The organism is Devosia sp. Root685 (assembly GCF_001427875.1).
Taxonomy (GTDB): domain Bacteria; phylum Pseudomonadota; class Alphaproteobacteria; order Rhizobiales; family Devosiaceae; genus Devosia.
The window spans coordinates 2871-114346 of sequence record NZ_LMHK01000001.1; the positions used below are offsets into that span (position 1 = coordinate 2871).

Genomic DNA, 111476 nt, shown 5'->3' on the forward strand with positions numbered 1-111476 from the left:
CCACCGGTCATTCCGCCCGGCCCTGCGTAGGGGCCGCGTGACTGGCGGAATGGGGAGATAATCGCATGAGATCTTGGGGGCGGGGATAAGATGGATAAGTGGGGGGCGCATCTCGGCCCCATCGCGGCAGCGGAGTCCTGGCTTCAGACGTGTTTTGACGGGAACCCGTCGGCGTCGAGGGCGGGGGAGAGGATGTGTTTGGGGGATTGAGCAGACCTTCCTTGGTGTAATGGGCGTACCGCTCCTCGAAGGTGAGGCCCGCGGCGGTGAGACGGGTGACCAGGATCGAGAGATCGGCCATGGTCATCGGCTCGTCCTCAAAAACCTGCCGGAAACCCGGAATATCAGCCTCGCGGCGATAAAGCCGATTGGCGGCCCGGATCATGTTGTGGCAGGCGCGGACCGTGTGGACGCCCAGCGGGCCGCCGGCCTTGTTGAAGCGCACGACATAGGTCATCGCCACCACGTCGCTGTGCAGGCGATTGTAAGCCACGATACGGCGCTGGCTGAGAAAGGGTTTTGCTGACATTGCGGCCTCCGGTTTGGGGAGGCAAGAATAGGGCTGACGGCGAGGCAGGGGATTAGTCGCCACGCTGGCCGGATTTGGCATGGTGGCAAAACGGGTTAGGGTTTTTTGCGCGCGGGGGACAGAATGCGTAAGGTGGACATTTATACCGACCACGGGCCGATCAGCATTCTGCTGGTGGCGATCAAGGGCGCCATGGTGGGGATTTTCTGAGGGATGGCGGGCACGTGCTGGTGCCGGCGAGCCACCTGGCGGTGAAGCCGAAGGAACTGGTGCGACTGGTGCAGGACTTTGCGCCACGGGCCGAGGTGGACAAGCGGTTTCGGCTTTGGTTGGGGTGAGGAGCGCTAGGTCCAAGGAAGAGGCGGCGCCTTCTGCCTATCTTCATCAGCCTTGCGGCGGGCCAGATAGTGTGGGTCGGTCTGAGCTACTACGCCTAGCTTTTCGACGAGCCCCAGTGGGTCAAAAACCGAGTATCCCCGCATATCGCGGCATTTTCTGATGAACCCCAGTGTCTCCAGGTCCTTAACTGAACGCTGAACGGTCCTGACGTTGAGGCCCATGCGGCGCGCAATCACCGTCGGGCGGGCAAAGGGCAAGTGGTCAGCGTACCACCAATGCATCAGTATGTTCAGCAATACCACAAGATCGGTGGTTGATATCGAAAGCTCCCGTTGCTTTCGAAGAAGAAGATCGGGCACCGGCTGAAAGCCTGCTAACGCGGCATCACCCCATTTTGCGTAGACATTGGTCTTGGTCGCTCTGGGCAGTTCGTCGTCGGTCATGGCATGGATCCCTTCTTGAGGACTACAGCGTAAGACCGCATCGGATGCGCTTCCACATTTGCTCGTGCTCGTCGGAAACGGCAACAAGGATGCTGATATCTGATTACCGAGACGACACGGCAGTCGCTTTTCCTACCGTTGGGCGTAGGGACGAGTGACCATTGTTGACGCAAGCACCCCCACCTAGCCTCCCCCTGACAGGGGGAGGGATCTGCCGGTAGCTCCCAAATGGCCCGGCAAGAACCGCTGCGTTCCTCCCCCTACCAGGGGGAGGTTAGGTGGGGGTTCACTTCCCTATCCGCAATGCTAACCTCCCCTTTGGGAGGGCGGCATGGAAGACCGGATTTCCTTTGCGCGAAAACTGCGGCAAGACCAAACGCCGGCGGAGCGGCGGTTCTGGGTTTTGGTGCATCCGTGGCGCGAGGCCGGCTGGCATTTTCGGCGGCAGGCGCCGATCGGGCCATTCGTGGTGGATTTCGTCTGCGAGCGGACCAAGCTGGTCATCGAGATCGATGGCGATAACCACTATTCCGACGAGGGAGTTTCGCGGGACGCCAACCGCACGGCCTAGCTGCGCCGGCTGGGCTATTCCGTGCTGCGCTTCACAAATGACGATGTGCTGGGCAGCGACGACGGCGTGCTTGCGGCGCTGCGTGGGATTCTGGGCGAGAAGAAGAATATTGATCAGAATTGCGATGGCGTTTTTATGGGGTACACTCGCTCATCTTACGATACGCGCTCCGTTATAGATTTGTAATAGTTGTAGAAACCCGGTGCGTATTCTATCATGATGCAGGTCAATATTGTGAAATTTAGGAACTCAGTTCCTGCGCTGTATGATGGGATTCGGAGGAGATCGCGGTAGACGGGAGACTGAATAACTGAGGCAAGGAAGTGTTTTCGATACTGTATAAACCCTGCATGGTCTTCTACGGTAAATCGGATGGCTCCACGGGAAACATCGAGCGCATCTCTAGGGTATCTGCCATCCTGCACGCCGTAACGCGAGACTATATCTGCAATAACCTCAGGCGATCTGTCTAGCGCACGTTGCAACCGTCGAGATGCATCCTTGGGACCCAGCATACTCTTGATGAATTGCGCCCTAGTGATGTGCAAAAATGTAGTGCAGTAGTCTGTAATTCCAGCCATCATTTTTCTCGGTCCGGTAAATCCAAATCGAATTTGACCGGAGCGCGTCAATTGATCTGGATATATGGAGGCGGAACCAATTCGTAATTTATCTTTTATCTCAGCGGGGAGTGGCGCTCCATCGATCCACTTGTTGCTAAACTCGTGTGAAATGTCATTTAGATTTTGACGGCATCTTTCAGCTGCGTCCTCTACCAAGAGAAAATCCTTCGTGAACATCGCCAACTCTAAGAGAGCGAAGGGTTTCATTTCACTGCGATGAACCTTGATAAATTCCTTTATGTCTCTTGCTACGACTTCCATCGAATTTACCAATATCTGTGTCCTCGAATACGCAACTGCGTATTGGGCGGGCATGCCTTGGTGGGCATCGCTATATGGATAGTTTCCAGCGGCTAGAATTCTACTATCTTCAAGTGCTGGAGCTTCTTCAAAGCCAATTATGTCTCCGTTGCTGCCTACAATTTGCGCGTAATCCCTCCCGTCGCCATTTTCTCTCTTAAACACCGGAACTACAGGTGAAGGGAATTGATCGACAAGTTTGTAGAATTTGCTAATCTTCATCGAAAACGCCCTCGGACAAGTATATGTCACGCGCGATGTGGTAAACCACGGCAGATATTTCTCTCGATCCCATGTTTCGCATGACATCGTAAGTCTTAATGTATTTTGCGCCCATGCTTGCAATTGCTTCGGCAATTCCCTTTGTGTCGAGATATTGCTGTGGGAGGATGACGGCAAGGGTGTTTCCCGATAAGCTCACGGCATTGCGGGTTTGCAATTCTACAGATGATGACCGCTCGTCGGCGGGAAGGTCTCGGTCAACGCCGGGATCGGCAATGGCTCTTGCCATCTCATGCAACCCTCGCGCCTCAAACCCGTCGAAGGGAAGTTCAACATTCTTCCTACTTGTGCCTCCGAAGTACTCTCGCTTTGTAGAGTAAAAGTGACTTATATATTTGTCTGAACTTATTTGTTCTGAAAATAGCTCAAAATCCTCTAATATCGTCTCGTCGTGGAAGTATGTTTTGTAAAGGCCTCTCTCAAATGCCCCTGAGTCGAAAGGATATACTCTGGCCGGCGTACCTATGTCTGTATTTGAATTTAATATTATAGCAACAGGAAGATCAAAAGTAAGATTGTCATTGCTTTGTTTTCTTGTTTTATATGCGGGTCTACCGAGAAATAAGTACAATAGGTTCTCGCCGAATACAGCGCATGGCGTTGGTTTCAGTTCTCCTGACAACAAAACTTCAGCAAATCTGTACGAATCTGTAGTGTGCACGAGTGGAAGCCCTAGAAGGCTAGGGGCTGTGTCCTTGATCAAATCTTGGACGCGCTTGTGCGGAGTTCTCTTTGGCGTTCGCATATTATTCGGTCCGGCGCGTTAAATAGGCGTCCTACTTCATATGCGGAGATTATCAGCACGCACAAGATATTAGTTACTCGGCTGCACTAGTCTATTGTTGCCAAATTTCACGTCGGGTGCGTAGCTATCGACGTCGTAGAGATTAAGCTCTGGCAAGTTGTCGCGGGATAACTGCGTGACCATCGCTGTGAGCCTTGGAGGCGCACTGAAACTGCTACAATCATGCTTATGCGGGTCGTCTCAATGGAACTGCCAACAGAGCTTTTGGGGCTTGTTTCACGCTGCGAAAAGCAAGCCGCCTTTAATCCACCCCACCCGACAACGTATCCAACTCCATCTCCCGCAGCCGCTTGACCTCGTCGCGCAGCCTTGCGGCTTTTTCGAACTCCAGGTTCGTCGCTGCCTCGCGCATTTCGCGTTCGAGGTCTTTGATGACCGTCGCCAGATTATCGCCGGTGACGACTTTTTCTTTGCCGTCCTTGCCTTTGCCGATTGAGATCGTGACGTGGTCTTTTTCGTAGACGCTGTCGACGATGTCGTTGATGCGGGCTTTGACGCTTTGGGGGGTGATGCCGTTGGCGAGGTTGTAGGCGACTTGTTTTTCGCGGCGGCGGGTGGTTTCGGCGAGGGCGCGTTCCATGGAGCCGGTGGTGCGGTCGGCGTAGAGGACGACGCGGCCGTCGACGTTGCGGGCGGCGCGGCCGATGGTCTGGATCAGGGAGGTTTCGGAGCGGAGGAAGCCTTCCTTGTCGGCGTCGAGAATGGCGACGAGGCCGCATTCGGGGATGTCGAGGCCTTCGCGGAGGAGGTTGATGCCGATCAGCACGTCGAAGACGCCGAGGCGGAGATCCCTGATGATTTCGATGCGCTCGATGGTGTCGACGTCCGAGTGCATGTAGCGGACTTTGATGCCCTGCTCGTGCATGTATTCGGTGAGGTCTTCGGCCATCTTCTTGGTGAGGACGGTGCAGAGGGTGCGATAGCCCTTCTTGATGGTCTGGCGGATCTCGTCGATGACGTCGTCAACCTGATGGGTGGCCGGGCGGATTTCGACCGGGGGATCGATGAGGCCGGTGGGGCGGATGACCTGTTCGGCAAAGACGCCGCCGGCCTGTTCCATTTCCCATGAGCCCGGTGTCGCCGAAACATAGACCGATTGCGGGCGCATGGCGTTCCACTCCTCGAAGCGGAGGGGGCGGTTGTCCATGCAGGAGGGTAGGCGGAAGCCGTATTCGGCCAGGGTCGCCTTGCGGCGAAGGTCGCCGCGATACATGGCGCCGAGCTGGCCGATGGTTACGTGGCTTTCGTCGACGAAAACAAGCGCATTGTCGGGCAGGTATTCGAAGAGCGTCGGAGGGGGCTCGCCGGGGCGGCGGCCGGAGAAGTAGCGGGAATAGTTTTCGATGCCGGCGCAGGAGCCGGTGGCTTCCATCATTTCGAGATCGAAGAGGGTGCGTTGCTCCAGGCGCTGGGCTTCGAGGAAGCGGCCGGCGCCGTTGAGTTCCTGCAGGCGCCCGGCGAGTTCGTCACGGATCATCTTTATCGCGCCGGTGGTGGTGGCGCGGGGGGTGACGTGGTGCGAGTTCGCATAGATGCGGATGAATTTCCGTTCGCCGATGGTTTTTCCGGTCAGCGGGTCGAACTCGACGATTTTTTCGATCTGATTGCCGAAGAGCGACACGCGCCAGGCGGCGTCTTCATAGTGGGACGGGAAGATTTCGACGGTATCGCCGCGCACGCGGAAGGTGCCGCGGGTGAAGCTTTGCTCGTTGCGCTTGTATTGCAGGGCGACGAGCTTTTGCAGCATTTCGCGCTGGTCGATGCTCTCGCCCTGGTGCACGTCGATGATCATGGCGGAATAGCCTTCCACCGAGCCGATGCCGTAAATGCACGACACCGAGGCGACGATGATGACGTCGTCGCGCTCCATCAGCGCCCGCGTCGCCGAGTGGCGCATGCGGTCGATCTGCTCGTTGATGGTGGATTCCTTCTCGATATAGGTGTCCGTGCGCGGAACATAGGCTTCCGGCTGGTAGTAGTCGTAATAGGACACGAAATATTCGACGGCGTTTTCCGGGAAGAAGTGCTTGAACTCGCCATAGAGCTGGGCGGCGAGGGTTTTGTTGGGGGCGAGGATCAGCGCCGGGCGCTGGGTGCGCTGGATGGTCTGGGCGACGGTGAACGTCTTGCCTGAGCCGGTGACGCCGAGGAGAACCTGATCGGTTTCTCCATTGGAAATGCCTTCGACGATGTCGGCAATGGCCGTGGGCTGATCGCCGGCGGGCGTGTAGTCGGTGACGAGCTTGAAGGGTTTTCCTCCCTCAAGTTTCTCTGGACGGTCCGGGCGATGGGGGACCCATGGCGAAGAACCTTCCACTTCCTTGCGGCCGTGGAGGATGATCTGTTCGAGCGCCTTTACCGTGGCGGTGATGCCGACGGTGGTGGCGTTTTCGAGGGATTCACCCTTGCGGGCTTTGTTCTTCTTTACCGAAGCGTCGAGGGCTTCGCGGAGTTTGGCCTGCGCTTCGGGATCGGCGGCGGCAGCGCGGGAGATGTCGCGGGCCGTTACAGCTTTGCTCGGCATGTGGTTGAAGCCGGCTTGCGGGGCTTCGCCAAAGCCGTCGAAGTCGACGCGATCGACGGAGTTGATCTTGGTTTTTGCGGTTTTCGCCGACATGCCGGTGGCGGTGTCGTGGCTCGATTTGGTGGTGCGGCGCTTTTCGAGCGGAGTCTTCGGAGCAGCAGCTTCCTTCTCGGCCGCATCGGCGCGGTCGAGGGCGCGCTTGTTTTTCATCCGCTCGGCGTAGAGCGGCTTCGACGCCTGAATGTCCTCGGCCTTTTCGATCTCGGCGAAGAATTCGTCGATGGAAAACTCGGCTTTGCCGGGGCGGGTGGTCTTGGGGGCCATGGCGCGGGCTCTTCTTCAGCAGAACAGGTGGGGCAGGAGAACCCTAAGATGGGTGTCCTGTCACGCAATGTCAGCAGGGAAACGGAGCACGGCTCTTAACATATTGTGAACGGAGAGGGAACAGCCTCAGGCGGCGTTGGCCTTGTCGTCGGCCTTCGCGTCGGCGTCGTCTGCGGGGGCAGGTTCCTCCACGATGCCGTTGATGCGCGCAAAGCCGCGTTTCAGGGCGGCAAAAACTTCGGGGTCGATGGCAGTGCCGACGCCGCGCTCCATGGTTTCGAAGGCCATGTGGACCGACATGGCCTTGCGATAGGGGCGGTCGGCGGTGAGGGCGTCGAAAATATCGGCTGATGTGACGATGCGGGTGTCGCGGTCGATCTCGGCTGCCCCTATGCCGAAGGGATAGCCGCGGCGGTCGAGCCGCTCGTGGTGGTCGCCGGCGATGCGGGCCATGGAACGGAAGGCGCCGATCTTGGAGAGAATGATGCGGCCGAGCTGCGCGTGGCTGCGGACCTGCTCCCATTCGTCTTCGTCGAGCTGGCCATTTTTGTCGAGCACGGTATTGGAAACGCCGAGCTTACCGATGTCGTGGAGAAGGGCAGCGCGCTTGAGCCAGCGGCGGCGTTCGGGATCATAACCGAGCTCTTCGGCGATGAGATCGGCAAAGAGGGAAACGCGTTCGCTGTGGCCTGCGGTGAAGGGGCTTTTGGCATCGACCACCCGGGCGAAGCCGGCGGCGATGTCGTCGAGATAGTCTTCATCGACGGAACGCACGAGGGTTTGCGGTTCGAGATCGGCGACGCGATCCGGCAGGTCGTTGGCGAGGAGGGGAAGCCAGAAGAAGGCGTCATTTTCCAGGGTCGAAACTATGGCAACCAGTTCCGGATCGAACCATCGGCCTGAGCGGCTTTTCACTTCGGCAACCGCAGCGGGGGCGCCGCCGCGCATGAAGAAGACGTCGACCACCTGCGCGATCAGGGCTATGCGGGCGAAGAGGGAAATGTCGCGGCCGCGGCGCTGCAGCGGCTGGCCGGAACCGTCCCAATGTTCGTCGAGATCGAGAATGCCGTGGGCGACGGCTTCGGAAAAATGCATGTTGCGGACGATATCGGCGCCGCGCTGACAGCGTGTCTCGATCAGTTCGCGGGCGATTTCGCCGCTGCTGCGCGCCACGTTGATCATGGTCTGCAGGCGTTCCACGAAACCGGATTTGCGCGCGGTGTTGGCGAGCAGAAATCGCAGGACCTCGGGAAGCTTGTTGTCGATCAGCTTGTAGGCACCTTTGAAATTCAGGTCATCGGTCAGGTAGAGCTTGCAGATGCGCGCGGCGTTGGAGCTGCAGCCGATGTCCTTGAGCAGGAGCGTGTAATAAAGGTCGGAGAGCGAGGCTTCGGAGAGGCCGAGGCGCTTGCCGATATGCATGCCGATCCAGCAGCAACGAAGGCTATGGCCGATCGGCTGGCCCTCGGTGAGGTCAAGCGCGTAGCTCAGGGCGCCCACGACTTCCGAGAGATGAACGACGTCCTTCATACCTGTGCGCCCCTTAATCCGGCGCCGATCCTAAGGGAAATAGCTTAAGGAAAAGCCGACGTGACAATCGGTTTGATGGGGTCAGCAGGCGGGGATCGGGTTCTCGGCCCAACTGGCGGCCATGATGGCGACACTTGCCAGGTGGGGCGTGCCTTTGGGGTCGAGCATGCCGTGGTCGAGGGCGGGGAATTCCCAATAGGTCAGGTTGCAGCGGCCCTCGGACGCGAAGGCGTCCACGGTGGTGCGGGCGGCGGCGAGGGGCGCGGAGGTATCGAGACCGCCCTGGATGAGCAGGAAGGGCGTATCGGTCTGGCGCATATAGTCGATGGAGCGGTGATCCAGACTATCGGCCCAGAAGCGATAGGTATGCCCGCCGAGGAGTTCGCTGCTGTTGGGATTGGCGCGTGCGGCCTCGAAACCGGCGGTGACGCTGGCTTTGCCTTCGGGCGGGACGGTGCTGAGGACCATGTCGCCAAAGCTGGTGCCGGTGGCGGAGGACAAGAGAATGGCGGCGTCTGGTTCTAGCTTTGCGGCGAGGATGGCCATGGCGAGGCCGCCTTCCGAGCCGCCGAACAGGATGAAGCGGCCGGGCTGCGGGCCGAGCGCGGCAAGGACAGCTTTGTAGTCTTCGATGCGCTGGGAGACGGTGTAGCGGTCGTAGAAATCGGTGGGGCAGTTGCGCTCGTCGATTTGCATACCGGGCGAGATGCCGGCTTTTTCGACGATCAGGGCGTCATAGGCGGGAAAGGCGGCGCGGACGGTGGCTAGGCCGATGCTTTGCGTGCCGGGACGGCAGCCGGAGCCCTGACTGAGGACAAGGAGGCCAGCGGCGGGTTTTGCGGCGCGGTCGATGGTGTAGTGGATCAGGCTGCCATCGGGGCGGGCGAGGTTTTGGACTTCCGGGGCGGCGTTTGCTGGGCCGGTAAGGAGAATGAGGGCGATGAGGCTCTTCATGGCGTTTCCCTTGTGCCGAAATGGAAAAGGAGCGGCAGCAGGGACAGGGCGGCGAGAGTGACCAGCGGCAGGGGCGCGGGGTGCATCAGGGCAAGGGTGATTTCGCCGTGAATGTCCGCGAGCGGCATGGTGACGCCGATATTCATGGCGGCGGCGAGGGTGGAGACAGCGAGCGCTGCGATAACAGGCCAGCGCATGGAGGCGCGGCGACGGTGGGCGGCAAAGATTGCGGCCCAGCTCAGGATGACGGAGCCGGCGAGCCAGAGGACAGCGACGCCTGAGCCCAGATCGACAAGGGCGGGGCGAAGGGGCGTGGAGGCTGCGGCGATGAGGGCGATGGCGGAGAGGAGCGCCAGAATGAGTTGCGAGGCGAGCGGCAGGCCGAGATAGACGAGGGCAGGCCAACGGGATGCCAGGCTGCGGAAGCGGCTGTCGGCGAGCATGGGTAACAGAAGCGTATCGTGGGAGCCGAGGCGGTGGAGGGCTTCGTTCTCGGCCTCTGGCCGGGGATGACCATGGGCTTCAAGGTGCTCGATCAGGTCGGCGTGGTGATCGGAGAGTTCGCGCACATAGCGATGCACGCGGCGCGGCGAAATGCCGGCGCGGAGGAGGTCTTCGCGGAGATCGGCGAAAGCGTCATGCATGGCGGGGCGCCTCCAGAACCGTGGCGATGGCGCCGGTGAGCGCGCGCCAATGGGCCGAAAGAGCGTCGAAGCGCTCGCGGCCGGTGGGGGTGACGGCATAATAGACGCGGCTGCGGCCATTGATCGTCTGGCGACGGGTGGAGAGGGCGCCGTCGCGCTCCAGCGTATGGAGCAGCGGGTAAATGACACCCTCGGCGAAGGTGAGTTGATCGGCTGACGCCTCGCGGATGGCTTGCACCAATTCGTAACCATACATTTCCCGATCGCGCAGCAGGCGCAGGACCAGAAGCTCGGGGACGCCATTGAGGAAGGTGGAAGGAGTGGGGGGCATTTTTATACCTATCGTTGGTAGGTGTATGCCTTGTGGTGATAGGTATGTCAAGGATGGTGGATCACTCGGGATTGTGATGGCGCGGGGGCGGAACGGAGGGCGCTGCCAGTGGTTTCTCCATCAGACGAAAGGAGATTGACCATGGATCACAGCCATCACGTACGCCTTTCCAGCACCGAACTTATTCCGGGCATGCTCGAAGGCGCGACCATTTACGATGTCGATGATGAAAAGGTCGGCACTGTCGATCACATCGACGGCGTCGGGATGGACAGCACGGCCGTTGTCGATGTTGGGGGATTTCTCGGCATTGGCGCCAAACCGGTTGCGCTGCCGCTCCACGAGCTGGACTTCATGCGCGACGAAGGCGGCGAAATTCACGCCATGACGTCGTGGACGAAGGACGAGCTCAAACAATTGCCGGAGCATAGGCGGCATTAGCATGCGGGATGCCCGGCCGTTGGCGGCGGGCATTTCGATGCGATGACGCAAGCGGGGCCCGTCTTGAGCGATCGAGACGGGCCCCGGTTTTGCCGGTGACTTGCCGGAGTGCTTCCGTGCTTTGGCAATAGAGGGCGTCGCATACTGTTCTTGCATGTATTGAGGTCCGGCGCGCATAATATCTGTGATTTGACAGGCGCGAAATTTCTTCTAGCGTGCCGGGCTTGCTTCCGGGGGACGCGGATGACGGACTGGTTATTTTCGAGCGGACGGCATAGCCATGTCGCGGATTTCAAGGGACGGGAGCGCCTGAGCTTTCGCTATGGGGCGGCCAAGGCCTATCTGGAGGAGACGCTGGTCTTGCCGGGGCTGTGGCTCTATCGCAGCGAGGCGACGCCGGATTGTCGCTTCAATATTGAAGTGGAAAGCGGCGAGCCGGGCAAGGGTAGGCTCATTCTCGGCGCCATCCTCAACAGTCGCGGCGTTGCCAGCCTCGAGGGCTGTGCGGACGAGGCGTGGCGCGAGGACGGGCGGGCCTATGTGATGACGCCGGTCGAGCGGCGGGCGCGCTACGAAGTGGATGCGCATCGGGGATGGAAGGCCGTGGCGCTGCGGCTCGAGCCAGAAGCGCTCGATCTGGTGGGCGGGGATTCCAGCATGCCTCAGCTGCTGGCGGAGACGCTTGGCCGGGGCAAGGAAGACGTTCTGGGCATGGCGACATTGCCGGCCAAGCTGCGCATGGTGGCGCAGGAGCTGCTGCGGCCGGCCTTTCGCGGGCCGATGGACCGCATTTTCCGCCAGGCCAAGGCGCTGGAGTTTCTGGCTTATCAGTTCAGCGTTTTGGAACGCTCGCACCGGGACGACGAAACCTTGCCGCCGCGCGATCTCGCCAAGGTGCGCATGGCGCATGACCGGTTGCTGTTCGATCTGCGGCAGCCGCCCGATCTCGAAGCGCTGGCCAAGGATGTGGGGCTTTCGCCCAAGAGGCTCAATCGGGGGTTTCGCCAGCTCTATGGCACGACAGTCTTTGCGTTTTTGCGCGATGCGCGGCTCGATGCGGCGCGCGATGCGCTCAATGAGGGGACGCCGTTGTCGCTCAAGCAATTGGCCTGGGAACTGGGCTATGCGCAGGTGAGCAACTTCGTCACCGCGTTCCGGCGGCGTTTCGGTGTGACGCCGGGGGCATGGAAGCGCGGCGACGAAGAGGTCTGAGCCGTTATGTTTTGCGGCAATGTTTTTGTTCGCGAGGCGCTCGCGTTGAGCGCGTGAGACGAGTCCCCTAATTGGCAAAGCCGGTCCGCAAGGGCCGGTTTTTGCTTTTGTGCTGGAGGGACTGGATGGCGCGGATGGTTTTTGGGGCGCGGACGCGGCGGCGCTTTGGTGGACGAACGCTGGGTCTTGGCCTGTTGCTAGGGACGACGGCATTGGTGCTGGCGCCGCGCGTCGAGGCGGCTGGCGAAGTCGCATTGCCGACCCATCCGGACTTTGGCCCCGTCTGGCGCATTCCGGCGCTGAGTGCAGATGGCACGATCTGGGCCGGCGATGTGGATACCGACGGCAAGATCATAGTCTATCGCCCGGAAGGCTATATCGACATGGGCGGGTTGGGGGGCGGTGCTTCCCACGTTTATGGAATGAACGGCGCGGGTACGGTCGTGGTCGGCGCTTCGCGCGGCGAAAATAACGACTACCGCGCGTTTCGCTGGACCGAAGCAGGGGGCATACAGAGCCTTGGGCTTTTGTTTCCCGGCGTTTCGGGCGCCCGCAGCTATGCGCATGACGTGTCCGGGGATGGCACTCGGGTGGTGGGTCTCCACACCCAACTGGGTATGAGCCGCGGCTTCGTATGGGTCGAGGGCGCGACGGGCGGAGAGGCCGGCAATCCGCAAATGTACCGGTTGGAGGGGCTCGATGATGCGGGGCGCTGGTCGGCCGCGGCGATTTCCGACGATGGCAGGTATGCGGCCGGCTATAGCGACGGCAACGCGACCCTGGGGCTCGCGACGCGCTGGGACCTGACGCAGATCGGTGTCGATGGCACGAATAGCGTGCTCAACCTGGGTGCCCTGACCGGCATGGACGGAGGCAACTCCAGCGCGTCCGACATATCGGCTGATGGCAGGGTTGTCGTGGGTATGTCCGGCGGGTCGACTGGGTTCAACAAGGCCTTCCGCTGGGTCGAAGGGTCGACGGGTGGCGCGGTCGATAATGTGCAGATGCATGAATTGGGTGCCCTGGGCGACGATCCGTTCAACCAGAGCGGCGCCAATGCGGTGTCGCGTGATGGGCAATATGTCGTGGGCTGGAGCGAGGCCAATCTGCCGCACCGGCTGGCCTTTCGGTGGTCTGAAGAAACCGGGATGGAATCGGTACAGGGCTGGCTCGAACGTCACGGCGTGGCGGTAGGCGGTCTGGCATTGGCTGACGCCACGGCCATTTCGGACAACGGCCTGGTCATTGCGGGCATCATGGTGGACGATGAGGATGTGGAGCGCGCTTACATCGCCCGGGTGGCGCAGGAGCCAGGGCCCGGACCCAATCCGGGCACCGGGATCATGGATGTCGCCGAGTACAATGCTACGCTTTATGGCGCGGCGGGGATTGCCAATGCGGGTGAATTCCTGACCTGGCTGCCGATGAACGGGGCGCATCACCGGCCGTTGATGCTGACGCCGAACTTGTCGGGCGATATGTGCGCCTGGGCGACGGGGGATTTTGCCCATTATGGGCAGAGCGGGGCTAATCTGGCGCTGGCCGAGGCGGGGGCTTGCGTCGATCTGGCGGGTGGCGCTGTGCGGCTTGGCGGCTCGGTTGGTACGACCGCCTCGTGGCAGGCCCTGTCGCTGGGCGGGGCGGCGAATATGGTCGGGCAATATGTGCTCGGCGAAATGGACTGGCAGCCGGACGGAACGCCGCTGCTGCTGTCGGTCACCGGTATGTTGGGCGGGTGGCAGGCCAAGGTCGATCGGGCCTATTCCAATGGTGCGGCGACGGCGGTGTCGAACGGGCAGACCAATGCCATGGGCGGCGTGGTGCGCGTGCGGGCGGATTGGCTGGAAGCGGCTGCGATCGGCAATACCAGCTTTAACCCATGGGCTTCGGTGGCTTTCGGCGCGCTGTATGTCGATGGATATAGCGAAAGCGGCGGACCGTTTCCGGCGCGGTTTGCGGCACAGAACATCGGCCATACCGATATTCGCGTCGGCCTGACGGCGATCACCGAATTTTCGAAAGAGACCAAGTTGAGCACGACGCTGGAATTGGCGCATCGCACTGGCACGGCGGCTTCGGCCGTGGGGCAGGTGGATGGGCTGTTCAGCTTCTCGCTCGGGGGCGGGACCTATGGGCAGACCTGGGGCCGGCTGGGGCTGGAGCTCGATCACCGGATCAATGACGCGGTGGCGCTATCGACATCGCTGCATCTGGCAACGAACGGGCGCGATCCGACCGTGGCGGTTTCGGCCGGTATCAAGGGAGCTTTCTGATGCGGTTTTTGCTCGTAGCGGCCAGTCTACTGCTCGCGACGCCGGTTGTGGCGCTGACGACGGAAGAGGCTGAGGCCGTGGTTGGTGTCGTCGAGAAATTGGCGGCCGAGACGGGCGAGGGCATGGTCGCCGACGCTGCGGAGATTTTCTTCGATTACGACTCGCTCGGCACCAATCTGATCCCGGCGGCGGGGTTCGATCGGACGAGTTGGGTGGTCGCCTATGATGCGGTGGCCAGCGGCTATATGGCGACGATCCCGCAGGATCAGTTCGATGCGATCTTTGCGGAGCCACTGGCGATGCTGGACGGTTCGGCGCTGCCGGATGATCAGAAAGCGATGATGCGTGAGCATGTGGAAGGTCTGATTGCCGAAGCACAGGCGGTGCGGGAACAGGGGGCGGTGCATGCCGAGGCGGTGCGGCCGCTGGAAGGCCGGCTTCATGCGCTGTTTTTCGGAGAATTCGGAGAGTAGCTGATTTTCTGGATATGGGCCGCCACGCAGAAAACTGCGGGCGGCCCTTTTTGTTATTCGGCGGCGTGCATGCGGGCCGTGGCCGAATGGGCGGGCATGAAGAAGACATAGGCGGCGATCAGCACGCCGGCGGCGGTGAGCAGCGAGCCAATGGCGACCAGCGGCTCCATGCCGGTATTGCCCTTGAGCAGCAGATAGAGCGAGACGCTCATGAGCGCGACGCCGGCCGTGTAGACCCAGAAGTGAACACGCGGCAGCAGACCTTCGGCTTTGGCAGGATTGAGCGCGTAATAGCCGCCGAAAATGGCGGACGTGACCCAGCCGAGCAGATTGATATGGGCGTGGGCGCCGATGACGTCGTGGTTCTGGCTGATCGACATGGCAAGGCCGAGGCCGATGCCGACGAGCAGAAAGACTATTCCGGCACGAAAGAACAGATGCGAGATTTTGGGCATGGTTTTTCTCCCCCGAAAGGCCAGCGGAACAAGGCTCCTCAACCTCCGCGGGCTGCAGGCAATTGTAGCGCTTTCGTTACCCGTTTGCCAGCGGCGTGCTGTGGTCAAGCGGGGTTGCCGGCGACCTTGGCCGCGGCTCAGCGGGCGCTTGGTGCGCGGCTAACCTTACCGACCTTGCCCAGAGTTCATCCGGTCGCAATCTCGTGAAGAGTTTCCCGCCGCTAGGGTGGTGTCGTTCCGGTTCTGCCGGTTTCCCATGCAAGGAAAAACACTATGACCTCCACCTCGATCAAAGCCCTCGTGGCCGTTGTCGCGACCGCAATCGGCTTGAGCGCCGTAGCGCCCGCCATGGCCCAACCGGCGCCGCAGGCACCAGATGCCGCCGTTACCCATGAGAATGGCGGGCCGGGTAATCAGGCCTTCCGTCCTCAGGGCGGGCCGCGTCAGCCGGGCGGCGGCGCCGGTTTCTTCGATTTCTCGCGTGGTGGCGAGGGGATCGAGATTGCGCTGGTGCGCCTCAGCCATCGTCTGGACCTGACGACGGAACAGCAGGCGCTATTCGATACGCTCAAGACCTCGGCCCTGGCTGCGGCGGAGGATTTCGCAACGGCGACGGAGGGTTTGCGCCCGGCAAAGCCGGCTGAAGGCGAAGCGCCGGCTGCGCCTGATGTTGCGGCGCGTCTCGAAACCCGGATTGCGGTCGAGAAGGCGCATGTCGCCGCGCTTGAGGCGGTGCAGCCGTCTGTCGCGGCGTTCTTTGGGAGCCTGACGGATGAGCAGAAGGCGGAGCTGATGCCGGTTCGGGGTGAGCATGGCCCGCGTGGTCAGCATGGCGGGCAGGGGCCGCGCGGCTTTGGCGGTAACCACCGCTAATTCATGGGCTCTCAACGGCCCTGAACTGAAATCGCCCCACCGGGGCGATTTTGCCGTTAGCCGGCTTGAAGGGTTGCTTTTGTTGGCCGCTCCACTACCAATCGGTCAACTTGTGACGGACCGATGATGACCAATCTGCCTTTGGACCCGGCGCGTATTCGCGCACTTTTTCCCGCCTTTGCCGAACCCAGCCTTGAGGGGCAGGCGTTTTTCGAAAATGCCGGCGGGTCCTATACCGCCAAGGCGGTGCTCGATCGGCTGGAGCATTATTATCGTGCGACCAAGGTGCAGCCCTATGGGGTCTATCCGGCTTCGATCGAAGCCGGCGAGGCGATGAACCTTGCCTATGAGCGGATTGCGGCGGCGCTCAATGTTTCGCCGGACTGGATCCATTTCGGGCCTTCGTCCTCGGCCAATAGCTATGTGCTGGGCAATGCCTTTGGCGGCTGGCTGAAGCCGGGCGATGCGATTGTGGTGACCAATCAGGACCATGAGGCGAATTCCGGTTCGTGGCGGCGGCTGGCGCAGCGGGGCATCGAGGTTCGCGAATGGAGCGTCGATGGGCAGAGCGGGCGGCTGGCGCTGGCGGCGTTGGATGCGGTGCTCGACGACAAGGTTAAGCTGGTGGCCGCGCCGCATTGTTCCAATGTGGTGGGCGAGATCAACCCGGTGGCCGAGATCGCCAAGCGCGCGCATGCCGTGGGTGCGGTGCTGGCGGTGGACGGCGTCAGTTATGCGCCGCATGGGCTGCCGGACCTGGCCGAGCTTGGGGCGGATATCTATCTGTTTTCGGCCTACAAGACCTATGGTCCGCATCAGGGGGTGATGGCGGTGCGGCCGGAACTGGCGATGCAATTGCCGAACCAGGGGCACTTTTTCAACGATGCCAAGCCGCGCTACCGGCTGACGCCGGCGGGGCCGGACCATGCGCAGATCGCGGCTTCGGCCGGGATTGCGGATTATCTGGAGCAGGTGGCCGAGATTGCCGGGGGCGAGGGCAATCCGTTCCGGCGGGCGCATAAGGCGATGCGGGCGCAGGAGATCGCGCTGGCGCGGCCACTGCTCGACTATCTCAATGGGCGCAACGATGTGAACCTGGTGGGGCCGGGCGATGCGGACCTGCGGGCGCCGACGATTGCGCTGCGGCACCGCGAGCCGGGGGTGGAGGTCGCGAAGCGGCTGGCGAAGCACGGGATTATGGCGTCGGGCGGGAATTTTTATGCCTGGCGGCTGATGGAGGCGCTGGGGATCGATCCGCAGCATGGCGTGTTGCGGCTGTCCTTCGTGCATTACACGAGCCCGGAGGAAATCCAGAGTCTCATCAAGGCTTTGGACGCGGAATTGTAGAGAGAGATTCCGTTCTGCGCTGATCCGTTCACACCCTCGCGTGTCACCCCGGCGAAGGCCGGGGCCCATCTCGAGATCTCAGGATGGGCCCCGGGTCAGGCCCGGGGTGACAGCCGGTGGTTGAGATGGCGATTGCCTAGCTCGAAAAAACGCCGCTGGGCGCTACGCAAACGAGATAACGAGAAACAAAAAATGTCGCGTCCTGTTGCTGCTTTGCTTTTGCTGCTTTGCACCATGTTTTGGGGTTTTGCCTTTGTGGCGCAGAAGTCGGCTATGGGGTCGATCGGGCCGCTGAGTTTTGCGGGGGTGCGCTACATTATCGGCGGGCTGCTGGTGCTGCCCTTGGCGCTGCGCGAATGGAATCGGCGGAAGGTGGAGTTGTCGCGCGCGCAGTGGTTGCTGGTGGGCGTCTTGTGCTTCGTGTTTTTCATGGGGTCTTGGTTGCAGCAGGCGGGGCTGGCGACGACGACGGCGACCAATGGCGGGTTTCTGACCGGGCTCTATGTTTTCTTCGTGCCGTTGATTGGCTATTTCGCCTTTCGCGTGCGGCCGCATCCGATTGTCTATGTCGGCGTGCCGCTGGCGCTGGTGGGGATTTACTTCCTCAACGGCGGGGGTATTTCGAGTTTTAATGGTGGCGACTGGCTGATCGTCGGGAGCGCGGTTTTCTGGGCCATGCATGTGCTGACGCTGGGGCATCTGGCCAAGGAGACGGGGCTGCCGATTTTCGTTTCGGCAGTCAGTTTCCTTGTGGCGGGGGTGGTTGCTTTGGCCATCGCGCTGCCGGTCGAGGCGCCGACGATTGCGCAAATCTCGGATGTTTGGGTGCAGTTGGCCTATGCGGCGGTGCTATCGACGGCGGTGGGGTTCACGCTGCAGGCCGTGGGGCAGCAATATGTGCCGCCGGCCAATGCAGCGATCATCCTGTCGGCGGAGAGCCTCTTTGCAGCGCTGGGCGGGGCGGTGGTGCTGGGGGACCGGTTGCCGGTGGTGGGCTACGCTGGGGCGGCGCTGCTGTTCGTGGCTATCGTCATGGTTGAGGCGGTGCCGGCGCTGTTGCAGCGCCGGAGGCTGCCTGAAGTCAGAGCGACGAACTGATTATTCGGTGTAGCGGTACATTTCGTAGGTTTTGCAGATAACGAGCACGGCGCAGCCGTGCAGCGTCATGTGGTTCTCGCTGCGCTGGGTTAGCGTGCCCGACAGGTTGTAGCCAAATAGCTTTATGTCGCCCTTCCAGCGGTTTGGACCGGACTGGTTCATGTGATCGGCCATGGGCCGGTTGAGATAGGGCTTGTACTGCTCGTTGTAATCCACATCGCTGAGCCAGGTGAGCAGCCCGCAGAGCTGGGTGCCGTCGCCGCACATTTCGAGCTGGAAGCGCGTATCCTTGCCTTCCAGTTCCCAGGTGCCCACCGGCGAGGCGAGGGCAGGGGTGGCGACCAGGGCAGCGAAGGCAATGACGAGGTTGCGGGCAAAATGCATTGGCTGAAACTCTCTACTCGGTCATTGAAGGATGGCTCTGCGAGCCTGAATGCTGGCTGAACGGCCTTCATCCCTCCGTCATGTAAGGCGCCTAGGCTCAAAATGCTCCGGGGCAGCCCATGCATGCCGGATGCGCCGTTCGCACCGCCCCCCAGGCTCGCGAACGTATTCCCCGAGGCCGTTCGGTCTCTACTTGTAGGCCTTGGCCGCCTCCGGGCGGCCCTTTTTTGTGGACCGTCCATAAAAATCCTCGCCGTGAGACGCCGGCTGCGCGAGAAAGGGCCGCAGCTTTCGGGGCGGACCATGGCCAAACTCTATTTTTCCTATGCCGCGATGAATGCCGGCAAGTCCACCTTGCTGCTGCAGGCTGCCTATAACTATCGCGAGCGTGGCATGCGGCCGCTGCTTTATACCTCGGCGCTTTACGTCGAGGACGGGATCGGGCTGATCGCGTCCCGGATCGGCATCAGCGAGCCGGCCGAACTCTATGCGGCGGGCGACGATCTCTATCAGTCCATCCGCGACCAGCATGAAGAATCCAAGGTCGATTGCGTTTTTGTCGACGAGGCGCAGTTTCTGGAGCGCGATCAGGTGTGGCAATTGGCACGCGTGGCCGATCGGTTGCGCATTCCGGTGATGTGCTTTGGGCTGCGCACCGACTTTCAGGGCAAGCTCTTTCCCGGGTCGATGGAACTGCTGGCCATTGCCGATGTGATGCGCGAAATTCGCACGATCTGTACCTGTGGCGCCAAGGCGACCATGGTGGTGCGGCAGAGCATGGATGGACGCGTGCTGACCGATGGCGATCAGGTGAGTATCGAAAAATCCGTTTATCTCTCGCTGTGCCGCAAGCACTGGGAAGAGGCGGTCGGCCGGTGGCCGGTGAAAGGACCAGAATGAGCGAGACAGTGATGAGCGAACCGCTGGGGCAATTGACCATCCGCACCCTGGCCATGCCGGCTGACACCAATGCGGCGGGCGATATTTTTGGCGGCTGGGTGATGAGCCAGATGGATATTGCCGGGGCGATTGCGGCTGTCGAGCGGGTGAAGGGCAGGGTGGTGACGGTAGCCGTCGAGGCCATGACCTTCATCGCGCCGGTGAAAGTGGGCGATGTGCTCTGCATCTATACGACGATCGAGCGGATCGGCCGGACCTCGATCACCATCGGCCTGGAAGCCTGGGTGCGGCGGCAGCAACTCGATGACCGCAAGAAGGTCACCGAGGGTCGCTTCGTTTATGTTTCTCTTGACGATAACGGCCAAAAGCGGGTGATCCCGCAAGGCTGACCCGGTACATTCAGACTGCGTTCAGGCTGGACCAGCGACAAGGCGTATGAAGCGCTTTGGTGCTGGGGCTGAGCCATGAGTTTGACGTCATTGCCGGTCGCTGTCTCCTAAGCTTTTGAATCCGTTCGGGGCCGGAACTCTTTGAAGACCGTACCCGTTTCTGCATCGTAATCACATTCCGCGCCGGGCAATTTGCGTCAGCCCCGGACGTGGTGGAAGAGGGAAGAGTCATGAACCGCCATACCCGCAAAACCCTGCTCAATGTCGCGACCGCCGTTGCAGTGGCAACGACCGCGGTCGTCGTGTTCCTGCCCGCAGCGCAGGCCGCGCCGGGCACCGTGACCAGCAATGTCAATGTGCGCTCGGGCCCGGGCACCAATTACGGTGTGGTCGATACGGTTCGCCGCGGCCAGCAAGTGGATGTGCAGCAGTGCCAGGGCTCCTGGTGCTATGTGTCCAAGCCCGGTCCCGATGGCTGGGTTTCGGCCACGTATCTCGCCGCTGGCGGTGGCCAGCCGGTCAATCCGACCCAGCCCGGCATTTCCTTCGGCTTCAACCTTGGCCCGAATGGCCCGAACGTGAATATCGGTATCGGTAATCCGCAGCAGCCGCCGCGTCCGCCGCGCCCGCCGGTGATCCAGCCGCTGCCGCAGCCGGTTTATGACGAGGTCTGCTTCTTTGACCGCAGCAATTTCCGCGGGCAGAGCTTCTGCCTTGCCGCTGGCGACAATGTGCGCGACCTGCGCGAATGGACCGACCGGATTTCCTCGATCGACAATCAGGGCGGGTATTCGGTGCAGGTGTGTTCGGAGCCGAACTATCGTGGCTGCCGCACCTATACGACCAGCGCCAGCTCGCTCAATGATTTCGACGATTATATCGCGTCGGTTCGCATTCGCTAAATAGTCAAAGCGGCGCCGGACAAATGTCAGGCGCCGTTTTTTCTTGCCCTTGGCCGCAGCTGGGCGTCGAGATACAGTCCCGCTGGTTTTCATCTGGGGATTCTCTTTCCATGAAGCGCTTGAAGAGCTTGGCTCTCGCTATCGGTTTCGGGCTTTCCCTGTTTTCTCCCGTCATGGCTGCGTCCGATGTCGGATCGCACGGCTGGGCGCAGGTCGATCTGACGCTGCGCAAGGGGCCGGGGGCCGCCTACGCGGTGACGGGGGCTATCGCCGAAGACAGCGCCATTCGCATTCTGCGCTGCCAGGTGACCTGGTGCCTGGTTGATGGTGATGGCGGCCGGGGTTGGACGGGGCTCGAAGCCCTGAGCTTTGGTGCTGGACCAGAGGGCCCGCTGTTTCTTGTTCGTCCGGACTATCCGGCGGGCGGGCCGGGGCAGGTGTGCTTTTATGAGGGCCGGAATTTCACCGGCGCTTCGTTCTGCGCCGGGCCGGGGCAGGTGTTCACCGACCTCAAGCTCTATGGCTGGGATAACCGGTTCTCTTCGGTGGAAGTGACCGGGAATGTCTCGGCTGCGGCGTGCCGCGATCGCGGGTTTCAGTCCTATTGCGAACGCATCATCGAGAGTCAGCCGGTGTTGAACCAGTATCTGGCGCGCAACCTGTCGTCGGTTCGGGTATATTAGGGGCGGGTGTTGCTAGTGATCTAGAGCGTTTCACGTTCTAGCTGATGCAACAGTAACCCTCATGATGAGGTGCGAAGCGCAGCGTAGCCTCAAACCACGAGGGCGTGCCCCGATGCTTCAGTGCCACGTCCTCGTGGTTTGAGGCTTTGCAAGAGCAAAGCGCCTCACCATGAGGACTACTGTTATGTCATGTGAAGGGTGAAGCGTTCCGGGTCCGGGGTGAACGGAAATCTCAAGATGGGCCCCGGCTTTCGCCGGGGTGACAATCGAGCGTGGGAGGGGCTGGTGCTGCGCCTGCGCGCCTAGCTCGCGATGTATTCGCGCAGGACTTCGGCTTCGTGCTCGACTTCCTCGATCTTGAGTTTGACCACGTCGCCGATGGAAATGATGCCCGTCAGGCGGTCGCCTTCGACAACGGGCATGTGGCGGATGCGGCGGTGGGTCATGCGCTCCATGACTTCGGCAATGGCGGTGGTGCGGTCGCAGGTGACGACGGCGCGGGTCATGACGGAGCCGATGGACTGAGCGAGGGCGACTGACGGGTTCTTGCCCAATTGCCGGACGATGTCGCGCTCCGACAGGATGCCGACGACGCTTTCGCCTGTGCCGACGATGACGATGGCGCCGATATTGTGGCTGTTGAGCATGGCGACGGCATCGCCCAACGTATCGCTGTCGCGCAGGGTGTAAACCGCGGTGCCTTTGAGTTGCAGGATGGTGTCGACGATCATGGTCAGGTCCTCCTTGCGTTGGACCAATCGACAATCAGCCGAGCGCGCTGGGAGTCGATCGGTTCAAGGAGTGTGAACCCGAAGCCGAGCAGCGGCAAGGCCGAAAAAAAGGCCGGCACGAGGCCGGCCTAAGGACTTTGGAGAAGAGTACGCGGCATGGAGGGCTTCATGCCGCGCGTATTGATCAGTGGGTTTTGGCCACTGACCAATCTGTGCGGCGCTGGCGGGCCGGCGCCGAAGCAGGAATGCGATTGCGCCAGACGAAACGTCCGGCTTCAAACAGCATGGTCAGGATCAGGATGGTCAGCGGGACCATGAAAATGGCCACCTGCGTATCTGGCTGCGTCGCAAGATCGGCAGCGAGGGAGGGCGTAACACCTGCGAGGAAGGCTCCGGCAAGGCCAAGGGCAGCGGCAAAGCCGGCGGCCACTGCCATCTTCACTTTCAGGCCCTTCCGCCCGCGAGACGAAAATAGATGCATGGGATAGGCGTCTCATCGTTGTGGATGAGGCAATGGACCATGCAAATGGGGTTTGACTATGACCGGCGGGCCTTGGACGCGGCGATTTGCCGGCAGGAATGTGGCCGGGCTCGCTTCAGCGCGGGGCTGAAGCGAGCGAGACGGGGCGCGGACGGCGCAGAAAATCGGCGGCGCGGGTGAGGAGATCGGCAAGGCCATGGCGGATCGGATGGCCGCCGCCGCGGGATGAATTCTCGATCTCCGTTGCGGGTTCCGGATCGGGGTCGAGCCAGGTCCGGCGGTAGATGTCTTTATAGAGATAGCTGGCGGGAATCATCATTTTCATCCTTCTGCCGTTCAAATGTTGAATCGATTCAAGTTTTGGGTGAGGCTTGCCCTTGAATCGGTTCAAATTTGCACCTTTGCCATTCCCGGGTCAAGTGAAAATTGAACCGATACAAAACCTGTGATAGCGAGGGAGGTGGAGGATGTTGATGACTCAAGACAATCCGGTTCGCCTTCGGGATGTGGCGCGGGCGGCGGGGGTTTCGCAAGGTACGGCTTCCAATGTGTTCAACCGGCCGGAGATCGTGCGCGAGGAAGTGCGCGAGCGCGTGCATGCGGCGGCGCGGGAACTGGGATATGCCGGACCGAGCCTGACGGGACGACTGCTGCGGGCGGGCAAGGTGAATGCGGTCGGCGTCGCCGCGATCGAGCCACTGAGCTATTTTTTCGAGGATCCTTGGGCGCGCCATTTGATGGCGCAGATTTCCGAGATTTGCGATGCCCGCGGGGCGGGGGTGGCGCTGGTTTCGGCGCTCAATGACGAGCGGCTGGCCTGGAATATCCAATCGGCGCTGGTCGACGGCTTTATCCTGCTCTGCGTGGAGGGCGGCGAGCGGCTGGTCGATATTACGCGCCAGCGGCAATTGCCTTATGTGGCGCTCGCCATCGGCGCGGACGATCATTCGATCCCGGCAATCGGCGTCGACAATATCAATGGCGCACGGCTTGCGGCGGAGCACATTCTGGGCCTGGGGCATCGCCGGATTGCCATTCTCTCGACCATGTTGCGCGGCGATCACGTGGGGCGCGCCGACGAGAGCCTGGTCCGGCAGGCCTGGTACTCCACCTCGCGCGACCGCGCCTTTGGCTATTGGCAGGCGCTGACGGGGGCGGGCATCGACATTGCGTCGGTGCCGATATTCGGCACGCGCGAGGACATGGCCAGTACGCATGCGGCCATGGAGCAATTGTTCGGCGGGGCAGAAACGCCGACGGCCATTCTCGCCATGTCGGACAAGATCGCCATGTATGCGGTCGATTGGCTGTTCCGGTCCGGCAGAGTGGTGCCGCGGGACGTTTCGGTGGTTGGGTTCGATGGCGTGCCTGAATCTGCCCTCGCAACGCCGAAACTGACCACGATGGCGCAGCCGATGCATGAAATCGCCAGGCTGGCGGTGGACGCGGCACTGGGGGACAAGCAGGTCGAAGGACGGCGGCTGCTGCAGACGCAGCTGACGGTGCGGGAATCTACGGCACCCCCGCCCAAGTGACCGGTTGCCGCAAGCCACGGCATTGCTTATTGATGCCACCGGTTTTCTGGGAGGTATGAATGGCTTTTCTTTCCGATGCGCTGGGACGCGTAGCACCATCTGCGACGGTGGCGATCAGCCAGAAAGCGCGGGTGATGGCGCAGGAGGGCAAGGATATCATCGCCCTTTCCGCCGGCGAGCCGGATTTCGATACGCCGCTGCACGTTCGCGACGCCGCCAAGCGGGCAATGGACGAGGGCAAGACGCGCTATACCAATGTCGATGGCATTCCCGAGCTGAAGGAAGCGGTGGCGCGGAAATTCAAGCGCGACAATGGGCTTGATGTGACGGCGGCGGATTGCTTTGTCTCTTCGGGCGGCAAGCAGATCATTTTCAATGCGCTGATGGCGACGCTCAATCCGGGTGATGAGGTGGTCATTCCGGTGCCCTATTGGGTGAGCTATCCGGAAATCGTGCGGCTTTGCGGCGCCGAGCCGGTTTTTGCCGTGGCCGATGCCTCGACGGGATTTAAGCTTTCGCCGGAGGTGCTGGAGGCAGCGATCACGCCCAAAACCAAGTGGCTGCTGCTCAACACGCCATCCAATCCGACCGGGGCCGCCTATACGGCAGAGGAATTGCGCGGGCTGGCCGATGTGCTGCTGCGCCATCCGCATGTGCATATTCTGACCGACGATATCTATGAAGTGCTGGTCTATGACGGCGGTACTTTTTCGACGATCGCTCAGGTGGAGCCAAAACTGCAGCCGCGGACGCTGACGATGAATGGCGTGTCGAAATCGCATGCCATGACCGGCTGGCGCATTGGCTATTGCACGGGCCCGCGGCCGCTGCTGGCGGCGATGACCAAGTTGCAGGGGCAATCGACCTCCAACCCGACTTCGATCTCGCAATGGGCCGCGGTGGCGGCGCTCGATGGGCCGCAGGAGTTTTTAGGCGAGTGGCGCAAGGTTTTTCAGGAGCGCCGGGACCTGGTGGTCAAGGGGCTCAATGCCAATACCGGGCTCGATTGCCTGACGCCAGAAGGGGCGTTCTATGTGTTCCCATCGTGCAAGCGGCTCTTGGGGAAGACAAGCGCGGGGGGCAAGGCGCTGGAAACGGACGAGGATTTCGTCATGGCGCTGCTTGAGGAGACCGGCGTGGCGCTGGTGCATGGCGCGGCGTTCGGGCTGCCGGGGCATTTCCGGCTGAGCTATGCGGCGAGCAATGCGGAACTGGAAGAGGCGGTGAAGCGGATCCAGCAGTTTTGCGCGGGGATTAGGTAAGGGCCGGTTTTCCGGGACGTATTAAAGCGCTTCACTGTTCAAGCGTAACGCTTCTTGCTGAATTCCGGCTGTCATCCCGGGCTCGACCCGGGACCCATCCTGAGATCTCGAGATGGGCCCCGGCCCGAAGCCGGGGTGACAATCGAGTTTGTGGCTACATCAGTCGAAAAGTGAAGTGAGCTAAAGCAACGGGGCACGCCCTCGCCCTTCGAGGCTTTGCTTGCGCAAAGCACCTCTGGGTGAGGGCTACGTGTGTTTCGGAAGGCTCATCCAGATGGGCTCGCTAACCCAAAAGACCGGCGAGGCCGGAGCCGGATTTGCTGGAGCTGCTGCCGGCGCTGAGCTGGTTGAACATTTCGAGCAGTTTGTTGGATGACGCATAATTGGCGACGGCGGCTTCGTAGAGCTTGTCGGACCAGCCGGCGGCCTGGCGTTCTTCGGGGCTGAGGGACGAGAAGGCGGCGATCACGTTCTGGCTGAAGGCGGTTGGGTCGGTGGATTGGGAGGCCGACTTGAGGCCGGCCATGAGCGCGGAACTCGACTTGGTGCGAAGCTGGGATTTTGCCGCGGCAACTTCCTGCGAGGTGAACTGGCCTTCCTCGTCGAGCACGACGGCCGAGAGCGAGCGGCTCGATAGGGCCGACAGATCGACATAGCTGGGGTTGCCCGGCTTGAAGCTTGGGATGCGGCCGGTGGCGTGAATTTCCTCGTAGCGCTTGTCGAGCGCGGTGCGCGCATTGGTGGCAAGGCTTGCCATGGACTGATCGAGCGTGCCGCGGGTTTCCACCAGCTTGATATAGGTGGCGACAGGATCGTCCTCGCCGGCGGCGGGCAGCTTCTTGGGATCGGTCTGCAACTGCTTGAGACCTTCGGTGATGGCGTCGCGCGAGGCCTTCCAATCGGCGCTGGCCTTTTCCTCGGGGCCGAGGGCATCGAGGAAGGCTGCGGCGGCATTGTAGAGGCCGGTGTAATTGCCGGTGACCTGGGCGATGGAGTGCGGGCCGGCGAGGGCTGCTTCGAAGCGGCGTTGCATTTCTAGGGTGGCGGCCTTGCTTTCGTCGGCCGAGGAACTCTTGTCGCTGGCGATGGCATAGATTTCGCGTGAATCGAGGCTCGACAGGTCGAGGGCCAGGGCATCGTTCTGGAGCGGGGATTTGCGGCCGGCGTCTTCGAGGAGCTTGGTCAGCTTGCTGCGCGCATCGGCGAGGACGCTGGCGAACGACTTTTCGGCCAGAGCTGCCTTGGCTTCATCGGAGAGGGTTATGGTCGTCGCCGAGGTGGACGTGTTCGACGTCGTGGTTTTTGCTGACGCGGTCGAACTGGCGGCGGTTGTCGTCGCGCTGGTCTGGCTCGAGGTGGTGGTGGAATAGCCAGAATAGTAGTTGGCGGTTACGGCGACCATGGCAGTTCTCCTTGCTGGAAATAGTTAAGCAAGTGCTGTGCCGGAAAATTCGTAAGGTTTTTCAATGCGCTTTTCGCGGCGAGCCTGATGCGCGGGCAGAAATTGCCGGGCAGGTTTGGTCAGAACTGTTTGGGATGGGGAAAATAAAGAGGCCCCACCCGAGGGGATGGGTGGGGCCAGGGGTCTGCGGCAGAACCGCTGACCTTGGAGGGGCGGGCACCACGTATGCCGCCGTCGCAGGCACTATCGCGCGGCGGTGCGGCGGGCACAAACGCGCAATGGGAAGGTCTGCCATGCAGATTTGCTGACGGGCAAAAAAAGAGGCTCCAACCGAAGTTGGAGCCTGATTGATAGGGCCGAAGCCAAATCTAAGTATGGCCCAACGCAAGGGAGGAGGATTTGCGTCAGTCCGGGTGGGCCCTGACCGAGGGAGGAGGATACGGTCAAAACCCGGTGCCGAGCGTCGCGGGTCCTAGGGAGGAGGATAAGGAGCGGCGTCGCATCGACAAGACTGAATATAGATTTTGACCTTTTGGTCAGCAATGCATTTCGCAACATGTCAGCTATGCATTAGGCACAGCGACAATGTGTCCAAAATTTGAGCAGCTTGTATGGAAGAGGGGCTTGGGAATCGTGGCTCCCGTCACCCCCTCCCAACCTCCCCCATCAAGGGGGGGGCCTGCCGGTGGTTGTGAAGAGATGGTGCCCAACGCTCGATGCGCCCCCCTTGATGGGGGATTGTTCACTTTGGACTTCGCTGGTTCATCCTCTTTCACCGCGTCATTCCCGCGAAAGCGGAAATCTCTGTTTCGGTGCAAGGGGATTCCCGCTTTCGCGGGAATGACGCCGAGTTTGTTAGGGGCGCTGAGCAGTCCAAAGTAAACAGTCCCCTTGATGGGGAGGCTAGGAGGGAGTGCTGGTAGGCTCTGGCAAAGCCTGGGTTTGCGGCAGCCCCAAGCGAAACGGCCCGACGGACAAAAAAGAGGCCCCAACCGAAGTTGGGGCCTTATGACTGGGCCGAAGCCAAATCGAAAGTGGGGCAGAGGCAAGGGAGGAGGATATGCCATCTGCCGTGAGCATTGGGTCTGGGAGGAGGATAGACCCGCAACTCGTTGTCGCGATACGGGGTCCGAGGGAGGAGGAGTTCGGAGCGCGTCTCAGCGACACGTCCTATATGAACTCTACTAAGTTAGTCGGCAATCCCGTAACTGACATGTCAGCCATGCATTTTTGCAAGGGTGCTGAAAAAATCACAAACGGCCGGGGCTGGGAAAGTCCGGAGGTCCGGGCTTTTCGGGGATGGGCCGCAGGTATTTTGGAAAAGAAAAAGGCTTCGCCCGAGGGGAGAGCGAAGCCTTAGAGGGTCGGGCCGAAGCCCGTAGGAGGGAACGCAGCGCGATGCAAGGGAGGAGGAGAAACAGTCGCGCTGTGATGTGCTCGATATATGGGCGCGATGCTCATTCGCCAACCAGGGGACTGACATGTCAGATATGCAATTCACGCATGTCATGTAGAAATCATCAATGATTTCAATGCGAAGGTGAAAGGGTGCGGCGGGCTGCCGCAGCCCGTTTTTTGATCTATTGCGCGAATGCAGCTGCCAAAACGCTGCGCAGGGTCATTCCGTCGATGAGATTTATGTCGTCGAGCTGCCAGGAATCGTTGCCGGTGGCGGGAATCAGCACGAGGTGATCGGCATAGTTCGCGTCGGGTGACGTGGTGAAGCTGTAGCGGATCTCGACGAGGGTTTTGCCGGCCTCTTCGGTGATGGTGCCGACCGCGCAGCCGTCGGCATAGTCGGTCCAGCTGCGCCAGGGCAGGCCATCGCCCAAAGGTGGTTTTTCATTGGGGGTGGCGGCCTGGATTTCGGCGTTCTTTGCCTCGGCTTCGGCGATTACGGCTGAAAGATCGGGCGTCAGGGCTGCTTCGAAAGGCGACATGTCGTCTTCAAGGCTGGCTTTGCAGAAGATTGCGCCGATATCGGCGGGCGTCGAATCGGCCGCGAAAGCCGCAGTGGGCAGCAGGAATATGGCGGCGCTTGCGAGCGTTGAAAGCTTCATGATGGGTCCCCAATCACCAAGGTACGGGGAGGTTACACCGCGGCTTCAAATCCGGCGATGGCCGATTCGAGTTCGCCGAGATGGGCAATGCGGGCATAGCGCGGGTGGTTTTGCGGTTCGTCGGCGCGCTCATAGGACCAGGTGAGGTCGTGCGGGACATAGACGGCGTAAGCGCCGGCTTCGAGCGGCGGCAGGACGTCAGAGCGGAGGGAATTGCCGGCCATGAGCGTGTGCTCGGGGCCTTCAGTGTGGCGGGCAAAGATGCGGCGGTAGGTTTCGGGGTTCTTGTCAGCGACAATCTCGATGGCGGCGAAATAGTCGGCGAGCCCGGAGGCGGCGAGTTTGCGCTCCTGGTCGAACGTGTCGCCCTTGGTGATGAGGATCAGGCGGAAGCGCTCTTGCAGGGCTTCGAGGGCAGAATCGACATAGGGCAGGGTTTCGATGGGGTAGGTGAGGAGTTCGCGGCCGGCGGCGAGGAGTTCGGCAATGACGGTGCCGGGGACGCGGTGATCGGTCACTTCCAGGGCAGTTTCGACCATGGAGAGGGCAAAGCCCTTCATGCCGAAGCCGTAGAATTGGAGGTTTTTGGTAACCGAGGCGATGAGGCGGTCGGTGAGGTCGGGGGCGTCGGTGTAGTCTTTGAGGAGTTCAGTGAAGCGCTGCTCGGTGAGGCGGAAGAACTGCTCGTTTTGCCAGAGGGTGTCATCGGCATCGAGGGCGATGGTGGTGATGCGCATTAATTTGCTCTACATAACCTTAGGTCATCCGGGGACTTCAAAATGACAGCCCTATGGGAAGAAATACATGGTTTTCGGAGCCCGGGAGAATTCTTCCGTTTTGAATCATGGATTGAGGCGCAAGTTGTGGACGGGCGCGCTGTGAAAGTAGCGGCAAGCTCCCCATACCTTGGCGGTTCCGTTTTTGAGGAAAACAGGTACCGGCACCTCGAAACCGGAGAAGTATGGCGGCTAGTCAAACCGGACTTCCCCTTTACGGGTCTGTTTGAGCCTGTTGAGGCCCCCTCCCGTATCGAGACGGCAGGAGCGCTGTCGGCCTAGAAGCTCCACTCGCGCGCTTTGGATACCAAAAAGTCCCGGAAGACGCCGACGCGCTTCGAATTCTTCAGGGCGGGTGGGTAGACGAAATAGGCTTCGTAGGCGGGGAGTTCGACTTCGGCGAGGACCTGGGTGAGGCCGTCTTCTTTTTCCGTGACGTAGGCGGGGAGCATGGCGATGCCGATGCCGGCGCGGCAGGCCTGCATCATGCCGTAGATGGCGTTGACCTTGAGGACGGCGCGGCGGGGGCTCGAATCCGAGCGGCCCATGCGCTCGAGGAAGTTGATGTCGCCGAGATAGGAGGGAACGGGCTCGCCGAAGCTGATGATGCGGTGATTGTCGAGGTCTTCGAGCGCCCGGGGCATGCCATGCTCGTCGATATAGCTGTTGCTGGCATAGAAGTGGTTGTGGACGGTGAAGAGCTTGCGCTGGATCATTTCCGACTGGTTCGGACGATGGAGGCGAATGGCCACGTCGGCTTCGCGCATGGCGAGGTCGAGTTCGGAGTCGTTGAGGCGGATTTCGAGCTGGATCAGCGGATAGAGCTTTAGGAACTCATCGAGCCGCGAGGATAGCCAAGTGGAGCCGATGCCGACGGTGGTCGTAACGATGAGCGGGCCGGTCGGTTCGTCCTGGCTCTCGGACATCTGCGTTTCGACCTGCTGCAACTCCCAGTGCATGCGGTGCGCAGTGCGGAAAAGTTGTTCGCCGACTTCGGTGAGAACGAGGCCGCGGGCGTGGCGGATGAAAAGCTTGAGCCCCAAGTCGTCTTCGAGCGCCGAAATCTGGCGGCTGACGGCCGACTGGCTCATGCCCAGCTTTTCAGCGGCATGGGTGAAACTGCCCGACTCTGCGGCGGTGTGGAAAATCCGGAGCTTGTCCCAGTCGAGCATTTTCGTGACGCTTTCTCGTTGATGGTCAGCCAGTCAGCTGGACGCTGCCCGACTTAGCGAAAAGTCGGGCAGGCATTATGACGATGTTCCACTTTTCACAGAACATAAAGTCGCAGCCTATTCTGCCGCTTCGGCAAGTTCGTGTTCGGCAAGATAGCGCTCGGCATCGAGCGCGGCCATGCAGCCCATGCCGGCAGCGGTAACTGCCTGGCGATAGACGTCGTCCGTCACGTCGCCGGCCGCGAAAACGCCGGGAATGTTGGTTTCGGTCGTGCCCGGCTTGACCTGCAGATAGCCGCCGGCCTTCATGTCGAGCTTGCCCGAAAAGATCGAGGTCGCGGGAGCGTGGCCGATGGCGACGAAAACGCCGTCGATCTTCTGCTCATAGACGCGGCCGGTCGAATTGTCCTTCAGCGTCACCGCATTGACCGAGGGGGGCATGGCGGAGCCGCCGACTTCGACGACTTCATGGTGCCAGCGCACTTCGACCTTGGGGTGCTTGAAGAGGCGCTGCTGCAGGATGCGCTCGGCGCGGAACTCGCCGCGGCGGTGCACCACGATCACCTTCTCGGCGAAATTGGTGAGGAAGAGGGCTTCTTCGACGGCCGTATTGCCGCCGCCGACCACAAGCACTTCCTTGCCACGGTAGAAGAAGCCGTCGCAGGTGGCGCAGGCGGAAACGCCAAAGCCCTGGAATTTCTGTTCGGACGGGAGGCCAAGCCACTTGGCTTGCGCGCCGGTGGCGATGATCAGCGAATCCGCGGTGTAGGTGTCGCCGCTGTCGCCCGTCAGAACGAAGGGACGGCGATCGAAATCAACATGGGTGATGATGTCATTGACCATCCTGGTGCCGACATGTTCGGCCTGGGCCTTCATCTGGTCCATGAGCCAGGGGCCCTGGATGACATCGGCAAAGCCGGGATAGTTCTCGACATCGGTGGTGATGGTGAGCTGGCCGCCCGGCTGAAGGCCTTGAATCATTACGGGTTCGAGCATGGCGCGCGCCGCATAGATAGCGGCGGTGTAGCCAGCGGGACCGGAACCAATAATGATGACTTTCGCGTGCATCGCGACGCCTCTTCGACAATAAGGATAATTCCCTCGGACCCTAATTAAGGGCCGAAGCGGATCGGTTTCAAGGCACTATGACGACGGGCCCCTGTCGGGGCCCGTGAAAGTGCTGGAAAGACACAGGATATTGGGCTTTGCCCAAATTTTAAGCGTCAGACGTACTTGATCTTGATGATCTCGTAGCTGCGCGCGCCGCCCGGTGCTGCGACTTCGAACGAATCGCCTTCGGACTTGCCGATCATGGCGCGGGCGATGGGCGAGGAAATGGAGATGCGGCCGGCCGAGGCGTCGGCTTCGGGATCGCCCACGACCTGATAGGTTTTTTCTTCTTCGGTGTCCTCATCGAGATAGGTCACCGTGGCGCCGAACTTGACCGACGTGCCCGACAGCTTGCTGACATCGATGATGTCGGCGAGCGCGAGAATGGTCTCGAGTTCCTTGATGCGGCCCTCGTTGAGGCTCTGCTGTTCCTTGGCGGCGGAATATTCAGCGTTTTCAGACAGATCACCGTGGGCGCGCGCTTCGGCAATGGCGTCGATGATGCGACGGCGTTCATTGGCAGTGCGGTGCTCGAATTCGGCAGTCAGGGTCTTGTGGCCCTGTACGGTCATCGGGATCTTGTCCATGTCGTCTTGCCTCCAATGGGCTTCAGGCAAATGAATCCGGCGCGCCTTGGTCTTTCCCCCCGGAAAGGCCGCCGCGCGCCATGATGGGTTGTGGTTAGAAGGCATCCGAGTGAATGCCATCCAGCAAAATGTTTCCCGCCAAACGCCGTTCGGCACACGCTTCACGATAAGTTTTGGGGGAGACGGGAGCCAACTTGCCCGCCCGGCGCGTTCCGGTCAAGCGGGTGTGTTGGGAATGAGATATTCGCTCCCCATGCCTGTTCAAGGGTATGGTCCGCAAATACTTGGAAAGGCAGGTCTTCGTGCAGAAATCTCTCCCAATTCTTCCGCTTTTCGTTTCGGGATTCGTATTGGCCGCAGCGGTGCCGGGCATGGCGCAGACTGTGGACAGCAGCGCCGGACCATTGCACGCGACGGTGCTTGCCGAAGGGCTCGACCATCCCTGGGCGCTGGCCTTTCTGCCGGACGGACGGTTTCTCGTGACCGAGCGCAGCGGGAAATTGCTGCTGGTCGAGAGCGGGGTGAAGAGCGGCTCTGTGGAAGGCGTTCCCAATGTTGCGGCGCGGGGGCAGGGCGGGTTGCTCGATCTGGCGCTGGCGCCGGATTTCGAGACGAGCGGCCGAATTTATCTCAGCTATGCCGAGCCGGCTGAGGACGCCGGACTGCAGCGGGGCACCGGTACGGCGGTGATGGCGGCGAAACTGGTGTTGGCCAGAGGTGGAGGCGGGCAGCTGGAAGATCAGAAGGTGATCTTCCGCATGAACAATTTCGACAATTCAACGCGGCATTTCGGGTCGCGCATTGCCATTGCGGATGACGGCAATCTGTTCGTGACGCTGGGCGAGCGCGGGACCATGGAGCGGGCGCAGGACCCGATGGACCTTGCGGGGGGAATTATCCGGATCGCGCCCGATGGCAGCGTGCCGGAGGATAATCCCAAGCCCGAGGGCTGGGCGCCTGAATTCTGGAGCATTGGCCATCGCAATCCGCAGGGGGCGACCATTCGGCCCGAAGATGGCGTGCTGTTCACGGTCGAGCATGGCGCGCGGGGCGGCGACGAGGTGAACATGCCAACGGCCGGGGACAATTTCGGCTGGCCTGTCATCACCTACGGCGTCGACTATTCGGGCGTTTCCATTGGCGAGGGGACGGAGAAGGAAGGGCTGGAGCAGCCGATCTACTATTGGGATCCGTCCATCTCGCCTTCCGGGCTCGATTTTTACGACGGGAGTCTGATGCCGGACTGGCAGGGCGACCTGCTGGTTGGCGGATTGAGCGGCAATGTATTGGTGCGGCTCGACATGGAGGGGGACACCGTGGCCGGCGAAGAGCGGCTGTTCGAAGGGCAGCTTGGCCGCATTCGCGATGTGCGGGTCGGGGCGGACGGGGCCGTCTATCTGCTGACGGACGAAGACAATGGCCGGTTGATCCGCGTGGCGCCGGAAGGCAAGTAAATCTGCCACGCCAGCAAAGCAAAAGGCGCGCCCGCTAGCGGACGCGCCCAACAATTAAGTCCACGTTTGTGGCTCAGCTGGCCGTCAGGTTATCGGCGGCGGACTTGCCGGTCCGCTTGTCCTTGACGATCTCGTAGGAGACCTTCTGGCCTTCATCGAGACCATTCAGGCCCGAACGCTGGACGGCAGAAATGTGGACGAAAACATCGGCCCCACCCTCATCCGGCTGAATAAAACCATAACCCTTTTGGCCATTGAACCACTTAACGGTGCCCGTTGCCATGATGCGCGTTCCCTCGTGCAGTCACTGTAACGAGATCCCAATCGATGCACCCGATCCGGATCTCAACTATATCGAAATATCGGAAGGTGACATCAGCATTGGCGAATGGCATTCGCGTAAACATATCAGTCGGCCGCAATATTCGATCCGCTCACCGTAGCGTGAAATCGAGGCTGCATCAATAAGGCGTTTTTCCAACACAAAAGGCCCCGCAGAATTCGATTTCTGCAAGGAAAACGTTTTGGCCTCAGTCGTAGCGTTTCGGGTCCCGGGAGCGGGTCGAAACTGGGAGGAGACAGGAAAGGGGATTCCCTAAGTGTCTCCAAAATCACGGATCAGTATATGCCGCAAATATGTCAGAGAGTGTAACGCAGCGCGCTGAGCAGCAAAACCCTCAAACGCGGGCCTCACGCAGATGTTCAGCGCATTTTCCTTGCCAATCCACCACTTTTCCGGCAAATCCCGCGCACCGTGCAATGGGCCGGTTTCTCGAAAGTCATGTCGTCTTGACCAAGGCGTTTTTCTCTTCCGGCGATGTCATTGCCGATCGGCGCGCGGATTATGCCCGTATGCTGGCCGAAGGTGGTGACCATGCCGCCGCGGCCGAATTGATGGACCAGGCGCTGGAGATCGCGCCGGAATGGGCCGCGGGTTGGGACCTGCTCGGCAATTTCCATGAAAAGGCGGGCAATGTGTCGGGCGCCATATCGGCGTGGCGGCGGCTCGAGGCGCTGGATGACGATGGCGTTTTCGGCGCGCGACTGAAGCTAGCGGCGCACAATGCGGGCGCCGCGGGCGAGGGCACCGCCGTGAGCTATGTCGAAGCGCTGTTCGACCAATATGCGCCGCAATTTGAAGACTCGCTGGTGGGCAAGCTCGGCTATCGGGTGCCGGAAATGCTCGATGCGATGGTGAACGAGCAGATGGCGGCGCTGGGGATCGAGCGCTTTGCCAAGGCAATCGATCTCGGCTGTGGCACGGGGCTGATGGGCGAAAAGCTGCGCGAGAAGGTGGATTTTCTCGAAGGCGTCGATATTTCGGCGGCCATGATCGCGGAGACGGCCCGCAAGGGTATTTATGACAATCTGCAAAAGGCCGAACTGGTGGCAGCGCTGAATGCGCGCCGGGCCGAGGCCGACCTGATGACGGCGGCGGACGTCTTCATCTATTGCGGCGACCTGCGGCCGGTGCTGGCAGCGCTCGTGCCGGCGCTGAAGCCGGGCGGGCTCGTTACCTTTTCGCTTGAGGCACATGATGGGGAAGAGGCGATCTTCCTGCGGCCGAGCCTGCGCTATGCGCATGGCGTGGCGGCGACACGGGATGCGCTCGTCGTGGCGGGGCTTGAAGTGTTGCGGTTCGAGACGGCGGTCTTGCGGTTCGACCGCGGGGCGCCGATTACCGGCATTCTGGTTCTGGCGCGCAAGCCGGCGGTGGAGCTGACCGCGGCCAATGATGGGGCATCTGGCGGGCACGTCGCGGCCTAGTCAAAGTCTTCGCGGCTTGGCACAAGAGGCTTCTTATTGGAGACCTCCGCACATGAATACGATCCGCCACGATTTTCGCTCCGACACGGTGACGCGACCAAGCGCGGGCATGCGCGCGGCCATGGCGGCGGCTGAAGTTGGCGACGACGTGTTTGGCGACGATCCGACGGTCAATCTGCTGGAACAGAAGATGGCCGGGCTTCTCAAGAAAGAGGCCGCGATTTTCGTGCCTTCGGGAACGCAATCGAACCTGCTGGCACTGATGAGCCATTGCGGGCGCGGGGACGAGTTCATCGCCGGGCAGAATGCGCATTGCTACAAATATGAAGCGGGCGGCGCGGCGGTGCTGGGCTCGATCCAACCCCAGCCGATTGCGCATCGGGCCGATGGGACGATGGACCCCAAGGAAATCGAAGCGGCGATCAAGGGGCCGGGCGATAGCCATTTTGCGGTGACGCGGGTGATTGCGCTCGAAAACACCTTTGGCGGGCGGGTGCTGCCGGTTGCCTATATGGAAGAAGTGGCAGCCATTGCGAAAAGGCGTGGGCTGGGGCTGCATCTCGATGGGGCGCGGGCGTTCAATGCTGCGGTGCAGCTGGGCGTGGATATTGCCGATTTCGTGGCGCCATTCGATAGCGTTTCGATTTGTCTTTCGAAGGGGCTCGGGGCACCGGTGGGGTCGGTGCTGGTCGGGAGGGCCGACCTGATCGAGACGGCGCGACGCCATCGCAAGATGCTGGGGGGCGGTATGCGGCAGGCGGGGGTTCTTGCGGCGGCAGGGCTTTATGCGCTGGAGCACAATGTGGAGCGGCTGGCGGATGACCATCGGCGGGCCAAGCGGCTGGCCGAGGGGCTGGGGCGGCACAAAGGGCTGAGCGTTGTCGCGCCGGACACCAATATTTTGTGGGTCGAAGCGGAGGCCGAGTTGGGGGATCGGCTGACGGCTTATCTCGGCGAGAACGGGGTCGGAATCACCGGGCGCTATGGGCAGCAGCGGTGGGTGACGCATCTCGATATCACGGATGAGGATGTCGAGGGCGCGCTGGCGCTGGTGGATCGGTTCTTTGCATAGATTGATGAAGCGCTCGGGGAGACCCGGGCGCTTCGCTTTTCAGCCCTTTTGCCAGAAGGCGTGGAGGGCTTTTATGTCGGCCGAAGTGAGGAGCGGCATGGCGGCGGAGAGTTTTTCTACCGGCCAATCCCACCATTGCATTTCGAGCAGCAGGGCGATGTCCTCATCGGCAAAACGCTTGCGGATGGGCTTTGCCGGGTTGCCGCCGACGATGGTGTAGGGCTCGACGTTCTTGGTGACGAGGGCACGGGTGCCGATGACGGCGCCATGGCCGACATTGACGCCGGGCATGATGATGGCTTCGGAACCGATCCAGACGTCGTTGCCGATGATTGTATCGCCAGCAGGCCGGAAGGCGTTGTTGGCGTCAGCAAATTCCGGCGCGTTGGGATAGAAGGCGAAGGGGAAGGTGCTGACCCAATCGTTCCGGTGGCCTTGATTACCGGCCATGATGAAGGCGGCGCCGGAGCCGATGGAACAGAAGGCACCGACAAGCAGGCGGTCTACGCCCGGCGTCGTCATCAGGAAGCGGGCGCAATCATCAAAACTGTGGCCGTGGTAGTAGCCGGAATAATAGCTGTAGCGGCCGACGACGATATTGGGATTGGTGACCTGCTGGTCGAGCGGGATGCCGAGGAACGGGCTTTCGAAATAGTTGGACATGATTGTTCCATGAAGATGCGACCGCGGGAGCGGCGCGAAAATGCAGACTGTGTGGGGGAACCGGAGCGCGCGCAGCATCAGGCGCCGGCGCGTTTGGCCGGTTGAAAAGGCGTTCCCTCGGCGCGTGTCAGGCGCGCAGGAACGCTATGGAGCGGGTTCGGTCTGCTAGCTTCATGGTGTGCTTTGGGTAGCGCAAAGCCCGGCGCTAGTCGAGGGAGATTTACCCCCGCCTAGCTTTGCTACGGCCCTACGGGTCTAGCGGCGCTACCTCCCCCTGGCAGGGGGAGGTGTAGAAGGGGAGCGCTCAGGCTGCGAAATATTCCTGCAGGGCGCGGACTTGGAGGCCGCCTTCGCGGAGGGCGACGATGCCTTCTACGGCGGCGAGGGCGCCGTCGATGGTTGTGTAGTAGGGGATCTTTGCCAGGAGCGCGGTGCGGCGGATGTCGCGGCTGTCGGAGATCGACTTGAGGCCGTCCGTCGTGTTGATCACCAGCTGAACGCCGCCGTTTTTCATCGAGTCGACGATGTGTGGGCGACCTTCGAGAACCTTGTTGATCTTGGTCGCGGGGACGTTGTTATCGACGAGATAGCGCTGGGTGCCGCCGGTGGCGAGGATTTCAAAGCCGGCTTCGACGAGATGGCGGGCCATGTCGACGATGTATTGCTTGTCGTCGTCGCGGACCGAGATGAAGGCCTTGCCCGAGGTCGGGACCTTCTGGCCGGCGCCCATCTGCGACTTGGCGAAGGCGATGGCGAAATCGTAGTCGAGGCCGATGACTTCGCCGGTCGATTTCATTTCAGGGCCAAGCACCGTGTCGACGCCGGGGAAGCGGTTGAACGGGAACACGGCTTCCTTGACGGCGATGTGCTTGAGCTTCTTTTCGGTGAGACCGAAGCTCGCGAGGGTTTCGCCGGCCATGATGCGCGAGGCGATCTTGGCGATGGGTTCGCCGATGACTTTTGCAACGAAGGGCACGGTGCGCGAGGCGCGCGGGTTCACTTCGATGAGGTAGATCGTACCGTCCTTGTAAGCGTACTGGACGTTCATCAGGCCGCCGACTTTTAGCGCAAAGGCGAGCTCGCGGGTCTGGCGCTTGAGTTCCTCGATGACTTCGGCCGGTAGGCTGCGCGGGGGCAGGGAGCAGGCCGAGTCACCTGAGTGAATGCCGGCTTCTTCGATATGCTCCATGATGCCGGCAACGAACACGTCTTTGCCATCGCAAAGGGCGTCAACGTCGATTTCGATGGCGCCGGAGAGATAGGCGTCGAACAACAGCGGGTTATCGGAAAGGACGGAGTTGATCTGGCCGGTCCGGTCATTGGGGTAGCGCTGGAGGATATCGGGCGGGACGAGGCCGGTCAGGGTGTCCTGAATGTAACGCTCGAACTCGTTCGCGCTGTGCACGATGGCCATGGCACGGCCGCCGAGGACGTAGGACGGGCGGATGACCAGCGGATAGCCCAGACGCTCGGCAACAAGACGAGACTGTTCAAGGCTGTAGGCGATACCGTTCTTGGGTTGAGTCAACTCAAGACGGTTGAGCAGCTTCATGAACAGATCGCGGTCTTCGGCGAGGTCGATGGCGTCGGGCTGGGTGCCGAGGATCGGCACGCCGGCCTTCTGCACGGCTTCGGCGAGGTTGAGCGGGGTCTGGCCGCCGAACTGGACGATGACGCCGTGAAGGGTGCCGTTCTCTTTTTCGCGGAGCAGGATTTCGATGACGTCTTCTTCGGTCAGCGGCTCGAAATAGAGACGGTCCGAAGTGTCGTAGTCGGTCGACACGGTTTCGGGATTGCAGTTGATCATGATGGTTTCGTAGCCGGCGTCGGCCAGCGCGAAAGCCGCATGACAGCAGCAGTAATCGAACTCGATGCCCTGGCCGATACGGTTGGGGCCGCCGCCGAGAATGACGACCTTCTTGCGATCGGAGGGGCGGGATTCGTCTTCGACCTTACCGGCGAATGGGGCTTCGTAGGTCGAGTACATATAGGCGGTGGGCGAGGCGAATTCGGCCGCCGAGGTGTCGATGCGCTTATAGGCGGGGCGCACTTCGAGGCTGTGACGCAGCTTGCGGACGTCGGCGGTCTTTACGCCGGCGAGCTGGGCCAGGCGGGAGTCGGAGAAGCCCATGGACTTGAGCTGGCGCAGATTGGCAGGGTCCTGGGGCAGGCCGAACTGCTTGACCTTGGCTTCCATGTCGACGATGCCGCGCATCTGTTCGAGGAACCACGGGTCGATCTTGCAGGCTTCGAAGATTTCTTCGTTGGTAAGGCCAAGGCGCATGGCTTCGGCGACGTGCAGCAGGCGGTCTGGCGTCGGGGTGCCGAGGGCGGCCTTGATGGCGTTCTTGTCTTCGCCTTCGCCGAGGCCGGGAATGCCGATCTCGTTGAGGCCGGTGAGGCCGGTTTCGAGGCTGCGGAGCGCCTTCTGGAGCGATTCCTGGAAGGTGCGGCCGATGGCCATGGCTTCGCCGACCGACTTCATGGAGGTGGTCAGGCGGTTATCGGCGCCGGGGAACTTTTCGAAGGCAAAGCGCGGGATTTTGGTGACGACATAGTCGATGGTCGGCTCGAATGAGGCCGGGGTGGCGCCGCCGGTGATGTCGTTTTCCAATTCATCGAGCGTGTAGCCAACGGCAAGGCGGGCGGCGACCTTGGCGATCGGGAAGCCGGTAGCCTTGGAGGCAAGCGCCGAGGAGCGCGAAACGCGCGGGTTCATTTCGATGACGACCATGCGGCCATCGGCAGGGTTGATGCCGAACTGGACGTTGGAGCCACCGGTTTCGACGCCGATCTCGCGCAGGACCGCCAGCGAGGCGTCGCGCATGATCTGGTATTCCTTGTCGGTAAGGGTCAGGGCAGGGGCGACGGTGATCGAGTCGCCGGTGTGGACGCCCATGGGATCGATGTTCTCGATCGAGCAGATGATGATGCAATTGTCCTTCTTATCGCGGACAACCTCCATCTCGTATTCCTTCCAGCCGAGAACGGATTCTTCGACGAGGACTTCGTTGGTGGGGGAGGCGTCGACGCCGCTCTCAACGATGGCGAGGTATTCTTCGCGATTGTAGGCAATGCCGCCGCCGGTGCCGCCGAGGGTGAAGCTCGGGCGGATGATGCAGGGGAGGCCGATGACCTCAAGCGCCTGCAAGGCTTCGATGGTGTTGTGGGCAAGCATGGAGCGCGGGGTTTCAAGCCCGATCTTCTTCATGGCGTCGCGGAAGAGTTCGCGATCTTCGGCCTTATCGATGGCTTCAGCCGTGGCGCCGATCATTTCGACGCCAAACTTTTCGAGAATGCCCATCTTGCGGAGCGACAGGGCGCAATTCAGCGCCGTCTGGCCGCCCATGGTGGGGAGGAGCGCGTCGGGGCGTTCCTTCTCGATGATTTTTGCGACCACTTCGGGGGTGATCGGCTCCATGTAGGTGGCGTCGGCCAGGTCCGGATCGGTCATGATCGTCGCCGGATTGGAGTTCACCAGAATGATCCGGTAGCCCTCTTCCTTGAGCGCCTTGCAGGCCTGGGTGCCGGAATAATCGAACTCGCATGCCTGCCCGATGATGATGGGGCCCGCGCCGATGATCAGGATCGATTTGATGTCGGTACGTTTTGGCATTCGGGGGCTCGCTCTAGCTCTATCTCGTTAAGACGGCGGGCGCGCAGAATCGCCCGGACGCACCTGTCCGCGCGAAACCCACACTGCAACTGAGCGCTGCGGCGCGGGGGAGTAGACCGGACATGGTGGTTAGGTGGGCTGTCTAACCGAAGAGTCGGGATATGGGAAGGGGGGCGAGGCGTATAACAGTGGCCAGCCGTGTCCCTAATCTGGGCAGCCTAGTCGGTGGAGCAACGGAACGGCAGGAAGGTGCTGGCAGAGCCTTCGTTCATCATCACCAAGGTAAGGAGGTCGGCTATGTCGCGCTCCTGGGTGGACCGCGGACATATCGCGATCTGTTCAGTACACCCCGACGCGATAAAGTTTTCGTTGGTCGCGAGGAAGTTGTAGTTGATGTCGTCCGATCCAATGCTGTCGAGCGCGCGAGCCCAGGCATTGGCGTAGAGCGCGCATTTCTGCTGCTGCCACGCGGAAGGTTCTTCCGCACCGGCGGGAGCGACCAGAAGCAGTACTGCAGTGAGGGTGAGGCCGCGCATCACTATTCTTGGGCTGGTGCGGTGCATTCTGCGGTGGAGCTAGCAGAACCCGATCGCTCGAGGCAAGCACACTGGCTTTCGAAACGCTCGGTTTCTTCCTTGGTCAACTTGCCCCCTGAGACCAGGAGTTCCAGTTGGGATCGGCAGAGTTGTGCCTCAACGGATGAGGCAGGAGCTGGCTGTGCCAAGACATTCGGGGACGCGACAAGCAAGGCGGAAAGGACGGCGAAGGCGATGCGCATGGGAGTTCCGTGACGAGGTGCGCCGTTTCCTACGAAAGGAATGCGATATTCAAATGGCATATCGTACGACGGACCATAGACCGTTGACAGGATTGGCCGACAGGCGCATTGAGCCGGGCGCGACGTGTGTTTTCACCGTTCAAAGAGAAAGATCATGAACCCCGACAGTCGAAGTCGAATTCGACCCTGTTTGAAGGCCTGACGATCTGACTGCGGTCAGCTCCGGTAGGCCTTCCATAGCCTGCTGATAGGAGCTGCCATGCTGCGCATTTACACGCGGACTGAAGACAAGCTTTTGCCGTTCGATGCTGAAAAGAGCACCGGCCTGCCGATCTGGCTCGACCTCATCTCGCCCGATAATGAGGACGTTGCCCGGGTGGAGGGCATGCTTGGCGTCGAAGTGCCGAGCCGCGCCGAAATGGAGGAGATCGAGTTATCTGCCCGGCTTTATGCCGAGGGCGATGCTACCTTCATGACGCTGACGGCGCTCGCCAATCTCGATACCGAAACCCCGATCAAGACGCCGATCACCTTCATATTGAAGAACGGTACGCTGGTTACGGTTCGTTATGCCGAGCCCAAGCCGTTTCTCGCCTATATGAACCGGGCGCAGAAGCCGAACGGCTCGCCGCACCGCTCGGGCGAGGAGATTATGCTCGGGCTGATCGAGGCGATGATCGACCGTACGGCGGATGCGCTGGAGCGTTTGGGGAACGAGACGGACACGCTGTCGCGCAGCGTGTTCCGCACGGCGCAGGCCAAAACCAAGGCGAGCACCAAGACGCACGACCTCGAAAACGTCATTTCGTTGATCGGGTTAAAGGCGGAACTGCTGACGATGATTCAAGAAAGCCTCGTCAGCATTTCGCGGCTCGTGGCCTATTATTCGGCAACGGAAGAGAGCAGCGACGATAAGGAAAGCAAGCACCTGGTTCGTTTGATCCAGCGCGACGCGAGTTCGCTGGGTGAGCATGCGCGGGCGTTGTCGGCGAGGTTGGGATTCCTCCTCGATGCGACGCTGGGCGCGATCAACCTAGAGCAGAACCAGATCATCAAGATTTTCTCGGTGGCAGCCGTGGTTTTCCTGCCGCCGACGCTGGTGGCCTCGATCTATGGGATGAATTACGAAATCATGCCCGAACTGGCCTGGAGTTTTGGTTATCCCTTCGCGCTGGGGCTCATGGTGCTTTCGGCAGCTTTGCCCTTCCTCTATTTCAAGCGGAAGGGTTGGTTGTAGTTTTGGGGCCAAATTCGGCCCCAAAATAACCCCGGCAGGGCCAAAACGAGGCCTTGTTGCTCACCTCACATCGCCGTGATCGTTCAAGCGATCGGCTAAAGCAAAGAGGATGAGATGAAGAATTTGCGCCTTACCGCTCTCGCAGCCTTTACGGCCATGGCCCTTGCTGCCTGTGGTGGCGATGCTCCGCCGCCGGCTGATGCCCCGGCAGACACGACAACGACGCCGGCGGCTCCCGCGCCAACGCCGCCTGCTTCCTAAGCGGGTTGGTTCCAATTTGCCCCGGCTTCGGCCGGGGCTTTTTGTTTTTGGGGGTTAGAGTTGGGCGCGGTAGAGCCCGACGCGAATGCCGCCGTGAAGGACGGGGAGCAAATTGGGCTCGAATTTGAGGCCGGTGGCGCCTGCGAGATTTTTGTCGGCGGTGATGATGCCGACGCGCCAGCCTTTGAAGCGGGCCTTGAGGACCGTGCCGAGGGTGCGGTGTAGGGTGACGAGGGGGGCTTTGTCGCCGATGCGGGTGCCGTAGGGCGGATTGAGGATCACGAGGCCCGGCGGGCCGGGAGGCGGTTCAAGCTCTTCGATGGACTTTTGCTCGAAACGTGTGAGCGCGGAGACGGCGGAGCGGGCGGCGTTTTCGCTGGCCATGCGGATGGCGCCGGGGTCCTTGTCCGAGCCGTGGAAGTGGAGTTCGGTAGTTTTGGGCTTGATGGCGCTGCGCAGGGACTGCCAGGCTTTGGCTTCGAAGGAGGGGAGGCTTTCGAAGCTGAAACTGCGTTCGCGGCCGGGTGGCAGGCCGAGGGCGATTTCGGCGGCTTCGATGACGAAGGTGCCGGAGCCGCACATGGGGTCGAGGATGGTTTGGGTTCCGGTATAGCCGCATTGGCGGAGGAACATGGCGGCCATGGTCTCGCGCATTGGGGCTTTGCTGACCGCCTCCTTGAAGCCGCGCTTGTGGAGGGATGCGCCAGTGGTATCGATGCTGAGGGTGACGAGATCATCCTCGATGCGAACCATGATGCGGAGGGCGGCGTCTTCGGTGATGGGGGCGCCGAATTCCTCGGCGATTGCTTTGGCGACACGCTGGGCGGCGGCACCGTCGTGGTAGATGCGCGAGCGCTTGCAGCTCGCTTCGACGCGGACGGGAATACTTTTGTTCAGAAAGTCGGACCACGGGATTTTGCGGGCGCGTTTATCGAGTTGGGCCAGATGCATGGCGCGGAATTCGCCGATGCGGGCGAGGATGCGCGTGGCGCCGCGGAGGACAAGGTTGGCGCGCCAGATATCGGACCAGGTGCCGGAGAAGGCGACGCCGCCATCGACGATGGTGGCGCCGGCAAAACCCCGTTCGAGGGCTTCGGCGCAGAGTGGGGCTTCGAGGCCGGGGGTCGAGACGAGGTAAATGGGGAAGCTGGCGGTCATGCGCCAGCACTAGCTGGGTCGAGGGACCGGGGCAATGGTGCAAACGCCTGCACGTCGGATGTCACCCCGGCGCAGGCCGGGGCCTATCTCGAGATCTCAGGATGGGCCCCGGCCTGCGCCGGGGTGACATCGAATATGTTGAGGAAGCGGAGCCCCTAGTTATTGATCGACAGAATGCCCCATTGGGTCTCGCTGCAAGCGTCGTCGAGGCAGATGTTGGTGATCCACATGGCGCCGTTGGCAAGGCCGACGCCTTCGGAGGTGACGATGAGGTCGTCGACGTGCTGCGAGCCGATGGCTTCAAGGGTTTCGGGGAGGATCAGGCTGTCGAAATTGTCGATGAAATCCTGCTCTTCGAGGATGTCATAGGTCTCGCCATTGGCATTGATGGTGAGCGGATAGAAGGCATAGCCGGTCATATCGACGGGGTTGAACATGGTGGCGTCCTGAATGCCGGCGAAGACTTCGAAGAAACCATCGGCGTCGCCGTGAATGGCTTCAATATTGGCGTGAACGTCCTCTTCGCTGGCCAAAGCGGGCGAGATCAGGGCCAGTGCGAGCAGGGCGGGCGCGGCGTAGCGCAGCATAGGGGTAATCCTCCAAAGGTGGCGTCCGGGCAGCCATTGCCGATTTTCAGGCAAAACGTGGCAAGCACAAGACATCAGGCAAAATATACCCGCCGTTAAGTCTGAACCCGGCATTATGAGGGCGCTGGAGAAGACGGGTTGGGTCTGCTCCCCCCTGCTTTTGTTTTAGTATTGCGTCAGGTCGGGTTCGATGCGTCTCATTATCGGTATTGTTTTCGTTTTTGCCTGCGTGCTCGGCGGATATGCCGCCATGGGCGGCCATGTCGAAGTGCTCTGGCAGCCGTGGGAATTCGTCATCATTCTCGGTGCCGCCGTCGGCGCCTATATTATCGGCAATAGCGGCAGGGTGCTGAAATCGACCGTCGGCATTTTCGGTACCCTGTTCAAGGGGCCGCGCTACAACAAGGCCGCCTATGTCGAACTCCTGGGTCTGCAGTTCAGCCTTTACAAGCTGATCCAGGCCAAGGGCGTGCTCGCCATCGAAGCGCATATCGAAAATCCGCACGACTCCGAACTCTTCAACCGCTTTCCGACCTTCGCCAAGAACCACCATGCAGTGGAATTCCTCTGCGACTATCTCCGCATGGTCACCATGGGCACCAATAATGCCCATGAGATGGAAGCGCTGATGGACGAGGAGCTCGAAACTCACCACCAGGAGCAGGAACAGCTCGTGGGTGCCATGCAGGCACTGGCCGACGGTACGCCGGCTCTGGGCATCGTCGCCGCGGTGCTCGGCGTGATCAAGACCATGGGCGCCATCACCGAGCCGCCCGAAGTTCTGGGTCACCTGATCGGCGGCGCTCTCGTTGGTACATTCTTCGGCGTGTTCGTCGCTTATGGCTTCTTCGGCCCGATGGCCCAGTCGCTGCGCGGCATCTTTGAAGCCGAATCCAAGTATTTCCTCTCGATGAAGGTTGGCCTTCTGGCTCACATCAGCGGCCAGCCGCCGGTGATGGCCGTCGAGTTCGCCCGCAAGGCGCTGATGAGCGACGTGCGTCCGACCTTCAACGAAGTCGAAGAAGCCACCGCAGCTCTGCCGTCTGCCACCTAAGTTTTCAGTTTCTAGCGGGCCGCGCGATCTCCCCTAGGGATCGGGCGGCCCAAACGCTGCCAGGGGGCACGTCATGGCGAATTTCGAACAGCCGATCATCATCAAGCGGGGGAAGAAGCACAAGCACCCCCACCATGGCGGCGCCTGGAAGATTGCTTACGCCGACTTCGTGACGGCCATGATGGCGTTCTTCCTGTTGATGTGGCTGATCAACATGACGACGGCCGAGCAGAAGCAGGGTCTGGCCGATTATTTCTCGCCGCCCTCGGTGAGCCTCTCGGATAGTGGCGCGGGCGGGGTCATGGGCGGGCAGGCCATGGACAATGCCGGATCGAGCATGTCGGGCTCTGCCTCGGATATCACGGCCAAGGAGCCGGCCGCTCCGGCGGAAGCGGTGACCGGGGAAGCCGACCTTTCGGTCGGTGGACAGGCACGCGAAAATGGCAGCGAACAGGAAGCATCGAGCGATTCCGAATTCGATCTCAAGGCCGTCAACGCCCAGGAATTCCATTCGGCTGCCGCCAGCATTCGCCAGGCCTGGCAGTCAATGCCGGAACTGACGCCCTTTATGGACAACCTGATTGTCGAGGAAACCGAAGAGGGTCTGGATATCCAGATCGTCGACCAGCAGGGCAAGCGCATGTTCCCCGAAGGCTCGAAGTATCCGCTGGAGCCGACCCGCCTGGCCATCGCTGCCATGGCGCCCTTTTTGCAGCAGCTCAATTCGCAGATGACGATTTCGGGGCATACGGCGGCCGGTGGACGCTATGAAAACCCGCGCTATGGCGCCTGGGAGCTTTCGGCCGATCGCGCCAATGTCGTGCGCTCGACGATGGGAGAGTTTGGGCTGACCGACGACCGTATCAAATCGGTGGCCGGGCGCGCTTCGGATGAACCGTTTTTCCCCAATGACCCCTATATGGCGGCCAACGAGCGGGTGAAGATCACCGTGCTGCGGACTGCGCCGCCAGTGCCGGCCGGGCTCAAGCCCTAGTTTGTAATCGGAACCCTCGGCACAGGCTGACGTTCTTCTCGCATCGTAATTTTTGCGAGAAGCGTCATGTTCCAACTCCTGCTCATTCTCGTCGTCGTGGCCGTGGTGGCCGGGGCGATGGGCTTTACCGGCCTCGCCGCGGGCGCGGCGGGCCTTGCCAAGATCATCTTCGTGCTAATGCTGCTCGGCATCGGGCTGATGGTGCTGCTCGCCGTGATGGGGCTGGTTATCATCTTTTAGAGGAGCAGCTTAAAACCTTCGTGGGTCGCTTCGAAGCCGAGCTTGCGATAGAAGCGATGGGCGTCCAGGCGGACCTTGTTGGAGGTCAGTTGGACCATGCCGCAGCCGGCTTCGCGGCAGCGTTCAACCGCCCATTGCACCATTTCCGACCCCAGACCCTTACCGCGCTGATCCCCGCGGATATGGACGTTTTCGAGAATGCCGCGCTTCATGCCGAAGCGGGGCAGGCCGGGCAGAACGCTGATTTGCAGGGTGCCGACGATTTCGTTGTCTCGTTCGACGACGATGAGCTGGTGATTGGGATCGGCCGATATTTCATCGAAGGCGGTGCGGTAGCGCGGATCGCTCAGGGTTTCCGGATCGAGTGGCGGGGTATCGGGGCCGCGAGCGTCGCCGTTGTGGCAGAGGGCGAGAATGGTGGGCACGTCTTCGGGGCGAGCGTCGCGGTAGATGAGATCGGACATGTCAGCTTCGGTGTGGCGAAAGGGAGCGCGCGCTTCCTAGCACGACGAGGGCGATGATGGCAGTAATGCCGGCCGCCCAGGAACCGACGGAGAGGAGCGCGCCAGTGCCGGCCCAGGTGATGGAGGCGAAGGCTTCGGAAATGGTGGCGGCGCGGGAGGCGACCTGGCGGCGGCGGAACATGGCGCGGCGCATGGGGACGCGGAACCAGACCTGGATTGCCGTGGCCGAGGCGGCGGAGAGAATGGCGCAGACGCCGGTGGCCAGGGCCATGGTCCAGCTATTGAGCGCCAGGAGGGCTAGGAGCGGGGTGAGGATCACGGCGACGACCGTAAGGACGGCTTCGATCTTGGCGCGGAGGATGCTTCGGGCCGCGATAGGGGCGGTGGCGACGAGGTCGTAGGCATCCTCGCCGGAAAGGGCCAGCCAGGCGAGGCCGCCGGCCAATTGGCCTGATGCCATGACGAGAACGGGCACGATGACGATGAACGCGCCTGCGCCTTCGCCATAATTGACCCAGAGAAGCAGGGCCGGCGGCAGCAGATAGAGCATCTGCATCAGGGTTTGCGACAGCAGCCACGGGTCGCGTTGCAGCAGGCGCCATTCCTTGTGCCGCAATACCTGGGCCTGGGTTCGTCCGGTGAAATGGGTTCCGGACTTGGCGCGATGGCGGCTGGATTGGCCGACGCTTGCTGCAGCGACCGCGAGGCGGCCATAGCTGGGGGAAAAGAGCAGCATGGCAAGGGCCAGTGCGGCAACGAAACTCACAATGACGGGTACGGCGGAGACGGCGTCGCCCATGACGGCGCGGGCGGGGAGCCAGAGCCAGTGATCGGCCGCGGGGAGGCTGGCGACCAGATCGGGTGAGCTGAAGAGTGCGAAACGCGAATAGGTGTCGAAGGACAGGATGGCGACGGCCTGGATGCCGATGACGAAACCGGCGCCGACGATGGCTGCAAGAATTTGAGCGATGAGGCGGGTGCGCTTGGGGCCGACGAGGCGGAAAAGCCCCATGGTGAGGGCCATGGCAATGGCCACGGCGAGCGCCGAGAAGGCGGGGAGCACGAGGTAAGCCCAGAGCCAGTGGGGACCGGCAAAGAGCGCGAGCATATTGATAATCGGGCTGGCGAGGAGGGCGCTGAGGAGGGCCGTTGATAGCGCGACCGCGCCGGTTCGGACGGCGAAAAGGGTGCGGGTCGAGGCGGGGGACGAGAGGATCAGGTCGAGGTCGGAGCGCGCGTAATAGACGCGGGTGACGGATTCGAGCGCCTGCGAGAGCATGACCGAGAAGAACAGGAGGCCAACGCCTGTGACCATGGCGAGGGTGGGCTTGTCGGGCGTTATGCCACGCGCCGCGGCGGGGGCGATGATGGCGGCAGCGATGAAGAGGAGGAGTGCGTAGACAGCGAGGCCGCCGACGAGAAAGCCCAGCAGCCTGACACGGTGGCCGCCGGTCATCATGGCGAGCCAATCGCGCCAGGCGAGGCGCAATTCGTGATGTGCGAACCAGAGGAGCGAACCGGGGGCGGCGATCATGAGGTGGCGGGAGCGGTTTCGACCAGTTCGAGGAAGATTTCCTCAAGCGTCGATTCGCGGCCGGTGCGGGCGCGGAGTTCGGCCAATGTGCCTTCGGCGACGAGGTTTCCGCCGGCGATGACGCCGATGCGCTGCGCCATGCGTTCGGCCACTTCGAGAATGTGGGTGGTCATGATGATGGTGACGCCCTGGCGCACCTTTTCGAGGAGCACGTCCTTGACCTGACGCGCGGAGCCGGCGTCGAGGCCGGTCAGTGGCTCGTCGAGAATGATAAGGCGCGGATTGTGGATCAGCGCGCCGGCAAGGGCGACCTTTTGCAGCATGCCCTTGGAGAAGCTGCCGCAGAGTTCGTTGGCGTGGGGTTTTAGGCCCAGGAGGGTGAGGAGATCGTTGGCCGCGTCGCGGGCACGGGAGGGCTCCACCTGCCAGAGGCCGGCGACGAAATCGAGATATTCGAGCGGGGTCAGGCGGTCGTAGACCATGGGTTCGTCGGACACCCAGGCGAGGAGGCGCTTGGCGCCGACCGGATCCTTACGGATGTCGGTGCCGAAAATTTCGATTGAGCCGGCATCGGGCGCGAGAAGGCCGGCAACCATGCGCAGAATGGTGGTCTTGCCCGCGCCATTGGGGCCGAGGAGCGCGTAGAATTCGCCCGCGGCGACGGTGAGGTCTAGGCCTTGCACGACGGGGCGATCGAAGCTCTTGGCGAGATTCTTGATGGCTAGGGCGGGAACGGTCATGGAGGCTCCGGCGGGATCGAGTGCATCCTAGCCGGCGCGCCTTGCTGGCGAGTGAATCGAAATCCTCAAGATTTCGCGTGGGGCAGGGTTGCAAGAATTGCAGGTTGTCGCGAACCCAGCGGTACGGCTAGCTTGCCGATCGCCGGGCCTCCCTTCCGGTCATTGAAAAATAAGCGACTTTGGTCGGCCTGCTGCCATTGGCATCGGGCCCTTTTATACTTGGACTTTTGCCATGACGAACGGCGTTGCACCCATTCAGGGCCTCACCGGCCTTGCAACGAAACTGGCGATTTTCGCCATGGCTATCGGTTCTTTCGGCATTGGCACAGGCGAATTTGCCATTATGGGCCTCTTGCCCAATCTGGCGGGTGACCTTGGTGTCACTGAACCCGAGGCAGGGCATGTCATCTCGGCTTATGCGCTTGGCGTGGTCGTCGGCGCGCCGCTGATTGCGGTGCTTTTTGCGCGGGTGCCGCGCAAGCCGCTGCTTTTGGGGCTGATGGCGCTGTTTGCGCTGGGCAATTTTGGGAGTGCCGTGGCACCGGATTATTGGTCGCTGGTACTGCTGCGTTTCGTTTCCGGGCTGCCGCATGGCGCTTATTTCGGTATTGCGGCGCTGGTTGCCGCTTCGATGGTGGAAGTCGGTTTCCGCGCCCGGGCCGTGGGCCGGGTGATGCTGGGGCTGACGCTGGCGACGCTGATCGGCATGCCGCTGGCGACCTGGCTGGGGCAAGGGCTCGGCTGGCGGCCGACTTTCCTCGCCGTGGGTGGTATTGGCGCGCTTACGGTGCTGATGGTCATGCGCTTCGTGCCGGCGATCAAGGCGGCGGAGGGCGCGAGCCCGCTGCGTGAACTGGGTGCGCTGAAGCGCCCCCAGGTTTGGCTGACGCTGGGTATTGCGGCGACCGGATGCGGTGGCATGTTTTCGGTGTTCACCTATATCGTGCCGCTGCTGACTGAGGTGACGGGCATTCCGACGATTTGGGTGCCGGTGGTGTTGGCGCTGTTCGGGGTCGGTATGACGCTGGGTAATATTCTGGGGGCCTATATGGCGGACCGGGCGTTGATGAAGACCATTGGCGGCATGCTGGCGTTCAATATCGTCAGTCTTGCAGCGGTGCCGTGGCTGGCGCAGGCCTGGCCGACGGCGGCGCTGAGCGTGTTGGGGGTGGGCTTTACGGTGGCCATCGGTACGGCGCTACAGACGCGGTTGATGGATGTGGCGGCGGATGGGCAGACGCTGGCTGCGACGCTCAACCATGCGGCTTTCAATATCGCCAATGCGCTGGGTGCGCTCTTTGGCGGGATGGCGATTGCGGCGGGACTTGGTTGGGCTTCGACGGGGCCGGTGGGCGCGGTGATGGCGGTGGTCGGGCTGGCGCTGTTTTTCGTGTCGGTGTGGCTCGAACGGCGGGACAGCGGCTGGACCCCGGATGCGGTGCCGGCAGAATGAAAAAAGGGCGCCTCAAGGGGCGCCCTTCTTGTTTCAGGCGACAGTCAGCGTGACATCGACATTGCCACGGGTGGCATTGGAATAGGGGCAGACCTGGTGGGCCTTGTGGACCAGCGCCTCAGCGTCTTCCTTGGAGAAGCCGGGGAGGGTCACCTTCAGCTCAACTGCAATATTGAAACCCTTGCCGCCTTCATTGGCGTTTTCGCCGAAGGAAACAGAGGCGTCGATGGTGGTTTCGTCAGGGACCTTGATCTTTTCGCCACGTGCGACGGCCTTGACCGCGCCCAAGAAGCAAGCGGAATAGCCGACGGCAAACAGCTGCTCGGGATTGGTGCCCGGGCCGTCATTGCCACCCATGGCCTTGGGCGTATCGAGCGTGACGGCAAGGCGACCATCATCGGTCTTGCTGGTGCCGGTGCGGCCGCCGGTGGTGTGGGCGTGGGCGGTGTAGACTGCGGCTTTGATGGACATTGCGACGGCTTCCTTTGGAGGGATGAAATTTCGTGACGAGCGATCTATAGTGCGCAATTTAATTGCGTGCAATAGAAAATTATGTGATAGATTTTTGACATTGAAAGGTGAGGCGATGAGCGAGAAGCGGATGCCGACGATCGACCAGATGCTGTGCTTTGCCGTCTATTCGGCCGGACACGCATTCACGCGCTTCTACAAGCCGCGCCTGGATGCGCTGGAGCTGACCTATCCGCAATATCTCGCCTTTCTGGTGCTATGGGAAAAGGACGACATCACGGTAAAGGCGCTGGGGGAGCGATTGTTCCTCGATTCAGGAACAATTACGCCGCTCATCAAGCGGCTGGAGGCCCGGGGGTTGGTGGGGCGCCATCGCGACGAGGAAGACGAGCGGCAGGTGCGCATCCGGCTTACCGAGGAGGGGCGAGCGCTGAAAGACAAGGCACTTTCCATTCCGCTGGCCGTTATCGAAGGCGCGGGGCAATCGCTGGAAGCGACGGAAACGATGCGGCGGGAACTGGTGGCGTTGCGGCAGCGGCTTGATGGGGCGGGGAAGTAGGAAACCTCCACGCGCTCGCCCCCGTGGTTCGAGGCTTTGCAAGGGCAAAGCACCTCACCATGAGGGCTTTTGGGGTGCCGTTGCGAGTGAACTACCGCAATCCTACCGCGTCGACCTGGCCGGAGCGGCAGCCGCCGTCGGTGGGGGAGGCAGCGGCAATGAGGCGGGGTAGGGAATCGGGGCCGTCGATATTGCCGGTGAGGCCGATGGTCAGTTCGGTGATGAGGGTGCGATTGCCGTCCTGTTCACAGGTCATGCGGACGCGTTCGCCGGCGCCGGGGCCGAAGGCATTGTCGAAGGCGTCGCGGATTTGCGTCAGGGTAATGCGCTTGCCGATGTTGCTGGCGAAAAGTTCGGCGACTTCGGAGGTATTGAGGGCCAGCATGAGGTCGAGGGCGTCGGCATAGTATTGGCCGGGGCCGGTGCCGTAGCAGGTGCCGTGCTTGGTCCATTCGTGGCGGTCGAGGTTGGATTGGCTGCCGGGCATGACTTCGTCGAGGTCGCGGCGGATGGACAGGGGCAGGTCGAGGATGGGGAGATCGCGCCAGCGGCCGTCTTCGCTGGCGTAGCGGTCCCCGGCCGGGACATTGCAATATTCGTTGCTGTGGGGCTGCGGCCAGAGGCCGTGCAGAGTGAAATTGGTGGCTTCAAAACTCGTGGCGCGCTGATTGCGGCACTCGGTTTTTCGCGGGCTGAGTTCGCAGAAGGCGGGCTGCCAGTTTACGGCGAGGATATATTGGGTGCCGCGATAGGTGGGGGCTGGCGCTGGAGGCGTTGGTTCATCGACGCGGCCTTCGGCGTCGGTGGAGCGGGTGCCGCAATCAACAGTGACCCAACGGCGGTCGGGTTCGGCGCCGGGCACGACGATCCAGAGATGGGTCGGGTGGTCCTTGTTGCCGGCGATGAGATCGTAGGCGGTGCCCGGACGGATAGTGATGTCGCCGGGATTGGTTTGCCGGCTGATGGATTGGAGGGCTGGGCAGGCCTTGGTGGCGGTGAAGTAGCCGGCAAGGGGGACTTCGGCGTGGGCCGGGAGGGTGAGGAGGGCGAAAAGCAGGGTGGTGATGATCCGCAGCATTTTCTTGTTCCTCAAATGATTTGGGAAGCCTAGCGGCTTCCCCCGAGATTCCCAGAGTGGTTTTTCTATGGAGGCGACCAACCACCGGCTGTCACCCCGGGCTCGACCCGGGGGCCATCTTGAGATTTCAGGATGGGCCCCGGCCTTCGCCGGGGTGACAACCGAGTGTGTGAAAGCTCCCTGGCAGCAGATTAGAGCGTGATGCGGTAGACGCCAAAACCGTCGGCGTTGGTTTCGCCTGTGGCCTCGATCTTGACGGCGGTGACGTCGGCTACGTGGTCGGCGGCTTTCGGGCCCGTCGCGAAGAGGACGGTGGTGTCCGGAATGGGAGCCAGCGACCAGTTGCTGTCGGCCTTGGGGTTGATCGTGCCGTTTTCGATGATGAAACGCACGATGATGTCGCGATTGGTATCGGGACCCTTGAAGACGATCACGTCCGAATTGATGTTCGGGAAGGTGCCGCCGCCGCCGGCGCGGTAGTTGTTGGTGGCAACCACGAATTTCTGGGCCGGATCGATCGGCTTGCCGTCATAGGCGAGGTCGACGATGCGGTTGGCGTCGGGGTTCGGCTCTTCCTTGCCGTCCGAGGAATATTTGGAGGGCTGGGTCAGGTCGATCTTGTAGGTGACGCCGTCGATCACGTCGAAATTGTAGGACGGGAAATCGAGGTTGATGAGTTCGGCGTCTTTGGCGCCGGGCTCGATCTGGTTGAAGATGCCGGCCGAGCGTTCGAGCCAGTTCTTCACATCGGCGCCGGTGATGACAACGGCCTGGATGGTGTTGGGATAGAGATAGAGATCGGCGACGTTCTTGATGGCGACGGGGCCAACGGGCACGTCGGTATAGTAATCCGGGCCGCCGCGACCGCCGGACTTGAAGGGAGCGGCAGCCGAGAGGATCGGCAGGCTTTCCCATTCGGTGCCCTTCATCATCTGCTCGATGTACCAGGTCTGGGCCTGGCTGACGATCTGGACGGAGGGATCGTCGGCGACGAGAGCGAAGTAGGAATAGAGCGGAGCGGAGGTTTCGCCGACGGCGCGACGGATATAGTCGAGCGTTTCTTCGTGCTCGTGGGTGACTTCGGTGACGATATCGGCTTCGTCCTCGACGAGAGCTTTGACCTTACCGTCGACGCGCTCGAAGATCGGGCGGGCTTCGGAAGTGTGCGAGGCAATGGTCCACTTGCCGCTCGCATCCTGCTCGAGCAGCAGGTCGATGAGGCCCATATGGCTACCCCAGAAGCCGGGCATGACGGCGGGTTTGCCGTTGAGCGTCCCGGCGGTGACATCGGCGCCCTCGACGTCTTCATAGTCAGGGCCGGGGAAGACGAGGTGCTGGTGGCCGGTGAGGACCACGTCGATGCCTTCGACGGCTGCGAGCTGGAGCGAGGCGTTTTCGGCGCCGGTGGTCTGATCGGCGGCAATGCCGGAATGGGAGAGGGCGATGATGATATCGGCGCCTTCTTCCTTCATCTTGGGCACATAGGCCTTGGCGGTTTCGACGATATCGCGGGTGTTGACCTTACCGGTCAGGTGGGTCGCGTCCCAGGTCATGATCTGGGGTGGCAGGAAGCCGATGAGGCCGACCTTGATGGTCTTGGTGGCGCCGGAGCCGTCAGTCAGTTCCTTTTCGACGATGCGATAGGGCGCGACATAGGTTTCGTCGCTCAGCACGTCGGCTGCGAGGTCGCCGCGCACGAGATTGGCGGAGACGAAGGGGAAGGTGGCGCCCTCGAGCGCCTTGTCGAGGAATTCGAGGCCGTAGTTGAATTCGTGATTGCCGAGGGTCGCGGCTTCATAGCCGAGGGTGTTCATGGCGGCGATGATCGGGTGCACATTGCCATCGAGGCCCTTTTCATAGGCGATATAGTCGCCCATCGGGTTGCCCTGGATGATGTCGCCATTGTCGAGCAGCATGGAATTGCCGGCTTCGGCGCGGATGCCTTCAATCAGGGTCGCGGTGCGCGCCAGGCCCATCGTGTCGTTGGGAGCGTCGGCGTAATAGTCATAGGCCAAGGCCGCGACATGCAGGTCGGTGGTCTCGATGATGCGCAGATGCGCCTGGTTGGCTTGCGCCTGGACCGCAAAGGGGTGCATCGCCGCGATCGCTCCTAGACTGGCGGAGCCGGCAAGAAAGCTGCGGCGAGAAATCTTTGGAAGAAAATTCATCTGATGATCTCCAAGTGAAATGCCAGGAAGCCTGGGGCCGAAAATCCCGAGTGGCCGGCTGGCCCGGCTTCTCAAGCGCTTCCTCTCCCGGGAAGCGGCCTCGACATGCCCGCGTTCGGTGACGGTGGCATGACAGCGGCGGGGGAGACGCTATGAAGTTTTTACCGAGTGGTCAATTTATGACGGTTCGATGACGATGGTCTTTTTGGCGCCTCGTGCAACCCGTTTCAATTGTTTCGGCTTGTTGCTACCAAAGACGTGAATATGGAGGGCCGTCATGAAGTGGCGTGGTCGGGAACGCAGCAGCAATATCGAGGATCGTCGCGGACAGGCGGGCGGCTTTGGCGGGCCTTCGCTCGGGCGCAGCGGCGGCATCCGCATTCCCACCGGCGGTGGGTCGCGCGGGGGGATTGGCGGGGTCATCGGCATCATCGTGGTGCTGGGCATCATCTGGATGGTGACGGGCCAGAACCCGCTGGACTCGCTGACGGGCGGATCGAGCACCGGGACCTCGAGCGCATCGTCGCAACAGCTTCCAACGGAAGGCCAGGATGAACTCGTCGATTTCGTCGGCGTGGTGGTCAAGGAAACCGAGGATCTCTGGACCGAGGTTTTTGCCAGTGCAGGTGAGGATTATCCCGAGCCGCCGGTGGTGATTTTCAGCGGCCAGACCAATTCGGGCTGTGGCGTTGCCGATGCGCGGACGGGGCCGTTCTATTGCCCGGTCGATTCCAAGGTCTATATCGACCTGAGTTTTTACGACGAACTGCACCGCAAGTTTGGTGCGCCGGGCGATTTTGCGCAGGCCTATGTGCTTGCCCACGAGGTCGGGCACCATGTGCAGAATCTCACGGGTGTGCTGCCCGAATTCAACCGCCGCCGCCAGAGCATGAGCGAGGAACAGGCCAATGCCTATTCGGTGCGGGTGGAATTGCAGGCAGATTGCTATGCGGGCGTTTGGGCCAATTATGCCGGCCAGAAGAACCTGCTCGATTCCGGCGATATCGAAGAGGCGTTGAATGCGGCCGAGCAGATCGGCGACGATACGCTGCAAAAGCGCATGCAGGGCTTTGCGGTGCCCAAGACCTTCAACCACGGTACTTCGGCGCAGCGGCAAACCTGGTTCGAGCGAGGCTATAAGGCGGGTGACCCGAACGAGTGCGATACGTTCTCGGGGAATGTCTGAATTATGGCTGACGCGCGATGGGGTAGCCGCGGGACATAAGGTTAGCTAAACCGGGCCGGTCTTTATGCGTTGGCCGGCCCATGATCCCAAGAATCCTTCATTTTACCTGGAAATCCGAACAGCTTCCGCGCCAGATGCAGGCCTACTACGATGCCTGGCGCCGGTTGCATCCGGACTGGGAGATTCGTCTCTGGACCGACGAGGCGATGAGGGCCTTCGTGGCAGAGATCTATCCTGGTTTTCTCGCCACATATGACGCCTATCCCAAGATGATCCAGAGGGCGGATTCTTTCCGCTATCTGGTGCTGGGCGCTTTGGGCGGTGTTTATGCCGATCTCGATGTCGAGCCTTTCCAGTCAGTTGAAGGGTTGCTGAATTACGAGTGTTTCCTAGGCATTGAGCCGCTCGAGCACATATTTCCGGATCGACACCATCAAGGGGTGCCGTTTCTCCTGACCAATGCCTTCATGGGGTCGGTGCCGGGGCATCGGTTGTGGCTTGATATCATTGCTAGAATGCCTGATCTGGTGGATCAGGAAACCTTCTATTCCACCGGGCCGTCCATGGTTACGGCGTCGGTGCTCAGGCTGCAGAAGGAAGATCGCCCGATCCTGTTGTCGCCGATGGTCTGGTCGCCGCTACTGGCGGATGGCCGCAAGACGCGCTCTGACGCCGAAGCCATCGCGTTGCTGGAGCCGATCGGTACCGTTGTGCCCGCGACGAGTGGTTCGCTTGTTTCCCATGTCTGGATGACCACCTGGGTGCCCTGGCACAAGCGGGGCAACAGATTTGCTCCTATTCTGCAGGTCCCCACGGCCATCAAGTGGGCGTGGCGGCAGATGGCCAATCCGGCCGTGGCCAAGGTGGTTATCTCCGATCCGCTGCAGCTTTATGCCAATCAAGTCATCGTACCGACGGACGAACGGCCACAGGTTCACGTTGCGGTGCGGCTGGGGAAGCGAGATCTGTCGCCGGCTCTCTCGGCGGCGCTGGCCGCTCTCGACTATCCTCGGGATCGGCTGACCTTTGCAGTCCATATTTCTGCCGACGCCCACCGAGGGGACGTGGCCGCAATGCTTGAGCGGAGCGGATTGCAGGCGGAGATCGTGACCGGCGATCTCTCGTCTTCAGCGGCGCGGGACAATGCCATTCTGGATGGGTTCGCGGCTGATAGAGACTATCTGTTGCTGGTCGATGGGGCGGTGACTGCTATTCCGGCCGATGCGATCCAGCGCATGCTTGGCGCCGGGCTTCCTGTGACGGCCGCCAACGTGGTCGATGAAACGGGAGCGCCGGGGGATGACCAGCTTTTCCGCTACGAGAAAGCTGCGCCTTTCAAAGTGCTCTACAAGGATGGCGGGCGGGATGGCGTGGTGCGCCGAGACAAGGGGTTCCGCACCTATTTGGGCCATCAGAAGGTTTTCGCGCTGTTGCCGCTCGATGGGGTGGGGGAGAGTTTCGTGCTCATTGCACGGGCGGTTATCGACGCCGGTGTGCGCTTTGCCGAGACGCCTTACAAACTACATCTGGGCGCCGAAGCCTTCGGCATTATGGCGCGGGACAAGGGTTTTGAGGTCTGTGGTCTGACCGACCTCGAAGTCGTCCGGCAGAGGTCGAGCTAAGGTTAGAGACCGAAGGCGTGGCGGCAGAGCATGGCGGTCGCCCAGCCGGCAGCCAGCATGATCAGGCCGGGATATTTGAGGCTGACGACGAGCGCCACCAGCATGGCGAGTTTTATGTCGAGCCCGCCGTTGAAGAAGGCGGGGGCGCAGAGTGTCGTCAGCACCGCGGCCGGGACGGCATTGAGTGCGGCTTCGAGGCGCGGGGGAATGGTGCTCATGCGGGTGATGAGCACATAGCCGCCCACCCGCGTCAGATAGGTGGCGACGGCGGCGGCGATGATCAGCCAGGCGGTTGCGGGATCGAGCGCGAAGTTCATGAGTGCCCAGCCTTTGCGGTTTTAGTGCCGGGCGGCGGCGAGAGGGGCAGAAGAGCGGCGACGAGAACGCCGAAGGCGGCGCCGATGCTCACATGCCAGGGCGAGCCGACGAACTGGTAGCCGAGGACCGAGCCGATGAAACTGGCGGCGACAACCGGATAAAAGCCGGGCTTACGGCGGAAGCCGACGACGATGCCGAGGAAATAGAGCGGCAGCAACACGTCTATGGCCCAGACGCGCGGATCACCAATCATCGAGCCGAAAGCCGCGCCGATCACGCTGAAGGTCAGCCAGGGCACATAGATGACGGCTGCGAAGGCGAGATACCATTCGAGCGTGATGGTCTTGCCGCTTTCGGCGCGGCGCACGGTTTCGGCAAACTGCGGATCGATGAGCAGGAAGAAGGCAAGGAGCTTCTGGCCCAGCGAGAAATGCGTGAGGTAGCGGGTGAGCGCGGCCGAATAGAGCACGTGGCGGAAATTGACCGCAAAGATCGAGAGCACCACCAGCCAGGCGGCGACGTACTGGCCGAAAAGCTCGATGCCGACCAGCTGGCTGGCACCGGCATAGACGGTGGCGCTCATGAGCGCCACTTCTGGAAGGTTTAAGCCGTTATCGACGGCGACGGCGCCGAAAAGTACGGCGAAGGGAGCGGAGGACAGCGCAACGATAGCCCCGCCCTTGAAACCCTCAACGATCTCGTTGCGGTTCATTTACGCCGCAGGCGCCTGGTGCTCGGGCCACTCGGCAATACCCTTTTCCTTGCGCACCAGATTGAGGAAGCGGGTGAAGAGGTAGTGGCTATCCTGCGGGCCGGGGCTGGCCTCGGGGTGATACTGCACCGAGAAGATCGGCTTGCCATCGACGGCAAGGCCGGCATTGGAGCCGTCAAAAAGCGAGATGTGGGTCTGGGTGACGCCGGCGGGCAGGGTCTCGGCGTCCACGGCAAAGCCATGGTTCATCGAGGTGATTTCCACCTTGCCGGTGGTCAGGTCCTTGACCGGATGATTGGCGCCGTGGTGGCCCTGATGCATCTTGGAGGTCGTGCCGCCGAGAGCGAGGCCGAGAAGTTGGTGGCCAAGGCAGATGCCGAACATCGGCTTGCCCGACTCCATCAGCTTCTGGATGGTCGGGACGGCATATTTGCCGGTCGCGGCCGGATCGCCAGGGCCGTTGGAGAGGAAGATGGCGTCGGGGCTATGGGCGAGGACGTCGGCGGCCGTGGCGGTGGCGGGCACGACGGTGACCTTGGCGCCCTGATCGGCGAGGCAGCGCAGGATATTGCGCTTGGCGCCGTAATCGATGGCGACGACATGGAAATCGGGCTTGTCGAGGGTGCCATAGCCCTTGTTCCACTGCCAGCTGGTCTGGTCCCAGTGATAGGTCTGGGCCGTGGTAACTTCCTTGGCGAGGTCGAGGCCTTCAAGGCCCGGGAAGGCGCTCAGTTCGGCCTTGATGGAGCCTTCATCGAAATGGCCGGTCGGCTCGTGGGCGATGACGCCGTTGGGCATGCCGTGTTCGCGAATGCGGGCGGTGAGGGCGCGGGTGTCGATGCCGGCGATGCCGATGATGTTGCGCTTCTTGAGCCAGGCATCGAGCTTTTCGGCGGCGCGGTAGTTCGAGGGATTGGTGATGTCGGCCTTGAGGACGACGCCGCGCACGCCCGAGAGGGCGGCCATGTTCACCGTTTCGATATCTTCGTCGTTGGTGCCGACATTGCCGATATGGGGGAAAGTGAAGGTGATGATCTGGCCGGCATAGGAGGGGTCGGTGAGGACTTCCTGATATCCGGTCATGGCGGTGTTGAAGCAGACTTCGCCGGCGGCGTGGCCGACCGCACCGATGCCATGGCCCTCAAGGCGCGTGCCGTCAGCCAGAATAAGAACTGCGGTCGCGGGGGATTGCTGCCAGCCGGTCACGGTCGGTCTCCATGCTTGGTTCGTCGGATCGCGTGCGAAGGTGGCGGCGAAAGCCGCTACGGTGCTGCGAGGTATGTCGGTTGAGGCCTCGTCATAGAAGGCCAAGGCGCAGAGCGCAAGTGGCGCGTCCAGCGTTTCATGCCTATATGGGGACAACAAATTGCATGGCAAGGAGCACATCAAGATGCGCGAAACGATCAGCGAAGGCCTGAAAACTGCCCTCAAGGCCCGCGACCAAAGGCGTACCGGCACTTTACGCGCCATCAATGCGGCCGTTGGGGATCGCGATATCGCCAATCGCGGCGACGGCAAGGGTCCGGCGACGAATGACGAAGTGTTGGCGATCATCCAGAAGATGGTGAAGCAGCGCGAAGAGAGCTTTGCGATCTATGCGCAGGCCGGGCGCGCCGACCTTGCGACTGTGGAAAAAGAAGAGATCGATATTCTCAACGAGTTCCTGCCCAAGCCGTTGAGCGAGGAAGAAGTGGCGACTGCCATCGAGGCAGCGATTGCCGCGAGCGGCGCCGAGGGTCCCAAGGACATGGGCAAGGTGATCGCAGCGCTCAAGGTCAGCTATCCGGGCCGGATCGACTTCGGCAAGGTCAGCGGGCAGGTGCGGAACGCGCTGGCTGCGAAGGGCTGAGGCTCAGGCCACCAACCTCAAGGTGGCGAGCCGGACCTGGTTCCGGCCGCCATTTTTGGCCTGGTAGAGGGCCGCGTCGGCGCGGTTGAGAAGGGCCGAGAAGTCTTCGTCCGTGGCCGGGATGGCGAGGCCGATGCTGACCGTCGCGATGAGGCCCTTGTCGTCGATGGCGACGGCCAGATCGGCGAAGGCCTGGCGGATGCGTTCGGCGATGGCCTGCGCCGTTTCCTGGTCGATGTCGATGAGGACGACGCAGAATTCCTCTCCCCCGATACGGGAGGCGACGTCGCTGGTTCGCAGTTCCTGGCGCAGGACATCGGCGAAACGTTCGAGGACGCGATCGCCCTGGGCGTGGCCGAAGCGGTCGTTGACCTGCTTGAAATGGTCTAGGTCGAACATCAATACCGCGATGCTGCTGGGCTGCCTGGTCGCGCCGAAGCGATCAAAGAGCGCGCGGCGATTGAGAACGCCGGTCAGAGAATCAGTGTTGGCTTCGGTGTGGTGGCGGTGGGCGGCGCGGGCATAGTGGAGCGTTAGGGTCAGCGCGCCGATGCCGGTCAGGCCGACCAGCGACATGATGGAATTGAAGTCCTCGGCCCAATTCTTGGGCGGCTCGGTGATTACCCAGCGGCCTTCGGCCAGCAAAACGGCTGCGCAGGCGAGGAATGAGAGGGCTGTGATGCAATAGAGAATCGCGTTGGCATTGAGCGCCAGGTGAGGGTGATCCTTGCTGCGCCAATGCTCGACTGCGCAAAGCACGAGAATGACGGCCGCCAGCAGGTTGAGGAGCGCAGTGCCCAATCCCGTCAATCCCATGAGAAAGGGAATGGCGATGGCGATCACGGAAACAGTGCCAACGATGATCGGTGGACGATAACTGGTGGCCATATCCCGGAAGCGGCGCGCCCCGGCATAGACGAAGCTGAAACCGATCAGGATCATCGTATAGGGCACCAAGTGCTGGGCGTAGCCATAAGCGCCGTTGCCCAGGCCCAGGAGCATGACGGCGAAAACCACCATTGCCATGCCGATGGCGCCAAGCACGAGATAGGTCTCGGAACGGGCATTGAGCCAGCCGATGAGCAAGGCGACCAGCAGCGATGCGCTCGAAAACGCGATGCCGATCAGCAATGTGGCATTGTCGATGACCATTCGAGCACCCGACCGCTATGGCCTCTCTTAGCGGCCAAAGATACAACGCCCCCTTACAGAGAAGCTGCAATTGTATCCATCGGCGATCACAGTTTTAGGGTGATCTATTCGGCAGCGACTGCCGTGGGGGCCGGCGGCAGGGCGCCGGTGCTGTGGTCCCAGAGGCCGGAGCCGACGGCGATGGCTGCGGCGAGGGCCGAGGAAATGCCGCCGATGAGCGGCAGGAAACCATAGCCGAGGCCCGATTCGATGACACTGGCGCCGAGGACGGCACCGATGGCGATGCCGATATTAAAGCCCGTCGGAATCAGGGCCGAGGCGAGATTGGGTGCGTCGGCGGCCCAGGCGAGGACGCGGGACTGGACCGGCGAGCCGAAGGCAAAGTTGACCCCGCCCCAGAGGATCGTGGCGATGGCCATGCCCACGGGGTAGGGGCTGACGAAATATATGGTGACGAACAGCACCGCCTGCAGCGCCAGGATGGCGACGAGGGAGGGCATGAGTTTCCAGTCGGCCAGGCGTCCGCCGATGAAGACGCCGATGGTCGAGCCGACACCGTAAAGCAGCAGTACCCAGGGCACGACGCCGGTTTCGATACCGGTCACATTGGTCAGGAGCGGTGTGATGTAGGTGAAAAGGCTATATTGGCCGATCATCACCAGGATGACGATGAAGAGCGAGGCGACAATCTGCTGGCGGCCGAGCACCTTGATTTCGCGCATGAAGCTGCCGGAGGTGGTTTCCGAAGCGGCGTTGCGGGGCAGGAAGAGAGCGACGGCCAGGGTAGCCAGCAGGCCAATGATGCCGACGGCCCAGAAAGTGGCACGCCAGCCCAGCGCATTGCCGATGGCGGTGCCGCCGGGCACGCCGAGAATATTGGAAACAGTGAGGCCCGAGAGAATCAGCGCTACGGCAAAGCCGCGCTTGTCGGGGGAGACGATGCTGACAGCAACGATGGCGGCGATGCCGAAATAGGTGCCGTGGACGACCGAGACCAGCACGCGGGCGAGCATGAGCATTTCAAAATTCGGGGCGAGAGCGCAGAAGGCCTGGCCGAGAATGAAAACGCCGCCCAAAAGCAAAATCAGCGTCTTGCGCGTCATCTTTTTCGTCGCCACGGCAAGGAGTGGGCCGCCGATGGCGATGCCGATCGCGTAGCCGGAAATCAGGTAGCCGGCGACAGGTATGGAGACGTTCAGCCCCGCGGCAACATCGGGCAGAATGCCGGCAATGACGAATTCGGCGGTGCCGAAAGCGAAGGCGGCGACGAACAGGGCGATGAGGGGCAGGGACATGTCAGCAACCGCCGTCGCGGCCTCAATTGGAGCCTGCTCATTTCACAGGGGCTCAACCGGCACAATCCATATTTTGCCCGGCGCGCTATAGAAAAACTATAGAGGCGTATGACTGGCGCCAATCGATTGGTGGCGCTAGACTTCTTTTGCTGGAAGGGCCTCTTCGGCCCGTTGGAGGGCACAAGAATGACGGTTTCATCTCAGACGAAGCGGCGCTTTGCGGCGGCGACGGCCTTGCGCGGACTGTTGATGCTGCTGGCCGGGCTCTATGCGATCATCTTTCCGGGCGATGCGCTGACGGTGCTGGTGCTGTTCGGCGGCATCCTGCTTATCGTCGACGGTGCCCTGGGGCTCTGGAGCCTGACCTTTGGCGGCGGCAAGAGCGGCAATTACTGGTTCGACATCATCGCCAATGCCGCGTCGCTGATCCTGGGTCTATTGTTTTTCATCCAGCCGTTCATCGCGACGATTTTTACCGCGACCTTCTTTGGCACCATTGTGGGCCTCGCTGCCCTGTTTGTGGGCGTGATGCAGATCGTGGTGGTGGTGCGGGAACGCGAGAGCTATGCGCGCATCTGGCCGGTGGTTCTGTCCGGCGTGTCCTATGTGTTGCTGGGGCTGGTTTTCCTGTTTTTCCCGGTCCTGACGGCGGCGGTCGGCATGGTCATCGGCGGTATTTTGCTGGTGTTCTTTGCCATCGGCCTTTTCGGCTGGGCCTGGCGGCTCTATCAGGCCAGCAAGGCTTGAAACCTACTTGTAGGTAACGGTGACGCCGGCCACGCTGGCGTCATCGCGTAAAGGAGCGACGCTGGCCGGGCGGGTGATTTCGATGGAATCGGCCGCCAGCCATCGCGCCGACAGATCGGCATCGGCGGCGATCGAAAAGAAGCTCGCAGCATCGAATGGAACCTCATCACCCGGCGGCACGAGCGCGGCCTGGGTGTTGGCTTCGTGATTGCCGCAATCGCGCGAAAAGACGACGAGGTCGAATTGCTGGCCCGGCGAGGTGAGGCGGTCTTGTTCCTCGATCGTGCATACGGGCACGAGGTCGGAGACGATCCAGAGGGTCGCGCCGATAACGATTGCAGGCAGGGCGGTCAAGAGGATGAAGATGCGGAGCGGGAACTTCTGAACAGGGGGCAAGGGACGATTTTACCGTGAGCGCAAGAGCAAGAAGGCGTGCGCAAGACATAGCTGAGACGTTTGCGATCGAACAGATGATGGTTCCTTTTCCGCCCGATGCCCTTGACTCGGCAAATTTGGCGTGAGTACATAACGTGAACATGAGGCGTGGGGGCTTTCATGACTGGGACACGTTTCAACCATCTCGCTATTGTTCGCGCAGTTGTAGTTTTGGTTCTCTGTGGTCTGGTTACGGCGTGTGCGACGACGCGCGAACCGATAGTATTGACGACTTCCTTCGACCCGCAGGCGGCGGCCTTCATCAATCTAACGGGGCGCGCCAAGGTTAGCGGTCAGGCGTTCGTGCGCCAAAATAGCGGCAAGCTGTTGCGTGCGGTTGGCACGGATGTGTTTCTCGTGCCGCGGACGGCCTATGCCGATGAGCGCATCGCGGCGATCTATCGCGGTCGAAAATTCGCGCTATGGGGTGGCGCTCAGATGCCCGATGCCGACCCGCGGTATGGGCAGCATATGCGAACGACGATCGCCAGCTCTGGCGGATCGTTCAGCTTCGACCGCGTTGCGGACGGCGAATATTACGTCATCGCGATGATCCATCTGCCCAGCGAGATCATGTTTCTGCAGTTTCCGATTGTCGAAAAGGTGCATGTTCAGAACGGCAGGAGTATCCGGCTGGTCATGCGTGGATACTGATCGGCCGGCCCATGGCTGTGGAAAAGCTCGGGGCTAATGACTTGGCGTGAGCAAGTGCTTATCTAGGCCTCATGCGCTTTTCCGATCAGTTCCTGGAAGAAATCCGTCAGCGCCTGCCGATTACGCAGGTTGTGGGCGAACATGTGCTTTGGGACAAGCGGAAATCGCAGCCGGGCAAGGGCGATATGTGGGCTTGCTGCCCGTTTCATGCCGAAAAGAGCCCGAGCTTTCATGCCGATGACCGGCGCGGCATCTATCACTGTTTTGGTTGCGGGGCGTCCGGCGACCATTTTCGGTTTTTGACCGAGAAGGCCGGGATGAGTTTTCCCGAGGCGGTGGAAAAGCTGGCGGGCATGGCCGGTGTGGCAATGCCGGCGCGGGACGAGCGGACCGAGCAGCGCGAGGCGGCGCAAAAGGGCCTGGTCGAGGTCATGGAACTGGCCGCGAAGTATTATGAGGCGGCGCTGTCTCATAATATCGGGGCGCGGGCGCGGGGTTATCTCTTTGATCGCGGCGTTTCGGCGACGAGCCAGACGCGGTTCCGCATCGGCTTTTCGCCCGATAGCCGTAATGGACTCAAGGAACACCTGGCGGCCAATGGGGTTTCGGCGCAGGCCATGCTCGACGCGGGGCTGGTGACGAGCCGCGATGACGATCCGCTGACCTATGACCGGTTCCGCAATCGCGTGATGTTTCCGATTACCGATTTCAGGGGCCGGATTATTGCCTTCGGTGGCCGGGCGCTGAGCGCCGATGTGCCGGCGAAGTATCTCAATTCGCCAGAGACGAGTCTCTTTTCCAAGCGGCAGACGCTTTATAATGGGCAATCGGCCCGGGCCGCGGCGCGGGATGGGGCGACGGTTATCGTCGTGGAAGGCTATCTCGATGTGATCGCGGCGGTGGCTGCGGGCTTTGAGGGCACGGTGGCGCCGCTGGGTACGGCGCTGACGGAAGAACATCTGCAACTGCTTTGGCGCATGGCCGAGGTGCCGGTGCTGTGCTTTGACGGCGACAAGGCGGGGCTCAAGGCGGCGGAACGGGCCATGGACATGGTGCTGCCGCATCTTAAGCCCGGCCAGACGGTGAAGATTGCGACGCTGCCGGAAGGGCAAGACCCCGATGATCTGATCAAAGCGCAGGGGCGGCAGGCTTTTGCCGAGGTGATCGACAAGGCGCGGAGCCTTTCTGACATGCTCTGGAGCCTTGAGACGGGCGGGCTCGTGCCGGAGGCGCCGGAAGAGCGGGCGGCCTTGCAGGCGCGTCTGCGCGAGCGGGCCAATTCCATTCAAGATTCGACCGTGCGCTTTCACTATCAGCAGGCGTTCGACGAGAAGCTGAAGGCGTTTTTCGCGCCGATCCGGCAGGGACGGGATAATCAGCGCGGTGGTGGGCGATCGGGCTATGGCAAGAGCGGCGCCTATGGCTTTCCGGCGCGCGGAACGCCGCGCTCGGTGGTTTCCGATACTTTGCGCAATTCCCGCCTGGTGCGGGGTGGACCCGGGGTCGAGGCGACGCCGCGCGAGGCGACGATCATCCAGACGCTGGTGAACCATCCGGCTCTGGTCGAGGATAAATTCGAAGTTCTGGCGGCGCTCGATTGCGAAACGCCGACGGCGCAGAAGGTTTTGAGCGACATTTTGGCGCTCGCTGTGCGGCATCACGATATTTCGGCGCCGGATATGCAGGCGGCGCTGGGAGCGCGTGGACATGGCCCGGTTCTTGACCGGATGGCGGAAACTTTGGTGCGCCAGGGCGTTTGGCAGGTAGGGTCAGACACGGCGTTGACCGATGCGGAGACCGGATTAAGTCATGCGCTGGCCTTGCATAACAAGAAAGTTCAGCTAAATAGGGAATTGAAGGCAGCCGAAGCGGCGCTGGGCGAAGACCCGAGCGATGAAACCTTTGAAAGGCTGCGAGACATCAAGAACCAGATTACCACTGTCGATGGCACTGAGGCATTGATCGAAGGATTTGGTTCGTTATCAGGACGCGCGACTCGCAGTTTTTAGAGGACTTCTCTAAAGACCGGCGAAGACGCGCGATTTTGCATATGGCGAGTTCGTCATTGCGTCCCGAAGCGAACCATTGAGAACTGGGCGTGTTAACGCCTTGGTTACCAAACCTTTACCTTGTCTTGAGCCGACACCACCTATGACAAGTCCGGCGCCCGATGCCCACGGGTCCCGAGGAGTAGCATATGGCCACCAAGGCAGCGAACAAAGCCAGCAAGGACACCGAGAAGCCCGAATCCGGGGCTCCGGAGACCTCTAATGACAGCCCGCTGATCGATCAGAATGATGCTGCGGTCAAGAAGCTGATCAAGGTCGCCAAGAAGCGCGGCTATGTTACCTATGAAGAGCTGAACGCTGTTCTGCCTGCGGACGAAACAAGTTCCGAGCAGATCGAAGATTTCATGTCCATGTTCTCGGAAATGGGCATCAATGTCGTCGACGAAGACGAGGTCGAAGAGACCGAAGTCGAGAAGGACGAAGACGATACTGGCTCTGAAGTTGCGCCGTCGAGCGGCACGGCTCTTGCCAATACTTCCAATACCAAATCTGGCTCCGACCGTACCGACGATCCCGTGCGCATGTACCTGCGCGAAATGGGCTCGGTGGAACTGCTGAGCCGCGAAGGCGAAATCGCCATCGCCAAGCGCATCGAGGCCGGTCGCGAGACCATGATCGAAGGCCTCTGCGAATCGCCCCTGACCTTCCAGGCCATCATCATCTGGCGCGATCAGCTCGCCGAAGGCGAAATTCTGCTGCGCGACATCATCGATCTCGAAGCGACCTATGCTGGCCCCGATGCCAAGCAGGCGGCGCCGGAGATTCCGGTGGCGCCGGCTCGCCATGAGCCCGAAGTGGTGAAGGCGGCTGCAAAGCCGGCGCCGCGCCGTTCGACGTCTTCCGACAGCGACGACGACTATGTGCCCGAAGAGCCGCAGGCTCCGCAGGACCCCGTTGAGGACGACGACGACGAATTCGACAACGCCCTGTCGCTTTCGGCCATGGAAGCCGAACTCAAGCCGCAGGTCGTCGAGACTTTTGATCGTATCGCCGAAGCCTATGGCCAGATGCGCGCCATGCAGGACCGTCATGCCGTCGATCGCACGGCCGCGGTTTCGGATGCTGAATCCAAGAAGCTTGTTTCGCTCCGTGCCGACGTGATCACCGACGTGAAATCGCTGTCGCTGAACACCAGCCGTATCGAAAGCCTGGTCGAGCAGCTCTACGACATCAACAAGCGCCTCGTGCGGCTTGAAGGCCGTCTGTTGCGTCTGGCAGAGAGCTATGGCGTCAAGCGCGAAGTGTTCCTGCAGAATTATTATGGGCGTGAGCTGGATCCGACCTGGGAAACCGGGCTTGAAGGTTTTGACGGCAAGGGCTGGGGCGAATTCGCCCGTCGCGAAGCCGATACCGTGCACGATATCCGTCACGAGATCGCTACGCTTGCCACCGAAACCGGCCTCGATATCGCCGAATACCGCCGCATCGTTCACAAGGTGCAGAAGGGCGAGCGCGAAGCTGCAATCGCCAAGAAGGAAATGGTGGAAGCCAACCTTCGCCTCGTGATCTCGATTGCCAAGAAGTACACGAACCGCGGCCTGCAATTCCTTGATCTCATTCAGGAAGGCAATATCGGCCTGATGAAGGCCGTGGACAAATTCGAGTATCGTCGCGGTTACAAGTTCTCGACCTATGCGACGTGGTGGATCCGTCAGGCGATCACCCGCTCGATCGCCGATCAGGCGCGCACCATCCGTATTCCGGTGCACATGATCGAGACGATCAACAAGATCGTCCGCACGTCGCGCCAGATGCTGCACGAGATCGGTCGCGAGCCGACGCCGGAAGAGTTGTCCGAAAAGCTCCAGATGCCGCTCGACAAGGTCCGCAAGGTCCTCAAGATCGCCAAGGAGCCTATTTCCTTGGAAACGCCGATCGGCGACGAAGAGGACAGCAACCTCGGCGATTTCATTCAGGACGTGAATGCGATCCAGCCGATCGATGCGGCGATCCAGTCGAACCTGCGTGAAACGACGACGCGTGTTCTGGCTTCGTTGACGCCGCGCGAAGAGCGCGTGCTGCGCATGCGTTTTGGTATCGGCATGAACACCGACCATACTCTCGAAGAAGTCGGCCAGCAGTTCTCGGTGACCCGCGAACGTATTCGCCAGATCGAAGCCAAGGCCCTGCGCAAGCTCAAGCATCCGAGCCGCAGCCGGAAGCTGCGGAGCTTCCTCGATAACTAGGAGCAGCCCCATGGCTGCTCCCCGCCTCAAGGTCACCGCGATCCGCGCCAGCGTTCCATTCAAGCTGGCGGTGACGTTTTCCGATGGCACGCATGGCGCCTTCAATGCGGCGCCTATGCTGGCGGAGCGCGGCGAGGGGACCGAACCGCTGCGCGATCGGGCCTTTTTCGGCAAGGTTGGTTTGGCCAATGGCACGCCGACCTGGCCCAACCATTTTGACATCTCCCCGCAATGGCTGCAGGAGGAGATGGACCGGCGGGGCGAACTGGTGCGCCCCAGACCGCTGCGACGCATGTGAGGGAGTTGCTTATGTCGTTCTGGAAAAATCTCTTTGGTGGCGGCAGCGCTGCGGACAGCGCACCGGCCGGCGACAAGGCGCTCGACGAAGAGAGCTACAAGGGCTTTCTGATCAAGGCCATCGAGATGCGCGCGGGCAGCGAATATCAGTTGGCCGGCACCATCGAGAAGGACGTGGGCGGGGAACTGAAAACCTACAAGTTCATTCGCGCCGACCGTATGGGCTCGAAGGACGACCTTATTGCGCTGGCGCTGAGCAAGGGCCGCCAGATTATCGATGAGCAGGGCGAAGGCATCTTCCGCTAAGCCAGGTTCGAACTTTTGTATGACCGCGGGCCAATCGGCTCGCGGTCCTGTTTTTGAAGGATTGCCATCATGGCCAGGAAGCCAACCGCCCGCAGTGAATTCGTGATGTTCGATATCGTCTATGAAGACGGATCGCAGCGCTCCAACCGCAAGGTCGACGCAAACCTGCTCGGTGGCCTTGATGGCGACGAGCCGGCGCGCGCCGCCATCGAAGAGCAGGACCGTGCCATTTCCGAAAAGTCCGGTCAGCCGCCGCTGGCGATCAAATCAATCAAACGCTCGAGCAAGTAAGTGATGAACTCGGAAACTCTGCAGCTTGGCAAAGATGTTGGCGTGCCGCAGCGTCCCGAGGATGCCGTGCTCGATCCGGTGCCCAATCCGCATACGGATGTGAACTATGTGGCGCGTTATGTCGCGCCCGAGTTTACCTCGCTCTGCCCGGTGACCGGTCAGCCGGACTTTGCCCATCTGGTGATCGACTATGTGCCGGACCAGTTTCTGGTCGAGTCCAAGTCGCTGAAACTGTATCTGACCTCGTTCCGCAATCACGGTGCGTTCCACGAAGGCTGCACGATCGATATTGCCAAGCGCATTGTCGAGACGATCAAGCCGCGCTGGCTGAGGATCGGTGGCTACTGGTATCCGCGCGGTGGTATTCCGATCGACGTGTTCTGGCAGACCGGCGTGTTGCCCGAGGGCACATGGGTGCCGGACCAGGGTGTGCCGCCCTATCGCGGTCGCGGTTAGCTAGAGAAAAGGCCCATCCGAGGATGGGCCTTTTTGTTGGGTCAGGAGCCGAGAGCCTTGTCGATGGCGGGCTTTACCACGGTGCCATAGAGCTCGATGGCTTTCATGACCTTGGCGTGGGGCAGGGTGCCGACGCTGAGCTGCAGGCCGAAGCGGTCGTGCTTGAACCATTCGTGTTGCAGGAGAATCTTGTCGATCACCTCCTGCGGCGATCCGATGTAATAGGCGCCTTCCGGAGTGGTGCTGGCATCGAACTGGGCGCGCGTGCCCGGCGGCCAGCCGCGTTCCGCGCCGATGCGGCTCATGGTGGCGTTATGGGCCGGAAAGGCGACGTCGCGGGCGTCCTGGCTGTCCTCGGCAATGAAGCCGTGGCCGGAAATGCCGACTTTCATCAGGGAAGCGTCGTGGCCGACCTTGGCGCCAGTCTGGCGATAGAGATCGACCAGTGGCATGAACTGACGCGGACGGCCGCCGATGATGGCGATCATCAGGGGCAGACCATAATAGGCGGCGCGGGCGACGGAATTGGGCGTGCCGCCGACGGCGATCCAGAGGGGCAGGGGCTTCTGAATGGGTTCGGGATAGACCGCGATGCCGGGGATGGCATTTGTGTGCTTGCTGCCCGCCCAGGTGACCTTGCCGCCCTTGCGCAGCTCGAGCAGCATTTCGAGCTTTTCTTCGAAGAGATCGTCGTAGTCGTCGAGGTCGAGCCCGAAGAGCGGGAAACTCTCGATAAAGGAGCCGCGACCGGCCATGATTTCGGCGCGGCCATTGCTGATGAGGTCGAGGGTCGAAAACTGCTGGTAGACCCGGACCGGGTCTTCCGAGGAGAGGACGGTCACGGCGGTCGAGAGGCGGATCGACTTGGTCCGCGCGGCGGCAGCGGCGAGGATGGTCACCGGGGATGAGGCGACATAGTCGGGGCGGTGATGTTCGCCGAGACCATAGAAAGCGAGGCCGAGCTGATCGGCCAGTTCGATCTCTTCTATCAGATCGCGCAGGCGCTCGGCCGGCGATTGCAGATGACCGCCGTTGAGCGGGTCGGGGGTATTTTCAGCGAAGGAATAAAGTCCGAGTTCCATGGCGTTCTCCTTGCGCGAAGAGATGGCGGCCGAAGCCTTGGCTCGCAAGAACGCACATGGGTGTTACCGCGCGTCTTGCGCGCGGCAACATATCAGCAATCAGACATTGCTGCCCGAAGGCGTGTAGGCCCAGGGCTGCGGCGGCGTTGGGGCGGGTTGGGGAGCCTTTTCACCGGCGGCTTTGTGGATTTCGGTGACGAGGGCCGGATCGAGGCGCAATTTGGCGGCGAGCGCTTCGAGATAGGCCTGCTCGGCCGGAGTGTCGGCAGTGATGGCGACGAGGGAAGCGGCGTAGATTTCGGCCGCATGCTCGGGCGTATCGGCGCGGGAAACCACCGCGTTGATGTCGAGGGGCGTCGAAAGCTCGTCAAACACCCAGGCTTTTTCCTCGGCGGAAAGCGGCATGGTTTTGAGGCGCTCGAAGATGGCGTCCTTTTCCTCGGCGTCGATGCGACCATCGGCCTTGGCGGCCGAGATCATGGCGCGGACGAGGGATTTGCCGAGGTCCTCGGCGGCTGCGGTATTATCTGGAGCGGGGATGAAAGCGTCTTCGCGCGGGGCGGGGGCCTGCGCAGCACCGGCCTGCTTTTCCTGGTAGGTTTGCCAGGCCTTGTAGGCGAGACCGCCCACAGCGGCGATGGCGCCGAGCTTGGCCGCATTGCCCAATAGCTTGGTCGGCTTGCCGCCGGAAAGCAGCAGGCCGGCCGCGAGGCCAGCAGCACCGGTCATTGCCGTCCGCTGCGTATTCGGATCGGTCTGAATGGCCTTGATGATCTGGTCAATATTGAACATGGGCGCTCCCTTTGTTGGTTCCGGCACAGATGGGGATTGAAAGCGGCTGGCGCAAGCGCTGTGCCGGATAGAACCGAGCATGAAAAAGCCCCGGTTGTGAAACCGGGGCCCGGGAAGCCTCGACGGGAGGGAGCGAGGCTCTGGGGATTGGAGTGTTAGTTGCTCGGCGTAGCGGCCGGAGCCGGGGTAGCTTCCGGCGTTGCTGCCGGGGCCGGCGTCGCTTCAGGGGTTGCGGCCGGGGCTGCATCAACTGCCGGAGCCGGGGCTTCGGTCATGGGAGCGACTTCAGGAGTAGCGGCCGGAGCTTCGGTCATCGGGGCCGGAGCGGTCGCCGGGGATTCCACGGCCGGGGCGCCATTGACGTCAACCGAGGTGGATGGACCCGAATTGGCCGAGAATACCAGATAGCCGATGGCCAGCAGAGCGAGGGCGACGATGATGCCCACGAACCAGCCGGTTCCGTTGCTTTCACGGGTATAGACCGTGCGGTTGCCGTCATTGGTATAGATAGTATCACGTTCTGGGGTAGCCATTGGATGCTCCTTAGCAAGTGAATTCTGGATAAAGAACGCAGCCTCTCCGAAGTCGGTTCCCTATTTCGTGATCACAACGCCAAATCAATTGTGGCGTGAAAAAGATCCATTGGTATCAGAGAGATATAGTCTCTGCTCAGAGGTCCGGAGCTTTGCCTTTGTCACCTTTTTTCGAAATTTTATCGATCAGGGCAAGGAAAAGTGCCGAGAAAATGAAGGTCAGGTGCAGCATCGTGTACCAGAAAATGTGCTGGTTGGTGTACTGCGGGACGTTGAGGAATATCTGCAGCAGGTGGATCGAGGAGATGGCGACGATGGTCGATGCTACCTTGATCTTGAGCGAGCCGGCGTCGATCTGGCCAAGCCAATGGACGTCGCCCTCATTGTCGAAGCGCGAGACGAAATTTTCGTAGCCCGAGATGATGACCATGACGACGAGGCTGGCGATCAGTGCGGCGTCGATGAGACCCAGGATTTTCAGGATAGTCTCGGTCTCGTCCATGCCGATCATATGGCTGGCGAAATCCCAGAGCTTGTAGCCGAACGAGACGGCGTAAAGGGCGAGGGCCAAGCCGAGGCCGATGTAGAAGACCACGAGCAGCCAGCGCGAGGCGAGGATGATGCTTTCAACAAAGACTTCGAGACGTTTCATGGCGGGCTCCGGGAGGACCGTGCACGGATAGCAAGTCTATTGGAGCTGGCAAGAGGCGCGCTGACCAGAGGCGCAAAGAAAAGGGGGCGGACGTGTGTCCGGCCCCTTCTTTTTTGTAGGTCGCTCGTTCTAGCCGTTGTTGGCCACGGTGATGAGCGGGGTGATGCGGCGGATGGTGACGCGGCGGTTTTCGCGCTCGGCCGCTTCGGTCCGGATCTTCAGGTAGCGTTCGCCATAGCCCTGGGTCGCCAGGTTTTCCGGCGGCACGCCGTAGAAGTCCGTGAGGATACGGGCAACGGTAGCGGCACGCAGATCCGAGAGGCGCAGGTTGGAGACGTCCGAACCAACGGCGTCGGTATGGCCTTCGATGAGGAAGGTTTCCGCCGGGTTGGTCCTGAGCAGTTGCAGCATGGCATTGGCGACGCCCGAGAGGGCCGTCACCTGGTCACGATTGATGGTCGCGGCGCCCGTGTCAAAGGTGAGGTTGCCCACTTCGAGGCGGCGGACCGAGTCACGAACGCGAGCCGAGCGCTTGACCTCGTCGATGGAATAGACGCGAGCGACCTGTTCGACCGGCGGCTGGGCGAAGAAGTACTGCACTTCATTTTCATCGGCATAGGAGGCGTCGAGAACGTAGTCGCGCACCGGGATGTTGAGACGGAGCGGCGGCAGGTCCTGACCCGGGTCACGCCAGACGAGCAACTGGTCGTCATAGCGATCGTCGAAATAGGCAAGGACGATTTCACGGCCATCGGGCGTGATGCGCGAACGGCGCAAGATGTCGCCATTGCGGTTGCGCACGGTGACCACCTGGCTGCCGTCGGGACGTTCGACAACTTCACGCACGCGCCCGCCCGGCAGGTTTTCGTAATAAACCTCGTCCTGCTGCGGGTTGTAGAAACGGTCGGTGTCCTGGCCGATGGAATTGACCACGAGCTGACTGCCCACCTGCAGGATCACCTGGGTGATGATGTCGCCAGTCGTCGCAGGACGGACCGCGACCTGCTCGACAACGGTGACGTTGTTTTGCTGGCCGATATTGTTCTGCGTGTTGTTGGTGACATTGTTCTGGGTGTTGTTCGTCACGTTATTGGTAACGTTGGTGATATTCGTGATGTTGTTGATGTAATTGTTCACCACGGTCTGGTTGACCGTCGTGTTTTCGGTTGCAGTCACGGCGGTGCCAACCTCGGCCGCGACCGGAGCGATAGGCTCGGCAGCAAAGGCACGCATTTCCTCGGACTGGGCGGCGGCGTCGGATTCCGGCGGCGGCGCGAGCGGCGCTTCAGCGACGGGCGGGGCAACGGGCGCTTGGCCATCGACGGCAGGCGCTTCGAGCTGAATGTCCTTGGCGCTGTCGAGCACCGGAGCAATCTGCTCCTGGGTAATGCCGGCCGGGAGGTTTTCGACGATTTCTGCGGGCTGGCCGTCAACGGTGACGGGGGCTTCCACGGGCGGTGCGTTTGGATCAACCACGGCAGGCTGTTCAGCCGGCGGCGTTTCGGCAGCGGGCTGCTCGACCGGGGCGGGGGCCTCTGCGGCCGGTGCTGGCTGGATGTCCGGAAGGGGCGAGAGCGTCAGGCCCAGTGGGGCAAGGCAGCTCTCGACGTCGGGCATGCCGGCATTGGCGCAAATGGCGTTGATTTCAGCCAGAGACGCGTCGATACGGGCTTGGGCAGAAGCGTCGCCCGCTGCCAGTTCGGCAACAGCGGCATTGTAAGCTTCCACCTGGGCAGTGAGGGCCGATGCGATATTGGTCGGGGCCGGCTGCTCCTCGGCTGCCGGGGCTGGCTCGGGGGCCGGTTGCGGCGCTGCTTCAGGGGCAGGGGCGGGTTCCGGCGCGGGCGCAGGCTCTGGGGCGGGCGCAGGTTGCTGCTCGGCCGCGGGCGCAGGTTCGGGCTGCGGTTCAGCCTGAACCTGGACGGCGGGCTCTGGCTGCGGTTCCGGCTGGGGCGCGGCTTCGACCGGCGCAGGCTCTTCCACCGGGGCAGGTTCGGGCGCGACTTCCACGGGAGCGGGTTCAGCTGCCGGGGCCGCTTCCACCGGGGCAGGGGCTGGCTCGGGTGTGGGTTCCGGCTGGGGTGCCGGTGCGGGTTCGGGGGCGGGCTCGGGCTGAGGCGCGGGCTCGGGCGTCGGTTCTGGAGCGGCTTCGGCAGGCGCCGGCGCTGCTTCTTCGGCGGGCGCATTGCCAGCGGGTTGAGCGGCAATACACTCTTCAAGCGTCTCGAAGCCCAGGTCGATACAGGCCTGTGGCAGCGCCGGGGCAGCGTCCTGAGCAAAGACGCTCGCAGGCGCCATGCTGAGAAGGGTGAGGCTTGTGCCGGCAAAGAGCCAGTTTCTAAGGCGCATTGTTTTTTCCTTTATGTCGGATGACATTTGAGACAAGCATCGCGGCGCCATCCTGAACACAGTCTGAATGGTCTGGTCTAGCCTTCGACGTGATGCTGTTCCCCCGCAAAGCCCGCAACGCCTGGGTTTGACGTTGGTTCCCCTGGGCCGATGGCTGGAGGGTGATAGGGGGAAGATGGCGCCAGTGGGGCAGACTGGACGGTTTGGGCCGGCGCTGCGCTGGTTCCACCGGCAAGGGCATGCTAGGCCCAAGCCATGCAGCAAGCCGTCCACAGCATCAGCATTTCCACACGGGGGCAGGGACTTTACGAGTTCACCGAGGGGCTGGACCGCTTTGTGGCGGACGCCGGGATCGCGACCGGGCTTGTAACCGTCTTTGTGCGCCACACCTCCTGCTCGCTGCTGATCCAGGAAAATGCCGATCCGGACGTGCAGACCGACCTTCTGGGCTTTTTCCGGCGTCTCGTGCCCGAAGGCATGGACTGGCTGGTGCACACGACCGAAGGGCCGGATGACATGCCGGCACATATTAAATCGGCCCTGACCCAGACCTCTATTTCCGTACCCGTCGTCGATGGGCAGACGGTGTTTGGAAGCTGGCAGGGCATCTATCTTTTCGAGCACCGCCGCCACCCGCATCAGCGGAGCGTGGTGCTGCATATCATCGGGGAATGAACATGGATTGGGCCACTCTTATCGGCTACTGGCCGTTTGTGCTCGGAATGCTGGCGACCGGTGTCGTATCTGGCGTGGCAGCGGGATTGCTGGGCATTGGCGGCGGCGCGGTGATTGTGCCGGCGCTGAGTTCGGCGCTGTTGTGGATGGGGTTCGATTCCGACGTAGTGCAGCATGTAGCGGTGGGCACGTCGCTGGCGATCATCATTCCCACGGGGATCATGAGTGCGCGGGCACATCAGAAGCGTGGGGCGCTCGATATGGACGTGTTCAAGCTCTGGGCGCCGTTTGTCCTGGCAGGGACTTTCATCGGCGGGCTTATGGCCGGCTGGTATTCGGGCGACGTGCTGCGCGTGGTCTTTGCGGTCATGGCCTTCGTCATTGCGGCCAATATCGTCTTCTCATTCCAGACCAGGCTGATGGGGCACCTGCATAGCTCCAAGCCGACGCATCGAGGCGCCGCTTTTGTGGTCGGCTATATCTCGTCGCTGATGGGCGTTGGCGGCGGATCGCTGACAGTGCCGACGCTGGTGGCCTTTGGGCAGACCATGCACAAGGCCGTGGGCACCTCCGCGGCGATCGGGGTGGCAATCGCGCTTTCCGGGACGCTGGGTTTTCTTATCTCGGGCTGGGGCGTCGATGACCTGCCGCCACTGAGCCTTGGTTATATCAACATCGTAGCGCTGGTGCTGGTTGGGGCGATGGCCGCAGTTTGCGCGCCGCTCGGCGCAGCGCTGGCGCATCGTATGGATCAGAAGACGCTGAAATACGTCTTTGCCATCTTCCTCGTGGCCGTTGGCCTCAACATGCTTTGGAAGGTGCTTTTCGGGTAAATGGGCTGGTGGGGGCGGGTGACTACGGTGGTCCGCCCCCACCGTCCAGGCTCCCGTCAACAGGGGGAACCCGGAAATACGGATGCCACCAGCCTTGGAAGAGCCTGAACCGATGTTATCGGTTCAGGCGGCAGGTGTGCCATGAAGGTGGCCGGTTCAAGGCCACCGATGCAAATTAGTTTGCCTTGGTGTCCAGTTCCCACTGAACATTGACGCCGATCTCGAAGGTCATCTCGCCTGCTTCGACCGGAACGGCGGAGGCAGCCATATCTGCGCGGGCATACATCGGCATGGGGATCGGGCTGTTGATGTTCTGGCTTTCCGAGATAGCTTCGAGATCGCCCAGCGTCGCGTTGGCGGCGGTGGCATAGAGTTCGGCCTTGCTGCGGGCATCGGCGAAGGCGGCCTTGCGCGCTTCGTTATAAAGCTCGGTCGGGTCGGCCACGGAGAAGCTGACGCCGTTGATGGTGTTGGCTCCGACATTGACCGACTTGTCGAGGATGGTGCCGAGTTCTTCGAGATCACGCACGGCGACGGTCACGGTGTTGGACACCTGGTAGCCATTGATCTTGGGCGGCAGGGAATAGCCGTTTTCGTCGCGGGCGTCGGAATAGACGTAGTTCGGATTGACCGAGAAGCCGGAGGTCTGGATGTCGCGCGCTTCGATGCCGGTTTCCTTGAGCGCGGCAATGAGATCGGCCATGGCGGCGGTGTTGGCGTCGAGCGCTTCGCGGGCGGTGGCGCCCTGAGTGGTGACGCCGGAATTGATCAGCGCCATGTCGGGAGCGGCCCGGACTTCGCCGCGGCCTTCGATAGTGATCGCGCCGGCAAAAGCGGGAACGGCGGCAGCAAGAAGGGCGAGGGGGGCGAGGGCAATCGCGAGACGCATGGCAAACTCCGTTTGTGTTTGGTGGGGCAATTCATACCCCAGCCAATGCGTCAGTATTGCGGCGCAGATGAACGCCAGTTGAACGAGCTGTTTATGTTTCTGGCAAGGCTCGGAAATCGACTGGATTACCGGGGTTTCGGGCGGAGAAAAAGATTGGTCGCCAAGGGCTCTTGGCATTGGCAATAAGTATGACTATTTGAATGACGGGCTTGCGCCGTGCGGTTGCGCTGGGGTAGTCACAGCTAACATTTTAGTTGGGGGAGCCAGCATGGTCGCGAACGTCATTCCCGAGGGTATTTTGCTGGGCCGCGCCCGCGCGCCCGGCCATGCCGAACCGCGCATCGTGACGGTGCGGGACGGGCGGCTTGTTGATATCACCGCCAAAGGCTTTGCCACGGTGCGCGACATTGCCGAAAGCGGCAAGGCAGCGGCGCATGTGAAGGCGGCCGAGGGCGTGGTGCTCGGTGACGTCGCGGCGGTGGTTGCCAATTCCGTTACTGGTCAGACCAGTGAAAATTTGCCCGTGCTTCTCTCCCCCATCGATCTGCAGGCCATCAAGGCCTCCGGCGTGACCTTCGTCGTTTCGCTGCTCGAGAGAGTAATCGAAGAACAGGCCCGCGGGGATAAGTCTCGTGCGGATGCCCTGCGCACCGAAATTCTGGAGCTGATCGGGACCGATCTTTCCCAGCTCGTGCCGGGCTCCGAGCCCGCGATGAAGGTCAAGGCAGCGCTGATCGAGAAGGGCGTTTGGAGCCAGTATCTCGAAGTCGGGATTGGGCCGGACGCGGAAATTTTCACCAAAAGCCAGGTGATGAGCTCGGTGGGCTATGGCGCCGAAGTCGGGCTGCACCCGATTTCGAGCTGGAACAATCCCGAGCCGGAAGTGGCGCTGCTGGTGACCAGCAAGGGCGAAATTATCGGCGCGACGCTGGGCAATGATGTCAATCTGCGCGACGTCGAAGGGCGCTCGGCCCTGCTGCTCGGCAAGGCCAAGGACAATAATGCCTCGGCTTCGCTTGGGCCGTTCATCCGGCTATTCGACGGCGATTTTACGCTCGATACGGTGAAGAATTCCGAGATCGCGCTGCGCGTCGAGGGCACGGATGGTTTCGTGCTCGAAGGCGCTTCGAACATGGCGCAGATTTCGCGCACGCCGGAATCCCTCGTTGCCGCAACCATTGGCGGGCATCACCAATATCCCGATGGGCTGGTGCTTTATCTTGGCACGATGTTCGCGCCGGTGAAGGATCGCGATGGCGCCGGCAAGGGCTTTACCCACAAGCTCGGCGACACTGTCTCCATTTCGACGCCATCGCTGGGTACGCTGACTAACACAGTCAATCTCTCGACCAAGTGTCCGCCCTGGACCTATGGTTCGAGCCACCTGCTGCGGGACCTTGCCCGCGCCGACCTCCTCTAGTTTTGCGCCCCACCCACGGGGATGCGGCATTTTTGAAAGGCTTTCGACATGAGCGAATTGCACAAGAACCTGATCAACGGCGAATGGGTCGGCGCCGATGGTGCCGAGAATTTCAACCCGTCGAACATCACCGAAGTGGTCGGCGTTTATGCCCGCGCCACCGTTGAAGAAACCAAGCAGGCGATTGCTGCTGCCAAGGCCGCATTCCCGGCCTGGTCGCGTTCGGGCATCCTTGAGCGCCATGCGATCCTGCGCAAGACCGCCGACGAAATCCTCGCGCGCAAGCAGGAACTGGGCGAACTGCTGAGCCGCGAAGAGGGCAAGACGCTGCCCGAAGGCATCGGCGAAGTGACCCGCGCGGGCCAGATTTTTGACTTTTTCGCCGGTGAAGTGCTGCGCCTTGCAGGCGAAGTGCTGCCGTCGGTTCGTCCGGGCGTTGGCGTCGAAATCACCCGCGAACCCATTGGCGTTGTTGGTATTATTACGCCATGGAATTTCCCGATTGCCATCCCGTCCTGGAAGATCGCTCCGGCGCTGGCCTATGGCAATACCGTGGTGATCAAGCCGGCTGATCTCGTGCCGGGCTCGACCTGGGCGATTGTCGATATTCTGGTGCGCGCAGGTCTCCCCAAGGGCGTGCTGAACCTCGTCATGGGCAAGGGGTCGGTCGTTGGTCAGACCATGCTCGACAGCAAGGATGTCAACGCGATTTCCTTCACCGGTTCGGTGGGTACGGGCAAGCGTGTCGCGGCCGCTTCGATCGAGCATAACCGCAAGTTCCAGCTCGAAATGGGCGGCAAGAATCCGACGATCGTGCTCGATGACGCCGATCTCAAGGTTGCCGTCGAAACCGTGGCGCAATCGGCGTTTTTCTCGACCGGTCAGCGCTGCACCGCGGCGTCGCGTGTGATCGTTACGGAAGGCATTCATGACGCATTCGTGGAGGCCTTGGCCGAGCGTACGCGTAACTTGCGTGTCGGCGATGCCCTTGACAAGAATACGGAAATCGGGCCGGTGGTCGATCCGAGCCAGCTCAAGCAGGACACCGATTACATCGAGATCGGCAAGGGTGAGGGCGCCAAGCTCGTCGCCGGCGGCGAGCGCGTGAAGGCGGCGACGGACGGGTACTTCCTGCAGCCGACGCTGTTTACCGAAGCGACGAATTCGATGCGCATTGCGCGCGAAGAAATCTTCGGGCCGGTAGCTGCGGTTATTCGCGTGAAGGATTACGAAGAGGCGCTAGCGACCTCGAACGACACCGAATTCGGTCTGTCGGCTGGTATCGTGACGACCTCGCTGAAGTATGCGACGCACTTCAAGCGCAACTCGGAAGCGGGCATGGTGATGGTCAATGTGCCGACCGCCGGCGTCGATTTCCACGTGCCGTTTGGCGGCCGCAAGGGCTCGAGCTATGGCCCGCGCGAGCAGGGTCGTTATGCCTCGGAATTCTTCACCATCGTGAAGACCGCTTACACCGCTGCTGGCTAAACCAGCGCGGAAATGGCGTTAGCAACGGGGCCTTCGGGCCCCGTTTTTGTTAGCAGACTGTTACCTTCGACGCTGTGTAAGCGCCATTCCGGCGAGGATCAGGATAACGCCAAGTGCGGCGGCCCAGATCGTGACGGGCGCGCCGCGCAGAAGATCGAAGATGATCCCGAAGACCATCTGGCCGGCGATGACGAGGAGCGTCGAATTGACGGCGCCGATCCGGGTGATGAGCCATGAGCCGGCGGCGACGAAAACGACGCCGATGGCGCCGCCGGTGTAAATCCACCACGGCATGTCGGCGATGTTGGCGGGGATGAGGCCGCCGAGGACGAGACCGACGACGGTGAGGAAGACGAAGCCGACGAAGTGGTTCCAGAATGAGGAGATCAGCGGCGTCGTCGACATCGAAAGGCGGCCATTGACCTGGCGGCTGAGGATGACGAGGAGGCCGGCGGCGAAGGCGGCGAGAATGGGGATGATCATGCCGCGCCCAGTCCAAAGAGAATGATGAGAAGGCTGCCGGTGGCAATCAGGATGACGGCGCCGGCATCGCGGAGGTCGAGGCGGCGTTTGGGGAGGCCGAGAAGACCCCAGAAATCGGCGGCGAGGCTGAGGACGACTTGCCCTGCAAGGCCAAGGGCGAGTGTGCCGGCGAGGGCGAGGGGGGAGTTTACGGAGGTTGAGGTCAGCATGACCGTGACGGCGCCGAGGAGGCCGCCGATATAGGCCCAGAGGGGTGCCTTGCCGATTTTCGCCGTGGCTTCTGCCGCAGCGGCGCGCTGGCCGCGCCAGACGACGGCGAGAAAGACAATGGCGACGATCGTGCCGACGCCATGGGCCAGCCAGGACGAGAACATGGCGCCGCCGAGACGGCCCGCTTCGCCATTGACGAAAATCGCGAGGGTGAGAAGACCGCCGCTGGCAAAGGCCGCGAGCAGGTGCAGCGGATTGGGCCGCTGGGCAGGGGGAGAGGTCATGGTGCGATTCGAGTAGAGGAGGTTTGGGTACTCTATTCGGTGGTGGGGCGGCGGCAAAGTGGGGGGCTGCGTTTGGGCGTGGGGCTGGAACCCCCACCTAGCCTCCCCCTGGTAGGGGGAGGGATCTGCTGGTGGTGCACGCGCAGCAAGGCAGGTTCGGATTTTGCCTTTGGCACGCTTCGAAGCTTGCCACCTCGACCTGACTCGCCCATGACTGGCTCAGGAGTTGAATCACTATGCCTGAGCGCACATCCATTACGGCGCCGTTTCGCCATGAGACGTTTCGTACGCTGTGGCTGGCGACCTTGTTTTCCAATCTGGGGGGATTGGTGCAGGCGGTTGGTGCGGGCTGGATGATGACGACGCTGACCACGTCGCACAATATGGTGGCGCTGGTGCAGGCATCGAACACCCTGCCGATCATGGTGTTTTCCATTGCGGCCGGGGCGCTGGCGGATAATTTTGACCGGCGCAGCGTGATGCTGGTGGCGCAAAGCGGCATGGCGGTGGTGTCGCTGCTATTGGCGGTGACGGCTTGGATGGGGCTGCTCAATCCCTGGTTGCTGCTGACGTTTACGTTTCTCATCGGGTGTGGGACGGCGCTGTTCAATCCGTCCTGGCAGGCGTCCATGGGCGATATCGTGCCGCGCGAGGATCTGCCCGGCGCGGTGACGCTCAATGCCATGGGCTTTAACATGATGCGCAGCGTCGGTCCGGCGGTCGGCGGCATGATTGTGGCTTTTGCCGGGGCGAGCGCGGCTTTTGCGCTCAATGCGGTGTCTTATCTGGCGCTGATCGGGGCGCTGTGGCGCTGGAAGCCACAAAAGGTCAAGGCGCGGTTGCCGCGCGAAAATCTCGGCAGCGCCATGTGGGCCGGCGTGCGCTACATGTCGCTGTCGCCCAATCTGCTGTCGGTGCTGTTTCGCGGATTTCTCTTCGGCTTTGCTGCCATCGTCATCATGGCGCTGCTGCCGTCGGTGGCCGAGGAATATGTGGGCGGTGGAGCGCTGGTCTATGGCACCTTGCTGGGATGCTTTGGGCTCGGGGCCATCGTGGGCGCCTTTGTAAACGGGCCGGTGCGGCAGCGTTTTTCCAATGAAGTCATTGTGCGGCTGGCTTGCCTTGGTTTTGCGCTGAGCTGCATCGGACTGGCATTCAGCCGCGATCCGCTGCTGAGCCATCTGGTGCTGCTGCCGGCGGGGGCCTGCTGGGTGCTGTCGCTGTCGCTGTTCAATGTGTCGATCCAGCTTTCCGCCCCGCGCTGGGTGGTGGGGCGGGCGTTGTCGCTTTACCAGACGGCGACCTTTGGCGGCATGGCGGGGGGCAGCTGGGTCTGGGGCATGACGGCTGATGCGGCCGATCCGCAATGGGCGCTGGTGGCGGCTGGCGGCGTGCTGCTGGTCTGCCTCGTGGTGGGATTCCGCCTGCCTTTGCCGCAGTTCAATGATCGCGACCTCAACCCGCTCGATACGTTCAACGAGCCGCTGCTAAAACTCGATCTGATGCCGCGGAGCGGGCCGATCATGATCATGATCGACTATCAGATCGCGCAGGAGGATATTCCGCGGTTTCTGGCGCTGATGAGCGAGCGGCGGCGCATTCGTATTCGCGATGGCGCACGACAGTGGGCGGTGCTGCGCGACCTCGAAAAGCCCTATATCTGGGTGGAAAGCTACCATGTGCCCACCTGGATCGATTATGTCCGGCACAATCTGCGGCGTACCAAGGCGGATGCGGACAATACCGAGCAATTGCGGGCGCTGCATCGCGGGCCGGGCATGCCGGTGGTGCATCGGATGATCGAGAGGCAGACGGTGCCGCTCGATGACACGACGCCGCTGCGCAATAGCCCGGAAGTGTAGCGCCATGGTTGCGGTTTTCGTGGATGCCGATGCCTGCCCGGTCAAGGACGAGGCGGCACGGGTGGCCGAGCGGCATGGGCTGGTGATCACCTATGTCGCCAATTTTGGGCTCAGGCCATCGCGCGACCCGATGGTGCGAACCGTGATGGTACCGCAGGGCGCGGATGCGGCGGATGACTGGATCGTCGAGAATTCGGCGCCGGGCGACCTGGTGGTGACGGCGGATATTCCGCTCGCGAGCCGGGTACTCGCCAAGGGCGGGGCGGCGATCGGGCCGACGGGGAAGCTCTTTACGACGGACTCGATCGGCATGGCGCTGGCGATGCGCGACCTCAACCAGCACTTGCGGGAAACCGGGGAAAGCCGGGGTTTCAATGCGGCTTTTTCGGCGAAGGACCGGTCGAATTTCCTGCAGCAATTCGATGCGCTGGTGCAGCGGGCAAAGCGGGGCTGACCGGGCGCTCTGCGCACGCGCCTTGACTTTGGCGCATTTGAAGTAGACTATTGGAAAATACGTTTTCTGCCCCCGTTGGCGAACTGACCCTCCCGGCCTGTCCGGTTTGGCTTTCCTTCCGAACTGCAAACGTTATAGGCTCCTGTAGCATGTTGCTGCAGGGGAACCGCTCGCTTGCACCGCTTCGAGCCAATTCATGAGGAAGCCAATGAACGGCACCGTGAAGTTTTTCAATTCGACCAAGGGCTTTGGTTTCATCTCGCCAGATGATGGCGGCAAGGATGCCTTCGTCCACATTTCTGCGCTGGAGCGCGCTGGTATTTCCAGCCTCGCCGACGGCCAGAAGGTGACCTACGATCTCGAAAAGGGTCGTGATGGGCGTGAATCTGCAATCAACGTGCAGCTCGCCTAATTTCAAGTTCGGCCGGGGCGCTCGCGCCCCGGTTTGAAGGAGCGCTCGATGTCTCACCTCTATAAAGTCGGCCAGATGCTCGACCTGCGCTCCGCCCCGCGTCACAGCAATCGGCCAGCAGGCCCTTGCGAAGTGATCTCCTGCCTCCCACATGAGACAGGCCCGGTGCTTTACCGGGTAAAATCGCGTGGCGAAACCAATGAACGCGTTGTCGAAGAGGGCGATCTGTCCCCCAGCGATGCGTCCAAATCGGCCTATGTCGAAGGCGCAAGCGTCTTCAGCATCGCCGTAAACAAGCGCTGAGCACAAAGGCTTCTCTAAAGCGCGTCGCGATCCCCAGGGATTGGCGCCTTGCGCTTTAGATCTTTGTTTTTCGCATGTCTTTGCCTCTAAACGGGGACCGCTTTCGGGTGACATGAATGGGTGCCGTATGAGGCAGCCCAATCCTCCGAATTCACGGTGTCATTTCCGCGAGAGCGGGACTCTGCGCCTTGAACGATTCTCCGTGTGGCGGGACGATTTGCGTCACGGTTGGCAGGCCGAAAGGGCCGCTGCCACTGGCCGTCTCCCGCCCCTCGCAGCGCTTCGCGCTGGTGCTGACGACTGTCACGCAGTTGAGATAATAACCACGCACTATAGTGCAAACGAACACATCACTCAGCGCGACAAGCTGAGAACAAGAGCGGCTATTGGCCGACAGAAAGACTGAAAATGAATACGCATATACTCAACGCGCCGGGGGAATTGTTCCTCGGTAGCGACGCCGCAACAGCGCTGGCACAGGGCGCGCGCCGATTCTCTTCGGCCGCCAAGGCCGTGCGCTTTGCCATGGAGCAGGCAGCGCCTGTGAGCCTTCACGGGGCAATGCTCAGGATCAATGGCACGACGCTGGGGCCCGAGCAGATTCGGGTGCTGCACCGGCAGATGGAAACCATCGGCCAGGCTCGAGGCACTCGCCAATAAAAAACGCCGGCCATATGGCCGGCGTTTTTGTTTAGTGCAGAACTGGTATCCAGTTCTGAGGGCAGGTCTTAGTCCTGCGAACGCGGGGCGCCGCCAGCTGCGCCACCCGAGCGGCCGCCGAAGCTGCCAGCGGGGCGCTTGGGCGCTGCAATCAGGCCTTCACGAATAGCCTGCTTACGCGCAGCCTTGCGGTTGCGGCGGATGGCTTCGGCTTTCTTACGCACGCGCGCTTCCGAGGGCTTCTCGAAATACTTGCGAAGCTTCATCTCGCGGAAAACGCCTTCGCGCTGAAGACGCTTCTTGAGAACGCGGAGGGCTTGGTCGACATTATTGTCGCGAACCTGGACCTGCAAAAAATTTCCTAACTTGGTGAGCGCCTTCTCCATGAATGGCAGGCGGAGTCGATCTTTGATCGTGCACTTCGTTATCAGGCTCGGTCCGCGCTGCCAACCCCGAGAAGTGGGGTTGTGATATTCTATCAGGCCGCGCGGCTGCCGATTGCTTCGGCTACGGCGATTTCGGCCATGGCGAGGGCTGCCGCGCGGGTCCTGGCGGCGGCGATGAAGCGGCCATTGTGGCAGAAGGTGGCGCCTTCGACGCCGCTGGCGGTTTCGAGATCATGATTGGTAAGCCCAGCCCAGGCGGCGGGCAGGTCGGCGCGGAGTTCGAATCCTTCATCGCTGCGGCGAATGCCGGTGAGGCACCAATCCTTGTCGCGCGGGTGGACGACGAAAAGCAGGTGATCGGCGCCGGCCTTGACGATGGCGGCGCGGAACGGCATGCCCATGGGCAGTTCGAGCACGCGGCCGGCTCCGGTTGCCTCGATTGCCCTTTGCACGAGAGCTTCGGCGCGGAGCTTGGCCGCGCTGCGGGCCACGGCGGCTTCGACAAAGCTGCGGGCGATGACGAGGGCCTTGTGGAAGGCCTGTTGATCGGCCTCGGCGTCGCGATCGTCGAAATCGGGTTTCAGCGTTTCGAGGAGCGAGGAGAGCGACAGGCCGGCGAGCGGCCCCGAGGGGCTGATGGCGCCATTGTCGACGAGATCGATGGGCAGGACGAGATTGCCATCCACCGAGGCATGGACGCTGTCGATATGTTCGGCAGGAACGCCGAAGGAGGCGATGTAATCACGGCCAAAGTGCTTCCAGACGAGGCCGAAGGAGCTGTAGGGCTGGCCATCGTCGCGCAGCGGGGCGCCACGCTGGTGGTGGTCGAAAATGCGCGCTTCGGCATCGTAGGCGCCGCCGACATCGTAGATGACGCGATCGGGGGCAGGGGTGATCCATTCGGGTGCGCGGCTGCGCACGATTTCAGCAGCGGGGAAGAGCCGGGTCAGGATGACGCTCGACAGCAATTCATCGGCATGAAAACCACCGGAGTGGGTGACGAGGAAGGCTGGTGTCATGTCTGGAGCGGTCCTGCAATTGGCGTTTCGGGCGTCACGGTCCCCGCGGTCGCGACGGACCTTGCTACCCTGCTTTGGCGACCGGAGGCAATGTTATCGTTAGTGAAACGTTAATGAGTGGGGTGTGGGGGCGCGATCTTGCAGTAGCCCTCATGGTGAGGTGCTTTGCAAAGCAAAGCCTCGAACCACGAGAGCGTGGCTTTGAAACATCCGGGCACGCCCTCGTGGTTCGAGGCTACGCTACGCTGCGCACCTCACCATGAGGGCTACTGGGAAGGGCGGGACAAGACTGGCCTTGCCTCACGCAGGCTGGCCAAAACGCTCGTCGAAGGCGTAGCCGGCGCCGCGGACGGTGCGGATCGGGTCGTTTTCGCGGCCGCGATTGATGGCGCGGCGGAGGCGGCCGATGTGGACGTCGACGGTGCGTTCGTCCACGTAAACGTCATTGCCCCAGACGCCATCGAGGAGTTGCTCGCGCGAATAGACGCGGCCGGGATGGCGCATGAGATATTCGAGGAGGCGATATTCGGTGGGGCCGAGGTGCACGTCGCGGGTAGAGCGGCGGACGCGGTGGGTGGTGCGGTCGAGTTCGAGATCGCCGACCTTGAGGGCGGCGGTCACGAGGTTGGGGTTGGCGCGGCGGAGGAGGGCGTGGATGCGGGCGACGAGTTCGGGGACCGAGAAGGGTTTTACAACGTAGTCGTCGGCGCCGGTGGAGAGGCCGCGGACGCGTTCTTCTTCTTCGCCGCGGGCGGTGAGCATGATGACCGGGATGCGCGAGGTTTCTTCGCGGGCGCGGAGACGGCGGCAGAGTTCGATGCCGGAGATTTCGGGCAGCATCCAATCGAGGAGGATCAGGTCGGGCAGCTTTTCGGCAATGGCGTGCTGGGCCTCGTCGCCGGTTTCAGCGGTGACGACGCGAAAACCCTCGGCTTCGAGGTTGTAGCGCAGCAGGATGGCGATATCGCCCTCATCTTCGACAACGAGAATGGTCGCGGGCATAGGCGTGCTCCATCGATCGGCGTTTTGGTTTAGCCGATAGTCTGGTGAGTGTGGCTCCACCCCTCCCATCCTCCCCCATCAAGGGGGAGGTGTCGGAGAGGCCGGTGATCGGTTTACGCTTTAATCTGCGTGCGGTGCAGTTCCTGCACGTCGGCGGTGAGCTGTTTGCCGGTTTGCAGGTAGTAGGCGCGTTCGGCGATGTTGGTGGCGTGGTCGCCGATGCGTTCGAGGTTTTTGGCGCAGAAGAGGAGATGCGTGCAGGTGGTGATGTTGCGCGGATCTTCCAGCATGTAGGTCAGCAGTTCGCGGAAGAGCGAGGTGTACATGGCATCGACTTCGTCGTCGCGGTTGCACACTTCGACCGAGGCGGCTGCGTCGCGGTTGGCGTAGGCGTCGAGGGCGTCCTTGAGCTGGCGCAGGACAAGGGCGGTCATGTTCTTGACGCCATTGTAGAAGGTCGGCTGCAGGTTGATGTTTTCGAGTTTGAGCGAACGGCGGGCGAGTTGCTTGGCCATGTCGCCGACGCGTTCGAGATCGTTGGCGACGTGGATGGCGGTGACGATGGAGCGCAGGTCCGAGGCCATGGGCTGGCGGCGGGCGATGATCGAGACGCACATGTCGTCGATCTTGCGCTGCATGTCGTCGATGCGCTGATCGGCGATGATGGTGAGATCGGCCAGCTCGCGATCGAGCTTGAGAAGGGCCTTGGTGCCGTTCTCGATGGCGACTTCGACCTGGCCGCCCATTTCGGCAATGGTCTGGGCCAGGGCGTTGAGCTCGTCGGTGAAGGACGAGACGATGTGATCGGATGCGGTATTGGCCATGATGTTGGTTCCTTTTTCCGCGATCAGCCGATGCGGCCCATGATGTAGTCCTGGGTCTGCTTGTTCACCGGATTGGTGAAGATGTCCTCGGTCGGGCCCTGTTCGATCAGGTTGCCGAGGTGGAAGAAGGCGGTGCGCTGGGAAACGCGGGCGGCCTGCTGCATCGAGTGGGTCACGATGACGATCGTATAGTTTTCACGCAGTTCGTCGATCAGCTCTTCGATGACGGCAGTCGCGATGGGGTCGAGGGCCGAGCAGGGCTCGTCCATCAGGATCACTTCGGGGCCGACGGCGATGGCGCGGGCGATGCAGAGACGCTGCTGCTGGCCGCCGGAGAGACCGGTGCCGGGCTCCTGCAGGCGATCCTTCACTTCTTCGAAGAGGCCGGCCTTGCGAAGCGAGGAGACGACGATTTCATCGAGGTCTGCCTTGTTGCGGGCAAGGCCATGGATGCGCGGGCCATAGGCGACGTTGTCGTAGATCGACTTGGGGAAGGGGTTCGGCTTCTGGAACACCATGCCGATGCGGGCGCGCAGTTCGACCACGTCAAGGGCGGGGGCATAGATGTCTTCGCCGTCGAGTTTGATGGTGCCGCCGACCTTGGCGCCTTCGATCGTGTCATTCATGCGGTTGATGCAGCGCAGGAACGTCGACTTGCCGCAGCCCGAGGGTCCGATGAAGGCGGTGACGGCGCGATCGGGGATATCGATCGAGATGCCATGCAGGGCCTGCTTGGCGCCGTAATGCACGGTCACGTCGCGAGCGGTGAGGCGGATGGGGCGTTCGAGCACGTCAATCGGGTTCATGGTGGAGTCCACGTTCAGAGAAGTCTTCTTAACCTTGCCGGCAAGCATATCCATTTGGCTCATCCTTAAGCGCGCTTTTCAAGGCGCGAGCGGAGGTAGATCGCGACGCCGTTGAGCAGGATCATGACCGCCAGCAGCACCATGATGGCGGCAGCCGTGCGGGGTTCGAAGAAATTGCGGTTTTCATTGCCCTGCCAGAGATAAATCTGGACGGGAAGAGCGGCGGCCTGATCGAACGGGGTCGCGGGGACCGAGGCGACGAAGGCCTTCATGCCGATGAGGAGGAGCGGCGCGGTTTCACCCAAAGCGTGGGCGACGCCGAGAATGGTCGCCGTCAGGATCGAGGGGAAGGTCGTGGGCAGGACGTGGTGGAAGACCATCTGAGTTTTGGAGGCGCCCATGCCCAGGGCCGCCTGGCGCAGGGACGGGGAGACGCCCATCAGCGCGCCGCGGGTGGCGATGATGATGGTCGGCAGGGTCATCAGGGTCAGCACAAGACCACCGACAATCGGAGCCGAAATCGGCAGGTGGAACCAGTTGATGAACACAGCGGCGCCGAGGAGACCGAAGACGATCGAGGGGACGGCGGCGAGGTTGTTGATATTGACTTCGATGAGGTCGGTGATGCGCGATTTCGGCGCGAATTCTTCGAGATAAATGGCGGCAGCCACACCGATGGGCACAGCCAGGAGGACCACGATCAGCATCATCCACAGCGTGCCGACGAAAGCGCCGAGGAGGCCTGCGGAGGCCGGAGCGGCGCGGCTATCGACATTGGTGAAAATGGTCCAGGCAAAGCCGTTCGAAATGGTGCCGTTATCAACGAAGGTATCGATCAGCTGGCGGGCGGGCGGCGAGAGCTGCTGCTGGCCGTCGCCGAGGCTGCGGTCGATATTGCCCTTGATCCAGTTGGCGGCGTTGGCCGAGGCGAGCACATCGACATCAACGGTCTGGCCGAGGAGCGAAGGATTGGCCACGAACATTTCGCGGATCTGGTGGCGGGCATTGGTTTCCGGGATGGTCTGGATCTGCTTGCTGTCGATCTCGAAACCTTCCGGCGCGGCCTTGCGCAGGGAGGCTTCGACGATCTTGTTCCAGTTCAGCATGGCCAGGTCGCGCTGCCACTTGAGATTGGCAGCGGTGTATTCAGCATCGGAAACGAAATCGCCGCGCACCGGGACCGGATCGGAGCCGATGACGGCTTCGTCAAAGGTCACCGAGAGGTGCAGGTTGGACTGGACGAAGGCCGGAATGCCTTTGCGGAACACGTCCACAAAGAGGAGGGCGACGAAGCCGAGCGCGATGACGATGGCAGCAATGCCGAGGCCGCGGAAAATCTGCTCGTTCAGGTGACGGCGGCGGAGGCCGGCACGGATGAGGGCAGTGCGGTCGGACGAGGCTTTTTCGGGGGAAGTCTGAATATCGATAGCCATTTTATTCGTACTGCTCCCGGAAGCGGCGGACGATGTAGAGGGCGAAGATGTTGAGGCAGAGGGTCACGACGAAGAGCGTCAAACCAAGAGCAAAGCCGACAAGGGACTGCGGGCCGGTGAAATCGGTATCGCCGGTGAGCTGATTGACGATGGAAACGGTGATGGTCGAAACCGGCTCGAACGGGCTGCCACGCAGGATCGGTGCGTTACCGGCAGCGAGGACCACGATCATGGTTTCGCCAATGGCGCGGCTGACCGCGAGAAGGAAGGCGCCGACAATGCCGGGAAGGGCGGCGGGCAGGAGGACGTTGCGGATGGTTTCGGACTGCGTGGCGCCAAGGCCATAGGCACCATCGCGCAGGGTGCGCGGCACCTGATTGAGGATGTCATCGGAAAGGGACGACACGAAGGGGATGATCATGATGCCCATGACGATGCCGGCGGTCAGGGCCGAGGTGGCGCTGATCTGGAGGCCGATGGCATTGCCGAAATCGCGAAGGAAGGGGCCGACCGTGACCAAGGCGAAGAAGCCGAAGACGATGGTGGGGATGCCGGCGAGGATTTCGATGAGGGGTTTTGCGACGGAGCGGAACGACTTTGGCGCGTACTGGCTGAGATAAATGGCCGAGAGGAGGCCGACGGGCACAGCGACGATCATGGCGATTGCCGTGATCATCAGCGTGCCCGAGAGTAGCGGCAGGAGGCCATAGGAGCCGTGATTGTCGCCGCCGGCATTGTTGGGCGCCCAGACGGTGCCGAAGAAGAAATCGAGCGGGTTGATGAAGGTGAAGAACTTGTATGCTTCGGTGACGAGCGAAGCGACGATGCCCACCGTGGTCAGGATGGCGACGGCGGAGCAGGCGAGCAGCAGGACATTGACGACGCGCTCGACCGTATTACGGGCCCGGAGGCGGGCGGTGATGCGGGAGCGGGCATAGATGAGGCCTGCACCGCCAGCAACGATCGCGAGGATCAGCGTGCCGGCGAAGGCGAGGAAATTGAACGAGCGCACGGCGTCGCCGGCGGCCTGTTCCCAGGGGGCGATTTCGCCTGCCACGCCATAGCCCGATGCCAGGGCATTGATGCGGATGATGGCGCCGTTGAGACCGGCCTGATCGAGGGAAACGAGAATGTCCTGCGGGATCTGGGAGACGGTGTAATTGTGGGTGATGCCGCCGCCGAGCCAGGCCCAGAGTAGCAGGATGACCAACGCCGGGATCATGGCCCAGATGGCGGTGAACGACCCGTGATATTGCGGGCGAGAGTGGACCTTGACGCCATCGGCGGTGACGAGGTTCCGGCTCTTGGACCAGCCGGTCTGATAGGAAATGCCTAAAAGGACAATTAGTACGCCGGCTACGACCAGAGCATTCATCGCGATGCGCCCCCGCGGGAAAACGAAAGAGCGGGCCGCACCGGCATGGCGCGACCCGCAGGAGTCTTTTACTGAGCGCCAGCTTCGAAGGCGGCGAGAACTTCAGCGGTCTTTTCGGCCGGCTGCGGGATCAGGCCAGCGGCTTCGAGCGTGCCGCCATTGCCCGAGATGCCTTCCGAGAGGAAGAACTGGACGTATTCCTCGATGCCGGGGATGACGCCGATGTGCTGGCCCTTGACGTAGAAGAACAGCGGGCGGGAGACCGGGTATTCACCAGCGGCAACCGATTCCTTGGACGGAACGACGCCATCGACGGTCGCAACCTTGAGGGTGTCGGTGTTCTGTTCGTAGAAGGAGAGGCCGAAAACGCCGACGGTGTTCTTGTCGGAGTTGAGGCGGGCCAGGGTCTCGGTATAGTCGCCGGAGATTTCGATGACCACGTCCTGACGGAAGGTGGTTTCGAGGGCCTTCACTTCGTCGTCCGACAGACCTTCGGGGTGCTCGGAGGCCTTGAAGCCAGCGGTCACGACCTTTTCCTGGAAGACTTCACGGGTGCCGTGGTTCGAGGCCGGGATGGCCAGCGAGATCGGCTGGTTGGGGAGCGACGCGTCGATTTCGTTCCAGGTCTTGTAGGGATTGTCGACGAGAGCGCCGTCAACATAGACCTTGGCGGCGATGGCCTTGTAGACCTGAGCCGGGGTCAGGGCGAAATCAGCGCCGGAAGCAGCCGAGGCGAAGACGATGCCGTCGAAACCGAACTGGATTTCGCGAACGTCGGTCACGCCAGCGGCGGTGCAGGCTGCGAGTTCGGCTTCCTTGATCTGACGCGAAGCATTGGCGATGTCGATGGTGTTGTCGCCGGTGCCTTCGCAGAACTGCTTCAGGCCGCCGCCGGTGCCGCCGGAGCCGACGACCGGGGTCTTGAATTCGGGGAACACGGCGCTGAATTCTTCAGCGACGATGGAGGCGAAGGGCAGGACCGTCGAGGAGCCGGCGATCTGGATGGTGTCGCGCGACTGGGCAAAAGCGGCTGGTGTGCCGAAGGCGGCGAGCGCAACAACGGCGACGCTGGCGAAAAGTGCGGTCTTCATGAAAGTTCCCTTTCGGAATTCGGTTCTGGGACATGGCCAGCCGGTGCTTGAGGCCGCCCTGTGACGCGGCAGACCATATGTGTGCCCAGCGACGGTTTTATTGCAGATGGGTGACTGGTTTGTGACAGCGGAAGTGACTGATTTATCAGGGCAATTCTGATGATATCAGTTGTGTGACACGTTTGTGTGACGGTGTTTGTGACTCCGCGCACACTGGGAATCTGGGTCAAGCACGGGGCTGTCATCCCGGCGCAGGCCGGGGTGACAATCGTGGGTGGGGCGGCAGTGGGTGACCCGCCAACAGGTTCTAACGCAGCAGTGGCCGGAGGTCGGACTGGATCTTGCGCATCAGGGGGAGGAAGCTCGCGATCATGCGGGAGGTGGAGGCGCGGGCGGTTTGGGCGCCGATGTTGAGGGCGGCGATGGTTTGGCCCGCAGAGTTGTAAAGCGGCACGGCGATGGAGCAGAGGCCGAGTTCGAGTTCCTGATCGATGACGGCAAAGCCTTGGGCCGCGACGACGGCGAGTTCGGTGGTGATGCTTGGGAGGTCGGCCTTGGTGCGGTTGGTATAGGCGATCAGGTCCGAGCGATCGAGGATGGCGCGGGCTTCATCGGGCGGCAGGGCGGCGAGGAGGATGCGGCCCATGGAGGTGCAATAGGCGGGGAGGCGGGCGCCGGGGCCGAGATTGATCGACATGACGCGGCGGGTTGAAGCGCGGGCGACGTAGAGAATGTCGGTGCCGTCGAGGACGCCGGCAGAGCCGCTTTCGCCGGTGGCGTTGGAGAGTTCTTCGAGGAAGGGCTGGATCATCTGCGGCAGGGTGTTGGCTGCCAGATAGAAGTGGCCGAGATTGAGGACGCGCGGGGTGAGCTGGAAGAACTTGCCGTCATAGGTGGCGTAGCCGAGGTGGACCAGCGTCAGGAGGCAGCGGCGGGCGGTGGCGCGTTCGAGGCTGGTGCGATTGGCGACTTCGGTGATGGAGAGGCGCGAATGGGTTTCGTCGAAGCATTCGATGACGGCGAGGCCGCGGGCCAGGCCGTGGATGATGTCGCCATCGCGCATGGGGTGCCTCGGGGGAAGTGATGGGTCTGAGGTGCCATGGATGGAGGGGGTTATCAAGCCGTGAGATCGTGGCTCACTCACCCCCTCCCATCCTCCCCCATCAAGGGGGAGGTGTCGGACCAGTGGCTTTGACTAGATAGCGCCCAAAAACTCGATGCAACACCTCCCCCTTGATGGGGGAGGACGGGAGGGGGTGTCGGCACACACGACGGTCGCGGCTCAGCCGAAGTTTGCCAGACCCTGAACGCCGCGGTGGAAGCGGGCGAGTTTGGCGTAGAAATCTTCCAGGATGTAGCGGATGTCGATGGTGTCGTAGACCTTGATCGGGCGGTGCTGGCCGGAGTGGATGTAGTGCATCTGCGGCGAGAATTCGGGGGCGGGGCGCCAGTCGTAGGTGCCGCCCATCGGGTTGAGGATCACCGAGAGAGCCGGGGTGTCGCCGAGGGAGCGGTGTTCAATCGGGCCCTGATGGACGCGGAGGTTCCATTCGATGAGCTGGTCGACGAGGTACTTGCCGATAGGGCCCTTGTCCTCGCAGCGCTCCTGCAGTTCGGCATAGCTCACCGACATCATGCGATAGACGGTGGAGGGGATCTGCCAGACCTGCACCTTCGAGCGCATCACCACGTTGGCGGCGGCGATGTCGTTCATGAGGTTGAATTCGCGGCCGCCGGAGGGCCAGACGCCGCCGCCGATCCAGACGCAGATGACGTTGCGCTCGTTGAGGCGCGGCTCCATCAGAATGGCCGATGCCATATCGGTCAGGGGGCCGAGGAAGGCGACGTAAAGCGGGCGGTCGTCGTCCTTCATGGCTTCGTCGATGATCATCTGGGCGCCGGGTGAGGGAACCGGCGTCTGTTCATCGGGGAGGGCCGTGGCGGCGCCATTGGCGACGGGAATGCGGCCTTCGAGATCCATGAGCTTGAGGAGATGATCGATCTCGACGCGGCTGTCGAGCATCGAGGTCTTTGAGCGGTGCGCGCCGAAATGGGCGGCGATGAGGCCGTGGAAATCGAAGGTCGGAGTAAGAAGGGCGTGGACGATGGTGAACTGATCGTCGGCCTCGTTCTTGGCGTCGGTGTTGAGGATCAGGCGGGCGCGCTTTTCGCGGGGGAGAGTGGTCATTCCTGCTCTCCCAGGGCGCTGAAGAGGGCCTTTTGGGCGATCTTCATGGCGCCAATGGCGTCGTGGCGGCTCTGGGCTTCCTGGAGGGCTTCGAAATCGAGGCGGTCGAGACCCCGGCTCGCGGCCTTGAGGAAGTCGATGGCGTGGTTGGCGGTCGCGACAGAATCTTCGCGGAAGGGGAACTGGTCGAGCTGCCAGACGCCGTTCCAGTTGTTCTTCTTGAGGACGTAGAAGAACTCGAAAAGTTCGAGCGGGTGGAGGCTGCCGGCGACGAGGTCGTCGTCCCAGGAGCGGTAGTTGTCGTTGACGTCCATGCCGAAGAGGCGACCGTGGTCGATGGCGAGCTGGGCTGAGTCAGCAGCGGATTCGCCGCCCATGATGGCGTGGCCGAAATCGAGCAGGATGCCGACGTTCGGCAGGCCGATCTTTTCGATGCCGAGAATGGTGCGGGCGACCGAACCGAAGCTCATGCGAACGCGGGGTTCGCGGGGTTTGTATTCGATGACGAATTTGAGGTCGGGATTTTCGGAGGCGAGCTGGCCGACGCCGTCGAGCGAGCGCTGCCACTGGGTGCCGTAGTCGACCTGGAAGGGGTAGTCCCAACCGTCCTGACCGGGCCAGAGTTTTACGTAGTCGGCCTTGTGGAAGCGGACGACGTCGCAGGCGGCGGTGACGAGTTCGTGGGCCTTGCGGCGGATGCCGGCGTCGGGATTGGTGAAGGCGCCTTTGACGAAATCGCGGGTGTAGATTTCGGGCGTGATGCCGATGACCGAGAGATTGTTGCGATCAAGCGCGGTCTTGATCTCTGCGTTGGAGAATTCGCCGCCGAAATAGGGCCAGTTGAGATCGACGACGGAGAGATCGCGGACCTGGCCGGCGATGTCGATGGCTTCGATGATGTCGCGCGGCTGGCCGTAGCCGTCGGTGGCGTAGCGATCGAGATAGGTCGCAAAGTGCCAGATGCCGGCGCCGAAACGTGGGGTGGTCATTGGGTTCCTCCGGAATTTTGTTGGTTTTGGGTCGCGAGGGTCTGGGTCACGGCGGACTGCCAGCGCTGGCGATGGTTTTGGGCGGTGTCGGCGTCCATGGCGGGCGCGAAATGGCCAGCGGCGGGAACGCCCGGCATGGAGATGCCGAGGGACGAGAAAGCAAGGGCGGCGGCGCCGAGGGCGCTGACTTCGGGCGCAGCTGCGGCGGCGACGGGGCGGCCGAGAATGTCGGACTGGAACTGCATGACGGTCGCGTTGCGCGAGGCGCCGCCATCGGCGCGGAGTTCGCCCAAGGGGGAGCCCATGTCGGCTTCCATGGCGGCATAGACGTCGGCGACCTGGAAGGCGATGGCTTCGAGAGCGGCGCGGGCCAGGTGGGCGGGTTTGGTGCCCAGCGTCATGCCGGTGATGGTGCCGCGGGCATCGGCGCGCCAATGGGGGGCGCCGAGGCCGACTAGGGCGGGGACGAAGGCGACGCCGTTGCTATCCCCGACGGTTTCGGCGAGGGCCGAGAGGGCGGCGGCGTCTGGGAGGCCCAAAAGTTCGGCGGCGAAGGCGGCGGCCTGGCCGGAGACGGAGATGTTGCCTTCGAGGGCGTGCTGGACTTTTCCATTTTGGCTCCAGGCGATGGTGCTGGAAATGCCGTGGGTGGAGCGGACGCGATTGGGCGTGAGGGCCATCAGCGAGGTGCCGGTGCCGTAGGTGGCTTTGACCGTGCCCGGCGCGCGAACCCCGTGGCCGAAGAGGGCAGCGTGGGAATCCCCGATCATGGCGCGCACAGGCACGCCGGAGCTGAGGGCGCTGACTCCAGCCGCGACACGGCCAAACTCTGAATCAGAAGAGCGCACTTCGGGCAGCATCGATAGCGGCACATCGAAAAGGGCGCAGAGGCCGGCGTCCCAGGCCAGCGTTTCGGTGTTGAAAAGCTGGGTGCGGGAGGCGTTGGAATGGTCGGTGGCGTGGATTTTTCCGCCGGTGAGATTCCAGAGGAGCCAGGAATCGACGGTGCCGGTGCGGAGGGTGCCGGCTTCGGCGCGGGTGCGGGCGCCGGGGGTGTTGTCCAGCAGCCAGGCGATTTTGGCGGCGGGGAAGAGGGGGTCGAGGGCGAGGCCGGTTTTGGCCTCCACGGTTTCGGCGTGGCCGGCGGCGCGGAGGGCTTCGCATTTGGGGGCGGAGCGGCGGCACTGCCAGATGACGACGGGGCCGATGGGGGTGCCCGTCGCGGCATCCCAGACGAGGATGGATTCGCGCTGGTTGGAAATGGCGAGGCCGGCAATATAGGCATTGTCGGCTTTGGCGACGACTTCGGCGATGACGGTTTTTACGCCATCAACCAGCGCTGTGGCGGATTGTTCGGCCCAGCCGGGCTGGGGATAGGTGACGACGTTGGGCACCGAAGCCTGATGCAGCACGCAGCCGGTGGCGTCCACCAACAGCGCCTTGGTGTTGGTGGTGCCCTGATCGATGGCGAGGATCAGCTCGCTGGTCATTTTTTGCGCGCGATGGTCTGGCGCACGGCGTCGGCAATGCCGGTTTCGTTGAGCCCGAAATGGTCGAAGAGGAAATCGGCGGAACCGGTGGGGACGAAGCCGGGGAAGCCGAGGATGCGCATGGGCACGGGGTTGGTCGAGATCACGACTTCGGCGACTGCGCCACCGAGGCCGCCGCGGACGGAGTGTTCTTCGACGGTGACGATGGCGCCGGTTTGGGTGGCGGCGGCGATAACGGCTTCGTCGAGGGGATTGACGGTGGCCATGTTGACGACGCGGGCGGAGATGCCTTCGGCGGCGAGGGTTTTGGCAGCGGCGATGGCGCGGTGGACCATGGTGCCGTTGGCGATGATGGTGGCGTCCGTGCCTTCGAGGAGGGTTTCGGCCTTGCCGATTTCGAAGACTGCGCCGGTGGGGCGCTCGAGCGCTGGGACGGCCATGCGGCTGAGGCGGACAAAGACCGGGCCGTCAAAAGCGGCGGCGGCCTTGATGGCTTCGGCGGTCTGCCAGGGATCGGCGGGGACGATGAGCTTGAGATTGTTGAAGAGGCGGAGCCAGGCCAGATCTTCGATGGAGTGATGGGTCGGGCCAAGCTCGCCATAGGCGACGCCGGAGGACTGGCCGATCAGTTTTACGTTGACGTTGGAATAGGCGATGTCGGCCTTTACCTGCTCCAGCGCGCGGCCGGTGATGAAGCACGAGGCGGCGGAAACGAAGGGCACTTTTCCGCCATTGGCAAGGCCCGCACCGACGGCGACGAGGGTCTGTTCGGCAATGCCGACATTGACCATGCGCTCGGGGAATTTCTTCTTGAAGCCGCCGAGTTTGGACGAGCCGACGCTATCGCTGACGACGGTGACGATGCGCGGGTCGGCTTCGGCGAGGGCTTCTATGGTGGCGGCAAAGCTGTCGCGGCAATCGAAGAGGCCGGCTTTGGAGGGGGCAGCAGCGCTCATCAGACGAGTTCCCGCATGGCTTGTTCGTATTGTTCTTTGGTGGGCACGCCATGATGCCAGGCAACATTGTCATGCATGAAGCTGACGCCCTTGCCCTTAAACGTGTTGGCAATGACGCAGAGCGGCTTGCCGCGGCCTTTGGGGGAGGCGGAAAGGACTTCGAGCAGTTTTGCGTGGTCGTGGCCGTCCACAACTTCCACGTGCCAGCCGAAGGCGCGCCATTTTTCATCCAGCGGATCGAGCGAGGCGGTTTCCTCGGTGCGGGCGCCCTGCTGGAGACGGTTGCGGTCGATGATGAGGGTCAGGTTTTCGAGTTTGCGGTGGCCGCCGGTCAGGGCGGATTCCCAATTGCTGCCTTCCTGCAATTCGCCATCGCCGGTGAGGACGAAGGTGCGGAAATCGGCATTGTCGATCTGGCCGGCAATGGCGATGCCGGTGGCGACGGGAAGGCCGTGGCCGAGAGGGCCGGTATTGGTTTCAACGCCGGGGAGGTAGTTGCGATTGGGGTGGCCATTGAGTTTCGACAACGGCTCCATGTAGGTCGAAAGGTCGGCTTCGGGGAAATAGCCGGCGCGGGCGAGGACCGAATAGAAGGCGCCGGTGCAGTGGCCCTTGCTCATGACGAAACGGTCGCGCTTGGGATCGCCCGGGTTTTTCGGGTCGTAGTGCATGACGCCGAAATAAAGCGTCGCGAGGACGTCGGCGGCGCTGAAATCGCCGCCGGGATGGCCCTGCTGGGCCTCATAGACCATCTGGAAGCTGCGGCGGCGTATCCACAATGCCTGCGCGGCGATATCGCCCACGAGGTCGTTCTTGAGGGGTGCGGCGGGTGATGGCAAGGGAACCTCCGTCGGCAATTGCCCCGGCGAAAAATGCTGAAGCGGGATGCTCTTGTATGGTTGAGTACCGCTTGCTCCGCTTTCGTGCAATACGGAAAATTTGGGATTTTTTGCGTTTTGTGTTTCGAATGGTGCGGAAGGCTGCGCGGGGCTGGCCGTTTCTCCACCTTTTTCTGGGCTTCTGAAGCGAGAGAGATTGCGGACAGGCGACGACATGGCGATATGGTAGCACGATAAAGAGGGCGGGGATAAATGGCGCAAAAACCAAGGGGCGGACGGCGGGGCGGGGGCGAGGCACAGGCAGGTGGTGCGCCGCAATTGCTGGCGGAACCGCGGCGCATGCGCATTCTCGAATGGCTGCAGGAAGAAGGAAGCGCGAGAGTTCGCGATCTTTCCGCAGCATTCGGCGTTTCGGAAGCAACGATCCGGCAGGACCTGGAGCGGCTGGAAACGGAGGGGAATATTACCCGCGAGCATGGCGGAGCCTATCTGAAGTCGATTCCGCAGCAGGTGCAGTCCATGACGCTGCAGCATGTGCAGAATATGGACAAGAAGCACGCTATCGGCATGGCGGCGGCGGGGCTGGTTTCGGACAATGATACGCTGATCATCGACTCGGGCACGACGACCACGCAGTTTGCGGAAAATCTGAAGTCGCGCCAGGACCTTAACATCATCACCAACGCGCTGAACATTGCGCTGATCCTGGGCGCGATCCCCACCAATACAGTGCATATGCCGGCCGGCCAGTTCAAGGCGCCGACACTGAGCCTCTCCGGAGAGAAGTCGGTCGAATTCTTCGTCGGTATCTATGCGCAAAAACTGTTTCTGGCGACGGCCGGCGTGTCCTTCGATGTGGGTCTGACCTATCCCGCGATCGGGGACATCTACGTCAAGCGCGCCATGGTGAAGGCGGCTTCGCATGTGTATCTGCTGGCCGATTCCACCAAGATCGGGCGCGTGTCATTTTCTGCGCTGGGCGGGGTGGAACTGGTGCACACACTGATCACCGATGACGGCATTACCGACGAAGATCGGCGGCAATTCGAGAAGCGCGGCGTTGAGGTCATCGTCGCGCGCTAGGGGCGCGTGGTTCGGACCAAACGCAAGCACTCGCAGAAAATCAAAAGATTGGGGCGGTTATTCGCGGTGCCGTTCAATCGTGATTTGACCTTGCCGGCCTTCAAGTACTGGCGCACCGAATCGGGTTGTCATCGGACATTTCCGGGTTATGGTGGGCACATATTTCTGGGGGCTATCAATGACTTCGATCATTTCGAGGCGCCGTCTGCTTGTGGCAGGCGCGGCGGCTGCGGCTGGAATTGCGTCTACGGCAGCGCATGGCGAGGCCAATCCGCATGCCGGGCACAATATGGGCGCGGCGGTCGAGCCCGACTTTACCAGGGATATCGACCCCGATGCGGCCAAGGCCTTTGTGATGCCCGAAGTGCGGGCGAGCAAGGATGGCGTGCTCGAAACGCAGTTGCGCGCCTCGTTCGGCCCTGTCACCGTCGATGGTCAGGCCAAGGTCGCCCGCACTTTCGAGAGCAGTTATCCGGCGCCGACGCTGCGGGCCAAGCCCGGCGACACGCTGAAAATCAAGCTGATCAACGATCTCGACGAGGTCACCAACCTCCATACCCACGGGCTCCACGTGTCGCCCTCGGGCAATAGCGACAATGTCTTTCTCGAGGTCGAGCCGGGAACGAGTTTCGATTTCGAGATCAAGATTCCGGCCGATCACCCGCCGGGGACCTATTGGTATCATCCGCATGTGCACGGAAAGACCTATTCGCATGTGTCGGGCGGCATGGCGGGGGCGCTGATCATTGAGGGGGGCCTCGATGAGCTTGACGGGATCAAGGGGCTGACCGAGCAAACGCTGGTGTTTCAGTCGGTCGAATTCGACGAGACGGGCACGATTGTGCCGGCCGACAATCAGGATATTCATCGCCAGACGCGCACCGTCAACGGCCAGATCAACCCGACGATCAACATCAAGCCGGGCGAAATCCAGCGCTGGCGCCTGGTCAATGCGACGCCGGAAACGTTCATCCTTCTCGGTCTTGAGGGGCATGCGCTTTACCAGATTGCCAAGGACGGCAATGCGCTGAACAGAACGCGGCGCACCGACCAATTGCTGATCGAGCCGGGTAGGCGCGCCGATGTGCTGATCAAGGGGCACCAGTTCACCGGCGCCTATGAGCTGCGGCAATTGCTGTGGCTGGGTTCGGAACGGCAGTTCGAGCCCGACGGGCTGCTGGCGACGATCGTCGTCGATGGCGAGCCTGTCGTGGGGCAGGTGGTGCCGCAGGACCTTATTCCGCTCAGCGAAAACCTGAGCGGGCTGACGGTCGATCGGACGCGCGAAATCCGTTTCGACGTCAAGCGCGGCGATGGGCCGACCCAGTTTCTGATCGACGGGCAGATGGTCGATATGAGCCGGGTGGACCAGACCGTGCCGCTCGGGGCGTTCGAGGAATGGACCATCTATAATGACAGCGGCGAATGGCACCCGTTCCACATTCACGTCAACGACTTCCAGGTGGTCAAGGTGAATGGCGAAACGGTGGACGTGGTGAGCTGGGAAGATACGCGCGGCCTGCCGCCGTTCGGCTCGATCACCATCCGCCACCGGTTCCTCGATTTCACCGGCAAGTATGTCTATCACTGCCACCTCCTCTTCCATGAGGATCACGGCATGATGGGCGTCGTCGAAGTGGTCGCGTAAGCGAGGGGGCGGCGCTGTGAAAAGGCAGTCTATTGTGTTGCGCGCGCTGAGCGCGATGGTGCTCTCGGTCGGGCTGGCTTTTGTGCCGGCCCTGGCTCTGGGTGCGCCATTTCCTGCCGCCCCCATTCTTGCCCGGCTGGTGCCGGCGGAGCAGCCGGAGGATTGCCGGCTGCTGGTGGAAAACGGGCAGATCCGTTTTCCGGCCAGCATTACCAATCCGGCCATGTCGTGCCCCGACACGTTTGGGTGGTATCTTTTCATCCAGACGGTGGCCGACGACTTCGTGCCGCGCTGGGCGGGTGATGCGGGGACGACTTTCCCCGAGAAGCCGCTGGCGCTCTGTTCGGCGGAAAGAACGGAGAACTGCTGCCCGGCGGACAGTTTCGACGGTCTGGCTCTGGGTGTGGATGCGCCCGCGGGGACGCACTGCCCCTGGTTGCCGGGAAATGCGCAGCGCGATGGCGTTCTCGAACTCAATCTGGCGCCGCTATCGACGGCACATTTTTCGCCGGTCACCGACAATGTGCTGGCTGATGCGCTCGCCTATGCGGTGGGCGGAACGGGGCGCGAGTTGCGGCAGGAGGCTGTCGAGACGGTGCATCGCAATGCCGCGATGGTCGGGTATATCCGCGAGAACAGTCTTTATTATCGCGAAGGCAATGCGGCCGTGTTCGAGCGGGCGCAGAGTTTTCTGACCGCCAACATGCCGTTCCGGCCGGCCAATGTGCCGGGGGAACCGGCGGTGGTGGATTTTCCTATCGATGCGGTGATGGGTAAAGCGCAATGGGCGACGGCGGCACAGTTGTTGGCGGTTGGGGTCGATGTGACCAAGACCAATGACTGGATCACGGCCAGAATGTCGGACCTGGTGCCGGGCGATCTCGATCCGCCGCCGGAGGCTGGAGAGACCTATTATCTTTTGGCCTTTCACATCTCGACGAAAGACACGCCGAACTGGGTTTGGCTGACTTTCGAGCATGTCGAATTGCCGGGTCGCTGCGACTATATCGGGTGCATCGATCGCTACGGCTTCGTGGCTGAAACGCCCGAGGGAGCGGTGAGCGGCTATACACCTCCAGCGACGCGTAACGACGGGCTGGCCAATGACAGCGTCATCTTTGCGCTCAATGCGGCCTATCCGGGCGGGCCGCTCAACCCTGAACTCAAGGCCGCGTTTGACGCGGCAGGCATCGGGACCGGGGCACATGACGCGGCGGTGCCGCTGGCCAGCGATCCGGCCTGGCTCAACTATCGCCTCAAGGGCGTGCAGACCGACTTCGTGACTTCGGAAGGCTATCCGACGCTGCTGGCCAATGTGGTGATCGAGGGCGGGTTCGTGGAAAATTCGTCCTGTGTCACCTGTCACGCGCGCGCGACATTTGACGTCAAGGGCGGCAATGCGCTCGGCGTCTTTGACGATACGGTCAATACGCTGGGCTATGCCCGTTCCAATTATGGTGCGCCTGTTTTCTCGTGGTTCCAGGCTTCCGGCACGAGTCGCCTGCTAGGCGTGCAGACGGATTTCGTCTGGGGGCTCTCGTTCTTTCCACAACCACTCTGGACCGGAGACGAGTGAGCGGGCGGCAATAGAACAATTGGGGTGGCCGAGAAAATCAGCTTGCCACCCGCAATCCCAGACCCTAGGAAAACCGGGATGCGCCTATAGCTCAATTGGTTAGAGCCGACCGCTCATAACGGTCTGGTTGGGGGTTCAAGTCCCTCTGGGCGCACCATTTTTCCTTAATTGTTTTATTGGGCCGAGCTGGCTGTCGTCGCCGGGCGATGAGCTCCGCTCACGGCCGATTCCTGGTTGTCGTATGACCGGATTTCGGCTTGGATGCGAAAAATGGAAAATGGTGCCGCCTGCGCGCCGAGGGTGCGCAAGCGCTTTTCTCGACTCCGTTGGTAGAATTTTGCACAGTGCAGGGGCCGCGGGGAACGCCGCGGTGATCAGGAGAAGACGATGACCAAGACGGTTGCACGAGGCCTTTCGCTGTTGCTTTGCGGGACGATGCTCGCCGCTGTGCCGAGTTTTGCCCAGGATGCCCAGACCGGCGGAACGCTGCGCGTGGTGACCTATGAGCCGCTCTGCCTCGACCAGAATGAAGGCTCGTCGCGCAATACGCAGACGGCTTTGCAGGACGTCTATGATCGTCTCGTCTCGGAAGATCTCGAAGGACAGTTCCATCCCTGGATCGCCAGCGAATGGTCGATCTCGGATGACGGCCTGACCTATGCTTTCACCATTCGCGATGGCGTGTTGTTCCATGACGGTACGGCGCTCGACGCGGAAGCGGTGCGCGTGAACCTGCAGCGCTGGGTGGATGACAAGGGTGCCGGTGGTGTGCCGGTCGAGAGCGTTGCCGTTGATGGCGATGTGGTGACCGTGGTGCTGAAATCCGCCTATAGCCCGCTGCTGCATGATCTGAGCGAGCCGGTGCTGGGCTTTGTTTCGCCGGCTTCGATTGAGGCGTTTTCCAAGGAAGATCGTTGCGCCGGTGGGCCGGATATCACGGTGGGTTCGGGCCCGTTCAAGGTGGTGGCCCGTACCTCGGGGCAGGACCTGATCCTTGAGCGCAATGATGCCTACAATTGGGCGCCGGAGAATGCCGTGCATGATGGCGCCGCCTATATCGACCGTGTCGAACTGCGCTTTCTTACGGAAGACGCCGTGCGTGTCGGTGCGGTCGAATCTGATCAGGCCGATATTGCAACCGGTATTCCGGCGATCGCCGTGGAAGATGTGGAGGCCAATGCCAACCTGACGCTGCTGCGCACCGAACAGCCGGGTATTCCGTGGTCGTTCTGGGTCAACCAGTCGAAGCCCGCTCTGGCTGACGTGAAGGTGCGCGAAGCGCTGCGCATTGGCGTCGATTATCCGAGCCTCATTGAAGCCGTGTTTCTCGGCACCGCAACGCCGGCCTATTCGGCGCTGACGCCGGGCATTTCGTTTGGTTATGACGCTAAGCTCGAGGGCTCGTGGTCGTACGATCCGGCCGCTGCCGCGGCGCTGCTCGACGAGGCCGGCTGGGTGGTCGGGTCCGATGGAATCCGCGAAAAGGACGGCGAGCGCCTGAGCCTTGTCAGCCTCTCGGCTGTCAACTGGAACAACCAGCAGCGTGAGCTTTTCGCCCAGGGTATTCAGGCCAATCTGCAGCAGATCGGCGTTGAATTCACCCGCGAAGTGCTCGATTTCGCCACTGTGGACGCGCGGTTCAAGGCCAATGAATATGACCTCGTCGACACTTCGCAATCGGCGGCAGAACCGAACCTGCTGTTCGGTGCTTTCCAATCCGAGCAGCTCTGGGAAACCAATACCAATTGGGGCTTTGTGAACGATCCGGCGCTGGATGCCGAGCTTGAAGCGGCCCTGGCAACGACCGATCGCGACGAGCGCATTGGGCATTATGTGAAGGCTCAGGAGATCATTAAAGACAATGCCTACCTGATCCCGATTGCCAATCCGCAGGTTCTGATTGCGGTGAACAATCGCGTGCAGGGCGTGACTTTCGGCACTTCGGGCCAGGTCGGCAGCTATTACGACGTGTGGCTGCAGCAGTAGGATTGTTGAACTTGGCTCTGGCCAAAGAACTTATCACGCGCCTTCTGGCGGGAGCGGCGGTCCTCTGGGCCGCCGCTTCGCTAGCATTCATCGTGTTGCAGCTGCTGCCCAGCGATCCGGTGCAGGTGATCTATGGGGCCGACAGCACGGTTACCCCGGAAATGCGGGATCGAATTCGCGCCGATTTCGGGCTCGACCAGCCGCTTTGGCAGCAATATGCGGGGTTTGTTTCGCGGACGGTGACGGGCGATCTCGGCACGTCGTATCAGCAGCGGCGGACTGTGGTTTCCATCATTACCAGCGAGCTGGGTTCGACCATTACCTTGGCGAGCCTTGCGGTATTGCTGGCGTTTTCCATGGCGGTGCTGGCGACATTGGCGACGGCGGGGCGGGACAACTGGCTGCGGCGGGTGATTTCGTCGCTGGAACTGGTGAGCGTTTCGACGCCGGCGTTCTGGATCGGGCTGCTATTGCTGACCTTCTTTTCGTTTCAATGGCCGATTTTTCCGGTGGTGGGGGATCAGGGGTGGAAATCGCTGGTGCTGCCGGTGGCGACGCTGGGCATTGCGCTGTTCGGAACGCTGAGCCAGGTGATGCGCAATGAAATGGATCAGGCGCTCGAGCAGCCTTTTGCGCTGACGGCGCGGACGCGGGGGCTGTCGCTGTGGGCTGTGCGTTGGCGGCATGCTTTGCGGCATGCACTGATACCGGCACTGACCATTGCGGCCGAGACTTTTGGGGCGCTGCTGGCGGGTGCCATCATCACCGAGCAGGTGTTTGGGCGGCCAGGGCTGGGGCGGATCACGCTGCAGGCGGTGCGCAATCAGGACATTCCGGTGGTGCTGGGCGTCGTGCTGTTCTCGGCCTTTATCTTCGTGACCATCAATATCATCGTCGATCTGCTCTATCGCGTCGTCGATCCGCGTTTGCGAGCTCGCGCATGACCAATCTTTCCATCGAACTGGGCGGGGCCGGCAAGGCGGCGGGCCGGCTGCGACGTGGACGCGTCCCGTTTGGCGTGGCGTTGGCGGGGTTGATCATTGCGTTCATGGCGGTTTGCGCCGTGGCGCCGGGTTTTGTGGCGCCTTACGATCCCTATGCGCCGGACCTGCTGGCGTCGCTGAAGCCGCCTTCCCCAGCGCATATCTTTGGGACCGATCAGCTTGGGCGCGATATCTTTTCTCGCGTGGTGCATGGGGCGAGTTACTCGCTTTATATCGGGCTTTGCGCCACGGCCTTGGCGGTGGCGGCGGGGATTGTTATCGGGCTCAGTGCCGGGGTTGCGGGTGGGTTCATCGATCTGGCGCTGATGCGCGTCATCGATGTGCTGCTGGCGTTTCCGGGGCTGCTGATGTCCATGGCCGTGGTGGCGTTTCTCGGCACGGGCGTAACCAATATTCTGATCGCCATCGCGATTGCGTCCATTCCCGGCTATGCGCGCATCGTGCGGGCGCAGGTGATGGTGGTGCGGACGTCTGGCTATGTGGAGGCGGCGCGGGTGTTGGGGCAACCGCCGATGCGGACGCTCTTGCGGCATATCCTGCCCAATACGGTGGGGCCATTGATCGTGCTCTCGACGCTCGGGATCGGCAGCGCCATCCTGCAATCGGCGGCGCTGAGTTATCTCGGGCTCGGGCCGAAGGCGCCGACGCCGGAATGGGGGCTGATGCTGGCCGAGGGGCAGGGCTATCTGCGGCGCGGCTGGTGGGTCGGGATTTTCCCCGGTGTGTTTGCGACAGCGACGATCATTTCGACCACAGTGCTCGGCCGGTACATCAAGGCCCTGACTGATGGGAGGGCGTGATGGCGCTGCTTGAGGTTCGCGATCTCTCTATTCGCTTTGTTGGCCATTCGCATGACGAAGATGTGCAGGCGGTGCGCGGCTTGAGCTTTTCGCTCGATGCCGGGGAATGCGTCGCCATTGTCGGGGAGTCCGGATCGGGCAAATCGGCGACGGCGCGGGCGCTGGTGGGGCTGGCGGGGGACAATGCGCTGGTCGAGGGCAGCGTCAGCCTTGGTGGGCGCGAACTGCTGAAGCTGTCGCAGCGCGATTGGCTTGGGGTGCGGGGGCGGAACATCGGCTTCGTGCTGCAGGATGCGTTGGTGTCGCTCGATCCCCTGCGGAAAATCGGCAGGGAGGTCGCCGAGACGATTGAGCGGCATCGGCTTTTGCCGCGGGGCGAGATCAAGGGGCGGGTGGTTGAGCTTCTTACCCAGGTGGGGATGAGCGACGCTGAATCCCGGCTGGGTGCCTATGCGCATCAATTGTCCGGCGGGTTGCGGCAGCGGGCGCTGATTGCTTCGGCGCTGTCGGGCGATCCGAGCCTGTTGATTGCGGATGAGCCGACGACGGCGCTCGATATGGTGGTGCAGGCGCAAATCCTGAAGCTGCTCAATGGGATGAAGCAGGCGGGCAAGGCGCTGCTGCTGATTTCGCATGACCTGGCGGTGGTGGCGGAGCTGGCCGACCGGATCATCGTCATGAGGGATGGCGAGGCGGTCGAGAGCGGGACACCGATGCAGATTTTTTCCGATCCGCAGCATGACTACACGCGGGCGCTGCTGGCGGCCATTCCGTCGGCGCGGACGCGGGGGCTGTCGCTGGTGACCGGGAGCGGGGGTGGTGAGAGCGGGGATGTCAGTCTGGTGCCGCGGGTGCCGGTGCTGGAGGTTGGCGAGGTGGTGCGGACTTTTGGCAAGCGGGCGGCGGTGGACGATGTTTCGTTGACTGTGGTGGCGGGCGAGACGCTTGGAATTGTTGGCGCTTCGGGGAGCGGCAAGACGACGCTGGCGCGGTTGATCATGGGGCTGGAAGCGCCCGATAGTGGGTCGGTGACGCTCAAGGGGGCGGACTGGTCCGCTCTCCATGAGCGGCAGCGGCGGCCGTTGCGGCATCTGGTGCAACTGGTGTCGCAGGACCCGATGAGTGCGTTCGATCCGCGGTTTACGGTGGAGCGGATACTTGATGAGGCGCTGGAGGCGCGGGGGTTCGAGCGGGCTGGATGGGCGGAGCGGCGGTTGGCGCTGTTGAGGTCGGTCGGGCTATCGGAGATGCATCTGGGGCGGCGGCCACGGCAATTGTCGGGCGGGCAGCGGCAGCGTGTGGCGATTGCGCGGGCGCTGGCGATGGAGCCTGAGATACTCGTTTGCGATGAACCGGTTTCGGCGCTCGATGTGTCGACGCAGGCGCAAGTGCTTGATTTGTTGCTGGATTTGAAGCGGCGGTTGGGGCTGACGATTGTGTTTGTGTCGCACGACCTAGGCGTGGTGCAGCATGTCAGCGACCGCGTCGTGGTGATGAACGAGGGGCGGATCGTGGAGGAGGGGGCGGTGGAAGAGGTGCTGGCTTCCCCGCGGCATGAGTATACGCGGGCGCTGCTGGCAGCGCAGCCACGGTTGCCGGAGAGGATGGCGGGGTAAGCGTAGCGCCACCGACATCACTCACCCGCCGTTGTCATCCCGGCCTTGAGCCGGGATCCATCTTGAGATCTCGGGATGGGCCCCGGCCTTCGCCGGGGTGACATCGGGGGTGGCGGAATTTTGAGTTATATCAGGTGGTTTCGGTCCGCTTTACCATAGCTTCGACAGCCTTGCGCATTGAGTCTGGCGTGTCGCCGGTGACGATGGCGCCGAGGAGGGGGGCGGCGATGCCGGCTTGGCGGAGTTGGGCGAGGTCGTCGGGGGTGAAGCTTAGTTGGCTGGGGACGATAACCGGGACGTCGACAGCGGCGGCGAT

General features: G+C 61.9%; 112 protein-coding genes and 1 tRNA gene (1 of these 113 only partly in view). 52 read left to right on the forward strand and 61 right to left on the reverse strand.

From position 1 onward, the window contains the following. Nucleotides 1–7: 7 nt before the first annotated feature. Both ASD83_RS00025 and ASD83_RS00030 read right to left on the reverse strand, forming a co-directional pair. On the reverse strand, nt 8–529 hold the full coding sequence (locus ASD83_RS00025; protein WP_056306816.1) for a hypothetical protein: 522 nt from the start codon (nt 527–529) through the stop codon (nt 8–10). 344 nt (nt 530–873) lie between these two features. After that, nucleotides 874–1311, reverse strand: a complete 438-nt coding sequence (locus tag ASD83_RS00030) for a helix-turn-helix domain-containing protein (protein WP_056306817.1) — start codon at nt 1309–1311, stop codon at nt 874–876. A gap of 331 nt (nt 1312–1642) precedes the next feature. On the opposite strand from ASD83_RS00030, the gene ASD83_RS00035 reads away from it, so the two are divergent. After that, nucleotides 1643–1882 carry an endonuclease domain-containing protein gene (locus tag ASD83_RS00035; protein ID WP_056306818.1) on the forward strand — a complete coding sequence of 80 codons (240 nt, stop codon included), beginning with the start codon at nt 1643–1645 and terminating at the stop codon, nt 1880–1882. Nucleotides 1883–2037: 155 nt separating this feature from the next. On the opposite strand, the gene ASD83_RS00040 is transcribed toward ASD83_RS00035, so the two are convergent. The 7 genes from ASD83_RS00040 to ASD83_RS00070 all read right to left on the reverse strand — a co-directional run bounded on the left by ASD83_RS00040 (nt 2038) and on the right by ASD83_RS00070 (nt 10199). Further along, nucleotides 2038–3027 (reverse strand): hypothetical protein, encoded by a 990-nt coding sequence (locus ASD83_RS00040; protein WP_056306819.1) that lies wholly within the window; start codon nt 3025–3027, stop codon nt 2038–2040. Then, nucleotides 3017–3748, reverse strand: a complete 732-nt coding sequence (locus tag ASD83_RS20815; RefSeq protein WP_156385657.1) for a hypothetical protein — start codon at nt 3746–3748, stop codon at nt 3017–3019. Before ASD83_RS20815 ends, ASD83_RS00040 begins: the two co-directional genes overlap by 11 nt. A gap of 385 nt (nt 3749–4133) precedes the next feature. Continuing rightward, nucleotides 4134–6740, reverse strand: coding sequence for an excinuclease ABC subunit UvrB (gene uvrB / locus ASD83_RS00050; protein WP_056306821.1), 2607 nt, complete (start codon nt 6738–6740; stop codon nt 4134–4136). A gap of 126 nt (nt 6741–6866) precedes the next feature. Further along, nucleotides 6867–8270, reverse strand: coding sequence for an HD-GYP domain-containing protein (locus ASD83_RS00055; protein ID WP_056306822.1), 1404 nt, complete (start codon nt 8268–8270; stop codon nt 6867–6869). 81 nt (nt 8271–8351) lie between these two features. After that, nucleotides 8352–9224 (reverse strand): alpha/beta hydrolase, encoded by an 873-nt coding sequence (locus ASD83_RS00060; protein ID WP_156385658.1) that lies wholly within the window; start codon nt 9222–9224, stop codon nt 8352–8354. After that, nucleotides 9221–9868 (reverse strand): hypothetical protein, encoded by a 648-nt coding sequence (locus ASD83_RS00065; RefSeq protein ID WP_056306823.1) that lies wholly within the window; start codon nt 9866–9868, stop codon nt 9221–9223. Before ASD83_RS00065 ends, ASD83_RS00060 begins: the two co-directional genes overlap by 4 nt. Continuing rightward, the gene (locus tag ASD83_RS00070; protein WP_056306824.1) at nt 9861–10199 is read right to left on the reverse strand and encodes a PadR family transcriptional regulator; all 339 of its coding nucleotides are present in this window, start codon (nt 10197–10199) and stop codon (nt 9861–9863) included. The genes ASD83_RS00065 and ASD83_RS00070 overlap by 8 nt, the downstream gene beginning before the upstream one ends. A 141-nt stretch (nt 10200–10340) precedes the next feature. Between ASD83_RS00070 and ASD83_RS00075 the strand changes: the two genes are divergently transcribed. The 4 genes from ASD83_RS00075 (at nt 10341) to ASD83_RS00090 (ending at nt 14598) form a co-directional block, all read left to right on the forward strand. Beyond that, nucleotides 10341–10640 (forward strand): PRC-barrel domain-containing protein, encoded by a 300-nt coding sequence (locus ASD83_RS00075; protein ID WP_056306825.1) that lies wholly within the window; start codon nt 10341–10343, stop codon nt 10638–10640. Between the two features lie 243 nt (nt 10641–10883). Further along, nucleotides 10884–11852 (forward strand): AraC family transcriptional regulator, encoded by a 969-nt coding sequence (locus ASD83_RS00080; protein WP_056306826.1) that lies wholly within the window; start codon nt 10884–10886, stop codon nt 11850–11852. A 125-nt stretch (nt 11853–11977) separates the two neighbouring features. Further along, nucleotides 11978–14125 carry an autotransporter domain-containing protein gene (locus ASD83_RS00085; protein WP_156385659.1) on the forward strand — a complete coding sequence of 716 codons (2148 nt, stop codon included), beginning with the start codon at nt 11978–11980 and terminating at the stop codon, nt 14123–14125. Continuing rightward, on the forward strand, nt 14125–14598 hold the full coding sequence (locus tag ASD83_RS00090) for a hypothetical protein (RefSeq protein ID WP_056306828.1): 474 nt from the start codon (nt 14125–14127) through the stop codon (nt 14596–14598). Before ASD83_RS00085 ends, ASD83_RS00090 begins: the two co-directional genes overlap by 1 nt. A gap of 53 nt (nt 14599–14651) precedes the next feature. Here ASD83_RS00090 and ASD83_RS00095 read toward each other — a convergent pair whose 3' ends face one another. Next, nucleotides 14652–15053: a hypothetical protein gene (locus ASD83_RS00095; protein WP_056306829.1), complete on the reverse strand. Its 402-nt coding sequence runs from the start codon at nt 15051–15053 to the stop codon at nt 14652–14654. A 273-nt stretch (nt 15054–15326) separates the two neighbouring features. Here ASD83_RS00095 and ASD83_RS00100 point away from each other — a divergent pair, with 273 nt between their 5' ends. From ASD83_RS00100 to ASD83_RS00110, 3 genes are all read left to right on the forward strand, one after another. After that, the gene (locus ASD83_RS00100) at nt 15327–15926 is read left to right on the forward strand and encodes a Spy/CpxP family protein refolding chaperone (RefSeq protein ID WP_056306830.1); all 600 of its coding nucleotides are present in this window, start codon (nt 15327–15329) and stop codon (nt 15924–15926) included. Between the two features lie 126 nt (nt 15927–16052). Beyond that, nucleotides 16053–17273, forward strand: a complete 1221-nt coding sequence (locus ASD83_RS00105) for an aminotransferase class V-fold PLP-dependent enzyme (protein WP_156385660.1) — start codon at nt 16053–16055, stop codon at nt 17271–17273. A 192-nt stretch (nt 17274–17465) separates the two neighbouring features. After that, nucleotides 17466–18371, forward strand: a complete 906-nt coding sequence (locus ASD83_RS00110) for a DMT family transporter (RefSeq protein WP_082560872.1) — start codon at nt 17466–17468, stop codon at nt 18369–18371. Here the strand turns inward: ASD83_RS00110 and ASD83_RS00115 are convergent, their stop codons facing one another. Further along, complete coding sequence (locus ASD83_RS00115; protein ID WP_056306832.1) at nt 18372–18755, reverse strand: DUF2147 domain-containing protein; 384 nt, start codon at nt 18753–18755, stop codon at nt 18372–18374. Nucleotides 18756–19058: 303 nt separating this feature from the next. On the opposite strand from ASD83_RS00115, the gene ASD83_RS00120 reads away from it, so the two are divergent. From ASD83_RS00120 to ASD83_RS00135, 4 genes are all read left to right on the forward strand, one after another. Further along, the gene (locus ASD83_RS00120; protein ID WP_056306833.1) at nt 19059–19655 is read left to right on the forward strand and encodes a thymidine kinase; all 597 of its coding nucleotides are present in this window, start codon (nt 19059–19061) and stop codon (nt 19653–19655) included. After that, the gene (locus ASD83_RS00125) at nt 19652–20044 is read left to right on the forward strand and encodes an acyl-CoA thioesterase (protein WP_056306834.1); all 393 of its coding nucleotides are present in this window, start codon (nt 19652–19654) and stop codon (nt 20042–20044) included. Before ASD83_RS00120 ends, ASD83_RS00125 begins: the two co-directional genes overlap by 4 nt. 230 nt (nt 20045–20274) lie before the next feature. Then, nucleotides 20275–20946 carry an SH3 domain-containing protein gene (locus ASD83_RS00130; protein WP_056306835.1) on the forward strand — a complete coding sequence of 224 codons (672 nt, stop codon included), beginning with the start codon at nt 20275–20277 and terminating at the stop codon, nt 20944–20946. A 110-nt stretch (nt 20947–21056) separates the two neighbouring features. After that, a complete protein-coding gene (locus ASD83_RS00135) occupies nt 21057–21629 on the forward strand; it encodes a peptidase inhibitor family I36 protein (protein ID WP_056306836.1) in 573 nt (190 codons plus the stop codon). A 302-nt stretch (nt 21630–21931) separates the two neighbouring features. Here ASD83_RS00135 and ASD83_RS00140 read toward each other — a convergent pair whose 3' ends face one another. The 3 genes from ASD83_RS00140 to ASD83_RS00150 form a co-directional block, all read right to left on the reverse strand. After that, on the reverse strand, nt 21932–22360 hold the full coding sequence (locus tag ASD83_RS00140) for a CBS domain-containing protein (protein ID WP_056306837.1): 429 nt from the start codon (nt 22358–22360) through the stop codon (nt 21932–21934). A gap of 184 nt (nt 22361–22544) precedes the next feature. After that, nucleotides 22545–22802, reverse strand: coding sequence for a hypothetical protein (locus tag ASD83_RS00145; protein ID WP_162249102.1), 258 nt, complete (start codon nt 22800–22802; stop codon nt 22545–22547). Between the two features lie 154 nt (nt 22803–22956). Then, nucleotides 22957–23160 (reverse strand): hypothetical protein, encoded by a 204-nt coding sequence (locus ASD83_RS00150; protein ID WP_156385661.1) that lies wholly within the window; start codon nt 23158–23160, stop codon nt 22957–22959. A 154-nt stretch (nt 23161–23314) separates the two neighbouring features. Between ASD83_RS00150 and ASD83_RS00155 the strand changes: the two genes are divergently transcribed. Together ASD83_RS00155 and ASD83_RS00160 are read left to right on the forward strand one after the other, a co-directional pair. After that, complete coding sequence (locus ASD83_RS00155) at nt 23315–24376, forward strand: LacI family DNA-binding transcriptional regulator (RefSeq protein ID WP_056309731.1); 1062 nt, start codon at nt 23315–23317, stop codon at nt 24374–24376. Nucleotides 24377–24435: 59 nt separating this feature from the next. Beyond that, nucleotides 24436–25638 carry a pyridoxal phosphate-dependent aminotransferase gene (locus tag ASD83_RS00160; RefSeq protein ID WP_056306840.1) on the forward strand — a complete coding sequence of 401 codons (1203 nt, stop codon included), beginning with the start codon at nt 24436–24438 and terminating at the stop codon, nt 25636–25638. Between the two features lie 283 nt (nt 25639–25921). Here ASD83_RS00160 and ASD83_RS00165 read toward each other — a convergent pair whose 3' ends face one another. The 6 genes from ASD83_RS00165 to greA form a co-directional block, all read right to left on the reverse strand. Continuing rightward, on the reverse strand, nt 25922–27040 hold the full coding sequence (locus ASD83_RS00165) for a hypothetical protein (RefSeq protein WP_056306841.1): 1119 nt from the start codon (nt 27038–27040) through the stop codon (nt 25922–25924). Nucleotides 27041–28620: 1580 nt separating this feature from the next. Then, complete coding sequence (locus tag ASD83_RS00170; RefSeq protein WP_056306842.1) at nt 28621–29100, reverse strand: hypothetical protein; 480 nt, start codon at nt 29098–29100, stop codon at nt 28621–28623. Between the two features lie 32 nt (nt 29101–29132). Continuing rightward, entirely contained in the window at nt 29133–29837 is a 705-nt protein-coding gene (locus ASD83_RS00175; RefSeq protein WP_056306843.1) for an HAD family hydrolase, read from the reverse strand. Nucleotides 29838–30154: 317 nt separating this feature from the next. Next, nucleotides 30155–31048 carry a LysR family transcriptional regulator gene (locus tag ASD83_RS00180; RefSeq protein WP_056306844.1) on the reverse strand — a complete coding sequence of 298 codons (894 nt, stop codon included), beginning with the start codon at nt 31046–31048 and terminating at the stop codon, nt 30155–30157. Between the two features lie 117 nt (nt 31049–31165). Beyond that, nucleotides 31166–32116 (reverse strand): thioredoxin-disulfide reductase, encoded by a 951-nt coding sequence (trxB, locus tag ASD83_RS00185; protein ID WP_056306845.1) that lies wholly within the window; start codon nt 32114–32116, stop codon nt 31166–31168. A 155-nt stretch (nt 32117–32271) separates the two neighbouring features. After that, a complete protein-coding gene (gene greA, locus ASD83_RS00190; protein ID WP_056306846.1) occupies nt 32272–32745 on the reverse strand; it encodes a transcription elongation factor GreA in 474 nt (157 codons plus the stop codon). A 371-nt stretch (nt 32746–33116) separates the two neighbouring features. Here greA and ASD83_RS00195 point away from each other — a divergent pair, with 371 nt between their 5' ends. After that, nucleotides 33117–34199 carry a PQQ-dependent sugar dehydrogenase gene (locus tag ASD83_RS00195; RefSeq protein WP_156385662.1) on the forward strand — a complete coding sequence of 361 codons (1083 nt, stop codon included), beginning with the start codon at nt 33117–33119 and terminating at the stop codon, nt 34197–34199. Between the two features lie 73 nt (nt 34200–34272). On the opposite strand, the gene ASD83_RS00200 is transcribed toward ASD83_RS00195, so the two are convergent. Continuing rightward, nucleotides 34273–34482 (reverse strand): cold-shock protein, encoded by a 210-nt coding sequence (locus tag ASD83_RS00200; protein ID WP_035080396.1) that lies wholly within the window; start codon nt 34480–34482, stop codon nt 34273–34275. A 476-nt stretch (nt 34483–34958) separates the two neighbouring features. On the opposite strand from ASD83_RS00200, the gene ASD83_RS00205 reads away from it, so the two are divergent. Both ASD83_RS00205 and ltaE read left to right on the forward strand, forming a co-directional pair. Then, on the forward strand, nt 34959–35966 hold the full coding sequence (locus tag ASD83_RS00205) for a class I SAM-dependent DNA methyltransferase (protein WP_056306847.1): 1008 nt from the start codon (nt 34959–34961) through the stop codon (nt 35964–35966). Nucleotides 35967–36018: 52 nt separating this feature from the next. After that, nucleotides 36019–37038 (forward strand): low-specificity L-threonine aldolase, encoded by a 1020-nt coding sequence (ltaE, locus tag ASD83_RS00210; protein ID WP_056306848.1) that lies wholly within the window; start codon nt 36019–36021, stop codon nt 37036–37038. Nucleotides 37039–37077: 39 nt separating this feature from the next. Here ltaE and catB read toward each other — a convergent pair whose 3' ends face one another. The 3 genes from catB to ASD83_RS00225 all read right to left on the reverse strand — a co-directional run bounded on the left by catB (nt 37078) and on the right by ASD83_RS00225 (nt 41853). Then, entirely contained in the window at nt 37078–37701 is a 624-nt protein-coding gene (gene catB, locus ASD83_RS00215; protein ID WP_056309734.1) for a type B chloramphenicol O-acetyltransferase, read from the reverse strand. 304 nt (nt 37702–38005) lie between these two features. Then, complete coding sequence (gene carB / locus ASD83_RS00220) at nt 38006–41317, reverse strand: carbamoyl-phosphate synthase large subunit (RefSeq protein ID WP_056306849.1); 3312 nt, start codon at nt 41315–41317, stop codon at nt 38006–38008. A 218-nt stretch (nt 41318–41535) separates the two neighbouring features. Next, nucleotides 41536–41853 (reverse strand): hypothetical protein, encoded by a 318-nt coding sequence (locus ASD83_RS00225; RefSeq protein WP_056306850.1) that lies wholly within the window; start codon nt 41851–41853, stop codon nt 41536–41538. 501 nt (nt 41854–42354) lie between these two features. Here ASD83_RS00225 and ASD83_RS00230 point away from each other — a divergent pair. Next, nucleotides 42355–43332: a magnesium transporter CorA family protein gene (locus tag ASD83_RS00230; RefSeq protein WP_056306851.1), complete on the forward strand. Its 978-nt coding sequence runs from the start codon at nt 42355–42357 to the stop codon at nt 43330–43332. Nucleotides 43333–43446: 114 nt separating this feature from the next. Next, complete coding sequence (locus ASD83_RS20820) at nt 43447–43593, forward strand: hypothetical protein (protein ID WP_156385663.1); 147 nt, start codon at nt 43447–43449, stop codon at nt 43591–43593. Between the two features lie 54 nt (nt 43594–43647). Here the strand turns inward: ASD83_RS20820 and ASD83_RS00235 are convergent, their stop codons facing one another. Both ASD83_RS00235 and ASD83_RS00240 read right to left on the reverse strand, forming a co-directional pair. Then, nucleotides 43648–44751 (reverse strand): THUMP domain-containing class I SAM-dependent RNA methyltransferase, encoded by a 1104-nt coding sequence (locus ASD83_RS00235; protein WP_056306852.1) that lies wholly within the window; start codon nt 44749–44751, stop codon nt 43648–43650. 155 nt (nt 44752–44906) lie between these two features. Beyond that, nucleotides 44907–45338, reverse strand: coding sequence for a hypothetical protein (locus ASD83_RS00240; RefSeq protein ID WP_056306853.1), 432 nt, complete (start codon nt 45336–45338; stop codon nt 44907–44909). Nucleotides 45339–45528: 190 nt separating this feature from the next. Here ASD83_RS00240 and motA point away from each other — a divergent pair, with 190 nt between their 5' ends. From motA to ASD83_RS20540, 3 genes are all read left to right on the forward strand, one after another. Then, complete coding sequence (gene motA, locus ASD83_RS00245) at nt 45529–46392, forward strand: flagellar motor stator protein MotA (RefSeq protein WP_056306854.1); 864 nt, start codon at nt 45529–45531, stop codon at nt 46390–46392. Between the two features lie 73 nt (nt 46393–46465). Continuing rightward, nucleotides 46466–47386 (forward strand): flagellar motor protein MotB, encoded by a 921-nt coding sequence (locus ASD83_RS00250; RefSeq protein ID WP_056306855.1) that lies wholly within the window; start codon nt 46466–46468, stop codon nt 47384–47386. 66 nt (nt 47387–47452) lie between these two features. Next, nucleotides 47453–47626: a DUF1328 family protein gene (locus ASD83_RS20540; protein WP_082560875.1), complete on the forward strand. Its 174-nt coding sequence runs from the start codon at nt 47453–47455 to the stop codon at nt 47624–47626. On the opposite strand, the gene ASD83_RS00255 is transcribed toward ASD83_RS20540, so the two are convergent. The 3 genes from ASD83_RS00255 to ASD83_RS00265 are packed head-to-tail and all read right to left on the reverse strand — an operon-like array spanning nt 47623 to nt 50364. Next, a complete protein-coding gene (locus ASD83_RS00255) occupies nt 47623–48090 on the reverse strand; it encodes a GNAT family N-acetyltransferase (RefSeq protein WP_056306856.1) in 468 nt (155 codons plus the stop codon). The genes ASD83_RS20540 and ASD83_RS00255 overlap by 4 nt on opposite strands. Before the next feature lies 1 nt (nt 48091). Next, a complete protein-coding gene (locus tag ASD83_RS00260; RefSeq protein ID WP_056306857.1) occupies nt 48092–49624 on the reverse strand; it encodes a hypothetical protein in 1533 nt (510 codons plus the stop codon). Continuing rightward, nucleotides 49621–50364 (reverse strand): ABC transporter ATP-binding protein, encoded by a 744-nt coding sequence (locus ASD83_RS00265; protein WP_056306858.1) that lies wholly within the window; start codon nt 50362–50364, stop codon nt 49621–49623. Before ASD83_RS00265 ends, ASD83_RS00260 begins: the two co-directional genes overlap by 4 nt. Before the next feature lie 232 nt (nt 50365–50596). Between ASD83_RS00265 and ASD83_RS00270 the strand changes: the two genes are divergently transcribed. Then, on the forward strand, nt 50597–51817 hold the full coding sequence (locus ASD83_RS00270) for an MFS transporter (RefSeq protein WP_056306859.1): 1221 nt from the start codon (nt 50597–50599) through the stop codon (nt 51815–51817). Between the two features lie 33 nt (nt 51818–51850). On the opposite strand, the gene ASD83_RS00275 is transcribed toward ASD83_RS00270, so the two are convergent. Beyond that, a complete protein-coding gene (locus ASD83_RS00275) occupies nt 51851–52288 on the reverse strand; it encodes an organic hydroperoxide resistance protein (RefSeq protein WP_056306860.1) in 438 nt (145 codons plus the stop codon). 130 nt (nt 52289–52418) lie between these two features. On the opposite strand from ASD83_RS00275, the gene ASD83_RS00280 reads away from it, so the two are divergent. Beyond that, entirely contained in the window at nt 52419–52847 is a 429-nt protein-coding gene (locus tag ASD83_RS00280) for a MarR family winged helix-turn-helix transcriptional regulator (RefSeq protein WP_244489071.1), read from the forward strand. 91 nt (nt 52848–52938) lie between these two features. On the opposite strand, the gene ASD83_RS00285 is transcribed toward ASD83_RS00280, so the two are convergent. After that, nucleotides 52939–53925, reverse strand: a complete 987-nt coding sequence (locus ASD83_RS00285) for a ribonuclease T2 family protein (RefSeq protein WP_056306862.1) — start codon at nt 53923–53925, stop codon at nt 52939–52941. Between the two features lie 191 nt (nt 53926–54116). Further along, complete coding sequence (locus ASD83_RS00290; RefSeq protein WP_056306863.1) at nt 54117–56093, reverse strand: bifunctional 2',3'-cyclic-nucleotide 2'-phosphodiesterase/3'-nucleotidase; 1977 nt, start codon at nt 56091–56093, stop codon at nt 54117–54119. 277 nt (nt 56094–56370) lie between these two features. On the opposite strand from ASD83_RS00290, the gene ASD83_RS00295 reads away from it, so the two are divergent. Together ASD83_RS00295 and ASD83_RS00300 are read left to right on the forward strand one after the other, a co-directional pair. Continuing rightward, on the forward strand, nt 56371–57279 hold the full coding sequence (locus ASD83_RS00295; RefSeq protein WP_056306864.1) for a neutral zinc metallopeptidase: 909 nt from the start codon (nt 56371–56373) through the stop codon (nt 57277–57279). A gap of 80 nt (nt 57280–57359) precedes the next feature. After that, nucleotides 57360–58901 (forward strand): glycosyltransferase family 32 protein, encoded by a 1542-nt coding sequence (locus ASD83_RS00300; protein WP_082560877.1) that lies wholly within the window; start codon nt 57360–57362, stop codon nt 58899–58901. Nucleotides 58902–58903: 2 nt separating this feature from the next. Here ASD83_RS00300 and ASD83_RS00305 read toward each other — a convergent pair whose 3' ends face one another. The 3 genes from ASD83_RS00305 to carA are packed head-to-tail and all read right to left on the reverse strand — an operon-like array spanning nt 58904 to nt 61137. After that, nucleotides 58904–59218 (reverse strand): AzlD family protein, encoded by a 315-nt coding sequence (locus tag ASD83_RS00305; protein ID WP_056306866.1) that lies wholly within the window; start codon nt 59216–59218, stop codon nt 58904–58906. Then, nucleotides 59215–59931 carry an AzlC family ABC transporter permease gene (locus tag ASD83_RS00310; protein ID WP_056306867.1) on the reverse strand — a complete coding sequence of 239 codons (717 nt, stop codon included), beginning with the start codon at nt 59929–59931 and terminating at the stop codon, nt 59215–59217. The genes ASD83_RS00305 and ASD83_RS00310 overlap by 4 nt, the downstream gene beginning before the upstream one ends. Next, entirely contained in the window at nt 59932–61137 is a 1206-nt protein-coding gene (gene carA / locus ASD83_RS00315) for a glutamine-hydrolyzing carbamoyl-phosphate synthase small subunit (RefSeq protein WP_056309736.1), read from the reverse strand. A gap of 184 nt (nt 61138–61321) precedes the next feature. Here carA and ASD83_RS00320 point away from each other — a divergent pair, with 184 nt between their 5' ends. Continuing rightward, nucleotides 61322–61780, forward strand: coding sequence for a GatB/YqeY domain-containing protein (locus tag ASD83_RS00320; RefSeq protein WP_056309737.1), 459 nt, complete (start codon nt 61322–61324; stop codon nt 61778–61780). Nucleotides 61781–61783: 3 nt separating this feature from the next. Here ASD83_RS00320 and ASD83_RS00325 read toward each other — a convergent pair whose 3' ends face one another. Next, nucleotides 61784–62932 carry a sensor domain-containing diguanylate cyclase gene (locus ASD83_RS00325; protein WP_056306868.1) on the reverse strand — a complete coding sequence of 383 codons (1149 nt, stop codon included), beginning with the start codon at nt 62930–62932 and terminating at the stop codon, nt 61784–61786. A gap of 104 nt (nt 62933–63036) precedes the next feature. Further along, entirely contained in the window at nt 63037–64227 is a 1191-nt protein-coding gene (locus tag ASD83_RS00330; protein WP_056306869.1) for an MFS transporter, read from the reverse strand. 186 nt (nt 64228–64413) lie between these two features. On the opposite strand from ASD83_RS00330, the gene ASD83_RS00335 reads away from it, so the two are divergent. Beyond that, on the forward strand, nt 64414–64974 hold the full coding sequence (locus ASD83_RS00335; protein WP_162249103.1) for an HdeD family acid-resistance protein: 561 nt from the start codon (nt 64414–64416) through the stop codon (nt 64972–64974). 3 nt (nt 64975–64977) lie between these two features. Here ASD83_RS00335 and ASD83_RS00340 read toward each other — a convergent pair whose 3' ends face one another. Then, entirely contained in the window at nt 64978–65370 is a 393-nt protein-coding gene (locus ASD83_RS00340) for a hypothetical protein (RefSeq protein WP_056306871.1), read from the reverse strand. Nucleotides 65371–65634: 264 nt separating this feature from the next. Between ASD83_RS00340 and ASD83_RS00345 the strand changes: the two genes are divergently transcribed. The 7 genes from ASD83_RS00345 to queF all read left to right on the forward strand — a co-directional run bounded on the left by ASD83_RS00345 (nt 65635) and on the right by queF (nt 71668). Continuing rightward, a complete protein-coding gene (locus ASD83_RS00345; protein WP_056306872.1) occupies nt 65635–66063 on the forward strand; it encodes a hypothetical protein in 429 nt (142 codons plus the stop codon). Nucleotides 66064–66134: 71 nt separating this feature from the next. Further along, the gene (gene dnaG / locus ASD83_RS00350; protein ID WP_056306873.1) at nt 66135–68072 is read left to right on the forward strand and encodes a DNA primase; all 1938 of its coding nucleotides are present in this window, start codon (nt 66135–66137) and stop codon (nt 68070–68072) included. Nucleotides 68073–68260: 188 nt separating this feature from the next. Beyond that, entirely contained in the window at nt 68261–70318 is a 2058-nt protein-coding gene (gene rpoD / locus ASD83_RS00355; protein ID WP_056306874.1) for an RNA polymerase sigma factor RpoD, read from the forward strand. Nucleotides 70319–70328: 10 nt separating this feature from the next. Beyond that, nucleotides 70329–70616: a DUF2442 domain-containing protein gene (locus tag ASD83_RS00360; protein ID WP_056306875.1), complete on the forward strand. Its 288-nt coding sequence runs from the start codon at nt 70329–70331 to the stop codon at nt 70614–70616. An 11-nt stretch (nt 70617–70627) separates the two neighbouring features. Then, nucleotides 70628–70921, forward strand: coding sequence for an HlyU family transcriptional regulator (locus ASD83_RS00365; protein ID WP_056306876.1), 294 nt, complete (start codon nt 70628–70630; stop codon nt 70919–70921). 69 nt (nt 70922–70990) lie between these two features. After that, nucleotides 70991–71212 (forward strand): hypothetical protein, encoded by a 222-nt coding sequence (locus ASD83_RS00370; RefSeq protein WP_056306877.1) that lies wholly within the window; start codon nt 70991–70993, stop codon nt 71210–71212. A gap of 3 nt (nt 71213–71215) precedes the next feature. Beyond that, complete coding sequence (gene queF / locus ASD83_RS00375; RefSeq protein WP_056306878.1) at nt 71216–71668, forward strand: preQ(1) synthase; 453 nt, start codon at nt 71216–71218, stop codon at nt 71666–71668. 41 nt (nt 71669–71709) lie between these two features. Here queF and ASD83_RS00380 read toward each other — a convergent pair whose 3' ends face one another. From ASD83_RS00380 to ASD83_RS21165, 5 genes are all read right to left on the reverse strand, one after another. Continuing rightward, nucleotides 71710–72750, reverse strand: coding sequence for an Atu2307/SP_0267 family LLM class monooxygenase (locus ASD83_RS00380; RefSeq protein WP_056309739.1), 1041 nt, complete (start codon nt 72748–72750; stop codon nt 71710–71712). 99 nt (nt 72751–72849) lie between these two features. Further along, nucleotides 72850–73542, reverse strand: coding sequence for a tellurite resistance TerB family protein (locus ASD83_RS00385; RefSeq protein ID WP_082560878.1), 693 nt, complete (start codon nt 73540–73542; stop codon nt 72850–72852). A gap of 155 nt (nt 73543–73697) precedes the next feature. Further along, the gene (locus ASD83_RS00390) at nt 73698–74075 is read right to left on the reverse strand and encodes a hypothetical protein (RefSeq protein WP_056306879.1); all 378 of its coding nucleotides are present in this window, start codon (nt 74073–74075) and stop codon (nt 73698–73700) included. Between the two features lie 136 nt (nt 74076–74211). Next, the gene (locus ASD83_RS00395) at nt 74212–74727 is read right to left on the reverse strand and encodes a TIGR00645 family protein (protein WP_056306881.1); all 516 of its coding nucleotides are present in this window, start codon (nt 74725–74727) and stop codon (nt 74212–74214) included. Between the two features lie 129 nt (nt 74728–74856). Beyond that, a complete protein-coding gene (locus ASD83_RS21165; protein ID WP_056306883.1) occupies nt 74857–77076 on the reverse strand; it encodes an OmpA family protein in 2220 nt (739 codons plus the stop codon). Between the two features lie 255 nt (nt 77077–77331). Between ASD83_RS21165 and ASD83_RS00405 the strand changes: the two genes are divergently transcribed. Both ASD83_RS00405 and ASD83_RS00410 read left to right on the forward strand, forming a co-directional pair. Further along, nucleotides 77332–77751: a secondary thiamine-phosphate synthase enzyme YjbQ gene (locus ASD83_RS00405; protein WP_056306888.1), complete on the forward strand. Its 420-nt coding sequence runs from the start codon at nt 77332–77334 to the stop codon at nt 77749–77751. Between the two features lie 2 nt (nt 77752–77753). Beyond that, nucleotides 77754–78584 carry a sulfite exporter TauE/SafE family protein gene (locus ASD83_RS00410; protein WP_056306890.1) on the forward strand — a complete coding sequence of 277 codons (831 nt, stop codon included), beginning with the start codon at nt 77754–77756 and terminating at the stop codon, nt 78582–78584. Nucleotides 78585–78759: 175 nt separating this feature from the next. Here the strand turns inward: ASD83_RS00410 and ASD83_RS00415 are convergent, their stop codons facing one another. Beyond that, nucleotides 78760–79473 carry an SIMPL domain-containing protein gene (locus ASD83_RS00415; protein WP_056306893.1) on the reverse strand — a complete coding sequence of 238 codons (714 nt, stop codon included), beginning with the start codon at nt 79471–79473 and terminating at the stop codon, nt 78760–78762. A 268-nt stretch (nt 79474–79741) separates the two neighbouring features. Between ASD83_RS00415 and ASD83_RS00420 the strand changes: the two genes are divergently transcribed. Together ASD83_RS00420 and ASD83_RS00425 are read left to right on the forward strand one after the other, a co-directional pair. Then, on the forward strand, nt 79742–80893 hold the full coding sequence (locus ASD83_RS00420) for a fumarylacetoacetate hydrolase family protein (protein ID WP_056306894.1): 1152 nt from the start codon (nt 79742–79744) through the stop codon (nt 80891–80893). A 48-nt stretch (nt 80894–80941) separates the two neighbouring features. Beyond that, complete coding sequence (locus ASD83_RS00425) at nt 80942–82381, forward strand: aldehyde dehydrogenase family protein (RefSeq protein ID WP_056306896.1); 1440 nt, start codon at nt 80942–80944, stop codon at nt 82379–82381. Nucleotides 82382–82441: 60 nt separating this feature from the next. On the opposite strand, the gene ASD83_RS00430 is transcribed toward ASD83_RS00425, so the two are convergent. Beyond that, the gene (locus ASD83_RS00430; protein WP_056306898.1) at nt 82442–82864 is read right to left on the reverse strand and encodes a DMT family transporter; all 423 of its coding nucleotides are present in this window, start codon (nt 82862–82864) and stop codon (nt 82442–82444) included. Further along, nucleotides 82861–83358 (reverse strand): DMT family transporter, encoded by a 498-nt coding sequence (locus ASD83_RS00435; protein ID WP_056306900.1) that lies wholly within the window; start codon nt 83356–83358, stop codon nt 82861–82863. The genes ASD83_RS00430 and ASD83_RS00435 overlap by 4 nt, the downstream gene beginning before the upstream one ends. A 236-nt stretch (nt 83359–83594) precedes the next feature. Here ASD83_RS00435 and ASD83_RS00440 point away from each other — a divergent pair, with 236 nt between their 5' ends. From ASD83_RS00440 to ASD83_RS00460, 5 genes are all read left to right on the forward strand, one after another. Then, a complete protein-coding gene (locus ASD83_RS00440) occupies nt 83595–85220 on the forward strand; it encodes an MFS transporter (protein ID WP_056306902.1) in 1626 nt (541 codons plus the stop codon). 4 nt (nt 85221–85224) lie between these two features. Further along, entirely contained in the window at nt 85225–85674 is a 450-nt protein-coding gene (locus ASD83_RS00445) for a YaiI/YqxD family protein (protein WP_056306903.1), read from the forward strand. A 208-nt stretch (nt 85675–85882) separates the two neighbouring features. Further along, on the forward strand, nt 85883–86086 hold the full coding sequence (locus ASD83_RS00450) for a cold-shock protein (protein ID WP_056306905.1): 204 nt from the start codon (nt 85883–85885) through the stop codon (nt 86084–86086). A gap of 48 nt (nt 86087–86134) precedes the next feature. Further along, nucleotides 86135–86389, forward strand: coding sequence for a hypothetical protein (locus tag ASD83_RS00455; protein ID WP_156385665.1), 255 nt, complete (start codon nt 86135–86137; stop codon nt 86387–86389). 408 nt (nt 86390–86797) lie between these two features. Beyond that, on the forward strand, nt 86798–87049 hold the full coding sequence (locus ASD83_RS00460) for a hypothetical protein (RefSeq protein ID WP_056306909.1): 252 nt from the start codon (nt 86798–86800) through the stop codon (nt 87047–87049). A gap of 68 nt (nt 87050–87117) precedes the next feature. Here the strand turns inward: ASD83_RS00460 and rpsU are convergent, their stop codons facing one another. The 14 genes from rpsU to ASD83_RS00530 all read right to left on the reverse strand — a co-directional run bounded on the left by rpsU (nt 87118) and on the right by ASD83_RS00530 (nt 101360). Next, nucleotides 87118–87402, reverse strand: coding sequence for a 30S ribosomal protein S21 (gene rpsU, locus ASD83_RS00465; RefSeq protein ID WP_056309741.1), 285 nt, complete (start codon nt 87400–87402; stop codon nt 87118–87120). A 125-nt stretch (nt 87403–87527) separates the two neighbouring features. Further along, a complete protein-coding gene (locus tag ASD83_RS00470; protein ID WP_056306911.1) occupies nt 87528–88454 on the reverse strand; it encodes an MYG1 family protein in 927 nt (308 codons plus the stop codon). Between the two features lie 300 nt (nt 88455–88754). Next, nucleotides 88755–89456 (reverse strand): phosphate regulon transcriptional regulator PhoB, encoded by a 702-nt coding sequence (phoB, locus tag ASD83_RS00475; RefSeq protein ID WP_035087338.1) that lies wholly within the window; start codon nt 89454–89456, stop codon nt 88755–88757. A gap of 113 nt (nt 89457–89569) precedes the next feature. Then, nucleotides 89570–90280, reverse strand: coding sequence for a phosphate signaling complex protein PhoU (gene phoU / locus ASD83_RS00480; protein WP_056306913.1), 711 nt, complete (start codon nt 90278–90280; stop codon nt 89570–89572). A gap of 23 nt (nt 90281–90303) precedes the next feature. Further along, complete coding sequence (pstB, locus tag ASD83_RS00485) at nt 90304–91140, reverse strand: phosphate ABC transporter ATP-binding protein PstB (RefSeq protein WP_413813474.1); 837 nt, start codon at nt 91138–91140, stop codon at nt 90304–90306. A gap of 11 nt (nt 91141–91151) precedes the next feature. Beyond that, nucleotides 91152–92519, reverse strand: coding sequence for a phosphate ABC transporter permease PstA (pstA, locus tag ASD83_RS00490; RefSeq protein ID WP_056306915.1), 1368 nt, complete (start codon nt 92517–92519; stop codon nt 91152–91154). 1 nt (nt 92520) lies between these two features. Then, a complete protein-coding gene (gene pstC / locus ASD83_RS00495; protein ID WP_056306917.1) occupies nt 92521–93894 on the reverse strand; it encodes a phosphate ABC transporter permease subunit PstC in 1374 nt (457 codons plus the stop codon). 68 nt (nt 93895–93962) lie between these two features. Beyond that, nucleotides 93963–94985, reverse strand: a complete 1023-nt coding sequence (locus tag ASD83_RS00500; protein WP_056306920.1) for a PstS family phosphate ABC transporter substrate-binding protein — start codon at nt 94983–94985, stop codon at nt 93963–93965. Nucleotides 94986–95292: 307 nt separating this feature from the next. After that, complete coding sequence (locus ASD83_RS00505; protein ID WP_056306922.1) at nt 95293–96048, reverse strand: IclR family transcriptional regulator C-terminal domain-containing protein; 756 nt, start codon at nt 96046–96048, stop codon at nt 95293–95295. Nucleotides 96049–96267: 219 nt separating this feature from the next. Then, nucleotides 96268–97173 (reverse strand): nucleoside hydrolase, encoded by a 906-nt coding sequence (locus ASD83_RS00510; protein ID WP_056306924.1) that lies wholly within the window; start codon nt 97171–97173, stop codon nt 96268–96270. Continuing rightward, nucleotides 97170–98162: a sugar phosphate isomerase/epimerase family protein gene (locus tag ASD83_RS00515; protein WP_056306927.1), complete on the reverse strand. Its 993-nt coding sequence runs from the start codon at nt 98160–98162 to the stop codon at nt 97170–97172. Before ASD83_RS00515 ends, ASD83_RS00510 begins: the two co-directional genes overlap by 4 nt. After that, nucleotides 98159–99652: an FGGY family carbohydrate kinase gene (locus ASD83_RS00520; protein ID WP_056306929.1), complete on the reverse strand. Its 1494-nt coding sequence runs from the start codon at nt 99650–99652 to the stop codon at nt 98159–98161. Before ASD83_RS00520 ends, ASD83_RS00515 begins: the two co-directional genes overlap by 4 nt. After that, nucleotides 99649–100608 carry a transketolase family protein gene (locus tag ASD83_RS00525; RefSeq protein ID WP_056306932.1) on the reverse strand — a complete coding sequence of 320 codons (960 nt, stop codon included), beginning with the start codon at nt 100606–100608 and terminating at the stop codon, nt 99649–99651. Before ASD83_RS00525 ends, ASD83_RS00520 begins: the two co-directional genes overlap by 4 nt. After that, the gene (locus ASD83_RS00530) at nt 100608–101360 is read right to left on the reverse strand and encodes a transketolase (RefSeq protein ID WP_413813485.1); all 753 of its coding nucleotides are present in this window, start codon (nt 101358–101360) and stop codon (nt 100608–100610) included. Before ASD83_RS00530 ends, ASD83_RS00525 begins: the two co-directional genes overlap by 1 nt. A gap of 339 nt (nt 101361–101699) precedes the next feature. Between ASD83_RS00530 and ASD83_RS00535 the strand changes: the two genes are divergently transcribed. The 8 genes from ASD83_RS00535 (at nt 101700) to ASD83_RS00570 (ending at nt 111160) form a co-directional block, all read left to right on the forward strand. Then, nucleotides 101700–102530, forward strand: a complete 831-nt coding sequence (locus tag ASD83_RS00535; RefSeq protein ID WP_200946437.1) for a DeoR/GlpR family DNA-binding transcription regulator — start codon at nt 101700–101702, stop codon at nt 102528–102530. A 178-nt stretch (nt 102531–102708) separates the two neighbouring features. Further along, on the forward strand, nt 102709–104178 hold the full coding sequence (locus tag ASD83_RS00540) for a multicopper oxidase family protein (RefSeq protein WP_056306936.1): 1470 nt from the start codon (nt 102709–102711) through the stop codon (nt 104176–104178). Nucleotides 104179–104194: 16 nt separating this feature from the next. Beyond that, complete coding sequence (locus tag ASD83_RS00545; RefSeq protein WP_156385666.1) at nt 104195–105754, forward strand: hypothetical protein; 1560 nt, start codon at nt 104195–104197, stop codon at nt 105752–105754. A gap of 80 nt (nt 105755–105834) precedes the next feature. After that, nucleotides 105835–105911: transfer RNA gene (locus ASD83_RS00550), tRNA-Ile, on the forward strand. Nucleotides 105912–106141: 230 nt separating this feature from the next. Then, nucleotides 106142–107740: an ABC transporter substrate-binding protein gene (locus ASD83_RS00555; protein WP_056306939.1), complete on the forward strand. Its 1599-nt coding sequence runs from the start codon at nt 106142–106144 to the stop codon at nt 107738–107740. Nucleotides 107741–107751: 11 nt separating this feature from the next. Beyond that, the gene (locus ASD83_RS00560; protein WP_200946439.1) at nt 107752–108684 is read left to right on the forward strand and encodes an ABC transporter permease; all 933 of its coding nucleotides are present in this window, start codon (nt 107752–107754) and stop codon (nt 108682–108684) included. Further along, entirely contained in the window at nt 108681–109544 is an 864-nt protein-coding gene (locus ASD83_RS00565; RefSeq protein WP_056306941.1) for an ABC transporter permease, read from the forward strand. The genes ASD83_RS00560 and ASD83_RS00565 overlap by 4 nt, the downstream gene beginning before the upstream one ends. Next, nucleotides 109544–111160, forward strand: coding sequence for a dipeptide ABC transporter ATP-binding protein (locus ASD83_RS00570; protein WP_056306944.1), 1617 nt, complete (start codon nt 109544–109546; stop codon nt 111158–111160). The genes ASD83_RS00565 and ASD83_RS00570 overlap by 1 nt, the downstream gene beginning before the upstream one ends. A gap of 130 nt (nt 111161–111290) precedes the next feature. On the opposite strand, the gene ASD83_RS00575 is transcribed toward ASD83_RS00570, so the two are convergent. Then, nucleotides 111291–111476 carry the 3' end of a hypothetical protein gene (locus ASD83_RS00575; RefSeq protein WP_056306946.1) on the reverse strand. It continues 507 nt past the right edge of the window, so 186 of the gene's 693 nt are visible here — the last part of the coding sequence; the start codon falls outside the window, past its right edge; the stop codon is at nt 111291–111293.

Excerpts from the sequence above, each read along its gene's own strand:
- ASD83_RS00205 (WP_056306847.1), top strand. The coding sequence starts at position 34,959 with ATGGGCCGGTTTCTCGAAAGTCATGTCGTCTTGACCAAGGCGTTTTTC.
- dnaG (WP_056306873.1), top strand. The coding sequence starts at position 66,135 with ATGCGCTTTTCCGATCAGTTCCTGGAAGAAATCCGTCAGCGCCTGCCG.
- ASD83_RS00195 (WP_156385662.1), top strand. The coding sequence starts at position 33,117 with ATGGCGCAGACTGTGGACAGCAGCGCCGGACCATTGCACGCGACGGTG.
- ASD83_RS00565 (WP_056306941.1), top strand. The coding sequence starts at position 108,681 with ATGACCAATCTTTCCATCGAACTGGGCGGGGCCGGCAAGGCGGCGGGC.
- ASD83_RS20540 (WP_082560875.1), top strand. The coding sequence starts at position 47,453 with ATGTTCCAACTCCTGCTCATTCTCGTCGTCGTGGCCGTGGTGGCCGGG.
- ASD83_RS00385 (WP_082560878.1), bottom strand. The coding sequence starts at position 73,542 with ATGTTCAATATTGACCAGATCATCAAGGCCATTCAGACCGATCCGAAT.
- ASD83_RS00170 (WP_056306842.1), bottom strand. The coding sequence starts at position 29,100 with ATGAAGCTTTCAACGCTCGCAAGCGCCGCCATATTCCTGCTGCCCACT.
- ASD83_RS00440 (WP_056306902.1), top strand. The coding sequence starts at position 83,595 with ATGCCTGAGCGCACATCCATTACGGCGCCGTTTCGCCATGAGACGTTT.
- ASD83_RS00460 (WP_056306909.1), top strand. The coding sequence starts at position 86,798 with ATGAATACGCATATACTCAACGCGCCGGGGGAATTGTTCCTCGGTAGC.
- ASD83_RS00115 (WP_056306832.1), bottom strand. The coding sequence starts at position 18,755 with ATGCATTTTGCCCGCAACCTCGTCATTGCCTTCGCTGCCCTGGTCGCC.
- ASD83_RS00155 (WP_056309731.1), top strand. The coding sequence starts at position 23,315 with ATGACTCAAGACAATCCGGTTCGCCTTCGGGATGTGGCGCGGGCGGCG.
- ASD83_RS00180 (WP_056306844.1), bottom strand. The coding sequence starts at position 31,048 with ATGCTCGACTGGGACAAGCTCCGGATTTTCCACACCGCCGCAGAGTCG.
- ASD83_RS00405 (WP_056306888.1), top strand. The coding sequence starts at position 77,332 with ATGCAGCAAGCCGTCCACAGCATCAGCATTTCCACACGGGGGCAGGGA.
- greA (WP_056306846.1), bottom strand. The coding sequence starts at position 32,745 with ATGGACAAGATCCCGATGACCGTACAGGGCCACAAGACCCTGACTGCC.
- ASD83_RS00130 (WP_056306835.1), top strand. The coding sequence starts at position 20,275 with ATGAACCGCCATACCCGCAAAACCCTGCTCAATGTCGCGACCGCCGTT.
- ASD83_RS00435 (WP_056306900.1), bottom strand. The coding sequence starts at position 83,358 with ATGACCTCTCCCCCTGCCCAGCGGCCCAATCCGCTGCACCTGCTCGCG.
- ASD83_RS00160 (WP_056306840.1), top strand. The coding sequence starts at position 24,436 with ATGGCTTTTCTTTCCGATGCGCTGGGACGCGTAGCACCATCTGCGACG.
- ASD83_RS00275 (WP_056306860.1), bottom strand. The coding sequence starts at position 52,288 with ATGTCCATCAAAGCCGCAGTCTACACCGCCCACGCCCACACCACCGGC.
- ASD83_RS00025 (WP_056306816.1), bottom strand. The coding sequence starts at position 529 with ATGTCAGCAAAACCCTTTCTCAGCCAGCGCCGTATCGTGGCTTACAAT.
- ASD83_RS00255 (WP_056306856.1), bottom strand. The coding sequence starts at position 48,090 with ATGTCCGATCTCATCTACCGCGACGCTCGCCCCGAAGACGTGCCCACC.
- phoU (WP_056306913.1), bottom strand. The coding sequence starts at position 90,280 with ATGGCCAATACCGCATCCGATCACATCGTCTCGTCCTTCACCGACGAG.
- ASD83_RS00450 (WP_056306905.1), top strand. The coding sequence starts at position 85,883 with ATGAACGGCACCGTGAAGTTTTTCAATTCGACCAAGGGCTTTGGTTTC.
- ASD83_RS00030 (WP_056306817.1), bottom strand. The coding sequence starts at position 1,311 with ATGACCGACGACGAACTGCCCAGAGCGACCAAGACCAATGTCTACGCA.
- ASD83_RS00570 (WP_056306944.1), top strand. The coding sequence starts at position 109,544 with ATGGCGCTGCTTGAGGTTCGCGATCTCTCTATTCGCTTTGTTGGCCAT.
- ASD83_RS00515 (WP_056306927.1), bottom strand. The coding sequence starts at position 98,162 with ATGACCACCCCACGTTTCGGCGCCGGCATCTGGCACTTTGCGACCTAT.
- ASD83_RS00520 (WP_056306929.1), bottom strand. The coding sequence starts at position 99,652 with ATGACCAGCGAGCTGATCCTCGCCATCGATCAGGGCACCACCAACACC.
- ASD83_RS00410 (WP_056306890.1), top strand. The coding sequence starts at position 77,754 with ATGGATTGGGCCACTCTTATCGGCTACTGGCCGTTTGTGCTCGGAATG.
- ASD83_RS00455 (WP_156385665.1), top strand. The coding sequence starts at position 86,135 with ATGTCTCACCTCTATAAAGTCGGCCAGATGCTCGACCTGCGCTCCGCC.
- ASD83_RS00530 (WP_413813485.1), bottom strand. The coding sequence starts at position 101,360 with ATGGTCTATGAGGCCCAGCAGGGCCATCCCGGCGGCGATTTCAGCGCC.
- ASD83_RS00265 (WP_056306858.1), bottom strand. The coding sequence starts at position 50,364 with ATGACCGTTCCCGCCCTAGCCATCAAGAATCTCGCCAAGAGCTTCGAT.
- ASD83_RS00415 (WP_056306893.1), bottom strand. The coding sequence starts at position 79,473 with ATGCGTCTCGCGATTGCCCTCGCCCCCCTCGCCCTTCTTGCTGCCGCC.
- ASD83_RS00285 (WP_056306862.1), bottom strand. The coding sequence starts at position 53,925 with ATGCTGCGGATCATCACCACCCTGCTTTTCGCCCTCCTCACCCTCCCG.
- ASD83_RS00280 (WP_244489071.1), top strand. The coding sequence starts at position 52,419 with ATGCCGACGATCGACCAGATGCTGTGCTTTGCCGTCTATTCGGCCGGA.
- ASD83_RS00125 (WP_056306834.1), top strand. The coding sequence starts at position 19,652 with ATGAGCGAGACAGTGATGAGCGAACCGCTGGGGCAATTGACCATCCGC.
- ASD83_RS00040 (WP_056306819.1), bottom strand. The coding sequence starts at position 3,027 with ATGAAGATTAGCAAATTCTACAAACTTGTCGATCAATTCCCTTCACCT.
- ASD83_RS00325 (WP_056306868.1), bottom strand. The coding sequence starts at position 62,932 with ATGGTCATCGACAATGCCACATTGCTGATCGGCATCGCGTTTTCGAGC.
- ASD83_RS00290 (WP_056306863.1), bottom strand. The coding sequence starts at position 56,093 with ATGAATTTTCTTCCAAAGATTTCTCGCCGCAGCTTTCTTGCCGGCTCC.
- ASD83_RS00055 (WP_056306822.1), bottom strand. The coding sequence starts at position 8,270 with ATGAAGGACGTCGTTCATCTCTCGGAAGTCGTGGGCGCCCTGAGCTAC.
- ASD83_RS00295 (WP_056306864.1), top strand. The coding sequence starts at position 56,371 with ATGAAGTGGCGTGGTCGGGAACGCAGCAGCAATATCGAGGATCGTCGC.
- ASD83_RS00035 (WP_056306818.1), top strand. The coding sequence starts at position 1,643 with ATGGAAGACCGGATTTCCTTTGCGCGAAAACTGCGGCAAGACCAAACG.
- ASD83_RS00270 (WP_056306859.1), top strand. The coding sequence starts at position 50,597 with ATGACGAACGGCGTTGCACCCATTCAGGGCCTCACCGGCCTTGCAACG.
- ASD83_RS21165 (WP_056306883.1), bottom strand. The coding sequence starts at position 77,076 with ATGCGCCTTAGAAACTGGCTCTTTGCCGGCACAAGCCTCACCCTTCTC.
- ASD83_RS00100 (WP_056306830.1), top strand. The coding sequence starts at position 15,327 with ATGACCTCCACCTCGATCAAAGCCCTCGTGGCCGTTGTCGCGACCGCA.
- ASD83_RS00070 (WP_056306824.1), bottom strand. The coding sequence starts at position 10,199 with ATGCCCCCCACTCCTTCCACCTTCCTCAATGGCGTCCCCGAGCTTCTG.
- ASD83_RS00320 (WP_056309737.1), top strand. The coding sequence starts at position 61,322 with ATGCGCGAAACGATCAGCGAAGGCCTGAAAACTGCCCTCAAGGCCCGC.
- ASD83_RS00380 (WP_056309739.1), bottom strand. The coding sequence starts at position 72,750 with ATGGAACTCGGACTTTATTCCTTCGCTGAAAATACCCCCGACCCGCTC.
- ASD83_RS00300 (WP_082560877.1), top strand. The coding sequence starts at position 57,360 with ATGATCCCAAGAATCCTTCATTTTACCTGGAAATCCGAACAGCTTCCG.
- ASD83_RS00555 (WP_056306939.1), top strand. The coding sequence starts at position 106,142 with ATGACCAAGACGGTTGCACGAGGCCTTTCGCTGTTGCTTTGCGGGACG.
- motA (WP_056306854.1), top strand. The coding sequence starts at position 45,529 with ATGCGTCTCATTATCGGTATTGTTTTCGTTTTTGCCTGCGTGCTCGGC.
- ASD83_RS00140 (WP_056306837.1), bottom strand. The coding sequence starts at position 22,360 with ATGATCGTCGACACCATCCTGCAACTCAAAGGCACCGCGGTTTACACC.
- ASD83_RS00535 (WP_200946437.1), top strand. The coding sequence starts at position 101,700 with ATGGCGCAAAAACCAAGGGGCGGACGGCGGGGCGGGGGCGAGGCACAG.
- carB (WP_056306849.1), bottom strand. The coding sequence starts at position 41,317 with ATGCCAAAACGTACCGACATCAAATCGATCCTGATCATCGGCGCGGGC.
- ASD83_RS00060 (WP_156385658.1), bottom strand. The coding sequence starts at position 9,224 with ATGAAGAGCCTCATCGCCCTCATTCTCCTTACCGGCCCAGCAAACGCC.
- ASD83_RS00330 (WP_056306869.1), bottom strand. The coding sequence starts at position 64,227 with ATGTCCCTGCCCCTCATCGCCCTGTTCGTCGCCGCCTTCGCTTTCGGC.
- ASD83_RS00510 (WP_056306924.1), bottom strand. The coding sequence starts at position 97,173 with ATGACCACTCTCCCCCGCGAAAAGCGCGCCCGCCTGATCCTCAACACC.
- ASD83_RS00240 (WP_056306853.1), bottom strand. The coding sequence starts at position 45,338 with ATGCTGCGCTACGCCGCGCCCGCCCTGCTCGCACTGGCCCTGATCTCG.
- ASD83_RS00525 (WP_056306932.1), bottom strand. The coding sequence starts at position 100,608 with ATGAGCGCTGCTGCCCCCTCCAAAGCCGGCCTCTTCGATTGCCGCGAC.
- ASD83_RS20820 (WP_156385663.1), top strand. The coding sequence starts at position 43,447 with ATGAAGAATTTGCGCCTTACCGCTCTCGCAGCCTTTACGGCCATGGCC.
- rpoD (WP_056306874.1), top strand. The coding sequence starts at position 68,261 with ATGGCCACCAAGGCAGCGAACAAAGCCAGCAAGGACACCGAGAAGCCC.
- ASD83_RS00150 (WP_156385661.1), bottom strand. The coding sequence starts at position 23,160 with ATGATGATTCCCGCCAGCTATCTCTATAAAGACATCTACCGCCGGACC.
- ASD83_RS00445 (WP_056306903.1), top strand. The coding sequence starts at position 85,225 with ATGGTTGCGGTTTTCGTGGATGCCGATGCCTGCCCGGTCAAGGACGAG.
- ASD83_RS00230 (WP_056306851.1), top strand. The coding sequence starts at position 42,355 with ATGCTGCGCATTTACACGCGGACTGAAGACAAGCTTTTGCCGTTCGAT.
- ASD83_RS00120 (WP_056306833.1), top strand. The coding sequence starts at position 19,059 with ATGGCCAAACTCTATTTTTCCTATGCCGCGATGAATGCCGGCAAGTCC.
- pstA (WP_056306915.1), bottom strand. The coding sequence starts at position 92,519 with ATGGCTATCGATATTCAGACTTCCCCCGAAAAAGCCTCGTCCGACCGC.
- uvrB (WP_056306821.1), bottom strand. The coding sequence starts at position 6,740 with ATGGCCCCCAAGACCACCCGCCCCGGCAAAGCCGAGTTTTCCATCGAC.
- ASD83_RS00420 (WP_056306894.1), top strand. The coding sequence starts at position 79,742 with ATGGTCGCGAACGTCATTCCCGAGGGTATTTTGCTGGGCCGCGCCCGC.
- ASD83_RS00235 (WP_056306852.1), bottom strand. The coding sequence starts at position 44,751 with ATGACCGCCAGCTTCCCCATTTACCTCGTCTCGACCCCCGGCCTCGAA.
- ASD83_RS00305 (WP_056306866.1), bottom strand. The coding sequence starts at position 59,218 with ATGAACTTCGCGCTCGATCCCGCAACCGCCTGGCTGATCATCGCCGCC.
- ASD83_RS00175 (WP_056306843.1), bottom strand. The coding sequence starts at position 29,837 with ATGCGCATCACCACCATCGCCCTCGATGCCGATGACACCCTCTGGCAA.
- ASD83_RS00505 (WP_056306922.1), bottom strand. The coding sequence starts at position 96,048 with ATGCGCGATGGCGACATCATCCACGGCCTGGCCCGCGGCCTCGCCGTC.
- ASD83_RS00200 (WP_035080396.1), bottom strand. The coding sequence starts at position 34,482 with ATGGCAACGGGCACCGTTAAGTGGTTCAATGGCCAAAAGGGTTATGGT.
- queF (WP_056306878.1), top strand. The coding sequence starts at position 71,216 with ATGAACTCGGAAACTCTGCAGCTTGGCAAAGATGTTGGCGTGCCGCAG.
- ASD83_RS00165 (WP_056306841.1), bottom strand. The coding sequence starts at position 27,040 with ATGGTCGCCGTAACCGCCAACTACTATTCTGGCTATTCCACCACCACC.
- ASD83_RS00260 (WP_056306857.1), bottom strand. The coding sequence starts at position 49,624 with ATGATCGCCGCCCCCGGTTCGCTCCTCTGGTTCGCACATCACGAATTG.
- ASD83_RS00540 (WP_056306936.1), top strand. The coding sequence starts at position 102,709 with ATGACTTCGATCATTTCGAGGCGCCGTCTGCTTGTGGCAGGCGCGGCG.
- ASD83_RS00365 (WP_056306876.1), top strand. The coding sequence starts at position 70,628 with ATGTCGTTCTGGAAAAATCTCTTTGGTGGCGGCAGCGCTGCGGACAGC.
- ASD83_RS00075 (WP_056306825.1), top strand. The coding sequence starts at position 10,341 with ATGGATCACAGCCATCACGTACGCCTTTCCAGCACCGAACTTATTCCG.
- ASD83_RS00085 (WP_156385659.1), top strand. The coding sequence starts at position 11,978 with ATGGCGCGGATGGTTTTTGGGGCGCGGACGCGGCGGCGCTTTGGTGGA.
- ASD83_RS00470 (WP_056306911.1), bottom strand. The coding sequence starts at position 88,454 with ATGACACCAGCCTTCCTCGTCACCCACTCCGGTGGTTTTCATGCCGAT.
- ASD83_RS00110 (WP_082560872.1), top strand. The coding sequence starts at position 17,466 with ATGTCGCGTCCTGTTGCTGCTTTGCTTTTGCTGCTTTGCACCATGTTT.
- ASD83_RS00105 (WP_156385660.1), top strand. The coding sequence starts at position 16,053 with ATGACCAATCTGCCTTTGGACCCGGCGCGTATTCGCGCACTTTTTCCC.
- ASD83_RS00370 (WP_056306877.1), top strand. The coding sequence starts at position 70,991 with ATGGCCAGGAAGCCAACCGCCCGCAGTGAATTCGTGATGTTCGATATC.
- catB (WP_056309734.1), bottom strand. The coding sequence starts at position 37,701 with ATGTCCAACTATTTCGAAAGCCCGTTCCTCGGCATCCCGCTCGACCAG.
- ltaE (WP_056306848.1), top strand. The coding sequence starts at position 36,019 with ATGAATACGATCCGCCACGATTTTCGCTCCGACACGGTGACGCGACCA.
- ASD83_RS00395 (WP_056306881.1), bottom strand. The coding sequence starts at position 74,727 with ATGAAACGTCTCGAAGTCTTTGTTGAAAGCATCATCCTCGCCTCGCGC.
- ASD83_RS00135 (WP_056306836.1), top strand. The coding sequence starts at position 21,057 with ATGAAGCGCTTGAAGAGCTTGGCTCTCGCTATCGGTTTCGGGCTTTCC.
- ASD83_RS00095 (WP_056306829.1), bottom strand. The coding sequence starts at position 15,053 with ATGCCCAAAATCTCGCATCTGTTCTTTCGTGCCGGAATAGTCTTTCTG.
- ASD83_RS00390 (WP_056306879.1), bottom strand. The coding sequence starts at position 74,075 with ATGGCTACCCCAGAACGTGATACTATCTATACCAATGACGGCAACCGC.
- ASD83_RS00310 (WP_056306867.1), bottom strand. The coding sequence starts at position 59,931 with ATGAACCGCAACGAGATCGTTGAGGGTTTCAAGGGCGGGGCTATCGTT.
- ASD83_RS00250 (WP_056306855.1), top strand. The coding sequence starts at position 46,466 with ATGGCGAATTTCGAACAGCCGATCATCATCAAGCGGGGGAAGAAGCAC.
- ASD83_RS00500 (WP_056306920.1), bottom strand. The coding sequence starts at position 94,985 with ATGAAGACCGCACTTTTCGCCAGCGTCGCCGTTGTTGCGCTCGCCGCC.
- ASD83_RS00430 (WP_056306898.1), bottom strand. The coding sequence starts at position 82,864 with ATGATCATCCCCATTCTCGCCGCCTTCGCCGCCGGCCTCCTCGTCATC.
- pstB (WP_413813474.1), bottom strand. The coding sequence starts at position 91,140 with ATGGATATGCTTGCCGGCAAGGTTAAGAAGACTTCTCTGAACGTGGAC.
- ASD83_RS00425 (WP_056306896.1), top strand. The coding sequence starts at position 80,942 with ATGAGCGAATTGCACAAGAACCTGATCAACGGCGAATGGGTCGGCGCC.
- ASD83_RS00080 (WP_056306826.1), top strand. The coding sequence starts at position 10,884 with ATGACGGACTGGTTATTTTCGAGCGGACGGCATAGCCATGTCGCGGAT.
- ASD83_RS00090 (WP_056306828.1), top strand. The coding sequence starts at position 14,125 with ATGCGGTTTTTGCTCGTAGCGGCCAGTCTACTGCTCGCGACGCCGGTT.
- trxB (WP_056306845.1), bottom strand. The coding sequence starts at position 32,116 with ATGCACGCGAAAGTCATCATTATTGGTTCCGGTCCCGCTGGCTACACC.
- pstC (WP_056306917.1), bottom strand. The coding sequence starts at position 93,894 with ATGAATGCTCTGGTCGTAGCCGGCGTACTAATTGTCCTTTTAGGCATT.
- phoB (WP_035087338.1), bottom strand. The coding sequence starts at position 89,456 with ATGCCCGCGACCATTCTCGTTGTCGAAGATGAGGGCGATATCGCCATC.
- ASD83_RS00225 (WP_056306850.1), bottom strand. The coding sequence starts at position 41,853 with ATGCGCGGCCTCACCCTCACTGCAGTACTGCTTCTGGTCGCTCCCGCC.
- ASD83_RS00360 (WP_056306875.1), top strand. The coding sequence starts at position 70,329 with ATGGCTGCTCCCCGCCTCAAGGTCACCGCGATCCGCGCCAGCGTTCCA.
- ASD83_RS00335 (WP_162249103.1), top strand. The coding sequence starts at position 64,414 with ATGACGGTTTCATCTCAGACGAAGCGGCGCTTTGCGGCGGCGACGGCC.
- ASD83_RS00065 (WP_056306823.1), bottom strand. The coding sequence starts at position 9,868 with ATGCATGACGCTTTCGCCGATCTCCGCGAAGACCTCCTCCGCGCCGGC.